We start from the raw sequence: 94,429 nt of genomic DNA, 5'->3' as shown, positions 1-94,429 counted from the left end.
GACTCGCTCTGGCGCTCGACGTCCAGTCGGCACTGCGCGACGATCTGCGTATCCTCGTGATGTCGGCGACCCTCGACGTCGAACGCGTGGCCGCGCTGCTCGACCATCCACCTGTCATCGAAAGCCTGGGGCGCAGCTTTCCGATCGATATCCGTTACCAGGATCGGCCGGGCGGCGAACGCATCGAGGATGCGGTGACGCGGGCGATACTCGATGCCCATGCCAATGAGGCCGGCTCGATTCTCGCCTTCCTGCCCGGCCAGGCGGAAATCACCCGGACCGTGGAACGCTTGCAGGGGCGATTCGGAGCCGAGACGCTGATTGCCCCCCTTTACGGCAATCTCAGCCAGAAGGAGCAGGATGCGGCGATCCGGCCAGCATACCAGGGGACACGCAAGATCGTGCTTGCGACATCGATCGCCGAAACGTCGATCACCATCGACGGCGTCAGGATCGTGATCGACAGCGGCTTGCAGCGTCTGCCGGTGTTCGAGGCGTCGACCGGCATCACACGGCTGGAGACGGTGCGCGTGTCGCGGGCTTCCGCCGATCAGCGGGCGGGCCGTGCCGGACGAACGGAACCGGGCATCGCCGTCAGGCTGTGGCACCAGGGACAGACAGCGGCACTGCCGGCCTTCACCCCGCCGCAGATCCTTTCCAGCGATCTCTCGGGGCTGGTGCTCGACCTCGCACATTGGGGCGTTCAAGACCCGGCATCGCTTGCCTTCGTCGATCAACCGCCGGAAACGACGCTGAGGGAGGCGCGGGTTCTGCTCGGCCAGCTCGGCGCCCTCGACAAGGACGGAGCGCTGACAGCGCGTGGCAAGGTGATGCGCGATCTCGCTTTGCCGCCGCGGCTTGCCGCCATGGTCGTCTCGGCGGGAGAAGTGGGACACGCACGCGATGCGGCGATGATCGCCGTGCTTCTCACCGAACAGGGGCTTGGCGGAACGAGTATCGATATCGAGGAGCGGCTGCGACGCTTCAAGGCCGAGCGGGGCGAGAGAGCGGAGGCTTCAAGGCGGCTGGCAGGACGGCTGGCGAGCGGCCTCGACAGCGTTGCCTCAACGGCGCCGGCGCTTGCCGGCCAGTTGCTGCTGCATGCGTTCCCGGATCGAATAGCGATTCAGCGCGGAGGGCGCGGCCGATTCGTGATGGCGAACGGGCGCGGAGCGGAGCTGCCCGAAACCGAGAGGCTGGCCGGCAGCCAGATGCTGGTGATTGCCGACCTGACCGGACGGGCGGCGCGGGCGCGAGTTCTGGCGGCAGCCGAGGTGACACGCGGCGACATCGAAGCCGAGTTGCCCGGTGAGATCAAAACCGACGACCAAATATTCTTCGACCGACAGAGCCGGCAAATCCGGGCGCGGCGGGCAACCCGGCTCGGTGCGATTGTCTTCGAAGAGACGCCTTTGCCGCGCCCGTCCGGGGCAGCAGTCACCCAGGCGCTGGTGGACGGGGTACGCGAACTCGGGCTCGATCAGCTTGCCTTCTCGAAGGAGGCCATGCAGCTTCGCGAGCGGATTGGATTCCTTCACCGGACGATCGGCGAGCCCTGGCCCGATGTCGGCGATGATGCCCTGCTTTCCCGGTTGGACGAGTGGTTCGCACCCTTTCAGACCGAGGCCCGCGGCCTTTCCGAGATTTCCGCAGCCGGGCTTTCGAACGGGCTGATGTCGCTGGTACCGCATGAGCTGCAACGCGACCTTAGCCGGCTTGCGCCAACCCATTTCGAAGCGCCGACCGGCCAAAGGCATCCGATCCAGTATGAGGGCGAGGAGCCGGTGCTGACGATCCGCGTACAGGAGCTGTTTGGACTGAGGCAGCATCCTGCCATTGCCGGTGGCCGCCTGCCGCTGCTGCTCGAGCTCACCTCGCCGGCGCACCGGCCGATCCAGACGACACGCGACCTGCCGGGCTTCTGGGCCGGCTCGTGGAGGGATGTGCGTGCTGATATGCGCGGGCGCTATCCCCGGCATCCCTGGCCGGAGCGGCCGGAGGATGCGTTGCCGACGACACGGGCAAAACCGCGTGGTACATGAGGGCCGTTCAAGGAGCCCTCGGCATGATCGACAAGCCTGGCATGATCGACAACACGGAAGGCTATACACTGGAGGACCGGCACAACAGCCGCAGGCTGCGCCTGCAGACATTGGTGCGGCTGCGCTGGCTTGCCGTCGGCGGACAGGCGCTGACGGTTTTCATCGTTGCCTTCTGGCTGAACTTTCCCCTGCCGCTGATTGCCAGCTCTTCGCTGATCGCCGCCCTTGCCTGGGTGAATTTTTACCTGACGATCCGCTATCCACCGACGCATCGGCTGGAACCGCCAGCCGCCTTTGCCCTGCTCGGCTTCGACCTTTTGCAGCTCTGCGCGCTGCTGTTCATCACCGGCGGCCTTGCCAATCCTTTCGCCGCGCTCGTCTGCGTGCCCGTTATCATTTCCTTTGCCTCGCAGCCGATCCGCTACAGCACCGCGCTGATCGGCTTTGCGATGGTCTGCATCACGGTGCTTGCCTTTTCGCCCTTCCCGCTGCCCTGGTTCGACGGGGTCGAAATCAATGTCCACAACGTCATGCAGTTCGGTGTCTGGTGCTCGATCGCCTCGACCATGGCATTCGCCGCCTTCTATGCCTATCGGGTCTCGATGGAAGCGAGCCAGCTTGCCGATGCGCTGGCTGCGACCGAACTGGTGCTGCAGCGGGAAAAACATCTGTCGCAACTCGATGGGCTGGCGGCCGCGGCCGCCCATGAGCTCGGTACGCCGCTTGCGACGATCAGCGTCGTCGCCAAGGAAATGGAGCGGGAACTCAAGGATGACGATCGTTTCCGCGAGGACGTCATGCTGTTGCGCAGCCAGAGCGAACGCTGCCGCGACATCCTGCGGCGGCTGACGACGCTTTCCTCCGAAGGCGAGGCACATATGCGCCGGCTGCCGCTTTCGTCGATGATCGAGGAGATCGTCGCCCCGCACCGAGAATTCGGTATCGCTCTCGAGCTCATCGAAAAGAGCCCGCGCAAGGGTGAGCCGGTCACCGACCGCAATGCCGGCATCATGTACGGGCTCGGCAACCTGATCGAAAACGCCGTCGATTATGCGCGGGAGAAAGTGATCGTGACTGTCGAGCACGATCACGACAAAGTCCTGATCGTCATCGAGGACGATGGCAACGGTTATGCGCCTGACATTCTGACGCGGATCGGCGAGCCCTATGTGACGAAGCGGCAGAAAGAGGATACGGCTGGCGGCCTCGGGCTCGGGCTGTTCATCGCCAAGACGCTGCTGGAGCGCTCCGGCGCATCGCTGATTTTCGAGAACCGCGATCCGGAAAGTGCGGGCGCGCGCATCCGAATCGAATGGCCACGCATGCTGATCGACGCAAATTCGACAAAATGACTTTGTCGGCATAAACAGGATATAGCGGTTGACGCAGATCGGGCGTTCAACCGCCGGGGCCGAGACGATGACAGAACAGAATCATGACAATTTCACCGCGTCGGACGAGGATCATATCGGTCCCGACGCCAGCCTGCTGATCGTCGATGACGACGGGCCGTTCCTGCGCCGCCTGGCACGGGCGATGGAGACGCGCGGCTTCCAAGTGGAGACGGCCGAATCAGTAGCGGAGGGCGTTGCGAAATCGAGAGGCAGGCCGCCGAAATATGCGGTGGTCGACCTTCGGCTCGGCGACGGCAATGGGCTCGACGTCATCGAGGCGATCCGCCAGCGGCGCGACGACACCAGGATCATCGTGCTGACCGGCTACGGCAATATCGCAACGGCGGTCACGGCCGTGAAGCTCGGCGCCGTCGATTATCTTGCAAAACCTGCGGATGCCGACGATGTGTTTTCGGCGCTGACACAGCGGCCGGGTGAAAAGGCTGAGCTTCCCGAAAATCCGATGTCGGCCGACCGGGTGCGCTGGGAGCACATCCAGCGAGTCTATGAAATGTGCGAGCGCAATGTTTCCGAAACGGCGCGCCGGCTCAATATGCACCGGCGGACGCTGCAGCGTATCCTTGCCAAACGCGCGCCGAAATAGACGCGCACCTCGCGCGCTTATAATTAGACGTCGTCCACAGTGAACGGTTTTCCGTTCGCCCATTCGGCCATCATCAGCCTTTGCGCGGCAGCACGCGAGAAGTTGAGCGTGACGGATTTGCGCGTGGCCGGCGCCATGCGGTGTTCCGGCGCCTCGCGAATCATATGGGCGCCATAACCATCCGACAGGAACAGTCCGCATTCCTCGGGAAAGATCTCCAGCGGCACATCCTGGTGAGTCGCAAAGAACAGGCGGTCGCAATGCAGCCTGTATTCCGGCCATTTGCGATCCACCCTGAAATCCTCGATCGAGGTCTTGATTTCGATGATCCAGACCTCGCCTTTTTCCGAAAGAGTGATCAGATCGGCGCGGCGGCCGCTGGCCAGCGGCAGTTCGGGCAGCACGGCGTGGCGCATTTCATGCAGCAATATCTGCGTTCCACGCCGCACCATCATGGCCCTGTCCGATTGCCGGCCATCGATTAACGGATTGTTATTGTAAACGCTCAAAATCGTCATGGATAACCATCAGAGGGGCTGGCGTGTTGTTGCAAAAAAACCATGCGCTTCTAATTTGCGCGGCAGACGGATTTGTCGCGCTGCAGTAGCCTTGCAAAGCGCAAGTTAATCGAAAATAAACCATAATCAACGATGGTCGAAAGACCGTTCTCCTTGCCCCAAAACTTCAAGAGTCATCCATGCGCATCTGCAATGCATTCCCTGTATTTGGCCTGCTGGCGACGCTCGCTCTGGCCGGTTGCTCTACGACATCAGACAGCGCATCCGTCGACGACAAGGGCGCAGGCCCGACGGTACAGACAGCACAGATCTTCAATGACGCCTACGGCGTGACGAAGGATGCCGGATACTCCCTGCCGGCGATCCCGATCGACAGGGTCAAGCCGCAGTTCCGCCGTCAGGTCGTCAGCTACCAGACCACCGAGCGCCCCGGTACAATCATCGTCAATACGCGCGAGCGCTTCCTCTATTACATCCTGGCCAACGGCAAGGCGATGCGCTACGGCATCGGCGTCGGCAAGCAGGGCTTCGCATGGGCCGGCACCGCCTACGTCGCCTGGAAGCAGGAATGGCCGAACTGGCACCCGCCGAAGGAAATGGCCGTCCGCCGTCCTGATCTCGCCAAGTACGTCGAGGACGGCATGGGTCCGGGGCTGACCAATCCGCTCGGCGCGCGCGCCATGTATCTCTTCAACGAGGACGGTAAAGACACGCTCTTCCGCCTGCACGGCACGCCGGAATGGGCCTCCATCGGCACCGCCGCTTCCTCGGGCTGCATTCGCCTGATGAACCAGGACGTCATCGATCTCTACAGCCGCGTTCGTCCCGGCAAGGGCACGTCCAAGGTCGTCGTCATTCAATAAGCTAATTGCCGAATTCGGTATAAAAAAGGCCGCCGGAACTGTCGTTCCGGCGGCCTTTTCGCATTCTCCGGCAAGCGTCACGCGGCCTGTTTCGCCTTGAGCTCGCGGCGGCGGCGGTGAAGCACCGGCTCGGTGTAGCCGTTCGGCTGTTCCCTACCCTTGAGGACGAGATCGAGGGCAGCCTGGAAGGCGATCGAGTCGTCGAAATTGTCGGCCATCGGCTGATAGGCGGTATCCGACGCATTCTGACCGTCGACGACGGCGGCCATGCGTTTCATCGTCTCGACGATCTGAGCTTCGGTGACGACCTTGTGATGCAACCAGTTCGCCATATGCTGGGCCGAAATGCGCAGCGTCGCGCGATCTTCCATCAGGCCGACATTGTTGATGTCGGGCACCTTCGAGCAGCCGACGCCCTGATCAACCCAGCGCACGACGTAGCCGAGGATGCCTTGAGCATTGTTGTCGAGTTCGCGCTGGATTTCCTCCGGCGTCCAGTTCGGCCGCACCGCAACCGGCACGGAGAGAATGTCGGAGAGCTTGGCGCGAGCGCGATCCTTCAGCCCCTGCTGGACACGGGCGACATTGACGCGGTGGTAATGGGTGGCATGCAGGGTTGCGGCCGTCGGCGACGGCACCCAGGCGGTGTTGGCGCCGGCCTTCGGGTGGGTGATCTTCTGTTCGAGCATCGCCGCCATCAGATCCGGCATCGCCCACATGCCCTTGCCGATCTGGGCGTGGCCGGCAAGGCCGCATTCGAGGCCGATGTCGACGTTCCAGTTTTCATAGGCGGAAATCCACGCCGCCTGGCGCATGTCGCCCTTACGAATCATTGGGCCGGCTTCCATCGACGTGTGGATCTCGTCGCCGGTGCGATCGAGGAAGCCGGTATTGATGAAGACGACGCGCTCGCGGGCGGTACGGATGCATTCCTTGAGGTTGACGGTCGTGCGGCGCTCCTCGTCCATGATGCCCATCTTGATGGCATTGCGCAGCAGGCCAAGCGCATCTTCGACCCGCGAGAAGATTTCGACGGCGAAGGCCACCTCTTCCGGCCCATGCATCTTCGGTTTGACCACATACATGGAGCCGGTGCGGGAATTCTTCCGCCGGCCGGAGGGACCAATATCGTAAAGCGCGATCAGGCCGGTGATAACAGCATCCATGATGCCCTCAGGCACTTCATTGCCGTCGCGGTCGAGGATCGCCGGGTTGGTCATGAGGTGGCCGACATTGCGTACCAGCATCAGCGAGCGGCGGTGCACCTCGAAGGCGGCACCATCCGGGCCGGCATATTGCAGATCCGGATTGAGCCTGCGGATGAAGCTCGTTCCGCCTTTTGCCACCTCTTCCTGCAGGTCGCCCTTCATCAGGCCGAGCCAGTTGCGATAGACGACGACCTTGTCCTCGGCATCGACAGCGGCAATCGAATCCTCGCAGTCCATGATCGTCGTAATTGCCGATTCCAGCCAGACATCGGAAATATCGGCCGGATCGGCTTTCCCGATCGTCGTCGTCGCATCGATGACGATTTCGATGTGAATGCCGTTGTTCTTCAGGAGAATATGCGTCGGGGCGGCGGGATCTCCGCGATAGCCGGCAAAATGCTTGCCATCCGTCAGCATGGCCTGCTCGCCATCGATCGATCTGACAGAGAGCGCTCCATCCCTGACGGCGAAGCCGCCAACGTCCTTCCACCGGCAGTCCTGCAGCGGCGCTGATGTATCGAGGAAATCGCGCACCCAGGCGATGACCTTCTCGCCGCGTTTCGGATTGTAGCCCTTGCCTTTTTGGGCGCCGTCGCTCTCGGGAATGGCGTCCGTGCCGTAGAGCGCATCATAGAGCGAACCCCAGCGGGCATTGGCGGCATTCAGGGCATAGCGAGCATTCATGACGGGAACGACGAGCTGCGGGCCGGCGATCGATGCGATCTCCGGATCGACATTTTCGGTCGAGACCTGGAAGTCCGATCCTTCCGGCAGGAGATAGCCGATGTCGCGGAGGAAGGACTGGTAATCGTCCATATCTGCCGGGGCGCCGTGCCGGCGGTACCAGTCGTCGATCTTTACTTGCAGCTCATCGCGTTTTGCCAGCAGCGCACGATTCTTCGGGGCGAGATCGTGGACTACAGCCGAAAAATCGGCAAAGAACTTGTCCGCATCGACCGCCAGGCCCGGCAGCACCTCCTTGACGAGGAAATCATGAAGGACGGTTTCGATGGCAAGACCGTTCTTATCAACGCGGCTCATGCGACATTCTCCCTGGCAACGACTTTTGAATGCTGCCACTTTGCCCGGCTTTCATTCATAGTCAATTCTGCAATAATTCGAAAGATTTATGCCTTCGTGGAAATTATGCGCGGGGTCACGCGCATCGGCAATCCGTTCTGTGGCTGCGTCGTCAGCTTCTGCACCGGCCAGGGGTTGGTCTGATCGGTGGAATCGAAGCGATAACGATGCATCAGGACAGCAAGCGCGATCACTGCCTCCTGAAGTGCAAAGGTTGCGCCGATGCAGACACGCGGGCCAGCGCCGAAAGGCAGGAACTGAAAGCGGCCGATAGAGCCGCGATTTTCCGGCAGGAAGCGTTCGGGCATATAGGCGCGCGGCCTGTCCCAGTGAAGTTCGTGGCGATGCAGCGTCCAGGGCATGACGAGCACCGTGACACCGGCCTCAAGCTCGACCCGCTCGCCCTTGGGGCTTGTCCAGGAATCATCTGATATGGCAGCGCGATTGATCGATGGCGCCGGCGGATAAAGGCGCAAGGTCTCCTCAAAGGCGGCGCGCGTCTGCGGCATCATATCCAGCCATTCCACAGGTTTGGCCCCGGTAGCGAGCACCGCGTCGATTTCTTCCTCCATCCCCTCGCGGATATGCGGGCTGTTCGATACGCAATACAGCGTCCAGGCCAATGCCCGGGCTGTGGTTTCATGCCCCGCGCCGATGAAGGTCAGGATATTGTCTTCGATCTCTTCTTTGGTCAGCCCGTCGGGGCCGGCCTGCTCCAGGAGCAGTGTCAGGAAATCCTCGGGCGCGCTGCTGCGGTCTGCCTTCATCTTTGCAAGCCGCATATCCATCGTGTTGCGCACGATGGCTCGGAATTTCTCCAGCACTTTCTGACCGCCGATGCGTGTCACACGTGGAACCCATGAGGGAGCGCGCATCAGATCCATCGGATCGACGCGGCCCATGCGATGCAGGAGTTCATTGACGTCGTCGGCGAAATGGCCGCTCGAGGTGACGATTTCGCCGGAGAACAATGTGTCAGCCAGAATCGCGAAGGTCAGCTCGGTCATATCGGTGCTGATATCGAAAATTGCGCCTGCCTCGCCGGCGCCCTCATATTTGCGGGCATAGTCTTCGGACTGGCGCAGCATCTGCCCGGCGAAGCCTTGGGCATGGCGGGGCGTGAAAATAGGCGCCACCGCCTTGCGCGATCTTTTCCAGACAGGACCTTCGGCGGTCAGAAGGCCGTCGCGGAGGATCGGACGCAGGACGAGCTGGCGCACATCCGACATGCGGTAATTATTGGCATTATCAACAAGCACGTGCTTGATCAGGCCGGGATCATTGACGATCAGCGTCCTCTGGCCGAAGAAATTGGTGCGGATCCACGGCAGCGTGTAGGACGGCTCGCCCCAGAGTTCGAGCGGATTGCGCAGGATGATGCGAATGATTTCCAGCCGGCTCGGCGGCACGGTACGCGGCAGCGGTGCTGGCGGGACGAAGGGGTCCGGACGCATGTCCATCGTAAAAGCCTTTCGGGGAAGATCTAGGCCTTCCCGGCAAGCTTGAAGCTAGAGCAGGCCCTTAAGTTCGTCCAGCTTGTCGTTGATCAGCCAGCCGTAATAATTCTCTTCCGGCCAGATGGTCGTACCGGCGCCGCGGTTCTTCGCAGCAAGGGCTGCGGCGCGCTGGCGCGAATTGCCGACATTATAAAGCGTTGCCGTCAGGCCGGGATTGCCCGAGATATCCATGCCGGCGATCTCCTTGTAATCGTCGATCGACCTGCGGACCGAGGCCGCGACGAAGGCGAGCGAGATATCGGGATCCATGATGGCCTTGTAGACGGCGCCGGCATTCTTCTCATTCAGCTTCGGATAACCCGACACGCGGGTCACGAGATCGGAGAGCATCAGCGCCGTCAGCGGATTGACCTGGCCGAGGCCGAAGGTCTGACCGGCATAGAAGGGCTGGAAGAAGACTGCGCTGAAGCGGTTGTTGGGGAAGCTCGTACCACCCACCGTCTTGCCGCGGAAATCGGTTTCCCAGACATCTTCGCGGCAGGACCAGAGCGAGTAGGAATCGCTCTTGCCTTTGCATTCGGCAAATTGCGGCCGCGCCACGAATTCGTCGACGTTTTCGCCGTCATAGGCGAAGCGGAAGCTTTCTCCGGCGTAGGAGACAGCCTTGACATAATAGGCCTGCAGCCGGTCGTAGGCGTCGACATTATAGGTGTGTTCGCCGACGATCGCGCCGACGACATGGATGGGATTGATGCCGTAGGCGCTGGAGATCTTGCGGATCTTGCTCATCAGCTCGCGATCGGTTGCCAGAAGCTCATGAACCTTTTCGTATTTCAGATCGAAGCTGCTCTTGGTGCCCTTGGTGCGCCTGATGGAAGCACCCGGAATATCGGGCTGCTCGGCGTGACGATTGCCGGCCGGCACCGTCTGCATTGCGAAGGCAGGCGCCGAATTCACCAGGGCAACGGCAATCATAAGGCTTGTCAAAAGGCGTCGCACGATCCGTTATCCCGTCCGTTCCATCGTCTTGTTTGTGATGCGGCTGCCTGGACCAGAATCTTGGCCGAATAAAGCCGAGCAGAAAACAAAACGGGCCTTCACTAGAAAGTAAAAGGCCCGTTGTCGAGAGTCGCGTTCGTTACAATCCGTCATTCATGCCGGGAAGACATGAAGCGGTGCACCGATATCACAGAATGAAGCGCGAGAGATCGGTATTCTGCGCGAGATCTCCGACATGTTCGCGCACATAGGCGGCATCGATCGTTACGGCCGTCCCGCCCCGATCCGGCGCGTTGTAGGAAATATCGTCCAGCACCCGCTCCATCACCGTCTGCAGACGGCGTGCGCCGATGTTTTCGACGGAGGAGTTCAGATGCACGGCGACATCGGCAAGCGCGTCGATTGCGTCGTCGGTGAATTCGAGGCTCAGGCTTTCCGTCTCCATCAGCGCGCGGTACTGGCGGATGAGGCTTGCTTCCGTCTCGGTCAGGATCCGGCGGAAATCATCCTTGTTCAGCGCACGCAATTCGACACGGATCGGCAGGCGGCCCTGCAGTTCCGGCAGAAGATCCGAGGGCTTGGAGACATGGAAGGCGCCGGAGGCGATGAACAGGATATGGTCCGTCTTGACCGGCCCGTATTTGGTCGAAACCGTCGTGCCTTCGACGAGCGGCAAGAGGTCGCGCTGGACGCCTTCGCGTGAAACCCCGGCGCCCATGCCACCGTCGCGGGCGGCGATCTTGTCGATTTCGTCGAGGAAGACGATACCGTCATTCTCGGTGGAGCGAACGGCTTCGCGCTGGATCACTTCGTTGTCGATCAGCTTGTCGGATTCGTCGAGGATCAAGTCGCCATAGGAGGCCTTGACTGTGGTGCGGACCTTCTTGGTGCGGCCGCCCATCGCCTTGCCGAACATTTCCGACAGGTTCAGCACGCCGATATTGGCGCCCGGCATGCCGGGAATTTCGAAGCCACCCATGCCGGAACCGGCATCGGCGACCTCGATATCGATTTCCTTGTCGTCGAGCTCGCCGTCCCGGAGCTTCTTTCGGAAGTTTTCGCGCGTGGCAGGCGATGCCGTGGTGCCGACCAGCGCATCGAGAACACGCTCCTCGGCGCTCACATGCGCCTTGGCCTGCACCTCGGCCCGCTTCTTCTCGCGCACCAGGCCGATGCCGACCTCGACCAGGTCACGGATGATCTGCTCGACATCGCGGCCGACATAGCCGACTTCGGTGAATTTGGTGGCTTCCACCTTGATGAAGGGCGCACCGGCGAGTTTTGCCAGGCGGCGGGAGATTTCCGTCTTGCCGACGCCGGTCGGGCCGATCATCAGGATGTTCTTCGGCATGACCTCGTCGCGCAGGCTCGGATCGAGCTGCTGGCGGCGCCAGCGATTGCGCAGCGCAATCGCAACGGCGCGCTTGGCATCATGCTGGCCGATGATGTAGCGATCGAGCTCGGAAACAATCTCGCGGGGGGAAAAAGTGGTCATTGTGTATCATTCTCCTGGCGGTCCAGGGCCATCAACAGCGCCCGGCCGTATTTCGTCGTTGTTTCGCCAAGTCCTTGAAAGCCCGCCTTGGTATAGGCTCTGATTGCGAATGCATTGTCAGGATGCGGATCGACCAGGATCCGCTGCGCGCCCTTTGCAAAGAGCATATCGCAGAACCCTATCACAAAGGCCGGTCCATGACCCTTGCCCGCGAGTTCCTCGATGCCGATGAACTGGTCGATGCCGTAGGTGCCCTTCGGCTGACCGGCGAGCGCTTCATCGTCCTCGTCGTCGAGATCGGCCGCCTGGATAAAGGCGAAGTCCTTTCCATTCAGCGTGACGATGAAACACGAGACGGAGACCGCGTCGATATGCTTTTCCATCGAAGCCAGCGCCTTGGCCGGATCGCTCCACCAGCGCCTGACATGCCGGCTTTCCAGCCATTTGGCGAGGAGCGGCAGGTCAACCGCGGCAAGCGGCCGGAAGGCATAGGGTTCAGCCTTCGGCATCCAGCGATTCCACCACGACGTTGTGGTTCGTGTAGACGCAGATGTCGGCGGCGATATCGAGGGCGCGGCGGGCGATCTCCTCGGCTGATTTGTCGGTATCCATGAGTGCGAGGGCGGCCGCGAGGGCAAAATTGCCGCCGGAACCGATCGCCGTCGTGCCATGCTCCGGCTCCAGAACGTCACCATTGCCGGTGATCGCCAGCGTGATCGACTTGTCGGCGACGAGCATCATGGCTTCGAGATTGCGCAGGTATTTGTCGGTGCGCCAGTCCTTGGCGAGCTCGACGGCGGCGCGCATCAGCTGACCAGGATATTGCTCCAGCTTCTTTTCGAGCCTTTCGAGCAAGGTGAAGGCATCGGCGGTGGCGCCGGCAAAACCGGCGATGACTTCGCCCTTGCCGATGCGGCGCACCTTGCGGGCATTGCCCTTCATGACGGTCTGGCCGAGGCTCACTTGGCCGTCGCCCGCCATCACCACCTTGCCGCCTTTTCGAACTGTAATGATTGTTGTCATAAAACACCTGTCTGCCGGGCCGCATGCCGGCCCTGTTGAGCCCTATGTAAGTGGGCCGGAGCGGATTGCAAATGGGCCGGCTTTTCTCTTGCCCGGCTTCTGGATATTTCCCGATGCGCCTGATAAGGAACGGCCTTATTCCCGATGGAGGGCCATATGGCCGAGACCGCAGCAAGCCGCACGGGCAGCGTTTCCCGCAAGACCAACGAAACCTCGATTTCCGTTTCCGTCAATCTCGACGGCACCGGCAAATCGACGATCTCGACGGGCGTCGGCTTCTTCGACCACATGCTCGACCAGCTTTCGCGACATTCCCTCATCGACATGGAGATCGATGCCAAGGGCGACCTGCATATCGACGACCATCATACGGTCGAAGATACCGGCATCGCCATCGGCCAGGCGATCTCCAAGGCACTCGGCGACCGGCGTGGCATCACCCGCCACGCTTCGATCGATCTCGCCATGGACGAGACGATGACCAAGGCTGCGGTCGATCTTTCCGGCCGGCCGTTCCTCGTCTGGAATGTCGCCTTCAGCGCTCCGAAGATCGGCACTTTCGATACCGAGCTCGTTCGCGAGTTCTTCCATGCGCTCGCCCAGAATGCCGGCATAACCTTGCATATTCTCAACCATTATGGCGCCAACAATCACCATATTGCCGAGACATGCTTCAAGGCCGTTGCGCGTGCACTGCGCACGGCGACAGAGATCGATCCGAGACAGGCGGGCCGTGTTCCCTCGACCAAGGGCACGCTCGTCTGAGCCCTTCAAGGGAGCGGCGGCAATGACATCCAGCTATATCTTTCTGACAGCGCCCGGCAGCGCGAACGCGACGGCCGATGAGACGCGAACCATCCGTGATGGCTTCACGTTGCTCGGCTTCTTGTTTCCATGGGTCTGGCTGCTGGCGCATCGGCTTTGGCTGCATGCGGCCGCCGCCTTTCTGCTACAGGGGATTGGCGGTGCGCTGATGGACGAACCGGGCCTCGGGCCGGCGGGAACGGCAATCCTGCTGGGCGTGAATATTCTGGTCGGTCTCGAGGGCCAGAATTTCCGTGTCCGCAACCTTGCTGCCAAGGGCTGGAACGAAGACTCGCTCATTGCCGCGGATACGATCGGCGTTGCCGAGCAGATCTATTTTTCGGACCGGGCGGTCATCGCCGCTAGTGACGACGCCGCGGCACCGGACTGGCAGAACAAGGCCCGTCCGATGGGCCCGCACGGCGATGCAACATCGCTTGGTCTCTTTGGTTTTGATGGAGGACGCTGACGATGCGCGTCGCGATTATCGACTATGGCTCCGGTAACCTGCGCTCGGCGACCAAGGCTTTCGAGCGTGCCGCCCACGAAGCTGGCATCGATGCCCATATCGATCTTACCGACAGGGCGGAGGATGTTGCCGCGGCCGATCGTATCGTGCTTCCCGGTGTCGGCGCCTATGCCGATTGCCGGCGCGGCCTCGATACCGTGCCTGGGATGGCCGAGGTGTTGATCGAGGCTGTCGAGAAGAAGGCGCGGCCGTTCCTCGGTATCTGCGTCGGCATGCAGCTCATGTCCTCGCGCGGCCTCGAGAAGACCGTGACGCGCGGTTTCGGCTGGATTCCCGGCAATGTCGTCGAGATGACGCCGGATGATCCCGCCCTCAAGATCCCGCAGATCGGCTGGAACACGCTCGACCTGAAGTGCCAACATCCGCTCTTCGAAGGAATTCCGACGGGGTCGCAGGGACTGCACGCCTATTTCGTGCATTCCTACCATCTTGCCGCCGTAAACGCCGAGGATGTTATTGCGACGGCGGACTATGGCGGTCCGATGACCGCTTTCGTCGGGCGCGACAACATGGCCGGAGCACAGTTTCACCCGGAAAAGAGCCAGAAGCTCGGCCTGGCCCTGATCGCCAATTTCCTGCGCTGGAACCCGTAGAGCATTGTTCACCCAATTCCGGAGACAAAACCGCTACACAGTTTTGCTGGAATTGCTCCAAGGGCTGGCTTTTAATACAGCCGCCTTATTTCCCTTGTATGGAAACGGCGGAACAGGAGTGAGCTCGATGCCGGCTTCACGGAAATCAGCCAAGGTGTTCTACACGTTGCGGCCCTCCAGGGAAGGCTTGCCCCCCTTTACCGATATCAAGCTTCCCGGCGGCACGATCATCCGCCGCGTCGACGAAGCCATCCATAGGAAAGCGCTTTCCAACGCAGCCAAGGCGCTGAAAGAAAGGCTGGACCGATGATCCATGAATCTTTCCCCGCAAACGACGGTCCGAGCCGGCGGCAAAACGGCGTCAGCGCCGGCGACATCGCCGAGGCCGTGCTGGAATTCTATATCGAAGGTGAGGACGATCTGATCGGCCTGCTCGCCTACGCACTCTACGAGCGGCAAAAGCGCGATTTCGTTCTCAGCCATCGCAAGCGGAACGCCGGCCGTTCGCCCGATGAGGCCGAGCTTGCCGCCGTCAACAGCAATTATCTCTCGACCGACCTGCGCAATACGTTGCGCGACCGCGCCTCGCAGATCCTTTCGAGTTATGCCGAAACCTATGTCGAGGCGATGGAGCCGCAGATCCGACTGACCGCCGTCAACAGCGATGCGTTGCGCCAGGTGCGAAACATCGAGAAATCGATCAAGAGGCGCCTGGGCTTCTGGCGTCAGGTCCGGGCCGGCTTTGCCGTCACCCTGCTGCTGCTTCTGCTCTTCGGCGCGGCTACCATTGCCGCTGTCTTTTTCCGCTCGGATATCGTAGATGCGTGGAATGCGCTGATGGTACCGACCAGTTTACGGACGTAAGACGAGATGATCCTTTTTCCCGCGATCGACCTGAAAGGCGGCCAATGCGTCCGCCTGAAGCTCGGCGACATGCAACAGGCAACGGTCTACAACACCGACCCGGCCGCCCAGGCGAGATCCTTCGAAGATCAGGGTTTCGAATGGCTGCATGTGGTCGATCTCGACGGCGCCTTTGCGGGACATTCGGCCAATGGCGATGCCGTCGAAGCGATCTTGAAGGCAACTGACAATCCCGTACAGCTCGGCGGCGGCATTCGCACGCTCGATCATATCGAGGCCTGGCTGTCGCGCGGGCTGCGGCGCGTCATTCTCGGCACCGTCGCGGTCAGAAATCCGGCGCTGGTGATCGAGGCCTGCCGGAAATTTCCTGGTCATGTCGCCGTCGGCATCGATGCCAAGGGCGGCAAGGTGGCCGTCGAGGGTTGGGCGGAGGCCTCCGAACTCGGTATCATTGAACTCGCCAAGAAATTCGAGGGCGCCGGCGTCGCCGCGATCATCTACACCGATATCGACCGTGACGGCATCCTGGCCGGCATCAACTGGACTTCGACGCTGGAACTTGCCGACGCCGTTTCCATTCCCGTCATCGCCTCGGGCGGCCTTGCCTCTCTCGACGATATCCGCCGCATGCTGGAGCCGGATGCTCGGAAGCTGGAAGGGGCGATTTCAGGCCGTGCGCTTTATGACGGCCGTATCGATCCCAAGGAAGCGCTGGCGCTGATCAAGGCGGCCCGGACCAAGGAGACCGTGTAAATGACCCTCAAGGCCCGTGTCATTCCCTGCCTCGACGTCAAGGACGGCCGCGTCGTCAAGGGCGTCAACTTTCTCAATCTCGTCGATGCCGGCGATCCCGTCGAAGCCGCGAAGGCTTATGACGCGGCCGGCGCCGACGAACTCTGCTTCCTCGACATAACCGCTTCCTCGGACAATCGCGAGACGATCTTCGATGTCGTATCGCGCACCGCCGACCAATGCTTCATGCCGCTGACGGTCGGCGGCGGGGTGCGTACCATCGCCGATATCCGCAAGCTGTTGCTGTGCGGTGCCGACAAGGTCTCGATCAATTCGGCAGCGGTCAGCAATCCCGACTTCGTCACCGAGGCGGCCGACAAGTTCGGCGACCAATGCATCGTTGTTTCGATCGATGCCAAGCGCCGAAGAACGCAGGCGGTCGGCGGCGACAATCTCAGCGCCTGGGAGATCTATACCCATGGCGGCCGCAACGCGACCGGCATCGATGCCGTCGAATTCGCCCAGAAAATGGTGGCGCGCGGCGCCGGCGAGCTGCTGGTCACCTCGATGGACCGCGATGGCACCAAGGTCGGCTACGATCTGGAGCTGACGCGGGCGATCGCCGATGCGGTGCGTGTGCCGGTCATCGCCTCCGGCGGCGTCGGCGATCTCGACGATCTCGTCGCCGGGGTGAAGGAGGGGCATGCCAATGCCGTTCTCGCCGCGTCGATCTTCCACTTCGGAACCTATTCCGTCAGCGAGGCGAAGCACTATATGTCGAAGTGCGGCATCGCCATGCGTCTCGACTGAACCTTGAAAGCAGACCTATGAGCGGATTTTCCCTTTCCGATCTCGAGAGCATCGTCGAAGAGCGATCGAAAGCCTCGCCGGAGCAATCCTGGACAGCCAAGCTCGTGGCTGCCGGTCAGCCGAAAGCGGCAAAGAAGCTCGGCGAAGAGGCGATCGAAGCCGTGATGGCGGCGGTGACCGGCGACCGCGACAACCTGACCTACGAGGCCGCCGATGTGCTCTATCACCTATTGGTCGTATTGAAGATTGCTGAAATACCGTTAGAGGATGTCATGGCCGAGCTCGAGCGCAGAACCGCGCAGTCCGGCCTCAAGGAAAAGGCCAGCCGGCAGAGTTCATGAGTATCGCGACTGAGATTATCGGGGTGCCGGAAACATTGGATCACTTCCAGTCGGAATCCTATTCGCCCTACCACTTCTTCTCTTCCGAACAATGGGCGAAATTCCGCGCCGATACGCCGTTGACGCTGACGAGCGACGAGGTCAAACGGCTGCGTTCGATGGGCGATCCGATTGATCTCGACGAGGTCCGGCGCATCTATCTTTCGCTGTCGCGGCTGCTCTCGGCACATGTCGAATCCTCGCAGATGCTGTTTGAACAGCGCAACCGCTTCCTCAGCCTGTCTGATGTGACGAAGACACCCTTCGTCATCGGCATCGCCGGCTCGGTCGCTGTGGGCAAATCGACCACCGCCCGTATCCTCAAGGAGCTCTTGGGGCGCTGGCCTTCCAGCCCGAAGGTCGATCTCGTCACCACCGACGGTTTCCTCCACCCCAACGCCGTGCTGCAGCGGGAAAAGCTGATGCAGCGCAAGGGTTTTCCGGAAAGCTACGACACGGCTGCGATCCTGCGTTTCCTCTCGGCGATCAAGGCCGGGCGGCCGGATGTGAAGGCGCCCAGCTATTCTCACCTCGTCTACGACGTGCTGCCGGACGAATACAAGATCGTCGACCGGCCCGACATCCTGATCTTCGAAGGCATCAACGTGCTGCAGTCGCGCGACTTGCCGGCCGGCGGCAGGATCGTGCCGATGGTCTCCGACTTCTTCGACTTCTCGATCTATATCGATGCCGCCGAAGACGAGATCCATAACTGGTATGTCACGCGCTTCATGCGGCTGCGCGAGACCGCCTTCCGCGATCCGAATTCCTATTTCCATCGCTATGCCTCGATCAGCGACGCGGAAGCGCTTGATATCGCCGAGGATCTTTGGGCAAACATCAACCTGAAGAACCTGCGCCAGAACATTCTGCCGACGCGTCCGCGCGCCGATCTCATCCTGAAAAAGGGCAAGGATCACCTGATCGAACAGGTTGCGCTGCGAAAACTATAGTAGGCTCTAGGGATTGACGCGGCGGAGCGTCAGATTGATGCGGCCGCCATTCTTCAGCAGCGTCGAAGTCGCCGGATGGATACGGTCGACGCCATGGAAGCACAGCCTCCCCTCGCCGCCCAGTACGACCAGGTCACCGCTCGAAAGCTTGAAAGATAGCGTGCGATCATTGTGGCTGAGGCCGCCGACGCGAAAGAGGCAGCTGTTGCCGAGCGAGATCGAGACGACAGGCGCCTTGAAGTCCTGTTCGTCCTTGTCCTGATGCAAGCCCATGCGCGCTTCGTCGGAGTAGAAATTGACGAGGCAGGCTTCCGGCGGCCTGTCGTACCCTGAAATGTCATTCCAGATATCGAGCAATTGCTGCGGCATATCAGGCCAGGGTCTGCCGGTTGCTGGGTGTGTCGGCTGGTAGCGATAGCCGTGCTCTTTGTCCGTCACCCAGCCGAGCGGCCCGCAATTGGTCATGCGCACGGACATCGGCTTGCCGGTGCCGGGCATGGCGGGCACATAAAGCGGCGCTTCGGCGACGACGGTGCGGATCGCCTCGACCAATGCCTCCTGACGCGCTCGATCGAGGTAACCGGGGAGATGGCGGATGCCGCTCAAGAGCTCCGGCATATCACTCACCGCTGCCGCCGCCGGGGCGGCCGCGCATTTTCTTGACTTCCGAGCGACCGGACTTTTCCTTCAGGCGGCGTTCGACCGAACCCTTGGTCGGCCTGGTCTTCTTGCGTGGCGGCGGCGGCGGCTTGGCGGCCTCGAGGATCAATTCCTTCAACCGGTCGCGCGCATCCTCGCGGTTGCGGTCCTGGCTGCGAAACCGGCTCGCCTCGATCATCAGCACGCCATCCTTCGACAACCGCCGACCGGCGAGCTTGATCGCATTGGTTTTGACACGATCATTGAGGGACGGCGAATTCGCGATGTTGAAGAACAGCTGGACAGCGGTCGAGACCTTGTTGACATTCTGCCCGCCGGGACCGCCCGCCAGAACGAACTGTTCCGTCAGTTCCCATCCGGCGATGGTGATCCTGTCATCGATATAGAGTGCGTCGCTGGCCATGCGGCGTTCTATCTCACATCGGCGGCGAATTGAAAATATCGGCTGTGACATGGAAAACCCGGCGATCTTGCGATGCCGGGTTTCACGTGAGTCAGAGGTTTGATCTACTTATTCGGCAGCGAGCTTTATGCCGGGGGCCGCATCACGGACGCCGCCGTCGACGTGGTCCTCGAACTTGGCGAAGTTCGCAATGAACATCGAGACCAGCTTTTCGGCCTGCGCGTCGTAGGCTGCCTTGTCGGCCCAGGTCGAGCGCGGATCGAGAATGCTGCCGTCGACGCCGTCGACGGAGACCGGCACGGCGAAGCCGAAGTTCGTGTCAGCACGGAATTCCGCCTGTCCAAGTTCACCGCTAAGGGCAGCAGCGAGAAGCGCACGCGTCGCCTTGATCGGCATGCGCTTGCCGGTGCCATAGGCGCCGCCGGTCCAGCCGGTATTGACAAGCCAGCATTGGACGTCATGACGACCAATCAGCTCCTTGAGCAGATTGCCATATTCGGCCGGGTGCCGCGGCATGAAAGGAGCGCCGAAGCAGGTGGAGAAGGTCGCTTCCGGCTCGACGACACCCTTTTCGGTGCCAGCCACCTTGGCGGTGTAGCCGGAGAGGAAGTGATACATCGCCTGATCCGGCGTCAATCGGGCGATCGGCGGCATGACGCCAAACGCATCGGCAGTCAGCATGATGATCGTTTTCGGATGCCCGGCGCGGCCTGTTTCCGAAGCGTTCGGGATGAAATCCATCGGATAGGCGCAACGGGTGTTCTCGGTCAGCGACCCGTCGTCGAAATCCGGCTCGCGGCTTTCGTTCAGCACGACGTTTTCCAGCACGGTGCCGAAACGCTGTGTCGTCGCATAGATTTCCGGCTCGGCTTCGGCCGAGAGGCGGATGGTCTTGGCGTAGCAGCCGCCTTCGAAGTTGAAGATGCCGTTTTCGCTCCAGCCGTGTTCGTCATCGCCGATCAGCGTCCGGGCCGGATCGGCCGAAAGCGTCGTCTTGCCGGTGCCGGAAAGGCCGAAGAAGACCGCCACGTCACCGTCCGGGCCGACATTGGCCGAGCAGTGCATCGGCATCACGCCCTTGGCCGGCAGCAGGTAGTTGAGCACGGTGAAGACCGATTTCTTCATTTCGCCGGCATAGGAGGTGCCGCCGATGAGGACGAGACCGTTGGTGAGATCGCAGGCGATCACCGTTTCCGAACGGCAGCCGTGGCGGGCCGGATCGGCCTTGAAGCTCGGCAGATCGATGATCGTCAGCTTCGGCACGAAGCTGGACAGCGCTGCGGTATCAGGGCGGATCAGCAGATTGCGGATGAACAGCGAATGCCAGGCGAATTCGGTCACGACGCGGGTCGGCAAGGCATGGCCTTCCTCGGCGCCGCCGACGAGATCCTGGACAAAAAGCTCCTTGCCCGCGGCATGCGCCAGCATATCGTCGCGCAGCACGGCGAAATGCTCCGGCGAGATCGGCTTGTTGTTGTCCCACCAGATTTCGCCATCGGTATTGATATCGCGAACGACGAACTTGTCGCGCGGCGAACGGCCAGTGTGCTGGCCGGTGAGAGCCCGCAGTGCGCCCTGAGCGGTCAGTTCGGCTTCGCCCCGGCGGATCGCTTCTTCATAGAGCGCGGCGGCGGAAAAGTTGTAGCGAACGCTGGATGCGCCGCCCAATCCAACCGTTGCCAGCTCTATTGCCGGGTTATGAACTCCGAACATTTCCATGGCTAGTTCCCTTCACTCAGGCTCGTTGCCGTTAAAACTAATCGCGAAAATACGGGCAGAAATTTTAAAACACAAGATGGAAAATCTGAGAAAATGCAGTGATATCAAATAATTAATCGATTTAAATTTATCGTTCTAATTTTAAATCGTTTGAATAGGTCGCGTTTAGACCATCGGAAGCACCACCTAAGATTGCCAGCGAATTTTACGGCAATCCTCCCCTTTATCTTTGCCACAATTTGTTCCACCTTTATCCTCCATAAGCGCATCCGGTCACTGAGACCGCCTGGGGAGAGCAAATCCGGGAGATTGCGCACTGATGACGGAGACCAACACCATGCCGACAATCGCGCTCGTTGATGACGACCGCAACATCCTCACCTCGGTGTCGATCGCACTGGAGGCTGAAGGATATAAGGTCGAGACGTATACGGACGGTGCTTCGGCGCTCGACGGCCTGCTGGCGCGACCGCCGCAGCTGGCGATCTTCGACATCAAGATGCCGCGCATGGACGGCATGGAACTGCTGCGCCGCCTGCGGCAGAAGTCGGACATTCCCGTCATCTTCCTCACCTCCAAGGATGAGGAGATCGATGAACTCTTCGGCCTGAAGATGGGCGCCGACGATTTCATCACCAAACCGTTTTCGCAGCGTCTGCTGGTGGAGCGCGTGCGCGCCGTCCTGCGCCGCGCGTCAAGCCGCGAAGCCGCTGCTGCCGGCACCAGCCCCACCGGCGCCCCGAAGACCGGCGCGGTCCAGCAGGCCCGCTCGCTGGAGCGCGGGCAGCTGGTCATGGACCAGGAACGCCACACCTGCACCTGGAAGGGTGAGGCAGTGACGCTGACGGTGACCGAATTCCTGATCCTGCATTCGCTGGCGCAGCGCCCCGGCGTCGTCAAAAGCCGCGACGCGCTGATGGACGCAGCCTATGACGAACAGGTCTATGTCGACGACCGGACCATCGACAGCCACATCAAGCGGCTGCGCAAGAAATTCAAGATGGTCGACAACGACTTTGATATGATTGAAACACTCTACGGAGTGGGATACCGCTTCCGCGAAGCAGCCTGAGCCCCGAGCGGCGCAGCGCACTCCTGCATAATTTCCTAAATCGGCATCGATTTAAGGATTAAATTATGCAGCAGTTCAAAATGTCACAGCGTCCTTTGCGCGTCTGAAAAGACGCGCGGCGCTGTCGGAAATGTTGAGGGCTGCGGGCCGGTCCATCCGGCCCCGCCCTTCGAAAGGGCCTGTCATTGGCACAGTTGGTGCAGGAAAGGGATCTGGACGATGCGGAGGGCGTGAGCACCCGTCGCGTCCGAGGCCGCCGTTGGTCGCATCCCTTCACCCTGATCCGCCGGATCTTCGGCAATGCCGTCTTTTCGAGCCTGACACGGCGCATCCTGTTCTTCAATCTCGTTGCGCTGGTGGTGCTCGTCGGCGGCATCCTCTACCTTAACCAGTTCCGCGAGGGATTGATCGACGCCCGCGCCGAAAGCCTGTTGACGCAGGGCGAAATCATCGCCGGCGCCGTTTCGGCCTCCGCGTCCGTCGATACGAACTCGATTACCATCGATCCGCAGAAGCTGCTCGAGCTGCAGGCCGGCCAGAGCATCACCCCGGTGCCGAACGATGAGGACCTTGAATTCCCGATCGATCCCGAAAAGGTCGCGCCGGTCCTGCGCCGGCTGATCTCTCCGACGCGCACGCGCGCCCGTATCTTCGATGCCGATGCCAACCTGCTGCTCGATTCGCGCCATCTCTATTCGCGCGGCCAGGTGCTGCGCTTCGACCTGCCGCCGGTGGAGGAAGAGAAACAGACCTGGAGCGAGTGGTTCGCCACCCTGTTCAACAAGGCGCTGCAGCCCGGCAATCTGCCGCTCTATAAGGAAGCGCCGGGTGGCGACGGCTCGATCTATCCCGAAGTGATGAACGCGCTCACCGGCGTGCGCGGCGCGGTCGTGCGCACCACCGAAAAAGGTGAACTGATCGTTTCCGTCGCCGTGCCGATCCAGCGCTTCCGCGCCGTGCTCGGCGTTTTGCTACTATCGACGCAGGCGGGCGACATCGACAATATCGTCCATGCCGAACGGCTTGCCATCATGCGCGTCTTCGGCGTGGCGACACTCGTCAACGTGCTGCTTTCACTGGTGCTGTCATCGACCATCGCCAATCCGCTGCGCCGTCTTTCGGCAGCGGCCATCCGCGTCCGCCGCGGCGCCAAGACGCGCGAAGAGATCCCCGACTTCTCTGCCCGCCAGGATGAAATCGGCAACCTTTCCATCGCATTGCGCGAGATGACGACGGCGCTCTACGACCGCATCGATTCGATCGAGAGTTTCGCGGCCGATGTCAGCCACGAGCTGAAGAACCCGCTCACCTCGCTGCGCAGCGCCGTCGAAACGCTGCCGCTTGCCAAATCCGACGATTCCAAGAAGCGGCTGATGGACGTCATCCAGCACGATGTCCGCCGCCTCGACCGGCTGATCAGCGATATCTCCGACGCCTCCCGTCTCGACGCCGAACTCGCACGCGTCGATGCCGGCTCCGTCGACATGGAGGTGCTGCTGCGCGACCTCATCGAGGTTTCGCGCCAGGTCAGGAGCACCAAGAAGCAGGTGGAAATCGAATATGCGATCGAACGCAAGCCGAACGTCAAGACGCGCTTCGTCATCAACGGCCACGATCTACGCATCGGCCAGATCATCGCCAACCTGATCGAGAATGCCCGCTCTTTCGTGCCGGAAAAGGGCGGCAAGATTATCGTGCGGCTGGTGCGGACGCGTTCGCGCTGCGTCACCACGATCGAAGACAACGGCCCCGGCATCCAGGCGGAAAATATCGACCGCATCTTCGAGCGCTTCTATACGGACCGACCGGAGGCGGAAGGCTTCGGCCAAAATTCGGGGCTCGGCCTTTCGATCAGCCGGCAGATCGCCGAGGCGCATGGCGGGTCGCTGAGAGCCGAAAACATCACCGATGCCGAGAGCGGGCATGTGCTCGGCGCGCGCTTCATCCTCTCTTTGCCAGTCGGCGCCGCAGCATGACCGAGGCAGCCTTCAACATCCATGCGACGGCGATCGTCGTCGGCAAGACGGGGCTGTTGTTCAGCGGCCCCTCCGGCTGGGGAAAATCGATGCTGGCCTTCACCTGCATGACCGAGGCGCGCCGCCTCGGACTGTTCACGGCGCTGGTCGCCGACGACCAGGTTCTTCTCTCAGCGGAGGCCGGCGCGGTGATCGCCACGTGCCCGGCGTCGATCACCGGGCTGATCGAGCTTCGCGGCACCGGCATCGTTCATCAGGACCATATTCCCAAGGCGACCATGCATTATGCCGTGCTTCCAGGCAGCGCTACCGGTGAAAATCGGGTGCCTCCCGAGGGCGAAATGGTGAGCCTTGTCGCCGATTTTTCGCTCCCCGCATTGCGGTTGCTCACAGGCGTCTGCTCACCCCTTGCGATCCTGATGGCAAAAGTGCCGGATATCGGGCGCTGAGGCCTTCCGGATTGGTCAATCTGCCTTATATATTCGCATTTTTATCTTGCACTTCGGCTTTTCATAGCCAAGATGTGCCCCCACCGGTGGACGTAATTGCTGCATTGCGATATTGGGTCCACCGTTTCGTCTATGGGAGCAGTAATATCATGATCGGACTTGTGCTTGTCACGCATGGCAAGCTGGCTGAAGAGTTTCGTCATGCTGTCGAGCACGTCGTCGGTCCTCAGAAATTCATCGAGACGGTTTGTATCGGTCCCGAAGACGACATGGATCAGAGACGGCAGGACATTCTGGAAGCCGTTTCCGGTGCCGATGATGGCCATGGCGTCGTCATCCTGACCGACATGTTCGGCGGCACGCCGTCCAATCTCGCCATATCAGTCATGAGCAGCGGCCATACCGAAGTCATTGCCGGCGTCAACCTGCCGATGTTGATCAAACTTGCCGGGGTGCGCGGCGAGAACAACATGGAGAAGGCGCTGGTGGAGGCCTCCGAAGCTGGGCGGAAATATATCAATGTCGCGAGCCGTGTGCTCAGCGGAAAATAACGGGCCTTCATGACATCGCTCTCCCGGGAACTCCTTATCATCAACAAGCGCGGTCTTCACGCGCGCGCTTCCGCCAAATTCGTGCAGATGGTCGAGACCTTCGATGCCGCCATCACCGTTTCCAAGGATGGAATGACGGTCGGCGGAACCTCCATCATGGGCTTGATGATGCTTGCGGCAAGCCCCGGCTCGAGCGTCGTCGTCTCGGCGAGCGGCAGCCAGGCCGAGGAAGCGCTGGAGGCCCTGGACCAGCTGATCCAGAATAGGTTTGGCGAAGAGATGTGAGCTCCGATCGAGCTCATATAAACATATAAAGACTTCTTTATATCCTTATTGCCATCACCGGCGAAGCCTGCTAAACGGCCAACATGCCGTGCGCTTGCACGCGGGTTATTTTCGCGCCTGCGCCAATTTTGAGACGTTTTCAGCCTGGAGGCCTCTATGAGCACTGAAAAAGATTATGTCGTCGCCGATATCGGGCTTGCGGATTTCGGCCGCAAGGAAATTACGATCGCCGAAACCGAAATGCCGGGCCTGATGTCCTGCCGCACCGAATTCGGCCAGACAAAGCCGTTGAAGGGCGCGCGCATCACCGGCTCGCTGCACATGACCATCCAGACGGCCGTGCTCATCGAAACGCTGGTCGCGCTCGGCGCCGAAGTCCGCTGGGCCTCGTGCAACATCTTCTCGACGCAGGATCATGCCGCTGCCGCGATCGCCGCTTCCGGCGTGCCTGTCTTCGCCATCAAGGGTGAGTCGCTCGACGATTACTGGGTCTACACCGACAAGATCTTCCAGTGGGCCGATGGCGGCCTTTCCAACATGATCCTCGATGACGGCGGCGACGCCACCATGTACATCCTGCTCGGCGCCCGCGCCGAAGCCGGCGAGGACGTGCTGTCTCATCCGCATTCCGAAGAAGAGGAAATCCTCTTCGCACAGATCAAGAAGCGCCTTGCCGCTTCGCCTGGCTGGTTCACCAAGCAGCGCGACGCGATCAAGGGCGTCACCGAGGAAACGACGACTGGCGTCAACCGCCTTTACCAGCTCAGCCAGAAGGGCCTGCTGCCCTTCCCGGCGATCAACGTCAACGACTCGGTGACCAAGTCGAAGTTCGACAACAAGTATGGCTGCAAGGAATCGCTGGTCGACGGCATTCGCCGCGGCACCGACGTCATGATGGCCGGCAAGGTTGCCGTCGTCTGCGGATACGGCGACGTCGGCAAGGGTTCTGCCGCTTCGCTCTCCGGCGCCGGCGCCCGCGTCAAGGTGACAGAAGCCGATCCGATCTGCGCATTGCAGGCTGCGATGGACGGTTATGAAGTCGTTCTGCTCGAGGACGTCGTTTCCTCGGCCGATATCTTCATCACCACCACCGGCAACAAGGACGTCATCCGCATCGACCATATGCGGGCGATGAAGGATATGGCGATTGTCGGCAATATCGGTCACTTCGACAACGAAATCGAAGTCGCTGCACTGCGCAATCTCAAGTGGACCAACGTCAAGCCGCAGGTCGACCTGATCGAATTCCCCAAGGGCAACCGCATCATCCTCCTTTCCGAAGGCCGTCTGCTCAACCTCGGCAACGCCACCGGCCATCCGTCCTTCGTGATGTCGGCTTCGTTCACCAACCAGACGCTGGCGCAGATCGAACTCTTCACCAAGCCCGACCAGTATTCCAACCAGGTCTATATCCTGCCGAAGCATCTCGATGAAAAGGTCGCACGCCTGCATCTCGACAAGCTCGGCGTCAAGCTGACTGAGCTTTCTGCGGAACAGGCTGCCTATATCGGCGTCTCGCCGAAGGGGCCGTTCAAGTCCGACCACTACAGATATTGATCTGATCGTTAATATCCACAAGATGTAGAAGCCGCGGCATTGACAAATGCCGCGGCTTATTTTTTGGACGCTCCCTTCCCGCCGATTCCCTTCCGAAGTATTGTTTTAAGACTTGATTCGTGACGCCGGACCCTGTCCGGCCGCTGCGAAAATGGGATGTCTTGTCGTAATGCGGCACATTGAAGGACGGAGACATACCGCGGATGTCGGAAATAAAAAGCAGCCTGCCCGGTCAGGCGGATGATGGCGCACGCGCCCATCGCCGTCCGCTGATGGCAGGTCAAGGATATAAATCTGCAACGGCACACGAGGCCGCAAAGCAAGAGCACGGACCATTGGCGCGCTTCCTGAAAAGCTGCGCGGCCGGCACGGCGCTTGCCGCGCTGGCGCGGCCGGCCCTGGCACAGGCGGAGCAGCAGGCGGCGGCGACGGCTCACCTCTTCACATCCTCGCAAGTGATCGGTGTTTCCGTCGTCATCGGCGTCATATCGGCAGCACTGCTGTCGACGCTGTGGCTCGTGCGTCAGCGCGGCAACCTGGAAAACGAGAGCCGGGAAATCCGCTCGGCGCTCTCCGATGCCCAGCAGCGCATTTCGCAATACCAGGCTCTGATCGCCGACAAGAACCGGCGGATCGTCATCTGGGACGGCAATGCGCGCCCCGAACTGCTCGGCCAGCTTCCGCCTGAGACCGGCGCGCCGCAGGACGGCGAATTCCTGGCCTTCGGCCTGTGGCTGAAGTCACGTTCGGCTTCCGAGCTGGAAAAGGCGATCGACCGGCTGCGCGACGAGGCACAGAGCTTCGACATGGTGGTCGAAACCATCCGCGACGAAATCCTCGAGGCGCAGGGCCGGGTTTCCGGCGGGCGTGCCTTCGTGCGTTTCGTGGCGCTCAACAATCTGCGCGCCGAGCTCGCAGAACTCAGGATCGAGCGCGACCGGCTGATGACCTCGATCTCCGCCTTCCAGACCATGCTCGACGCGATCGACATGCCGGCCTGGCAGCGCGATCCGGTGGGTCGCCTCACCTGGGTCAACCAGGCTTATGGCGAGGCGGTCGAAGCGCGATCGCCGCAGCAGGCGATCAATGAAGGCCGCGAGATGCTGACGACCGTGGCGCGCGAACGCATTCGCGCCACGACGACGCCGGAGTCGCCCTTCCACGACAAGATCTCGACGGTCGTGCACGGAAACCGCACATTCTTCGACGTCGTCGACGTCAGGGTTCCCGGCGGCTCGGCCGGCATCGCGATCGATGTGTCCGACATAGAGGCCGTGCGCGCCGAGCTGGAACGGACGCTGAAGAGCCATGCCGAAACGCTCGACCATCTCGCCACGCCTGTTGCCATCTTCGATGGCGAGCGCCGGCTGCAATTCTACAACCAGGCCTTCGTCGCGCTCTGGGAGCTGGATATCGCCTTCCTCGAAGGCCGGCCCGACAATAGTGAGCTGCTCGAGCGGCTGCGGGCGGCCAAGAAACTGCCGGACCAGCTCAACTGGAAAAGCTGGAAGGAAGCCGCACTTTCCGTCTATCGCGCGCTCGACACGCAAACCGATCTCTGGCATCTGCCGAACGGGCAAACGTTGCGCGTCTTTGCGACCGCCCATCCGCAGGGCGGCGCCACCTGGGTGTTCGAAAACCTGACCGAACAGGTCGATCTTGAAACGCGCTACAACACGCTGGTCAAGGTGCAGGGCGAAACGATCGACCATCTTTCCGAAGGTGTGGCGGTGTTCGGTCCTGATGGACGCATCCGCCTTTCGAACCCGGCCTTCCGCGCGCTCTGGGGGATCACCGAAACCGAAGCCAAGCCCGGCACCCATATTCGTGCGCTGGGCGAGGCCTGCGCCCCGTCCTATGACCAGCCGGACGGCTGGAAGACCTTCGCCGAACTGATCACCAGCTTCGACGACGAACGCCGCTCGGGCCAGGGAACGCTGGAACTCTTCTCCGGCCTGGTGCTCGACTACGCCGTCATCCCGCTGCCGAACGCGCAGACCATGCTGACCTTCGTCAATATGACGGACAGCGTGCGTGCCGAGCGCGCGCTGACCGAGAAAAACGAAGCGTTGCGCAAGGCCGACGAGCTGAAGAACGACTTCGTCCAGCACGTTTCCTATGAACTGCGTTCGCCACTGACCAACATCATCGGCTTCACCGATCTCCTGCGCACGCCGGGCGTCGGGCCGCTTACCGAACGGCAGGCCGAATATATCGACCACATTTCGACCTCGTCCTCGGTTCTGTTGACGCTCGTCAACGATATTCTCGACCTTGCGACCGTCGACGCCGGCATCATGCGCCTCAATTATGCGGATATCGATCTCAACGACCTGCTCGACGACGTCTCGATGCAGATCGCAGATCGCCTGCACGAAAGCGGTGTCGCGCTTGAAATCACCGCACCCGCCTATCTCGGCTCGATCGTTGCCGATCCGCAGCGGCTGAAGCAGATCCTTCTGAAGCTTCTGTCCAATGCGGCGAATTTCTCGCCCGAAGGCACCTCGATCTCGCTGGAATGCCATCGCGAAGGCACGGATTTCGTCTTTTCCGTCGGCGATCGCGGCCCCGGCATCTCACCTGACATGATCGCGACCGTCTTCGACCGGTTTGCTACGGGAGCGAAAAGCGGCAAACGCGGCGGCGCCGGCCTCGGCCTCTCGATCGTCGACAGCTTCGTCAGTCTGCATCATGGCGATGTGACGATCGACAGCGAGCCGGGCAAGGGCACGACCGTCGTCTGCCGTATCCCCTCGGTCGATGTCCCGCATTCCGCCGCCGCCGAATGACGACCAGCGATGCGATCTCGCTTTTCCTGAAAGACGAGGCGGCTACCATCCGCCTCGGTGAAGACCTGGCGCTGGCGCTGAAGGCCGGCGATTGCCTTGCCCTTTCAGGCGATCTCGGCGCCGGGAAATCCTCGCTCGCCCGGGCGATCCTGCGCGCGATGGCCGATGACGAGGGGCTCGAGGTCCCGAGCCCGACCTTCACGCTGGTGCAATCCTACGATCTGCGCATCGCCGTTTCGCATTTCGATCTCTACCGGCTCGGCGACCCTGCCGAACTGACGGAGCTTGGCTTCGACGAGGCCCTGCAGAACGGTATCTGCCTCGTCGAATGGCCTGAGATGGCGGAGAGCGAACTGCCCGCGGAGCGCATCACCCTGACGCTGGCGCATGAAGGCAGCGGCCGCCGGGCAACGATCGAAGCCGCTGGCGCGCAAAATACACGCATCCGCCGCGTCCTGGCGATCCGCGAGTTCCTTGATACCGCCGGTTACCCCACTGCGAAACGCCGATTTCTGACCGGTGATGCCTCGCTGCGCGCCTATGAGGCGATCTATCCGAAGGCCGGGAACCAGCGCATCATCCTGATGGACTGGCCGCCGCTTGCTGAAGGCCCGCCGGTTCTCGACGGCAAACCCTATCCCAAAGTCGCGCATCTTGCCGAAAACGCTTATCCGTTCGTTGCGATCGCCGATACGCTGCGCAAGGACGGTTTTGCGGCGCCCGAAGTCTACAAGGTGGATTATGATCAAGGTATCCTGCTGATCGAGGATCTCGGCAGCGACGGCGTGCTGGATGCCCACGGACAGCCGGTTATAGAACGCTATCGCGAAAGCGTTGCCTGCCTGGCCAGACTGCACGCCCTGAAATTTCCGCAGGACATCTCCGTTGGAAAGGGCCATGTCCACCATATTCCTGATTTCGACCGCACGGCGATGAAGATGGAGGTGCGGCTGGTGCTCGACTGGCACCTGCCCTGGAAGCGCCAGGGTGCACCTGCAACGGACGCCGAACGCGCGGATTATCTAGCGATCTGGGATGCGCTCATCGACGAGCTCGCAACGGCCGAGAAGAACCTACTGCTGCGCGATTTCCACTCGCCAAATATCATCTGGAGACCGCATGCGAAGGGCGTCGAACGGATCGGCCTCATCGATTTCCAGGACGCGATGATCGGCCCGACGGCTTATGACCTCGCCTCGATCGTCCAGGATGCGCGCGTAACGATCGAGCCGGACCTCTTCCGGCAGCTGATGGATGATTATCTGGGGCTTCGCCGCGCGCAGGGCTGTTTCGACGAAGCCGGATTTATGAAGGCCTGGGCGATCATGTCGGCGCAGCGCAACTGCAAGCTTGCGGGTCTTTGGGTGCGCTTGTTGCAGCGCGACGGCAAGCCGGGCTATCTGAAACATATGCCGCGGACGCTTTCCTATCTGAACGTCGCGCTCGAGCATGAAACGCTTGCCCCCTTGCGCGATTGGTGCGCAAGGGCTGGAATAGGCCAGAGCGAATCATAAGTTCCGGATCAGAATGACCATCAGACAAGCCATGGTACTGGCCGCGGGTCTCGGAACCCGCATGCGCCCGATCACCGATACGATCCCGAAGCCGCTGGTGAAGATCGACGGCAAGCCGATGATCGACTACACGCTGGATTGCCTGGTCGCGGCCGGCATCGAACGCGCCGTCGTCAACGTTCACCACCACGCCGACCAGATGCTCGACCATCTCGGGAATTATCACGGCCTCGACATCGTCATATCGGACGAGCGGGACGCACTGATGAATTCCGGCGGCGGCCTGGCGAAGGGGCTGAGGCTGCTTAGCCGCGACAATATCTTCGTCATGAACGCCGATCTTTTCTGGATCGGCGAACAGCAGGGGCGGCCGACGAACCTAGAACGCTTAGCCGGATTCTTTGATGCCGAACGCATGGATATGGCGCTGCTTTGCGTTGGGATCGAGGATACGACGGGTCACAACGGCAAGAACGACTTCAGTCTCGCGGTCGATGGCCGGCTGACGCGTTATCGCGATGATCCCTCCAATCCCGTCGTCTATGCCGGGGCGATCGTCATGAACCCGTCGCTGCTCGACGATGCACCGAAGGATGCCTTCAACCTCAATATCTATTTCGACAAGGCGATCGCGCGCGGACGGCTTTTCGGCATGGTGCTCGAAGGCCATTGGCTAACGGTCGGCACGCCCGACGCGATCGGCGAGGCGGAGGAAACGATCCGGCGACTGCGGACGTTTGCGTAAGCCATGGCGGAGCGGCACCAGCCACGCATCGTGACGATCCCCGCAGGCCTCTCCTTCCTGAAAACGCTGGCGACGACACTTTGCGACGGCCGATTGACGCCGATTTTCCGGCACGACGCCGATGATCCGCTATCGCTTGCCAAAGTCACGATCTACCTGCCGACCCGGCGCGCCGTGCGTGTGCTGCGTTCCGAATTCGTCGACCTGCTCGGCGGCCGCTCGGCGATCCTCCCCATGATCCGCCCGCTCGGCGAAACCGATGACGATAGCGGCTATTTCGACGAGGCGCTGCCGGCAACGATCGATCTCGCCCAGCCACTGTCGAATACCGCCCGTCTGCTGGAGCTTGCGCGCCTGATCCTCGCCTGGCGAAACAAGCTGCCGGAGATCGTCCGCCACATCCACTCGGACTCGCCGCTCGTCGCGCCGGCAAGCCCGGCGGATGCGATCTGGCTCGCCCGCAATCTTGCGGAATTGATCGATTCCATCGAGACCGAGGATCTTGACTGGTCGGAGCTGTCGAAACTCGATACCGGCGATTATGCCGCCTGGTGGCAGTTGACGGCGGAGTTCCTGCAGATCGCCAGCGCCTTCTGGCCCGAGCGGCTGGCCGAACTCGGCAAATCCTCGCCGGCGCGGCACAGAAACGCCATTCTCCGGGCCGAAGCAAGCCGGCTTTCGGCGACGAAACCCGCCGGGCCGATCATCATCGCCGGTTCGACGGGTTCCGTTCCCGCCACCGCCGATCTCATTGCCGCCGTCGCCCATCTGCCGGAAGGCGTGATCGTGCTTCCAGGTCTCGATCTCTCCATGCCCGAAAGGCACTGGCAGATGGTCGCGCCGGAACCGGCGCCCGGCCAACATGCCAATCCGGCAAGCCGGAGCCATCCGCAGTATGGTCTGTCTTCGCTGCTCAAGCGGCTGAAGCTGACGCGGGCCGACCTCACGCTCCTCGACAGACCGGAGGCCGATCTTGAGCGGCGTGCCGAAATCCTGTCGCAGGCCCTTGCTCCGGCGGAGGCGACCAGTGACTGGGGAGCTTGGAAAACCGACCTGCCGGCAGGCGCGCTGTCTTCGGCCTTCTCTGATGTCTCGCTGATTGAAGCCGCCAATGAGCGCGAGGAAGCAACCGCGATTGCCATCGCGCTCCGGCTGGCGCTGGAAAGACCGGGACAGGACAGCGAGAGCCGGGCAGCACTCATAACCCCGGATCGCAATCTTGCGCGGCGGGTGATGGCCGAGCTTTCCCGCTTCGGCATCCTCGCCGACGATTCGGCCGGTACGCCGCTTTCGGCCATGCCGCAGGGCACCTTGCTGCAATTGCTGCTGGAGGCAGCGCTGCGGCCGGGCGATCCGGTGGCGATCATCTCGCTGCTCAAACATCCGCTTGCCCGCTTCGGCCTGGAACGCGGCGCATTGATTTCCGCTACCGAGGCGCTCGAGCTGCTGGCACTGCGCGGTGGCGTGGCAGAGGTGGATATCAGCACGCTGGAACCGCTGCTCGCTCACCAACTTGCCGAACAGGCCCTGGACAGGCACGCGCCGCAATGGCGAAAAGCGCTTTCGCCCGAGGCCGCCGACGCCGCATACGACCTTGCCCGGCGGGTGACACAAGCGACCGAGCCTCTGGCTTCGGCGCTGATGCGGGAGCGGCCGGAAGATCGTGGAAGAACAGCGCGCTTCACATTGTCGGAATGGGCGAAGCGCACCGGCCGTTCGCTTGAAGCGGTCGCGGTTGATCCGCACGGCAATCTCGCCGATCTCTGGTCGAACGAAGCGGGAGACGCCCTCGCCGCCCTGCTTGGTGAAGTGATCGACACGGACGGCCAGATGGAGGCCGACGGACCGCAATGGATCGACATCATGGCAGCCCTTGCCGCCGGTCATGCGGTGAAGCCACGGGCGCTCAGCCATCCGAGGCTCTTCATCTTCGGCACGCTGGAAGCCCGCCTGCAGAGCGTCGATACGTTGATCCTCGGCGGCCTGAACGAAGGCACGTGGCCGGGACAGACCGCCAATAATCCCTTCATTCCGCGCATGATGAAGACGGAGATCGGCCTCGAGCCTCCGGAGCGGCGCATCGGCCAGCTGGCGCATGATTTCGAGATGGCAAACGGTACGCGCCATCTGATCTATTCGCGCGCGCTGCGCCAGGGCTCAACGCCAACCGTCGCCTCGCGTTGGCTGCAGCGGCTGCTGGCGCTCGGCGGAGAGGCGTTCGAAGCGGAATTGAAGGGACGCGGTAATCGGTTCCTCCAATGGGCCGCTCTCATCGATCGAGGAGATGCTCAGGCGCCGGCGCAGCGCCCCTCGCCGAAACCGCCGCTGGCGCTGCAGCCGAAATCCTATTCCTTCAGTGAAGTCGGCCGGCTGCGCCGAGATCCCTATGCCATCTATGCCCGCCGTGTGTTGCGGCTCGACCCGGTCGAGCCGTTCAATCGCGATCCAGGGGCCGCCGAACGCGGAACGCTCTACCACAAGATCATCGACCGTTTCATCCGCGAAGCCCATATCGCCGGCACGCCGGATGCGGCAGCAGCGATGGAGGCCATCCTTTCAGAGCTTTTCGACATGGAAAAATTGCCGCCGCATATCGATGCCGTGTGGCGGCCGCGCTTTCGCGCGGTGGCCCGCGCCTTCCTTGAATGGGAGGCTGGACGCCGGCATGGCATCCTGAAAACGCTGACGGAAGTACGGGGCGGCATGGAGCTGGAGCCGATCAATATCCGGCTCACCGGCGTCGCAGACCGGATCGACGTCACGGGGCCACACTCGGCCGATATCATCGACTACAAGACCGGCTTCAATCCCTCGCCGGCGCAGGCACGCGTGCTTCTCGATCCACAGCTTGCGCTTGAAGCGGCCGCCTTGAGCGCCGGTGCCTTCCGCGATGCCGGCAGCCTCATGCCGCAGGACCTTCTCTATGTGCGTCTGCGTCCGGGAAGCCGCTTCCAGGTCGATACCGTCAACAATGAGAGTTCTGCCCGCAGCGACAAGGCGAAATCGGCGATGGATCTCGCCGCCGAATCGATCGACCAGCTGGTCAAATTCGTGGGGTTGCTGCAATCCAACGAAAGAGGCTTTACCTCGCGGCTGATCCCGGCCCAGCAATTCGATTTCGGCGGCGACTACGATCATCTCGCCCGCGTTTCCGAATGGTCGACGGCCGAAACCGAAGAGGGCGGCGGCGATGAGTGATGTGACCGCCATTCCCAACGACGACGATCCGGGCGCCTGGATCGGCTGGACGACGATCCAGCAGGCGATTGCCTCCGATCCGCTGCGTTCGGCATGGGTCTCGGCCAATGCCGGTTCCGGCAAGACGCATGTGCTGACACAGCGCGTCATCCGGCTGCTGCTATCAGGGGCGCGGCCTTCCGCCATTTTATGCCTGACCTACACCAAGGCCGCAGCGTCGGAAATGTCGAACCGCGTCTTCGAACGGCTGGCGGAATGGGTGGTGCTTGACGATGAAGACCTCGGACGGCGGATCACACAGATCGAAGGCATGGCTCCTGACGGACTGAAGCTTGCCGAGGCCCGCCGGCTGTTTGCCAAGGCGCTGGAGACACCCGGCGGACTGAAGATCCAGACGATCCATGCCTTTTGCGAGGCACTGCTGCATCAGTTCCCGTTGGAGGCCAACGTTGCCGGGCATTTCTCGGTTCTCGACGATCGCGCGGCGGTGGCGCTGCTTTCCGATGCGCGCCGAGCGCTGCTGACGGCAACGGCGCCTGACGAAGACAGCGCCCTTTCCGAGGCATTCGCCTACGTGCTCAATCTCGGCGATGAATCCGGACTGGAGAACCTGCTCGGCGACATCGTCGCCAACCGCAATGCCATTCGTCGTTTCACCGCGACGGCGGAACAGCAGGGCGGCGTCGAAGTGGTTCTGCGCAAAAGGCTCGGCCTTGCCGCCGGCGACACCGAAGACCGGATCGCGGCGCAATATTGGCCATTGCCCGCGCTTTCGGGCGGCACGCTGGAGCTTTATCTCTCGCTCGCCGACCAGAAAGGCGGTGCGAAGGCGCAAGAGGTTGCCTATGGCCTCAGGCTCACCGGGCGGGAGCGCGACGACGCAAGGCGCGCTGAGATCCTCGAAAAAATCTTTCTGACCGTGAAGGGCGAGCCCAAGGCGGACTCGCAATTCTTCGTCAAGGCCATGCTTGCCGAGGCACCGCAACTGGCGGAGGCTATCGCCATCGCCCGCGCGCATGTCGCAGCAAGCCGCGACCGGCTGAAGCTGATGCGGATGTACGGCGCCACGCATGCGGCGCTCGTGCTCGCCGATCGGCTGAATCACGACTATGAGGAGTTGAAGAAGCAGCGCAGCCAGCTCGATTTCGAGGACCTGATCACCCGCACCGCCGACCTCCTGACGAAAAGTGGCGTCGGCCCCTGGATCCACTACAAGCTCGATCGCGGCATCGATCATATCCTCGTCGACGAGGCCCAGGATACCAGCCCGATCCAGTGGAGCGTCATCCAGTCGCTCGCCGAAGATTTCTTCTCCGGCGAAAGCGCCCGGCCGATCGTGCGCACGCTATTTGCCGTCGGCGACGAAAAGCAGTCGATCTATTCCTTCCAGGGGGCGAGACCCGAGCGTTTTTCCGAGGAGAGCGACCGGACGCGGCGGCGCGTTTCCGACAGCGGGCAGAGTTTTTCCACCGTGCGGCTGCCGCTGTCGTTCCGCTCGACCGCCGACGTGCTTGAGGCCGTCGACCACATTTTCAAGGCACCCGAGAACGCGCGCGGCCTCAGCGCGCTCGGCGAACCGGTCGTGCATCGCTCCAGCCGCATCGGCCATCCCGGCGCCGTCGACCTCTGGGAGATGGTCGCGCCGGAAGCGGTGATGAAGGAGGAGGACTGGACGGCGCCCTTCGACGCGACGCCGGAAAGCGCGCCGGCCGCGATCCTCGCACGGCGGATCGCCCATTCGATCGGCAGTCTCGTCGGCCGCGAAACGATCGTCGACAAAGGCAAGGAGCGCCCGATCGAGGCTGGCGACATCCTGGTGCTGGTGCGTAAGCGCGACGCCTTCGTCAATGCATTGACGCGCGCGTTGAAGCGGCGCGGCGATATTCCCGTCGCCGGTGCGGACAGGCTCGTGCTGACCAGCCATATCGCCGTGCAAGATCTGCTGGCGCTCGGCCGTTTCCTGCTTCTGCCGGAAGACGATCTTTCGCTCGCCGCCGTGCTCAAGAGCCCGCTTTTCGACCTTTCGGAGGACGACATCTTTGCGGTCGCCGCGTTGCGTGGCGACAATCAGAGCGTCTGGAGCCATCTCAAAAGCTTCGCCGCCGACGGCACCGAGCGTTTCCGCGCCGCCGTCGAGAGGCTGGAGCTGTTTCTCCGGCAGTCCAGGAGCCTTTCGGTTCACGATTTCTATGCGCGCGTGCTGGGCAGCTACGGCGGGCGGCGGCAATTCCTTGCCCGTCTCGGCACCGAGGTCAGCGATATCCTCGACGAATTCCTGACCTTCACGCTCGACCACGAGACCTCCGGCCTTCCCGGGCTGCAATCCTTCATCTCGACGCTGGAACTCGAAGCACCGGTGATGAAGCGCGAGCAGGACAAGGGGCGCAACGAGGTGCGGATCATGACGGTGCATGCCTCCAAGGGTCTTGAAGCACCGATCGTTTTCCTCGTCGACGGCGGTTCGAAGGCCTTCACCCATACCCATCTGCCGAAGCTTCGTCTGATCGAGACCGGCCCCGACGAACCGCCGATGCCCGTCTGGGTTCCTGTCTCCGATCTCGCCAATTCGCTGACCCAGGATGATGCCGCGCGTATCCAGATGCTGGCCGAAGAAGAATATCGTCGGTTGCTCTATGTCGCCATGACGCGTGCCGCCGACCGGCTGGTCGTCTGCGGCTATCGTGGCGTGCGTGTGAACAACGACACCTGGCACATGATGATTTCGACGGCACTGCGCGACGACCATCCGCATGTGGAGGCGACCACATTCTCCGGTCCCGATGGGGAATGGCCGGGCATCAAATGGCGCGTGCCGCGGGTGGAACGAAGCTTCGAGCGTATCGGCCGCAGCGAAGAGCGCGGCAGCGAGGAGACCTTGCCGGACGGCCTGTTGCGGCCATTGCCGCCGCAGGCTGAGCTGCCCCGGCCGCTCAGTCCTTCCGGCGCCGGGACGATTATCGATGAAGACGCGGGTGGCCTGCTGGTCGTCTCGCCGCTGTTCGGCGAGACGGAGCGCAGCGATCGTTCACTGGAGAAAGGCAGGCTGATCCATCGCATGCTGCAGGCGCTTCCCGAAATTCCACTTGCGGAGCGACCTGATGCGGCCAGCCGTTATGCTGAACGGGCAGCTCGATTCTGGCCGGAAGCCGAACGGCGCAAGCTTGTCGATTCGGTTCTGAAACTATTGGACGAGGAAGGTCTGCAGGCCGTCCTCGGTGCGCAGGCCCAGCCAGAAGTTTCGATCATGGGAACATTGACGCTCGAAGATCGGCGCTATGCCGTCTCCGGCCGCATCGACCGTCTTGCCGTCCTTGCCGATCGCGTCGTCATTCTCGACTACAAGACCAATCGGGTGCCGCCGGCAACAGAGGAGGCTATCCCCTTCGCGCACCGGGCGCAGCTGGCGATCTATCGCGAGATCCTGACGCCACTCTATGCTGATAGGCGTATCGATTGCATGCTTGTCTATACCGAGAACGCCTCACTCTTCACGCTGAGCGAAAAAGCGCTCGGTTTGGCGCTTGCAGCGGTCAAGACAAAGTGAAATACCGGACATTGAAAATTCGGCACCGCACCATCACATGTGGTTCAACACCCAATTCCGTTAAAGGAGCAGCGCATGGCTACCGTGAAAGTCGATATCAATAACTTCCAGTCGGAAGTTCTGGAATCCGCAGAACCCGTCGTCGTCGATTTCTGGGCCGAATGGTGTGGCCCGTGCAAGATGATTGCTCCGAGTCTCGAAGAAATCGCCGTCGAGATGGAAGGCAAGGTCAAGGTCGCCAAGCTGAACATCGATGAGAACCCGGAACTCGCTGCACAGTTCGGTGTGCGCTCCATTCCGACCCTTGCAATCTTCAAGGGCGGCGAAGTTGCCGATATCTCTGTCGGCGCAAAGCCGAAGACGGCTCTGTCGAACTGGATTTCGAGCGCCGCCTGATTGATATCGGCCAACTTATATTACTTGACGAAAAAGCCCGGTTCGACCGGGCTTTTTCATTTCGCGGCCTTCATTTCGGGGGCGTGCCGTTGTCGGCAAGCACATCGCCGACAAGATAGAGAGAGCCGCCGACCAGGATGCGCGGCGGCAATGCCTCCGGATCGACGACGGCTTTTATCGCTTCCAGCGCATCCCCGACCGTCGACATCGGTTCGGCAACCAAGCCGGCATCATAGGCGGCATTCGACAAGATCACCGGGTCGATCATCGCTTCACTGCCGCGGATCGGCACGCAGAATATCTTCTCGACCAAGCCGGCAAAGGCCTTGAAATAGCCGACCGGATCCTTGGTGTTGATCATGCCGATAATCAGAAAAAGTGGCCGAGACTGGCGCTCCTCGAAATTGGCCATGGCTTCGGCGATCACTTCGCCGGCACCCGGATTATGCCCGCCATCGATCCAGATCTCGGCGCCGGCGGGCGCATGCGACAGCAGCCGGCCCTCGCTCAGACGCTGCAGCCGGCCCGGCCATTCGACCGAACCCATCGCCTTTTCCATCATCGTCTCGGTGACGGTAAAACCCGCCGCCTTGACGGCCCGAATGGCGGCAGCGGCATTGGCATATTGATGCCGGCCGGGAAGGCGCGGCAGCGGCAGGTCGGCAAGACCGAACTCGTCCTGGTAGACGAGCCGGCCATATTCCTCATGCGCCATGAAATCCTGCCCGAAGACGGCGCTCGGGCAATGCAGCCGTTCGGCCGTCGACATCAGCACGTCGAGAGCTGCGTCATATTCCTGATGACCGATGACAACGGGAAATCCCGGCTTCATGATGCCGGCCTTTTCGGCCGCGATCAGCTCGACCCTGTCGCCGAGATAGGGCTGGTGATCCAGCGAAATCGGCATGATCACTGAGACGGCCGGATCGGAAATGACATTGGTGGCGTCGAACCGGCCGCCGAGACCGACTTCGAGGATCGCGGCATCGGCCGGATGTTCGGAAAACAGGATGAAGGTGACCGCCGTCAGGATTTCGAAGACGGTGATGTGCTGTCCTGCATTGGCAGCGGCCACGCGACGCACGGCCTCGGCAAAGACGGCGTCATCGACAAGCTGCCCGCGTCCACCCTTGACACCAATGCGATAACGCTCGTGCCAATTGACCAGATGCGGTGAAGTGTGGACATGAGCGCTGTAGCCGCCGGCTTCGAGCAAAGCGCGGCAGAAGGCGGTGACTGACCCCTTGCCATTGGTGCCGGCGACATGGATCACCGGCGGCAGTTTCCTGTGCGGATTGCCGAGCACATCGAGAAGACGGGTGATGCGATCGAGAGACAGATCAAAACCCTTGGGATGCAATCCCATGAGCTTGTCGATCTCCTGTGCTGCCTCACTCACCGCGGTTTGGCCTCTGGGTATCAATTCGGCACCCCGCCTGCTTGTCGGTTATCAGGCGCTTGCCGCCAGAGCAATCGCGCCGCTATTCATATCGTTCGCCGCAGAAACCGGCTTCTTGGTCAGGATCTTCAAGAGGCGCGCCAGCGTTTCCGGAATATCGTGACGTTTGACGACCATATCGACCATACCATGCTCCAGCAGGTATTCGGAGGTCTGGAAGCCTTCGGGCAGTTTTTCACGCAGGGTCTGCTCGATCACGCGCTTGCCGGCAAAGCCGATTTCGGCGCCGGGTTCTGCCAGATGAATATCGCCAAGCATGGCATAGGAGGCCGTGACGCCACCCGTTGTCGGATTGGTCAGCACGACGATATAGGGCTGGCCGGATTCCTTCAGCATGTCGACGGCAACCGTCGTGCGCGGCAACTGCATCAACGACAGGATGCCTTCCTGCATGCGCGCGCCGCCGGAAGCGGGGAACATCACCAGCGGGCACTTTTCAGCCGTCGCACGCTCGAAAGCCTTGACGATCGCCTCGCCGGCGGCCATGCCGAGCGAACCGCCGATAAAGTTGAATTCGTGCACGACGGCCACGAGTTTCAGTCCCTGCACCTTTCCGACACCAGCAAGGATCGTATCTTCCTGTTCGGTCTTCAGGCGGCTGTCGCGCAGGCGATCGCTATATTTCTTCGAATCGCGGAACTTCAGCGGATCCTGCGCGACCTTCGGCTGCGGCAGCGATTCGAACTCGCCATTGTCGAAAAGATCGGCCAGGCGGGCCTTGGCCGGCATCTTCATGTGATAACCGGACGCCGGAATGACCCATTTGTTGCCTTCCAGGTCCTTGTGGAAGACCATCTCGCCCGTTTCCGGGCACTTGATCCAGAGGTTCTCCGGCACTTCGCGACGGCCCAGCATGGAATTGATCCGCGGGCGAACGTAGTTGGTGATCCAGTTCAACTCGAATACTCCTGATAGTCTAAAGCGCGTCGCGATCTGCCACGCTTTAGGTCCTAGTTTTCCGCATGTCGTTGCCGCAAAAACGCTGCACACTTTTGCGCGACATGCTTTATTGCCAATGTGGGCAAACTATTCGGCAGCAACAAGGCGCGCCGAACGTGTTCCCGTGGAAAGGCCACGCACCAGCGTGGCAACGGCCTGAACGGTGTCCGCCGTTGCCTTTCCGTCATGCGTCAAGCTGGTCGCGACCTGATTGACGATCGCGGTGCCGACGACGACGCCGTCGGCCGAACCGCCGATGACCTTTGCATGTTCCGCCGTCTTGACGCCGAAGCCGACGCAGACGGGCAGGCTGGTATGCTGCTTGATGCGCTCGACCGCGCCCGAAACCAGCGACGGATCGGGCAGCGCCGAACCGGTGATGCCGTTCATCGAGACGTAGTAGACGAAGCCGGAGGTGTTCTTCAATACCTTCGGCAGGCGCTTCTCATCGGTCGTCGGCGTCGCCAGGCGAATGAAATTAATGCCCTTGCGGATCGCCGGAATGCAGAGTTCGTCATCCATCTCGGGCGGCAGGTCGACGACGATCAGGCCGTCGATGCCGGCGGCGAGTGCGTCGTCGAGGAATTTCTCGACGCCGTAAATATAGATCGGGTTGTAGTAACCCATCATCACGATCGGCGTCGCATCGTTGGTCTTGCGGAAATCGGCCGCCAGCTGCAGCGTCTTCTTCAGCGTCTGGCCGCCTTTCAGCGCGCGCTGGCCGGCCAGCTGGATCGCCGGGCCGTCGGCCATCGGATCGGAAAAGGGCATGCCGAGCTCGATAATGTCTGAGCCCGCCTCCGGCAGCGCCTTCATGATGCCAAGCGAGGTGTCGTAGTCAGGATCGCCGCCCATGAAATAGGTCACAAGCGCCGGACGGCCCTCGGCCTTCAGCTCGGCAAAGCGTTTGTCCATGCGTGCGGTCATGTCTTACAGTCCCATTCCCAGAAGCTTGCCGACGGTGAAGATATCCTTGTCGCCGCGGCCGGAGAGGTTCATTAGGATGATCTCGTCCTTGCCCATCGTCGGTGCCCGCTTGATGACCTCGGCAATCGCATGCGAGGGCTCGAGCGCCGGGATGATGCCTTCGAGGCGGGTCAGGGTCTGGAAAGCCTCGAGCGCTTCGTGGTCCATGATCGGCACATAGTCGACGCGGCCGGTATCGTTCAGCCAGGAATGTTCGGGGCCGATGCCGGGATAATCGAGGCCGGCCGAAATCGAATGGCCTTCCTTGATCTGACCGTCACCATCCTGCAGCAGGTAGGTGCGGTTGCCGTGCAGCACGCCCGGCGAACCGGCGGTGATCGAGGCGCAATGTTCGTCGCCCTGCAGACCCTTGCCGCCGGCTTCGACGCCGACGATCTTGACAGAGGGATCATCCAGAAAAGGATGGAAAATGCCGATGGCGTTCGAGCCGCCGCCGACGGCAGCGATGACCAGATCCGGAAGACGGCCTTCGGCCGCCAGCATCTGCTCCTTCGCTTCGATACCGATCACCGACTGGAAATCGCGGACCATCTCCGGATAGGGATGCGGACCGGCGGCCGTTCCGATCAGGTAATAGGTATCTTCGACATTGGTGACCCAGTCGCGAAGCGCCTCGTTCATGGCGTCCTTGAGCGTGCCACTGCCTGCGGTGACCGGTTTGACTTCCGCGCCGAGCAGTTTCATGCGGAAAACGTTCGGCGCCTGACGCTCGACGTCGGTGGCGCCCATATAGACGACGCAGGGAAGGCCAAAGCGGGCGGCCACGGTCGCGGAGGCGACGCCGTGCTGGCCGGCCCCGGTTTCGGCGATGATGCGGGTCTTGCCCATGCGCTTGGCGAGCAGGATCTGGCCGATGCAGTTGTTGATCTTGTGCGAGCCGGTATGGTTCAGCTCCTCGCGCTTGAAATAGATCTTCGCGCCGCCGAGTTCGGCCGTCAGCCGCTCGGCGAAATAGAGCGGGCTCGGGCGGCCGATATAATGCGCGCCGAGATGCTTCAATTCGGCCTGGAATGCCGGATCGTTCTTCGCCCTGTTCCACTCGTCCTGCAGATCCAGGATCAGCGGCATGAGTGTTTCGGCGACGAAACGACCGCCATATATGCCGAAACGGCCATCTTCATCGGGGCCGGAACGGAAGGAATTCGGTTTAGGCGTCTCGTTCACTCTCAACTCCCTGAGGCCATCATCGGCGCATTCGCCTTTTCGACCGCGTCAAAAAATTCATCGATCTTCGCGACGCTCTTCACGCCAGGCGCAGTTTCGACACCCGAGGAGACGTCGATACCCGGTGCCTTGGTGACGAAAAGCGCCTCGGCGACATTGTCCTTGTTCAGCCCGCCGGAAAGCATGTAGTCGACGCTGCCGTCAAGCCAGCTGAGAAGGCTCCAATCGAAGGAAATACCGTTGCCGCCAGGCAGTTCCGAACCCTTCGGCGCTTTGGCGTCGAAGAGGAAACGGTCGGCGATGCCGATATAGGCCTCGACGCGCTTCAGGTCGTCTGCCGTGCGGACCGAAAAGACCTTCATCACAGGCAGACCATAGACCGCCTTTATGGTCAGCACATGTTCGGGGCTCTCGTTGCCGTGAAGCTGGAGCATATCCGGCTTCAATATCGACACGATCTCGTCGAGTTCGTCATTGGTCGGATCGACGACGACGGCGACGATTTTCGCCTTGCCACGCGCAGGTTCGGCCAGTTTTGCCGCCAGGTCCGGCTCGATATAGCGCGGGCTCTTTTCGAAGAAGATAAAACCGATATGGGTCGCGCCGCGTTTCAGCGCGCGATCGACAGCGTCGGGCGTCTTCAAGCCACAGATCTTGATATCCGGTCTCATGGCAGCGAAGTGACACGAAATGCAGAAAGAGTCGAGCCAATTTGCGACGGACGCTGAATTTAGCGCGGCTCTCGGCCAGAGCGCCGCGCGTCCAAAGGACGCCCTAGAGAAGCTCTATCACTTTAAATCTGCGCGTAATCCTTTCCGAAAAATCGATTCCGATATTCGAGTTTATGCGCTAGTCGAAATCGATCGCGTGCAACTGGCTGCCATGCCGCTTGAGCCAGGATTTCGCCTCGTCCATGCCGGGGCAAAGTTTGCCACAGAGGGCCCAGAAGTGCGGGCCGTGGTTCATTTCCTTGAGATGGGCGACCTCGTGGGCGGCGAGATAATCGATCACCGACGGCGGCGCCATGACGATGCGCCATGAAAAGCTCAGATTTCCCTCCGACGAACACGAGCCCCAGCGGCTGCGAGTATCCTTCATCGAGATCGAGCGGATCGGCGCCCGGATCGCTGCGGCGTGCATCGTCGCCAGTCTTGCGAGATCGGCACGCGCCTCTTTCTTGAGAAAGGCCGCAATGCGCCGTCCGACATGTTCCGGCATGCCGCTGACGCGCAGCACCGGCCTGCCGTCTATTGAAACCGCCTCCGTCAGCCCGCGCAAGCTGCCGCTATGCTGGATGCGATGGGAAACGCCGCGAAGGAGGATTTCGCCGCCGTCACGCAGGCCGGTATCGGTCGAAAACTTGGCAAGCTTGGTGAGCAGCCACCCCTGATGACGGTCGAGGAAGGCATTGACCTCGCGCGCGGCAAGGCCTTTCGGCACCGTCATCTTCAAGGCGCGGCCACCCGGCTCGATGCGCAGCGTGATTCGTGTCGCCCGGTCGTGCTGCTTGATCGTCAGCGGCATGAGCCGGCCGGCGACATCGAGCGTCCGCATTTCGGGCGGAGCCGGCTTTCGCGCCTTCGACATTGTTTTCAGAAGCGAGAACATGCGTGTTTTCTATACGATTCGCCGGCAAATCTAAATGATCGGCGGAAGGGCAGACATGGAAAAACCGGCATCGACAGATGCCGGTCATCATTTCATCGTTCAGGCGTTTACGGCGTCTGATATTCGGCGACCGGGCCGTTGTCATCGCGCTTGGCGTTCCTGCGGTCGCGCATGAAGCGGTCGAACTCTTCCTGATCCTTGGCCCGGCGGAGCTCGCGCAGATACGAGTCGAATTCCTCGCGCATTTCGTCAAGCTTGCGGCGCTCTTCCTCCATCCGGTCGAGTTCGGCCTTACGCCAGTCGTCGAAGGCGCCGTTGCCGGTCGAGAAGTGTGGGCGGTGACGGCCATGCGGGCGGCGGCAGGAGGCGAAGAAGCCATCGGTCGCCTGGTTGACGTCACGCTTGAAGCCGCGCAGACGGTCGCCGAAGATGATGTAGGCAAGCATGGCAAGACCCAGAGGCCAGAAAACCATGAAGCCGAGAATCATCAGGGCAATGGTAGCCGGAGTCCAATCCGGTCGAAGCAATGCTGACTGGTTCATCGTGCGGGTATCCCTCGCTTTCCGCGCCCGGCAGAATACCGAACGCTGAAATCGATGTGGTAACCGCAATAAGCGCCTTCAAGACGATTGCCCGCGAAATCGGACAAAGCCTTGAATTCGTTTTGCTAATTCAGCTGCCCCTGATTCAGCCCGTCCGGCCGCCCTTGATGACACGCGGGATCGGAGGCTTGACGGCGGAACGGGAATGCTTTCGGACGAAATCGATGATGCGCGGCGCGATCTCGCGGCGGAAACGCGAGCCGTTGAAAACACCATAATGGCCGACATCCGGCTGGAGATAGTGCATGCGCATATCTTCGGGAATGTTCACGCAGATAGTCTGCGCCGCCTTTGTCTGGCCGACACCTGAGATATCGTCATTCTCACCTTCGACGGTCAGCAGCGCCACGTTACGAATTGCCGCCGGATCGACGCGTTTGCCGCGATGCATCAGTTCGCCCTTCGGCAGCGAATGCTTGATGAAGACTTCCTCCACCGTCTGCAGATAGAATTCGGCGGTCAGATCCATGACAGCGAGATATTCATCGTAGAAATCGCGATGTCTTTCCGGCTCGCCGTCGTTCTTCACGAGATGCATGAAGAATTCCTTGTGCGCCACGAGGTGGCGATCAAGATTCATCGACATGAAGCCCGAAAGCTGCAGGAATCCCGGATAGACCGGGCGCATGAAGCCCGGCTGCGGCCAGGGCACGTTCATGATGACGTTGTCGGAGAACCACTGCAGCGACCGCTCCTGGGCGAGCTTATTGACCGCCGTCGGGTTGATGCGCGTGTCGATCGGGCCGCCCATCAGCGTCATCGACGCCGGCGAAAGCGGATCCCTGGCTTCCTCCATCACGGCAGCGGCTGCCAGCACCGGAACGGAAGGCTGACAGACGGCGATGACATGCGTGTCCTGACCGAGGAAATGCAGCATCTCGATGACGTAGTCGACGTAATCGTCGAAATCGAACGTGCCTTCCGTCATCGGCACCATGCGAGCGTCGATCCAGTCGGTGATGTAGATATCGGCACTCGGCAGCAGCGCCTCGACCGTGCCGCGCAGCAGCGTGGCATAGTGGCCGGACATCGGCGCGACGATCAGGATGCGTGGGTCATTGCCGCGGGCGGCTGGAATACCGCGGGCGAAATGCAGAAGATTGCAGAAGGGTCGCGACCAGACAACCTCTTCGCGGACGGAAACCGTCTTTTCACCGATCGTCGTCTGCTTCAATCCGAATTCCGGCTTGCCATAGCGGCGCGTCGTGCGTTCGAACATTTCGAGACTTGCCGCCATCGTCCGGCCGAACGGCGTATGGGAGAACGGATTCAGCGGATTGGCATAGGCAAATCGCATGATATCTGCCGCGGCGCGAAACGGCGCCATGGCGGCATGGTTCAATTCATAAAGCTGATAAAACATGGAAGGCGCCACCTTTCTCTATCGAAAAGATAACACCGATTGAAAGGCATCGACTCTTTTCGTAACGCGGGCACGTAGCGCAGACTAACAGTTTTTTGTTGCACAGCAACATTGACGAACCAGACCCACACAAAAAATGCCGGAGAATTGATCTCCGGCATCATAATCGACCTGAAAACTTAAGTTTCTCAGCAGGAAGCGTTATTAACGATCCGCTACGAAAGTCTGCTTCTGCGTGCCGAGACCTTCGATGCCGAGTTCGACCACGTCGCCGGCCTTGAGATAACGCGGCGGCTTGAGGCCCATGCCGACGCCCGGAGGCGTGCCGGTGGAGAGCACGTCACCGGGATGCAGCGACATGAACTGGCTGAGGTAGGAGACGAGAAACGCAACCCCGTAAACCATCGTTTTCGACGAGCCGTTCTGCATCTTCTGGCCGTTGACCGTCAGCCACATGCCGAGGTTCTGCGGTTCGGCAATTTCGTCCTTGGTCACGAGCCAGGGGCCGATCGGGCCAAAGGTGTCGCAGGATTTGCCCTTGGTCCACTGACCAGACCGCTCGGTCTGGAAAGCGCGCTCGGAAACGTCATTGGAGACGCAATAACCGGCGACATAATCCAGCGCTTCGGCTTCCGTCACATATTTGGCGGTTTTGCCGATGACGACGCCGAGCTCAACTTCCCAATCGGTCTTTTCCGAACCGCGGGGAATGACGACATTGTCGTTCGGTCCAACGATTGCGGATGTCGCTTTCATGAAGATGATCGGCTCGGGCGGCACGGTCGCACCGGTTTCGGCAGCATGATCCGAATAATTCAAGCCGATGCAGATGAACTTGCCAGTGCCCGCGACGCAGGCGCCGATGCGGCCGGGTGCGATTTCCGGAAGGCTCTTCGGATCGATCGCCGCTATCTTTGCAAGGCCTGCCGGTCCGATCGCTTCACCGCCGATATCGGCGACATGACCGGAGAGATCGCGGATCTTGCCATCGGCATCGAGAAGTGCTGGTTTTTCACTGCCTGCTTCGCCAACACGCATCAGCTTCATGGAATTTCCTCCTCATCGAAAACGGATTTGCAGCCACCTATGAACGAATTATTCATCGGTGTCATTACGGCTTTGCCGGGAAGCGGTACGGCTTTGCCGCGATTCGGATGATTTTCTGCCGAAAACCGCCCGTATCTTTCGGCATCATGCTCTAAAAATTTCCGTCAGATCCGGGCCGGAGGGAATGATCTTCGTCGGATTGAGGCTTTCGATCGAATAGTAGCCGCGCTTGATATGATCGAGGTTCACCGTTTCACCGATGCCCGGCCAATCCAGCATGCGGCGGCAGAAAGCGCGCAGCTTGGCATAGTCGGAAAGCCGGCGCAGATTGCATTTGAAGATGCCGTGATAGGCGACGTCGAAGCGCACCAGCGTTACGAAAAGCCGGATATCGCTCTCGGTGGGATGATCGGCGAACAGAAAAGACCGGCCCTCGAATTGCCGCTCGACCCAGTCGAGGCAGGAAAAAACATCGGCAAAAGCCTCTTCATAGGCGATCTGCGTGGTGGCGAAACCGGCGCGGTAGACGCCGTTGTTGAGATCGGGATAGATGCGATCGTTGAAAGCATCGATCTCGGTGCGTCTCTCCGCCGGGTAAAGATCGATCGGATTTTTTGCCAGACCACCGAAGCCGCTGTTCAGCATACGCAGGATATCGGCGGATTCATTGTTGACGATGGCCTTTCTCTCTCTGTCCCAGAGAACCGGCACGGTCGCCCGGCCGGTGAAATCGGGTGCTGCCCCGGTATAGATTTCATGCATATAGGTTACGCCGTTGACGTGATCCTTCGTCGCGCCGGGATAATCGCCGAAGCGCCAGCCCTGCTTGCCCAGCAGCGGTTCAACGACCGAGACGGAGATGACGTCGTCCAGGCCCTTGAGCTTGCGGCCGATCAGGGTACGTGAGGCCCAGGGGCAGATATATGCGACATAAAGATGGTAGCGGCCGGCCCTGGCTGCAAAGCCGCCTTCGCCAGTCGGCCCGGCGCTGCCATCCCGGGTCACCCAATTGCGGAAACTTGAGGTCTGGCGGACGAAGCCGCCCTTTTCGTCCTTTGCCTGAACGGGCTGCCAGTCTTCCGTCCATTTTCCGTTCACCAGCATGCGCAACTCCCCGAGCGATTGACTAAACGGTTTATTATCCTGCTTCGACGCCGGCGTGAGGCCGCTTTTGTGGAGACAGTCTGTACACCCAAGCTGCGACGATGCTGCGCTTGCCAAGCCGGTGAAGCAGGAAATATGTCTCTGCTATACAAAATGACGTGGAGTTCGAAATGCATCTCTCGAAGGCCGTCGTGCGGACCGAACATGCAAGCCGCTACCTGCAGCAACTCTGCAAACGCTGGAGCCACAAGTTCAGCGTCGATTTTGATCCTCTGAAGGGCCGGGTGCCGTTCAGCGATACGACCGAGGTGACGTTTGCGGCCGACGATGCGGCGCTGACCTTGACACTTTCCGTCGCCGATTCCTCGCAACAGGAAAGGATGCAGCACGTCATCGGCGATCATCTAAAGCGCTTCGCCTTCCGCGAAGAACTCGACATCGTCTGGACGGACTAAGCCCAGCCCCCGATCCAAATTTTCTGCAAACCCTGGAACAAGCATGACGAAGAGCAATAACCGCGAATCCGAATATCCGGTCGATCCGATGTTTCTTGACCGCTGGTCGCCGCGCGCCTTCACCGGCGAAATCATCGAGGAGGCGCAGCTACTCGGTCTGCTCGACGCCGCCCATTGGGCGCCGTCCTCGGCCAACCACCAGCCCTGGCGCTTCATCTATGGCCTCAAGGGTTCGGAGCATTGGGAGAAATTCGTCGCTTTGCTCAACGATTCCAACCAGGAATGGGCCAGGAATGCATCAGCGCTGATCTTCGTCGTGTCGCGCACCTTCACCGGGGCTGCCGGCTCGGCTGAGGAAAAGCCGAGCTACACTCATTCCTTCGATGCCGGTGCGGCATGGGGGCATCTGGCGATCCAGGCGCGCCTCTCCGGCCTTTATGCCCATGGCATGGGCGGCATCAAACATGAGGAGATCAGCCAGGCTTTCGCCATTCCCGAGGGATACCGGGTCGAAGCAGGCGTCGCCGTCGGCCGCCTGGCCGACAAGAGCGTTCTTTCCGAACGCAATCAGGCGCGCGAATTCCCCAGCCAGCGCAAGCCGCTCTCCGAGGTCGCCTTCAACGGGCGCTTCGTCGCGAATTGAGCGAAGCCAAAGGCCAAGCAGATATCGGGCAAACGAAAGCCCCGCCATCCTAAAGATAGCGGGGCCATTTATTTTGAAATATCAATTAGATATCGAGGTTTGCAACGCTCAGCGCATTCTCCTGGATGAATTCGCGCCGCGGCTCGACTTCATCGCCCATCAGTCGAGCAAACAGGCCGTCGGCATCGGTGGCATCATTGACCCTGACCTGCAGCAGTGAACGCACATTCGGATCGAGCGTCGTTTCCCAGAGCTGTTCGGCATTCATCTCGCCAAGACCCTTGTAGCGCTGCATGGTCAGGCCCTTGCGGCCGCTTGCGAAGATCGCGTCGAGCAGGGCGCGCGGGCCGGAGATTTCGATGTCGCCTTCGCGGCGATGCAGCGACGGCGGCGTCTGATAGATTTCCTTGAGGCGCGCCGTCAGCTGGTCGATGTGACGGGCATCCGAGGAACCGATCAGCGCCATATCCAGCACGACGAGTTCCCTGACGCCGCGGACCATGCGCTCGAGGCGCAGACCGCCATCGGTTGTCACATCGCCCCGCCAGCCGCGCTCGGTTTCCTCGGCGATGATGTCGAGGCGCCCGGCCACTTCGTTTGCCAGCGCCAGCGCTCTGGCCGGGTCGCTGGCGAGCTCGGCGTTGAGGGCGCCGGCAATCGCGGCTTGTTCGACGGCGGAACGATTGTAGCGCGAATGGAGATTGTCGAGCAGCGCGCGCATACGCAGAGCATCGAGGATGACCTCGCGCAGATCCTGGCCGGCGCGAACCTCGCCGCTGCCGAGCCTCAGCGAAGCATCTTCCAGGCCCTGGCTGATGAGATATTCTTCGAGCGCCTTCTCATCCTTCAGATACTGCACCGACTTGCCGCGCGAGACCTTATAGAGCGGCGGCTGAGCGATATAGAGATGACCGCGCTCGATCAGTTGCGGCATCTGGCGGAAGAAGAAGGTGAGCAGCAGGGTGCGGATATGGGCGCCGTCGACATCGGCGTCGGTCATGATGATGATCTTGTGGTAGCGCAGCTTTTCGACATTGAACTCGTCCTTGCCGATGCCGGTACCGAGCGCGGTGATCAATGTGCCGATTTCCTGGCTCGACAGCATCTTGTCGAAACGGGCGCGTTCGACGTTCAGGATCTTGCCGCGCAGCGGCAGGATCGCCTGGTTCTCGCGCGAGCGGCCCTGCTTGGCCGAGCCGCCGGCAGAATCGCCCTCGACGAGGAAGACTTCGGATTTTGTCGGATCACGCTCGGAGCAGTCAGCAAGCTTGCCCGGCAGCGAAGCGATATCGAGTGCGCCCTTGCGGCGGGTCAACTCGCGGGCCTTGCGCGCCGCTTCGCGTGCGGCGGCGGCCTCGACGACCTTGCCGACGAGGATTTTGGCTTCGCTCGGATGTTCTTCGAACCAGGTGCTCAGCGCCTCGTTGACGAGACTTTCGACAACAGGACGGACTTCCGAGGAAACGAGCTTATCCTTGGTCTGCGAGGAGAATTTCGGATCCGGCACCTTGACCGACAGAACCGCAGTCAGGCCTTCGCGGCAATCTTCGCCCTGCAGCGTTACCTTTTCCCTTTTGGTGATGCCGGAACTGTCGGCATAGGAAACGACCTGGCGCGTCAGCGCCGCGCGGAAGCCGGCCATATGCGTGCCGCCGTCGCGTTGAGGGATGTTGTTGGTGAAGCAGAGCACGTTCTCATGATAGCTGTCGTTCCACCACATCGCGACTTCAACGGTGATGCCGTCCTTTTCGCCGTGGATGGCAACCGGCTTGTCGACGAGCGACTTCTTGGCGCGGTCCAAATAGGCGACGAAAGCCTCGAGGCCACCGTCATAACGCAGCTCTTCCTGCTTGATGTCGGAATGGCGCTTGTCGGTCAGCAGGATGCGGACGCCTGAATTCAGGAAGGCGAGCTCGCGAAGGCGATGCTCCAGCGTGCCGTAGTCGAACTCCGTCATGGTGAAGGTGCCGGTGCTCGGCATGAAGCTCACTTCCGTGCCGGTCTCATTCGGCGCGTCGCCCGTAACCTTCAGTGGAGCATCGGCCACGCCATGGGTGAAGCTCATTTCATGGATCTTGTCGTGACGGCGGATCTTCAGCTTCAACCAGACGGACAGCGCGTTGACGACGGAGACGCCGACGCCGTGCAGGCCGCCGGAAACCTTGTAGGAATTCTGGTCGAACTTACCGCCGGCATGAAGCTGCGTCATGATGACTTCGGCAGCCGACACGCCTTCGCCGGTGTGGATGTCCGTCGGGATGCCGCGACCATTGTCGGTGACGGTTACCGAGCCATCCGGATTGAGGGTCACCGTGACGATGTCGGCATGGCCGGCAAGCGCTTCGTCGATCGCGTTGTCGACGACTTCATAGACCATGTGATGCAGGCCGGAGCCGTCGTCGGTATCGCCGATATACATGCCGGGGCGTTTGCGCACGGCATCGAGGCCCTTCAGAACCTTGATGGAATCTGCGCCATATTCGGTGCTTACGCCGTTTTCCGTCGCGGATGTATCGCTCATTCTGTCGAGATTTTCCCTGTTGTCGTAAAGCTGCGGCGCGCCTTGCGAATCACCGGCTTTCTTCACTCTCGTATATAGGTTTTTTGAACCCACTTCCCAATGGCAAGCCCCTAAAACAAGGCATAAAACAGGGGATTATGACGCTTTTCCGTCGCCTTTGCCGCCATTTTCGAGAAGAGCCGATAGCCGGCCTATCTCTGCACTGTCAAGGTTGCGAATCCGCCGGGCCAGCCGGTTGGCAAATTCGGTATATTCGGGGGGCAGTCCGGAGGTGTCGATCACGACGCGCGGGTCGGACGAGCGGGCGAGCAGGAACAGTTCCTCAGCCTCATCCCAGATGATGTTGAAATAGCCGGCGATGCGCTGCAGCAGATCGAATGTCGGCAAACCACGCTTTCCATGTTCGAGCGCCGAGAGATAGGCGGGGGAGACATTCAGTGCCTCCGCCATCTCCTTCTGCGAGACGCCCTTGCGCGCTCTCAGCCTGCGAACCGCCTCTCCGAAGGGTGTCATGGCCTTTCCCCATGCCGCCGCGACAGGCGAATGTAGAGCGCGCCCTCACCGCCATGATGCTGTGCGGCCGACTCATAGGAGGAGATCAGGTAACGGAATTCCGGCTTCGAGAACCAGAGAGGCACCGCCCGCTTCAGCGCACCCTCGCTGCCCATGGAGCTGCCCTTGCCCGTAATGACCAGCACATGGCGCATGCCGCGCTCATGGGCGCGGATCAGGAAATCGAGAAGGATGGCATGAGCCTGGCTCTGCACCAACCCGTGCAGGTCGATCCGCGCTTCGAGCGCCAGCCGGCCCTTGGCGATCTTCCGCTTGACCGGCTTTTCCAGCGGATGATGCACCCCGGCCGATGGCTTCGCCGTTGACGGTGCTGTCGCCTGCAGCGGCGTGGGTGTGGCTGGCGTCTGCTTTTCCTGTTCCCGTTCGGCCGCCGCCTCGGCCTCGGCAAGAAAGGCGTCGAGTTCGGTCAACGCCCCCGCCTTGCCGGGCATCGGCCGGGTGCTGCGGGCAACCTTGCCCCAGAGGATCCTCTCATCCGCGCTCAGCTTGCGATCCCTGGCCATCAGTCGAATCTTCCGGCGGCGGCATTGGGAATGAGGATGGTGAAATCGGCCTCGTTGCGGACGGTGCCGGCACTTTCCCCGGCCATGTCCCCCGAGCCGGTGAAGATATCACCCCGCGCCGGCCCGATAATCGCCGAGCCGGTATCGAGCGCCAGCATCAGCCGGTGGAACGGGCGGCCTTGGTCGAGATGGGTGAGACTTTCGGCGCGAATGAAAAAAGGAAAGCCGAAGGTATGGATCATCCGGTCGACCGCAAGCGCGCGCCCGGCGAGAAGCGGCACCTTGGCGGCCGCGATCGGGCCTGCCTGTGGATCGGCAACCGGCGCTTCGCGGAAAAAAATATAAGAGCGGTTATGCCATAATACCTCGTCGACGCTCTCGGGATTGCGCGCCAGCCAGGCACGGATCGCCTGCATCGAAATCTCCGTCCGATTGATCTCCCCGCGCCCGATGAGCAGCTTGCCGATCGCCGAGAAAGCATGGCCGGCCTTCGCCGCATAGGTGATGCGGCCGATACGACCATCCGTATAACGCAGACGGGCAGCACCCTGCACATGCACGAAGAAGACATCGACCTTCGACTTCGCCCAGGCAATTTCGAGGCCGCGGCCTTCGAGAAAACCCTGATCGATGGCGCGGCGGTCCGGATAGGCAGCGACGCGGCCCTCATGCAGACGGCCGAAAACATAGGCCTTGTCGAGCTCGGCGGGGCGATTGGCGTCGTCGAGATCGATCAGATCGCCCGGACGCCGGTAGAAAGGAAAACGGAAAATTTCGTCCGGCCGCTCGGCCACGTCGATATCGGGTTCGTAGAAGGCGGTGACGAAGCCGGAATTGCCATCCTTGCGGCGAATCAGAAAGGGCCGACAGTGCGTCTCGAAAAAAGCGCGCGCCGACGCCGGAGATGGCGGAGTGAAATCTTCGGCAGCGGCGAGAAGCGGAAGCAGGTCTTCCGAGCTCAGGCCCAGCGATCCGGTACGGTACGATTTGACATCGGTGATTTGCCGGCGGCAGCTTCGCATCACTTCAAAAAGGCCGGAGGGATCATCATCCTTCCAGCCTTCCAGAGAGTCGAAGCTTATGGCCTGCAGGACGAAGTCCGATGCGTGGTCACTCATGTTCCGATTCGGTCGCCACGAGTTTCCAGTTCGGATCGCGCGAGCGGGTGTCGCGGGCGAAGGTCCAGACGTCGTTGACCTCGGCGACGTTTTCGGCGTCGCCTTCAATCAGCACATCCGCCTTGTCGTAGGTGGCCGATATCAGCTGGCTGGCGATGCGCACGGTGATCTGCGCTTCGCTGCCCTTTGTTTCCGCATGGGTGATTTCGGCCTTGTCGATGCCGACGAAGGTGGACTTCACCTTCTCGCCCCGGGCTTCGCGCTCGCCGATCGCCGCATCGAACCCGTCATAGACTTCGCGGGACAGCAAGTTCTTCAGCGTTTTCCGGTCGCCATCGGCGTAGGCCATGACGATCATCTCGTAAGCCATGCGGGCGCCGTTCAGAAACTCCTTCGGGGTGAAGGCGGGATCGGCCTTGTTCAGCGCGCGCAGCGATTCGTTGAGCGGCGTTCCGGGTGCCGCGAAAGCATCGATGGCGGCGAAGCGATCCTCGTCCTCCGTCGTCGCATCACGCCGCGGCAGCGTCACTACCTTGCCGGCATCGGCGGCTTCGGCCGGAGCCGCATCCCGCGGCGTATAGAGATCGCGCGGCGGCTTCTCATTTCCTGTACGGCGCCCGAGCACGGAGCGGAGCTGAAAGAAAATCAGCACAGCCGCCACCAGGAAAAATAATGTGATGAAGTCGTTCGAACTCATATCGTATCGCAGCCGCCCGTTAACATCTCTGATTTGTACTCCCATATAGTCTGCCTATACAGATGATTCAAATGATGGCTGGCATCTTCGCCGGCGCCAAGAGGAGACCGGCGAGCCCGGGACATGACCGACATGCGTTTTTCGATCCTGCCAGCCTTCATTCTGCTGCTGCCGCTCGCCGAAATTGCCGGTTTCGTCGTCGTCGGCCGGGCTATCGGATTGTGGCTGACGCTGGCGCTCGTCATGCTCGGTTTCGTCCTCGGCGTGATTCTGCTGCGCCGGCAGGGCATCGGTATTTTGCGCCGCATGTCGAGCGAAGGACGAAACGGGGTGATGCCGGGCCGCGACCTGCTGCGGCCGGCGATGAACGTCATCGCCTCGCTGCTGCTGATCATTCCCGGCTTCCTGTCCGATATCATCGCGATCCTCATTCTTATTCCGCCGGTGCGCGATCTCGTCTGGCGGGCGATCGCCAAACGCTTCGTCGTCGTCAATGCTAAGGGCGCCTCTTCCTCGGGCCCGCAAGCCGATTTCCGCGACCGCAAGCCGAACTCGAAGGTGGTCGATCTCGACGAAGAGGACTATCATAGAGAGCCGGATCGCAACTCACCGTGGTCCGGCAAACATCTCGGCGATTGAGGCACTGCGGCTGATCAACCGCGCCAAGCGCCCAGGGTTGTAAGCCCTTCCCTGAAATGTTAGATGGCGGCACCATTCCCATGCCCCTCGAGGAAAAGCCAATGGCAGACGATAACAACAGCAACGGTGCGGCCAACCCCACCCTTTCGATCCTTGCGCAATATACCAAGGATCTGTCCTTCGAAAATCCGGGTGCGCCGCGTTCGCTGCAGGCCCGCGACAAGGCGCCGACGATCAACATCAATGTGAACGTCAACGCCAACCCGCTTTCCGATACGGATTTCGATGTCGTGCTGTCGCTGAATGCCGAGGCCAAGGACGGCGACAAGACGGTTTTCCATACCGAACTCACCTATGGCGGCGTCTTCCGCGTTGCCGGTTTCCCGCAGGAACACATGCTGCCGGTTCTCTTCATCGAGTGCCCGCGCATGCTCTTCCCCTTCGCCCGTCAGATCATCGCCGACGTCACCCGCAACGGTGGTTTCCCGCCGCTGATGATCGACCCGATCGACTTCACGCAGATGTTCGCTCAGCGTGTTGCCGAGGAACAGGCCCGCGCCAAGGTTCAGGCCGTTCCGAACTGACCGGCTCTTTCTTGTCTGAAATGCGGATGCCCGGGCTGGTCCCGGGCATTTTCAATTGAGGACCGGTTCAATCGAGGTTTGCGTATTTCGCCCAGACGCTTTTTTCACCGAGCTTGGCGACGAGCGCCTCATGTGCCTGCTCCTCGATATCGCTGACGCGCGGGGCTAGCGGCCGGGGCCGCTCGAGCACTGCGGCAATCACCACGTCGTCTTCCATCCCCATGTCACCGCGGGCTGCCTGGTTGGACCTGCCGACCATGCCGAGCCCGAGCGCTGCCTGTCTGCCACCGATCATCTCGATATAGACTTCGGCGAGCAATTCGGAGTCGAGCAGCGCGCCGTGTTTGGTGCGGTGCGAATTGTCGATGCCGTAGCGCCGGCAGAGCGCATCGAGCGAATTCGGTCCCATCGGGTGTTTGCGACGCGCCATCGACAGGGTATCGAGCACCCTTTCCGGCAGGATTGGCGGCAAACCGATCCGTGCTAATTCCGCGTTGATGAAGCCCATATCGAAGGTGGCGTTATGGGCAATCCACTTCGCATCGCCGAAGAAGGTAAGGATTTGTTCGGCAACCTCCCCAAAAGGCTGCTTGTCCTTCAGGAATTCATCGGTGATGCCGTGCACGGCGAGCGCATCCGGATGAACCTTCTGATCTCCAGGATTGATGAAGATATGGATCGTATTGCCCGTGGGGAAATGATTGAAGAGCTCGATGCCGCCGATTTCGATGATGCGGTCGGCGCGGTTGTCGAGGCCGGTTGTTTCCGTATCGAAGATGATCTCACGCATTCCGGAAATCTCCCTTGGCAATCCGCGTTTTCAGGTCGGCGACGATCTCGAGTACACGTTCTCTCGTCGTCGCGATACTGTGACTGGTGTCGATTACATAATCGGCCCGCCGCCGTTTTTCCGTGTCCGGCGTCTGGCGTGAGAGAATCATGTCGAATTTTTCCTCGGTCATGCCTTCGCGCGCAAGCACCCTTTGGCGCTGAAGCTGTGGATCAGTGCTGACCACGACGATGACGTCCACTCTTGCCTCGGCGCTGGTTTCGAAAAGTAGTGGGATATCGAGCAATACCATGTCGGCGCCGGCGGCGCGCTGTCGCTCCAGAAATTCCGTCTCGCGTTTGCGAACCAGCGGATGGACTATCGCTTCCAGGCGTTTGAAGCCACCGGGATGAAAAGCGAGCTGGCGGCCGAGTTCATGCCGGTCGACGGCCCCATCCTTCATCGTACCGGGGAAGGCGGCATTCACCAGTGATGCAGCCTCGCCGGCATAGAGATCGTGGACCACGGCATCCGAATCGTTCACCGGGATTCCGGCATCGGCGAAGAGCTTTGCCGCCGTCGATTTTCCCATTCCGATGGAGCCGGTGAGACCGATCTTCAGCATCAGTGTGCTTCCATATCCGCGATGACGAGCGCGCGCAGCGCCGCGTCGACGATGGGACGCCGGCCGAACCATTGCTCAAATCCAGGCACGGCCTGGTGCAAGAGCATGCCGAGACCATCGACGATGGGAAATCCTTGCTCTTCCGCCTGTGCCAGGATCGGCGTCTTCAAGGGCACATAAACGATATCGGTGACGACCGCATCGGCTGCAAGTGGCGAGAAATCGAGTTGCGGCGCCGCCTCGCCGTCCATGCCGAGCGAGGTGGTGTTGATGAAGAGGCCAGCACCCTTCATCACTTCGGCAAGCGCTCCGGCCGGATGGGCCTGGACACGCGGGCCAAAACGATCCGCGAGTTCACGCGCGCGTTCGACGGTACGGTTGACGACATGGATCTCCTTGAAACCGCGATCACGGACCGCCTGGATGATCGCCCGGCTGGCGCCGCCGGCGCCAAAGACGACGGCCGTGCCATGCCGGTCCCAGCCCGGATGACGTTCGTCGAGATTGGCAATGAAGCCTCGACCGTCGGTATTCGTCGCATGCAGAGCGCCATCCTCCAGCCAGAGCGTGTTCGCGGCGCCGAGCTCGCGCGACAGCGCGTCCGGTTCGTCGGCGAGCCGGAACGCCAATTCCTTATGGGGAATGGTGACATTGCCTCCGGTAAAGCCGGAACTGCCGTCCTTCAACGAGTGAATGAAATCGGCAAAGGCCTCGGGTGCCACTTCATGAGCGCGGTAGCTGCCTGGCAGGCCAAGCGTCTTGAGCCAATATCCGTGGATCAACGGCGAGCGCGAATGCTTGATGGGAAAGCCCGTGACAAACGCTTTCGGCCCCAATGTTTCACGTGAATCACCCATCGACTGCTCCGAGTTCTCGCAATTTTTTTAGAAGCGGCAGCATCGGCAGGCCGAGAATGGTGAAATAATCACCCACGATCTTTTCGAAGAGCTGGATGCCCTCCCCCTCCAATTGATAGGCGCCGACGCTGAAAAGTGCCCGTTCGCCAACCCGCGCCAGATGTCTGGCGATGAACTCCACCGTTAGCGGCCGCATCGTCAGTTCGGCATGCGCGAGATGTTCCCATAAGACCACGCCATTGCTGACGATCGCAACGGCGCTGTTCAATCGATGGGTGACCCCCGAAAGGGCTTGAAGATGGCTAGCCGCGTCGGTCATGTCCTTCGGCTTGTGGAAGACGCTGTCGCCGAGCGACATCGTTTGATCCGAACCGATGACCAGGCTATCCGGAAAACGGCTGCTGACTTCTTCGGCCTTGGCCCTGGCCAGGACGAGGGCCACGGCATCAGGCTTGGTGCCGGCTTTTTCCAGCGGCGCTTCGACGGCCCGTTCATCGATCCTTGCGGCATGCGCCTCGAAGGACAGACCGGCATTTTCCATCAGCATCCGGCGATAGGGGCTCGACGATGCAAGGATGAGTTTCGGCGTCATGGGTTCCTCGGCGTGCCAGCTTTTCGCCAGCGCTTAGCGCAGCTTCGGCCGCAGGGCAACGATCGCCGCTGCTGTTTCCTCGATTGAGCGGCGGGTGACGTCGATCAGCGGCCAGTTATGACGGGCGCAAAGCGAGCGGGCATATTTCAGTTCCTCCGAAATCGCGGCGCGATCGGTGTAGTGTTCGCGATCGAATCCCTGCGTCACCCCGAGCACACGATTTTCCCGCACCTGGGAAATGCGGTCGGTGGTGGCGATCAAGCAGACGATCAGCGGTTTACTCGCGACGAAGAGGCTCTCCGGCAATGGCACGCCATAGACGATCGGAATGTTCGCCGTCTTGATACCTCGGTTGGCGAGGTAGATGCTGGTGGGTGTTTTCGATGTACGACTGATACCGATGATGACGACATCGGCGTCGTTGTAATCGTCGGGCATCTGGCCGTCATCGTGATCCATGGTGAAATTCAGCGCTTCGATGCGGGCGAAGTAGCCGGCATTCATCACATGCTGAGCTCCGACCCGACGGCGCGATGGAGCGCCGAGATAGATCTGGAAGGCATTCATCACTGGCTCCAGCACATTCACCGAGGCGACACCCATCTCGATGCAGCGCTCATCGATCAGGCTCGCAAGCTCCCGGTCGACAATGGTGTAGAGTACGATGCCGGGGGCGTCATCGATCGCCTGCAGAACCGGCAGCAGCTGCTTGCGATTGCGGATCAGCGGATAGACATGTTCAATCGGCTGCGCTGATCTGAACTGCGCCGACGCGGCGCGCCCGGCGGAGATCAGAGTCTCTCCCGTTGAGTCAGAAATCAGATGCAGATGAAAGAAGTTCGTTCTGTTCTCCACGCTATTTTCCGCTGCCTGTTGAAAACACTGGATGAAACAGAGCTACGGCGGCGAGGCAGTCTCCGGCAAGGGAAAACATGCCTGCTTATCCACATTTCGGATTTTGCCGAACGGTTTCGGTTGGCCCTGTGGACGATGGGGAAGGGGTGGGCTTCTTGAAAGCTCGTCCACAGCCTGTCCACAGCTATGAGAAAAATTGCCGATCCGGAAGGATTTGGAATCATTTCCGGATTCGGCTTCTCCCCGAAATTTGGACGAGATCGACAAATCTTTCCGATGTTGTTTTGCGGGCGCGCGACAAATGGCATCGGCGGTGGATGGATTTTAATCCTTGATAGTCACCGACTCTAAGAAATAGAAACCTTTTAAAATATCTTTGTTTTATTATAGGGAAGAAGCGCTTGAGCGATACGCGCCGAAAGATCATGAGGGTTTTGAGTGGCGAAAGTCTCTCCCCTCCTCCTCTCTGGCTGATGAGACAGGCAGGACGTTATCTCCCGGAATATCGGGAGACGCGGGCAAAGGCAGGGAGTTTTCTCGATCTCTGCTACACGCCTGACCATGCCGTCGAAGTGACATTGCAGCCGATCCGCCGCTATGGCTTCGATGCGGCCATTCTGTTTTCCGATATTCTGGTCATTCCCGATGCAATGAAGCGGAACGTCCGGTTCACCGAGGGTCATGGTCCGGAGATGGATCCGATCGATGAAGCTGGTATCGGCAGATTGAATGGCGAAGAGGTTGTCGATTATCTCAGGCCGGTTCTGGAAACGGTGCGGCGGCTGCGCGAGGAGTTGCCAGTCGAGACGACGCTGCTCGGCTTCTGCGGCGCGCCATGGACGGTTGCGACCTACATGATCGCCGGTCACGGCACGCCGGATCAGGCCCCTGCCCGTCTCTTCGCCTACAGGCATCCCCGCGCTTTCGAGCATCTGCTGATGCTGCTTGCCGACGTATCGGCCGATTATCTCGTCGCCCAGATCGATGCCGGCGCCGATGCCGTGCAGATCTTCGATTCCTGGGCTGGTGTTCTTGGCGAGAAGGAGTTTGAAGCGTTTGCGGTCAGGCCGGTTGCGCGGATGATCGCTTCCGTCAAGTCGCAACGGCCACATGCTCGCATCATCGCTTTTGCCAAGGGCGCCGGCTACCAGCTGAAAACCTATCGCCAGAAGACGGGCGCAGATGCAATCGGCCTCGACTGGTCGGTCCCGCTGGCTTTTGCCGCCGAACTTCAAAAGGATGGACCGGTTCAGGGCAACCTCGATCCGATGCGCGTCGTTGCCGGCGGTCGGGCGCTGGAAGACGGCATCGACGATATTCTGCAGCATCTCGGCAATGGACCGCTGATCTTCAATCTCGGTCACGGCATTACACCGCAGGCCGACCCCGAGCATGTGCGTCTGCTGGTGGATCGTGTACGAGGCGGTGCGTGACGATGGAAAAACAGACCGATCGGAGATCTGGCGCTTACGCCCGGCGCCGGGCTCATTTTGCGCTGGCCTCCTTTTCGCTGATGGCGATCGGGCTTTTTGCTTGGAACCCCGATAATCTCTACCTCTGGATCAAGGCGCTGCACATCATCGCGGTCATTTCGTGGATGGCCGGGCTGTTCTATATGCCGCGGCTGTTCATCTATCACACCGATGCGGAGCCGGGTTCGGTGCAGTCGGAAACCTTCAAAGCGATGGAGCGCCGGCTGCTTCGAATCATCATGACGCCGGCGATGATGTTGACGTGGATTTTCGGCCTCTATCTCGCCTGGTCGGTTTATGGATTCCAGGGCGGCTGGCTGCATGCCAAGATCGGTCTCGTCATATTGCTGACCGCTGTTCATATGTTCTTCAGCCGCGCCGTCGGAGCGTTCGAGCGGGATGAAAATCGCCGCTCGGCGCGTTACTGGCGGTTCATGAACGAGGCCCCGACAGTGCTGATGATCCTGATCGTCATCCTCGTCGTGGTGAAGCCGTTCTGAGGAAAATCGTCCTCAGGTTAAATTTGCTTCATTTTAAGCAGCCCTCTTGCGGCAGCGATTGCGAGTCGCTATTTTCCGCGCATCTCATCTACGTGGCATGTGTGTAGAGTTCAGTCGTCTGCGAGCCCTTTCGCGGTACCGAATACGACCCAACATCGCCTTTCCCCTTTGAAATTAAAAAGAGTATTGGTCACTTCATGGCTGAAATGAAGCTTCAGGAACTTAAGAGTAAATCCCCGACGGATCTGCTGGCATTTGCCGAATCGCTCGAGGTCGAGAACGCAAGCACGATGCGCAAGCAGGAGCTGATGTTTGCGATCCTCAAGATGCTTGCCAGCCAGGATGTCGAAATCATCGGCGAAGGCGTCGTCGAAGTGCTGCAGGACGGTTTCGGCTTCCTGCGGTCGCCCAATGCGAACTACCTGCCGGGCCCGGATGATATTTATATCTCCCCGTCGCAGATCCGCCGTTTCTCGCTGAAAACCGGCGATACGGTCGAAGGCCCGATCCGTGGACCGAAGGAGGGTGAGCGCTATTTCGCGCTGCTCAAGGTCAACACCATCAATTTCGACGATCCGGAACAGATCCGGCACAAGGTCCATTTCGACAATCTGACGCCGCTCTATCCGAACGAGCGCTTCAAGATGGAACTCGATATTCCGACCACCAAGGATCTGTCGCCACGTGTAATCGACCTGGTGGCGCCGCTTGGCAAGGGCCAGCGTGGATTGATCGTCGCGCCGCCGCGTACCGGCAAAACCGTGTTGTTGCAGAACATCGCGCATTCGATCACCGCCAACCATCCGGAGTGCTATCTGATCGTCCTGCTGATCGATGAACGCCCCGAAGAAGTGACCGACATGCAGCGCTCGGTTCGCGGCGAGGTTATCTCCTCGACCTTCGACGAACCAGCCGTCCGTCACGTGCAGGTGGCCGAGATGGTCATCGAGAAAGCCAAGCGCCTTGTCGAACACGGACGCGACGTTGTCATCCTGCTCGATTCGATCACGCGCTTGGGCCGTGCCTATAACACGGTCGTTCCCTCTTCAGGCAAGGTCCTTACCGGCGGTGTGGACGCCAACGCTCTGCAGCGGCCGAAGCGCTTCTTCGGCGCGGCCCGTAACATCGAGGAAGGCGGCTCTTTGACGATCATCGCGACCGCGCTGATCGATACCGGCAGCCGCATGGACGAAGTGATCTTCGAAGAATTCAAGGGCACGGGCAACTCGGAAATCGTCCTCGATCGCAAGGTCGCCGATAAGCGTATCTTCCCGGCAATGGACATCCTGAAGTCCGGAACGCGCAAGGAGGACCTTCTGGTTCCGCGCCAGGATCTGCAGAAGATCTTCGTGCTCCGCCGCATCCTTGCTCCGATGGGCACGACCGATGCGGTCGAGTTCCTGATCGACAAGCTCAAGCAGACAAAGAACAATTCCGACTTCTTCGAATCGATGAACACATAATCCTTAGCCGGATTCAACCCCTGAAGCTGGAGGCATTGTCACGATGCCTCCAGCTTTTCTATTTGATAGGAATCGATTTCGATTCCAACCGATGAACCAGGCGATATGGCCATGTTGAATGATACCATATATGCGCTATCGAGCGGTGCCCTGCCGTCGGGTGTTTCGGTCGTTCGAATCAGCGGGCCGCTGACCAGAGACATATTGGTAAGCCTCGCCGGATCCGTCTCGGCAGCCCGGCATGCATCTCACCGAACGATTCGGAGTCGTAACAATCAGCCGATCGATAGCGGCTTGGTGCTGTTTTTCCCTGCTCCGAATTCGTTTACCGGCGAGGATGTTGCCGAGCTGCAGATCCACGGCAGCAAAGCCGTACTTGCGGCGCTGTTTCACGCACTTGGCGATATTCCGGGTGTTCGGATGGCGGTCGAGGGCGAATTCTCCCGCCGAGCTTTCGAGAACGGCAAACTTGATCTTGTAGAGGTTGAGGGCCTGGCCGACCTTATCGGCGCCGAGACCGAGATGCAGAGACGCCTTGCGGTCGAACATAGCGCAGGCGGACTCTCCAGAATTTACGATTCGTGGGCGGAACGATTAACGCGCGCCCGGGCGCTGATCGAGGCGGAGCTTGATTTCCCCGATGAGGATGATGTTCCAGGCTCGGTATCGGATATGGTCTGGGCCGATATGGCGAAGCTTCGCAGTGATATCGAGAATCACCTGGCGACAGCTTCTGCCGGGGAGATTATCAGAGACGGCTTCAAGGTGGTCATCGCCGGCGCTCCGAATGCTGGAAAATCGAGCCTGTTGAACACTTTGGCGCGTCGAGACGTGGCAATCGTGACAGAGATCGCCGGAACCACCCGTGATGTCCTGCAGGTTGATCTCGATATTGATGGTTACCTGATCAAGCTCTATGACACCGCGGGCCTTCGCGAGGCTGACGACAGGGTCGAGATGGAAGGAGTGCGGCGCGCGCGCGCGGCGCTTCGTGATGCCGATCTTGTCCTGCTGCTGGTTGACATGACTAATCCTCTGGTTCCCGACGAGTTGGAGCAAGCCTCGCCACATGTTATTGTCGGGACGAAGAAGGATCTCATCGGCATTGCCGAGGATCGGTACGACTTGCAGATTTCGACAACGACCGGTGACGGCCTGCCGGAATTGCGCCGATTGATCGGCGACATCATCGACAAACGTTTTGCTGGTCTGTCTATGGCAATTCCCAGCCGACAACGGCATAAGGATTCTCTGGCGAAATGTTTAGCGGCACTCGATGCGGCGATATCGCAGACAGATGTGAATCTCGAACTGCGGACTGAGCAGCTGCGAATTGCCGCTGAGTATTTGGGCAGAATTACTGGACGAGTCGATGTTGAGCAGCTGCTCGGCGTGATCTTCTCAGAATTTTGTATCGGCAAATGATTCACGTGAAACCTTGGCGCCAAAACGCCCTAAATGGTTTCACGTGAAACGTCCGCCGCATGTGGAGTGCCTGAATGACGGATAATGTTTTCGATGTAATTGTGATCGGTGGCGGCCATGCGGGCTCGGAGGCTGCCAGCGCAGCTGCGCGCCTCGGGGCAAAAACCGCCCTCATTACGCATAGGCGGGACACGATCGGGGTCATGTCCTGTAATCCGGCGATTGGCGGCCTAGGCAAGGGCCATCTTGTTCGGGAGATCGATGCGATGGATGGCCTGATGGGTCGCGTCGCCGATGTTGCAGGCATTCAATTCAGGATACTCAACAAGAAGAAAGGTGCGGCTGTCCGAGGACCGCGGACGCAAGCCGATCGAAAGCTTTATCGCCTAGCAATGTTGGCGGCGATCGAAGCGACGCCGGATCTGGATATCATCGAGGGCGACGCGTTTGATCTGGAGGTCGTCGATGGCTGTGTCGCCGGCGTGATTATGAAGGATGGTCGAACCCTGAAAGCGCCGGCCGTGGTTTTGACCACTGGGACCTTTCTGCGCGGTCTTATTCATATAGGGTCGGAAAAGACGCCGGCCGGGCGCGTCGGCGAAGCGCCGTCAATCGGATTGTCCGCCACCCTTGCCCGGCTGGGACTGCGGCTGGGACGTCTGAAGACCGGCACTCCCGCCCGGCTGGACGGAAAAACAATCGACTGGCAATCCGTCGGTCGACAGGGGGCTGACGAGGAGCTTGTCCCCTTCTCCTTCATGACAGACACGATTACCACGCCACAGATTGAATGCGGGGTCACCAGGACGACCGAAGCGACCCACCGTATCATTGTTGACAACATTATGCGCTCGGCCATGTATTCCGGGCAGATCGAAGGGGTCGGGCCTCGTTATTGCCCGTCGATCGAAGACAAGCTGGTGAAATTCGGAGAGCGGGATGGACATCAGGTCTTTCTCGAGCCTGAGGGACTGGACGACGACACGGTTTATCCGAACGGGATTTCCACCTCCCTGCCGGCGGAGGTGCAGGCAGCCTTCATCAAAACGATTCCCGGCCTGGAAACGGCAAGAATACTGCAACCGGGCTATGCGATCGAATATGATCATGTCGATCCGAGAGAGCTGACTCTATCACTGGAGGTCAAACGGCTAAGAGGGCTATTTCTCGCAGGCCAAATCAATGGCACCACCGGCTACGAAGAGGCGGCCGCGCAGGGGCTGGCAGCCGGGTTGAATGCTGCATTGCGAAGCAGCGATTCGCATCCGTTCCATTTTAGCCGGACGAATTCTTATATTGGCGTCATGATCGACGATCTCACGTCACGCGGCGTTACGGAACCGTATCGAATGTTTACATCGCGTGCGGAGTATCGGCTGACGTTGCGGGCTGATAACGCCGATATGCGCTTGACGCCGCTGGCCATGCGGCTCGGGTGCGTCAGTAACGCGCGAGTGCAGCGATTCACATCCTATCGGGCGGAGATCGACACCAGTCGGGCGCTGTTGCAGTCGCTGGCGCTTACACCGAATGAGGCGCGCCGCGCTGGCTTGAATATCAATCTCGATGGCCAGCGCCGAACCGCGTATGATTTGCTGTCCTATCCGAATTATGATTTCGTCGCGCTCCGGCATGTTTGGCCGGAGAAGCTCGGCGTGATTGGACCGAAGATCGCCGAAGCGTTGGAAATTGAGGCCGGTTATTCGGTTTATCTGGATCGACAAGCCGCGGCGATTGTCGACCAGCAACGCGACGAGCAGCGGCAGATTCCGCCTGATTTCAACTATGACGCACTGTCCGGTCTCTCAAACGAGCTAAAGCTAAAACTTAGCGCTGCTCGCCCTTTCAGCATTGCTCAGGCCGCTATCGTTGAAGGAATGACGCCGGCAGCGGTGGCATTGCTGCTTGTGCATTTGCGTCGCCTATCCTCTGCCGAGCGTCATAGCGCTTGATTGCAAGATTTGAGAGTCTTTCAGAATGGAATTAAACGGTTTGCGTGTTTCACGTGAAACACAGGAACGGCTGCAACACTTTGCAGTGCTGTTTCAGAAGTGGGCAAAAGCAATTAATCTGGTGGCGCCGTCGACACTCGATGATCTATGGCATCGACACATCGCCGATAGCAGCCAAGTTTTCCAGATTAATCCTCAAGCGATAAGCTGGGTCGACCTCGGCAGTGGCGGCGGTTTTCCCGGTGTTATCACGGCGATTTTTCTGGCCGAGCTGAAGGACGGATGGGTCCATCTGGTTGAAAGCAACCATAAAAAGGCGGCGTTTCTGCGGACAGCGTTGCGGGAGACAAATGCGCGCGGCAGCGTTCATATCCTGCGAATCGAAGACGCTTATGCGGAGGTTGGCGAATGTGATGCGATTTCAGCGCGCGCCCTTGCCGATCTTGATGGGCTTATCGAGTATTCAGCCCCCTGGATGCTTGGCAAGGAAAATTGTCGAGGCTTTTTTCACAAAGGCCGGGATTACCTGAGAGAAGTCAACAAAGCACGTGGTCGGTGGGAATTCGATCTGTTAGAACATAAGAGCGCCGTCGAGCAGGAATCTGTTATTTTGGAAGTATCAAATCTCCGGCGCTTGGTTTAACAGATCGGATATTGCGGCAATGGCTGGCGAACGACATCGGATTATCACCATCGCAAATCAGAAGGGTGGCGTTGGCAAGACGACCACAGCAATCAACCTGGCAACGGCGCTTGCTGCAATCGGCGAGCGCGTCTTGATTGTCGATCTCGACCCGCAAGGCAATGCCAGCACCGGCCTGGGTATTGATCGTCGTGATCGCAAGCTGTCCTCCTACGATCTGATGATTGGTGATCGTGGAATCCCCGAGGTGACTCTCGAAACAGCGGTTCCTAATCTGTTTATTGTCCCGTCGACAATGGATCTTCTTGGCATCGAGATGGAAATCTCGCAGCAGAGCGATCGGGTGTTCAAGTTGCGGAAAGCGCTGTCTTCGCCCGAAGCGATGGCGTTTTCTTATATTCTTCTGGATTGCCCGCCATCGTTCAATCTGCTGACGATGAATGCCATGGCAGCGGCCCATTCGGTCCTCGTTCCGCTGCAATGCGAATTCTTTGCGCTTGAGGGATTGAGTCAGTTGCTTGAGACCGTCAGCCAGGTTCGGCGGACTGTTAACCCGCGTCTGGATATTCAGGGTATCGTCTTGACGATGTTCGATGCGCGCAACAATCTTGCCCAACAGGTTGTCAATGACGTGCGCACGCATCTCGGCGACAAGGTTTATCACACGTTAATTCCGCGCAACGTCCGGGTTTCCGAGGCTCCGTCCTACGGTAAGCCGGCTATTCTCTATGACTTGAAGTGCGCGGGCAGCCAGGCCTATCTGCAGCTGGCCTCTGAGGTCATCCAGCGAGAGCGCCAAAGATTGGCCGCGTGATATCATTTTAGGGGTGTAGGTGAGTGTAGATCATGAATGACGATGTATCAAAGAGGCGATTGGGCCGCGGCCTTGCGGCGCTGATTGGTGAAATGGATCAGCCCGTCCCGGTCGAAGCCGAGCGGGTTATCAGCGCCGACAGAATGATCCCGATCGAGTTCGTCAGCCGCAATCCCCGCAATCCTCGTCGGTTCTTCGATGACTCGGAACTGCACGATCTCGCAAGTTCCATTCGTCAACACGGCATCGTTCAGCCCATCGTTGTGCGGACGATGTCGCGGGATCGATATGAGATCATCGCCGGCGAACGACGTTGGCGCGCGGCTCAGCTTGCCGGGTTGATCGAGATTGCTGTCATTGTCCGTGATGTGGATGACAAGACGGCGCTGGAAATCGCCATTGTCGAGAACGTGCAACGCGCGGATCTCAATGCCCTCGAAGAGGCGTTGGGCTACGAGCAGCTTATCGCTGAATATGGTTACACCCAGAACGACCTCGGCGAAATCATCGGCAAAAGCCGCAGCCACGTTGCCAACTCGTTGCGCCTGTTGAAGCTGCCTGATCCGGTTCGCGATCTGCTTGCCTCCGGCAGCCTATCAGCTGGGCACGCACGCGCCCTGGTTTCGACATCCGACCCGGCAAGTCTTGCCCGCACGATCGTTGCCAAGGGCATGTCGGTGCGTGATGCCGAGAAGCTGGCGCAAAACAATATCAAGGCCCAATCGGAGCCACTGCAGGCGACGTTGCAGCGAGATCAGAAAGATTCCGACACGCTGGCGCTGGAACGGACACTTTCCGATGCACTCGGCCTTGATGTTGCGATCAATCACAAGGCAAGCGGCGGCCAGATCAAAATTTCCTATAAGTCGTTAGAGCAGCTCGAGGAAATCTGCCGTTTGCTTGAGAGGCGCTAGAGCGTTTTCGTTTTTCTCCGAATCACGGAAATATTCTATCTCTTTGTTTTCACGCAATTCCGGATGAAAAACCGCTCCGCACTTTTGCCGGAATTGCTCTAGAACGCCGTAGGACGTCTAATCCCTTGCATCTTTGCTTTCCGAAGATCGGTTCTGATTTTGGACCGATGCGCTGATCAGCCGGATTTCCGGCCGGATTGAAGGGTGGTGGAGAGAAGCGTTTGCATCGCAACGCTGTCCTCCAGCACCTGTCGCCGTCGGCTTTGCAGAATAGCGGCCTGCAGCCGATTGCATTCACGGGCGATGCTTTCCGCGGTCCATTGGCGTAGCGCCTGTTCGATGATCGGCTTGCGCCGGAAATGCAGATGCCGCCCCATCGTCTGCATAATCTGAGGTGTCTGCAGCCGCTTTTCATCCATTTCGGCGCGCATCGAATCGAGAAGCTGGAATTGTTTCAGGCATGCCTGCAGAACGAGAAAGATCGCGGTTTTCGAGCTGCTGATTTTTTGCATGGCGTGCAGAAAGGCGTTTAGATCGCCCCCGAGGATAGCGTCGACCGCGTCGTCAACCGAGATGGCGCTGGCGTCACCGATTATTTCGGTAACGTGATGTTCTTCGACGGTATCGAAACCCCGGCAGTAAAGAGCGAGCTTGCGCACCTCGTTGCGGGAAGCGATCCTGTCACCGCCGATCAAGGCGATCAGTGCTTGGCGCGCGGCCGGCGTAATGCCGAGCTTCTCTGCACCGAGCTCCGTATCGATCAAGCCATTCAGGGCGCGGCTGTCATCGGCGTAGGACGGGATCGTCATGACAGAACGGGCGGATTCCGCAGTCTTGCGCAGCAGGGAACCCTTCTTCAGGTCGCCGGCCTCGACGATCAGATAGGCTGCTTCGAGTGGTTTTTCGGCCAGCAGCGCCAGGGAATCAACGAGGTATTTCTCGTTGGCGGCGCCGCGGATCCAAATCAGTTTCTCACCGCCGAACAGCCCGATGGATTGGACCTCGTCGACCAATCGACCCGGGTCTTTCTGGAGGTCGCCAATATCGAGTTTCGTCAGCGAGAAGGGATCATCGAGAGCAACACCGCTCTTACCGGCAAGCTGGCTTGCCCGTTCGGAAACAAGGCCGCGATCCGGCCCGTAGATGACGAAAATCCGATAGTTCCGCGTCGATTTCTGCAGAAAACTCTCGAATTCGTGGGATTTTATCTCTGCCACATCTCCGCCCTCAGCGGCTGAGGGCGGCGGCGATATCGGCTCCCACGAATTCCGCCGTCTGATCGGCCGCGCGGTTCTGAGCATCGCGGATCGCCCGCTGCTTGGCAAATTCCTGCTCGGAGAAATCCACCAGCGCCGTGGCCTGGCGGCTGCCGGCCTTGATGACATGATTGTCGGCCGTGGCACGCAGCGTGTAACTGACGTTGACGGTCACACGGCCGGCTTTCGACGTGTCAGAGGATTCGGCCAGCAGCGTATCGGCTACAGCCGACGTGGCGTGTATTTCGACCAGATATTGCGGGTTTACCGCTTCGCCTGCACCGCGTGACGCAAGGAAGATCAGGCGATTGCGAACCTGCTGCTCGACCCGGCTGCCTGCCTCGGAAAAGCCGACCGAAGAAAGTTTTTCAACCACACCTGAACTCTCTGAATAGAGCGGACGGACCTGGCAGGCCGAGAGAAAAGCCGCGGAGGCAAGGATCATGGCGATGCCGGCATTGCGGGCCAGCTTGCAAGCGATATCAGACGACAATGTTTACAATCCTTTGGGGAACCACGATGATCTTCTTCGGTGCCTGTCCGTTCAACGCGTTCTTCACCGCATCCAGATTCAGCACGGCGTCGGTGACGGCATTCTGATCTGCATCGCGAGAAATTGTCAATTCAGCGCGTTTCTTGCCGTTGATCTGTACCGGCAGGACCACATCGTTTTCGATGACGAGTGTTTCGTCGTACCGCGGCCAGTTTGTCCGGGCAAGCAGGCCTTCATTGCCGAGCGCAGCCCAGCATTCCTCAGCCAGATGCGGTGTCATCGGAGAGACGAGTTGGATCAGGATCTCGGCGGCATCGCGCACCGCCGCGCGATAGGTGGCATTACCCTCGCCTGCGGCAACCCTCGTCATCGGTGCGGCCAGCGCGTTCACGAGTTCATAAATTCGGGCAACGGCCTTGTTGAACCAGAGTTTGTCATAGTCGTTCTCGACAGCCTTCAGCGTCTTGTGGGCGGCCTGCGAGATTGGCAACGCTTCCCCATCGGCAGCCGGCGCAGGTGCGACGGCGGAGAGCGCGTCCGCGGCTTCGGAAATCAGGCGCCACAGCCGCTGGGTAAAGCGATGGGCGCCCTCGACGCCTGCCTCGGACCAGATGACGTCACGCTCGGGCGGAGAGTCGGACAGAACGAAGAAACGGGCGGTATCTGCGCCGTAGGAGGCGATGATATCGTCGGGATCGACGACATTCTTTTTCGATTTCGACATCTTCTCGATCGAGCCGATCGCGACTTCCTCGCCCGACGTCAGCAGGAAAGCCCGTCGTTTGCCGTCGAGTTCGTCGATGCGGATATCGGCGGGTGCCACCCATTCGCGGCTGGCGCCGGCGCTGCGGCTATAGGTTTCGTGGACCACCATGCCCTGGGTGAAGAGACCCTTGAAAGGTTCGGTGGCCGCGACGTGACCGGTCTCGCGCATGGCGCGGGTAAAGAAGCGCGAATAGAGCAGGTGTAGGATCGCGTGCTCGATGCCGCCGATATACTGGTCGACCGGCAGCCAGCGGTTCGCCGCCTCCGGATCGGTCGGCCTTTCTTCCCAGGGCGCGGTAAAGCGGGTGAAATACCAGCTCGAATCGACGAAGGTGTCCATCGTATCCGTCTCGCGGCGAGCATCCTTGCCGCAATTCGGGCAGGAGACATGACGCCATGTCGGATGGCGGTCGAGCGGATTGCCGGGCTGGTCGAAGGTGACGTCGTCGGGCAGCTTGACCGGCAGGTCCGCCTTCGGCACCGGCACGACACCGCAATCATCGCAATGGATGACCGGGATCGGGCAGCCCCAATAACGCTGGCGGGAAATGCCCCAGTCGCGCAGGCGGAAATTGACCTTGCGCTCGCCCTGCGGCGCATTGCCGAGCGAAGCGGCAGATAGCCGATCGGCAACGATGTTGAAGGCTTCGTCGGTGGTCTTGCCGTCGAGGAAGCGTGAGTTGATCATCACGCCATCACCGTCATAGGCGGTGTCGCCGACGGAGAAGCTTGCGGCATCGCCATCCCTGGGCATGACGACGGCCACGACCGGAAGGCCATATTTGCGAGCAAAATCAAGGTCACGCTGGTCACCCGAGGGGCAGCCGAAGATCGCGCCCGTGCCATAATCCATCAGGACGAAATTGGCGATATAAACCGGCAGCTCCCAGGAAGGATCGAGCGGGTGCCTGACGCGGATACCGGTATCCATGCCCTTCTTTTCAGCGGTCTCGAGTGCTGCGAGCGAGGTCCCGGCGCGGCGGCATTCGTCGCAGAAGGCCTCGATATCAGGGTTCTTTGCAGCGGCATCCTTCGCCAGCGGATGATCGGCGGCGATTGCCAGGAAGGAAGCGCCGAACAGCGTGTCCGGCCGGGTAGTATAGACCGTCACTTCGCTCTCACCGGCAGGCGCCGATTCCGGTACGATCTCCCAGCGGATCGTCAGGCCTTCCGAACGGCCGATCCAGTTCTTCTGCATCAGCCGCACTTTTTCCGGCCACTGGTCGAGCGTATCCAGCGCGTCCAGCAGATCCTGGCTGAAGTCGGTGATCTTGAAGAACCATTGCGTCAGTTCGCGCTGTTCGACGAGCGCACCGGAACGCCAGCCGCGGCCATCGATCACCTGCTCGTTGGCCAGCACAGTGTTATCGACAGGATCCCAGTTGACCTTCGACTGCTTGCGATAGACCAGGCCCTTCTCCAGGAAATCCACGAAGAGATGCTGCTGGTGCTGGTAATATTCGACGTCGCAGGTGGCGAATTCGCGGCTCCAGTCCAACGAAAGCCCCATGGCCTTCAGCTGCGCCTTCATCGAGCCGATATTCTGATAGGTCCAGGAGGCGGGATGCACGCCGCGCTCCATCGCGGCATTCTCCGCCGGCATGCCGAAAGCATCCCAACCCATCGGATGCAGGACGTTGTAGCCGCGGGCGCGTTTGTAGCGAGCCACGACATCGCCCATGGCGTAATTGCGGACATGACCCATATGGATGCGCCCCGACGGATAGGGGAACATTTCGAGGACGTAATATTTTTCGCGCGGATCGGCATTGTCGGTCTCGAAGACCTTGTCTTCATTCCATTTCTGCTGCCAGCGGGGCTCGGCATCGCGCGGATTATAACGTTCGGTGGCCATGGTATTCGTATTTCCGGAACATCAGGGGAGGTTGGTCGAGACCTTCACCATGAAACCACCGTAGCGTCAAGTTTTGCAGGCGCTGCAAGCGTCCGATCTTGATCGTGACAAGGCGATTTCGCCAAGGCGGGACTTGGCAAGCACAGATTGGCTCGTTAGGCATTGCCGATCCTTTCATGCGGATATGCCGAGGCAGATAGATGGAACTTCAAGAGCGCTTAGACGACGTGCGGTCGCGGATCGCCGCTGCGGAACGCGAAGCAGGTCGTCCGGCGGGTTCCGTTCAGCTCGTCGCGGTGTCGAAGACCTTCGAGGCGGACGCGATCCGCCCGGCCATCGAAGCCGGACAGCGTGTCTTCGGTGAGAACCGGGTGCAGGAAAGCCAGGGCAAGTGGCCGGCGCTGAAGGCCGAGCATCAGGATATCGCGCTGCATCTGATCGGACCGCTGCAATCAAACAAGGCGGCGGATGCGGTGGTGCTTTTCGACGTCATCGAGACGGTGGATCGGGAAAAGATCGCCCGCGCACTTGCCGAGGAGATGAGGCGGCAAGGCAAGGCGCTGCGGCTCTATGTCCAGGTCAATACCGGGCTCGAACCGCAGAAGGCCGGCATCGCTCCTGACGACACGCCAGCCTTCGTCGCTCTCTGCCGCGACGAACTCGGCCTTTCCATCGAAGGGTTGATGTGCATTCCGCCGGCCGAGGAAAATCCTGGGCCGCATTTCGCCCTGCTGGCAAAGCTTGCGCTCAAATGCGGCGTCGAAAAACTTTCCATGGGCATGTCGGGCGACTACGGGACGGCGATCGCCTTTGGCGCCACCAGCGTGCGTGTAGGGTCAGCGATTTTCGGCACGCGCTGAAACGCTGCTTTGGTCGGGCTTCCTGTTCCCCTTAATGCCGCCTAGATTGATATCGAGGTTTGCATGTCCTGGGGAGGAGCAGATGCGGAACGGCTATCATCAGGTCTATGCGGCCTGGAAACGCGATCCCGAAGCCTTCTGGCGCGAAGCGGCCAGTGACATCGACTGGTTCAAGCCGCCAGAGCGGATTTTTTCACCCAATGAGGGCGTCTATGGCCGTTGGTTCTCAGACGCGGAAACCAATACATGCCACAATTGCCTGGACCGGCATGTGGCTGCCGGCCGCGGCGGCGAGACGGCGGTCATCTTCGACAGCGCAATGAACGGCGAGAAGCGCCGTTTCACCTATGATGAGGTACTCCGGGAGGTGATGGCCATTGCAGCAGCGCTGGTCGAGCGCGGCATCGGCAAAGGCGATCGCGTGATCCTTTATATGCCGATGGTGCCGCAGGCGGTCTTTTCGATGCTCGCCTGCGCTCGCATCGGTGCGGTTCACTCCGTCGTTTTCGGCGGATTTGCCGCCAGCGAACTTGCAGCGCGCATCGACGATTGCGGTGCGAAGCTGGTGATCGCCGCGAGCTGCGGGCTCGAGCCTAGTCGCATCGTCGTCTACAAGCCCCTGGTCGACCAAGCGATTGCGATCGCGCGTTCGAAGCCGGAGCGCTGTCTGGTGTTGCAGCGGCCCGAGCTTCAGGCAGATCTCGTCAGCGGCCGCGATCAGGATTTCGAGATCGCGGTGGCGCAGCATCGTGGCGCTGAGATCGCCTGTGTCTCCGTCAAGGCGACCGATCCGCTCTATATCCTCTACACCTCGGGCACGACGGGCCAACCAAAGGGCGTCGTGCGCGACAATGGCGGCCATATGGTCGCGCTCAACTGGTCGATGCGGAATATCTACGGCTTGAGGCCCGGCGAGGTCTTCTGGACGGCTTCGGATATCGGCTGGGTCGTCGGACACTCCTATATCGTCTATGCCCCGCTGCTATCAGGCGTAACCACGCTGATCTTCGAGGGAAAACCGATCGGCACTCCGGATGCCGGCACATTCTGGCGCATCGTTTCAGAGTATCAGGTGCGGGCACTGTTCACGGCGCCGACAGCATTCCGCGCCATCCGGCGGGAGGACGGTGACGGTGAACTGATGCGCCAATATCCCATGCCGGATCTGCGGGCGCTGTTTCTGGCCGGCGAAAGAGCGGATCCGGAGACGTTGAAATGGGCCGAGCGCATGCTTGGCATACCCGTCATCGATCACTGGTGGCAGACGGAGACCGGCTGGCCGATCGCCGCAAATCCGCTCGGTCTCGGCGCCCTGCCCATCAAGCACGGTTCGCCGACACTGCCGATGCCCGGCTATGATATTGCGGTGCTTGACGATGCCGGTCATCCGATCGAGGCGGGAACGCTCGGCAATATCGTCGTCAAGCTGCCCTTGCCGCCCGGCTGCCTGCCGACCCTCTGGAATGCGGACGACCGTTTTCGCTCGGCCTATCTCGATGAGTTTCCCGGTTACTATAAGACGGCCGATGCCGGCTATGTCGACGAAGACGGCTATCTCTTCATCATGTCGCGCACCGACGACATCATCAATTGCGCCGGGCATCGGCTCTCGACCGGGGCGATGGAGGAGGTCTGTGCGCGTCATCCCGATGTCGCCGAATGTGCTGTTATCGGCGTGATCGATGTGCTGAAGGGTCAGGCTCCCTGCGGTTTCCTGGTGCTGAAACGACATGTTTCCCGTGACGCGACGGTGATCGAATCAGAGGTCGTGGCGATGATTCGTGATTCGATTGGACCTGTCGCCGCCTTCAAGACCGCCATCACCGTTAACCGGTTGCCGAAGACACGCTCCGGCAAAATCCTGCGCGGTACGATGCAGAAAATCGCCGACGGCATACCCTGGAAAATGCCTGCAACCATTGATGATCCAACGATTTTAGAGGAAATTGCCGAGGTGCTGCGTGGGCGCGGTTTAGGCTCCTTGCCGATGTGAATTAAACTTTCGGTAAGCCTAATTGAGGAATTGTTAACCATGTTGATGCAAGCATTTGTTAACGGCAATGGCTTGCATAGCAGGCTTTGCATGACGCGGTCGCCGTTACCGGCCTACTGCATAATTCCTTAAATCGGAATCGATTTAAGGGGCAAAATTATGCAGCAGTAGAAGTGCTACAGCGTCCTTTGCGCGTCTGAAAGACGCGCGGCGCTGTAGTCCGGATTGCCCCTTTCTCAACGATTGTGGAACGGATCATGACAAGCATCCTTACCAACAACGCTGCGATGGCAGCGCTGCAGACTTTGCGCGGCGTAAACGATAGCCTCAAGGACACCCAGGGTCGCGTTTCATCGGGTTATCGTGTCGAAAAGGCGGCTGACAATGCCGCTTACTGGTCGATTGCTACGACCATGCGTTCTGACAACAAGGCGCTTTCGGCCGTCTCCGACGCGCTCGGTCTCGGCGCGGCCAAGGTCGACACGGCCTATTCGGCTATGGACAGCGCGCTCGATGTCGTCAGCGACATCAAGGCCAAGATTGTCGCCGCCACCGAAAAGGGCGTCGACAAGACGAAGATCCAGCAAGAACTCGACCAGCTGCAGGAGCAGCTGCTCAGCATCGCTCAATCGGCGTCCTTCTCCGGCGAAAACTGGGTTGCCGGCGCCTCCGGCACGAAGAGCGTCGTCTCGTCTTTCGTCCGCGACGGCAGCAATGCCGTCTCCGTCAAGATGACGGATTATGTGCTCGATTCGGGCTCGCTTGGAAACGTGCTTTTCGGCATGACGAGCACCGGTGCGATCGAGACATCAAGCGGTATCATCGGCACGGCCTTCAACGGAACCTATGGCAGCACCGTCATCGTCATGGCGTCAATATATGATCTCGACATCACCGGTTTCACCCAGGGTCAGCTTGACGCAGCCCTGACAGGCGTCGAACTGGTTCTCGGCGCTATGACCGCCGCCGGCTCGGCATTGGGCTCGATCTCGACCCGTATCCAGTTGCAGGAAACTTTCGTCAGCGGTCTTCACGATTCGATCGACTCCGGCGTCGGACGCCTGGTCGATGCCGATATGGAAGAGGAATCGAGCAGGCTCTCTGCGTTGCAGACGCAGCAGCAGCTCGCCATCCAGTCGCTCTCGATCGCCAATAGCTCGGCGCAGAACATCCTCACCCTGTTCCGCAGCTAATCGGAAACAGGCCATCTGCAACAAAAAACCCCGCCGGTCAGCTCATACCGGCGGGGTTTTTCATGAGATCGCTGATATCTCAGTACTGATCGTCGTCCTCGTCCTTCGGGGCCGAGCGCAGCGAGCTCAACTTGCGGAAGACGGCATCGGCGTCGATTTCCTTTTCCTTTTCCTCCTCGCGCTCGTAGCTCGGGGTCAGGCGTTCGGTTTCCTGTGCCGATTGCAGCGTCGCGCCAAGCTCGGCAGCGGTCGGCAGCGGACGGCCCTTGGAGGCCTTTTCCACTTCCATGTCGAGATCGATCTGGCTGCAGAGGCCGAGCGTGACCGGATCCATCGGCGCCAGGTTGGCGGAGTTCCAGTGGGTGCGCTCGCGGATTTGCTCGATGGTCGACTTCGTTGTGCCGACGAGGCGGGAAATCTGCGCGTCCTTCAGTTCCGGATGGTTGCGAACGAGCCAGAGAATGGCGTTCGGGCGGTCCTGACGCTTGGAAACCGGCGTATAACGCGGACCGCGGCGCTTGGATTCCGGCACCCGCACCTTCGGTTCGGAAAGCTTCAGCTTGTGGTTCGGATTGGCCTCGGCGCGGGCAATCTCGTCGCGGGAAAGCTGTCCTGTCGAGATCGGGTCGAGGCCCTTGATGCCCTGCGCCGCTTCGCCGTCGGCGATCGCCTTGACTTCGAGCGGATGTAGTTTGCAGAACTGGGCGATCTGATCGAAAGACAGTGCCGTATTGTCGACGAGCCAGATGGCTGTCGCCTTCGGCATGAGCAGTGTTTGAGCCATGGATATAGTCCTTCTATCGTCCGCGCCGGTCGCGGTCCGTGGATTGTCACCACAATGTCCGGGAAATATGGCGCTATATAACCGCACTGTCGCAGAATTGCAATTCTTCCGAAATGAAATGACCTTTGTCTAATTGCCGTGGCGATGCGAACTGCTATGAATTGCCGTGATTTCAAGTCCGGGCCTTCCTAGCTCACGCGGCCCGTCGCATGTCCCATGAGGAGGAGTTGCATGTCGGAGAAGATCTATCCGGTCACGAAGCCGGTGAAGGCGCGCGCCCTGATCGATAAGGAAAAGTACCTGAAATGGTACGAGGAAAGCGTCGAGAACCCGGACAAGTTCTGGGGCAAGCACGGCAAGCGGATCGACTGGTTCAAGCCCTATACCAAGGTCAAGAACACATCCTTTACCGGCAAGGTTTCGATCAAGTGGTTCGAGGACGGTCAGACAAACGTCTCCTACAACTGCATCGACCGTCATCTGAAAACGAATGGCGACCAAGTGGCGATCATTTGGGAAGGCGACAACCCCTATATCGACAAGAAGGTCACCTATAACGAACTCTACGAGCACGTCTGCCGGATGGCGAATGTGTTGAAGAAGCACGGCGTCAAGAAGGGCGATCGCGTCACCATCTATATGCCGATGATCCCGGAAGCGGCTTATGCGATGCTCGCCTGCGCCCGCATCGGCGCGGTGCATTCGGTCGTCTTCGGCGGTTTCTCGCCCGAGGCGCTGGCCGGGCGCATCGTCGACTGCGAATCCACCTTCGTCATCACCTGCGACGAAGGCCTGCGCGGTGGCAAGCCGGTGCCGTTGAAGAACAATACCGATACCGCAATTGACATTGCGGCACGCCAGCACGTGATCGTGGAGAAGGTTCTGGTCGTTCGCCGCACCGGTGGCAAGACCGGCTGGGCGCCGGGTCGCGATCTCTGGCATCACCAGGAGATCGCCACCGTGAAGGCGGAATGCCCGCCGGTGAAGATGAAGGCGGAAGATCCGCTCTTCATTCTTTATACGTCCGGCTCGACCGGCAAGCCAAAGGGCGTGCTGCACACGACGGGGGGTTATCTCGTCTATGCAGCGATGACGCATGAGTATGTCTTCGATTATCACCACGGCGACGTTTACTGGTGTACAGCCGATGTCGGCTGGGTGACCGGCCATTCCTATATCCTCTATGGGCCGCTTGCGAACTGCGCAACGACGCTGATGTTCGAGGGCGTGCCGAACTTCCCGGATCAGGGTCGTTTCTGGGAAGTCATCGACAAGCACAAGGTCAACATCTTCTATACGGCGCCGACGGCGATCCGCTCGTTGATGGGTGCCGGCGACGACTTCGTCACGCGCTCCTCGCGTTCTTCGCTGCGCCTGCTCGGCACGGTCGGCGAGCCGATCAATCCCGAGGCCTGGGAGTGGTATTACAATGTCGTCGGCGACAAGCGATGCCCTGTCATCGATACGTGGTGGCAGACGGAAACCGGCGGTCACATGATCACGCCGCTGCCCGGCGCCACCGACCTGAAGCCCGGCTCGGCGACGACGCCGTTCTTCGGCGTCAAGCCGCAGCTGGTCGACAATGAGGGCAAGGTGCTGGAAGGTCCGGCCGACGGTAATCTTTGCATCACCGACAGCTGGCCGGGCCAGATGCGCACGGTCTATGGCGATCACGAGCGCTTCATCCAGACCTATTTTTCTACCTACAAGGGCAAGTATTTCACCGGCGATGGCTGCCGGCGCGATGCGGACGGTTATTACTGGATCACCGGCCGGGTCGACGACGTGCTGAACGTCTCCGGCCACCGGCTCGGTACAGCGGAGGTGGAATCCGCTCTCGTCTCGCATAATCTGGTTTCGGAAGCCGCGGTCGTCGGTTATCCGCATCCGATCAAGGGCCAGGGCATCTATTGCTACGTGACGCTGATGGCCGGTCATGAGGGATCGGATACGCTTCGCCAGGAACTGGTAAAACATGTGCGGGGTGAAATCGGCCCGATTGCTGCGCCTGACAAGATCCAGTTTGCGCCCGGCCTGCCGAAGACACGCTCCGGCAAGATCATGCGCCGCATCCTGCGCAAGATTGCCGAAGACGATTTCGGCGCTCTCGGCGACACTTCGACGCTTGCCGATCCGGCCGTGGTCGACGATCTGATCGCCAACCGGCAAAACAAGGCAACCACCTGACATATCGAGCCGCTCCCGTCCGTTCGGTTCCGGAGCGGCTCTTTCGTTAGCCGGATTCTTGGCTATTCCGACCGTAAGACGCCAATGGCAATATTGACTTAGAAATCAATCGCTCGGCCATTGATTTCGTAATCGCCGAAGCGCGCCGGCTCGGCTCCGCCGCGGCCGCCGATCTCCGGCGGCAGCTCCAGCGGCTTCTGCTTCTGTCGCCGCTCCTCGGCTTCGGCAAGGGCGCGTCTGGCAGCCGGGGACAGCATCTTGCGCGGCGGCTCCGTTCCCTCGGCCATCGGCGTTTCGCTATTGTCGTTATCGGCGTCCTGCATGGCCGTCTCCTGCCGGAAATATTGAAAATGGCTGGTTAATAACCAAATCATAATGCGCCGGTGTCGGGATTGAAAGCTTGTGACGCCGAAATCGGAGATGGAGATCCGCCATGAACCTCGTTCGCACTGCCATGTTGCTTGCCTTCATGACGGCGCTTTTCATGTTTGTCGGCTTCCTGATCGGCGGTCGGGCCGGCATGATGATCGCGTTCGTCATTGCCGCCGGCATGAATTTCTTCTCCTACTGGAATTCCGACCGCATGGTGCTTTCGGCCTATCGCGCGCAGGAGGTCGACGAGCGCAACGCGCCGGAATTCTTCCGGATCGTGCGCGATCTCGCCCGCAATGCCGGCCTGCCGATGCCGAAGGTCTATCTCTACGACAGCCCTCAGCCGAATGCCTTCGCCACCGGCCGCAATCCCGACAATGCCGCCGTCGCTGCCTCGACCGGCCTGCTCAGCGCCTTGTCTGCCGAGGAGGTCGCAGGCGTGATGGCGCATGAACTGGCCCACATTCAGAACCGCGACACGCTGACGATGACGATTACGGCAACGCTTGCCGGTGCGATCTCCATGCTCGGCAACTTCGCCTTCTTCTTCGGCGGCAACCGTGAGAACAACAGCAATCCCCTTGGCTTCGTCGGCGTCATCGTCGCGATGATCGTGGCGCCGCTTGCCGCCATGCTGGTGCAGATGGCGATCAGCCGCACGCGCGAATATTCGGCCGACCGCCGCGGCGCCGAGATCTGCGGCAATCCGCTCTGGCTCGCTTCGGCGCTCGGCAAGATCGCGCGCGGCGCTGCCCACGTGCCGAACGAAGACGCCGAGCGCAATCCGGCAACGGCGCATATGTTCATCATCAATCCGCTCTCCGGCGAGCGCATGGACAATCTGTTTTCCACACATCCGAACACGGAAAACCGCATCGCTGCGCTGCACGACATGGCGCAAAGCGGCATGAATGTCTCGACGTCGCCGGCTCGTGCTGCTAATCCGTCGCGCAAATCGCGCTCTGTTCCGGATACGGGTCTTGGTCGCGGTGGTTCGCAACCGCCAAAAGGTCCGTGGTCTTGAATTCAAACGGCACGAAGAAGCCATTCCGCAAGCATAAGCCCTCTACTGAGCGACCTGCGCCTGATAAGCCTGGCCTGCAGGCCCGGGCCGCGGCGGCAAAAATTCTTGCTGCCGTCGTCGACCGCAAGCTGCCGCTCGATGGCGCTCTCGATCATGAACACGGCAATCCGGCCTATAGGGCGCTCGGCGAAAGCGACAGGGCGCTCGTTCGCGCCATCCTGAACACGACGCTGCGCCACCTGCCGCGCATCGATGCCGCGATTGCAGGGCTGCTGGATTCGCCGCTGCCGGAGGGCGCAAGGGCGCTGCATCACGTGCTCGCAATCGGGGCGGCGCAGATCCTCTATCTCGACGTGCCGGATCATTCGGCTGTCGATCTTGCCGTCGAGCAGGCCAATCTGGATCCACGCAACCGCCGTTTCGCCAAGCTGGTCAATGCCATACTCCGCCGGCTCGGCCGCGAGAAGGAGCAGGTGCTTGATCAAATCGGCAAGGTCGCGCCGATGCCGGCCTGGTTCATCGCCAGGCTGGAAAAGGCCTATGGCCGGGACGCGGCGCTGGCGATTTCGGAATCCCAGCTCGAACCGGCGGCAATCGATCTGACCGTCAAGTCCGACCCTGAAGATTGGGCGAAGCGGCTGAATGGTGTCGTCCTGCCCACGGGCAGTGTGCGGCTCGCCGCCTTCGACGGCAGCATTCCTTCGGTCGAAGGCTTCGATGAGGGCGCGTGGTGGGTGCAGGATGCAGCGGCAAGCATCCCGGCGAAGCTTTTTGGCGATCTCTTGGGCAAACGTACCGCCGATCTCTGTGCTGCGCCCGGCGGCAAGACGGCGCAGCTCATCCTTGCCGGCGGCGCAGTCACCGCACTCGACCAGTCGGAAAGCCGGCTGAGACGGCTGCGCTCGAATCTCGACCGGCTCGGCCTCAAGGCGGAGACGATTGCGGCAGATCTGACGACATTCGAGCCGGCGGAACGTTTCGATGCGATCCTGCTCGATGCTCCCTGCTCTTCCACCGGCACGACACGCCGGCACCCTGACGTGTTGTGGACCAAGGGACCTGAGGATATCGCCAGGCTGGCGGCGCTGCAGGAACGGCTGCTGCGTCATGCGCTGACATTGCTGAAGCCGGGTGGTACACTGGTTTTTTCGAATTGTTCGCTCGATCCTGTCGAGGGTGAGGACGTCGTCGCCCGCGTTCTTTCCGATACGGATGCGGTCGAGCGCGTTCCGATCGGCGCCAGTGACTGGCCCGGCCTTGAGGCGGCGATCACGCCGCTCGGCGAATTCCGCACGCTTCCCACTATGCTGAAAATGCCCGAAGGCATTGCCTCCGGCCTCGACGGCTTCTATGCGGCTGTGCTGCGGCGCGTGGCCTGATTGCAAGGTTTTAGCGCTCGCGGCGATCTGGCCTATACGAGGTGCTGCATAGCCTCGTATCACGCATGCCGTTCTCTCCAAAACCGCTTGCATGACTTCAGGTAAAACACGCTAATTTGCGTATATTCGAACCTTGTCACGAATTAATTCATTGCGGGCGATGAAATCGGCCGCTTTTCACCTATTCTTAACCACGAGGGTCAATAGACAATAGAATATGCAGTCCGGTCGGCGTTTTGCGAGCATGTATGTTCGGGAGGCTTGGCGGCGCGCCTTGCGCCGCGTCGCGTTGCTGCGCCTGAAGCTCTTTCGCCATTCGATCAAGGTGCCCGAGCGTCTGATCGTGGCGCCGACCGATCTCCGTAGCATCGATCCGCATGTGGCCGACGAAATCCTCAACGGACGGTTTCTCCTGGCCGGGCGCATGCTGGAAACGAACGGAAAGTCGCCCTTCACCTTCACCCTGCCCTCACGACCCTTTGCGACCCGTCTTCACAGCTTCGGCTGGCTGCGTCACATGCGGGCGAACAAGACGGAGCGCAACTCGGCTGCCGCCCGCGCGATCGTCGACAGCTGGCTTTCCATCCATGCCGGTCGCATGGAGGGGATTGCCTGGGAGACCGACGTCACCGCGCAACGCGTTATCGCCTGGCTGTCGCATTCGCCGGTGGTGCTGCAGAATGCCGACCGCGGCTTCTATCGTCGCTTCATGAAGTCGCTGGCGTTCCAGGTGAGGTTCCTGCGCCGCATGGCGCCGTTTACCCTCGGCGGCTTGGAGCTGTTTCGGTTGCGTATCGCGCTCGCCATGGCTTCCGTCGCCATGCCGACCCGCGCCTCTACGCTCAGAAGGGCGGCGCAGGCGCTCGACCGCGAATTCGATAGCCAGATTCTGCCGGATGGCGGCCATGTGTCGCGCAATCCGCGCGTCGGGCTGGAATTGCTGCTCGATCTGCTGCCGCTCCGGCAGACCTATGTCAATCTCGGCCATGACCTGCCGCAGAAGCTGATCTCCGGCATAGACCGCATCTATCCGGCATTGCGGTTCTTTCGCCATCAGGACGGGGACCTGGCGCTCTTCAACGGGGCGACCTCGACGCTCGCAAACGAGCTGATGTCGGTGCTGCGGTATGACGAGACCGCCGGCCAGCCGTTCAAGGCTTTGCCGCATTCGCGCTATCAGCGGCTTTCCGGGGGAAAGACGGTGATCATTGCCGATACCGGCACGCCGCCTTCTGGAGGCGCGCTTCGGACCGTCCATGCCGGCAGCCTCTCCTTCGAGATGTCGTCCGGACGCCATCGATTCATCGTCAATTCCGGTTCGCCGAAATTTGCCGGGCACCGTTATGTCCAGATGGCGCGCACGACGGCGGCGCATTCGACCGTCATCCTCAACGACACCTCGTCCAGCCGTTTTTCGCCCTCGCCCTTCCTTAACCACGCAATCACCGAACCGGTGAGGACAATCACCGTCGAGCGTGCCGAAACCGAGGACGGACGCGACGGCATCAAGCTCAGCCATGACGGTTATCTCAGGGTGTTCGGGGTGCTGCACGAGCGTGAGCTGACACTCAATGCTGCAGGCTCGATCGTGACCGGCCGCGACCGGCTCGTCGTCCGCGAAGGATATGAGCATGACGAACCGTTGAAGGCGGTCGCCCGCTTTCATATCCATCCTTCGATCGTCCTGCATCAGAGTGATGGCGAGTCCGTGCTGCTGACGGCGCCGGACGGCGAAAGCTGGCTGTTTTCCGCACCTGGCAATGAAGTGCTGATCACCGAGGACATCTTCTTTGCCGACAGCTCCGGCATTTGCGGCTCGGACCAGATCGAGATCGATTTCGATCTTGCCGAGAAGATGGAAATCCGCTGGTTTTTGTCCCGCAAAAGCTAGGGGTGGATGATCTTGGGCCGAATGGCCAAAGATTGGGATCGCATCCACATCAAGGAAGTAAAGTACGATGCCGTCCAAAAATGGCTCGTGCTTTCGACATCTGCTCTGAGGCCTGTTTGCGCGGCGGCAAACCTGTGCTAACGCGACGCCAGCATGCGAACATCCCTTGCGGATGTCCTCCCGAAGCCCGAACGGAGAAGGTTTCATGGCCGTCATTTCCAAGAAGATCCCCGCCCCCGACAAGGTCGAAATCAAGACCGCGCTCATCTCCGTCTTCGACAAGACCGGGATCGTCGACCTCGCCCACGCCTTGTCTGCCAGAGGTGTGCGCCTGCTTTCGACCGGCGGCACCTATAAAGCGATCACTGCTGCCGGTCTTGCCGTCACCGATGTTTCCGAAGTCACCGGTTTTCCGGAGATCATGGATGGGCGTGTGAAGACGCTGCATCCGACGGTGCATGGCGGCCTGCTGGCGATCCGTGACGACAGCGAACACCAGGAAGCGATGAAAACGCATGGCATCGAGGGCATCGACCTCGCAGTCATCAACCTCTATCCCTTCGAGCAGGTGCGCGCAGCCGGCGGCGATTATCCGACGACGGTCGAGAATATCGACATTGGCGGCCCGGCGATGATCCGCGCATCGGCCAAGAACCATGCCTATGTGACAACCTTGACCGATCCGGCCGATTATGCCGAGCTGCTGGAGCAGCTTTCCGCAGATGACGGCAAGACCGCCTATGCCTTCCGCCAGCGTATGGCTGCCAAAGCCTATGCCCGCACCGCCGCCTATGATGCAATGATCTCCAATTGGTTTGCTGAGGCGCTGTCGATCGACACGCCGCGCCACCGGGTCATCGGCGGCGCGCTGAAGGAAGAGATGCGCTACGGCGAAAACCCGCACCAGAAGGCCGCCTTCTACGTAACCGGCGAGAAGCGTCCGGGTGTTTCGACGGCCGCTCTTCTCCAGGGCAAGCAGCTCTCCTACAACAATATCAACGATACGGATGCGGCCTACGAGCTGGTCGCCGAGTTCCTGCCTGAGAGGGCGCCGGCCTGCGCGATCATCAAGCATGCCAATCCCTGCGGCGTCGCCACCGGATCGAGCCTGGTCGAGGCCTATCGGCGGGCGCTCGCCTGCGATTCCGTTTCCGCCTTCGGCGGCATCATCGCGCTGAACCAAACGCTGGATGCCGAAACGGCCGAAGAGATCGTCAAGCTGTTCACCGAAGTGATCATCGCGCCGGATGTCACGGAGGAGGCGAAGGCGATCGTCGCCCGCAAACCGAACCTGCGACTATTGTCTGCCGGTGGCCTGCCCGATCCGCGTGCCGCGGGCCTGACGGCAAAGACCGTTTCCGGGGGCCTGCTCGTCCAGAGCCGCGACAACGGCATGGTCGAGGATCTGGAACTCAAGGTCGTCACCAGGCGTGCGCCGACGGCGCAGGAACTTGATGACATGAAGTTCGCCTTCAAGGTCGGCAAACATGTGAAGTCGAACGCCGTGGTCTATGCCAAGGACGGCCAGACCGCTGGCATCGGCGCCGGCCAGATGAGCCGGGTCGATTCCGCCCGCATTGCCGCGCTGAAGGCCGAAGAGGCTGCCAAGGCGCTCGGCCTCGCAGTGCCGATGACGCATGGCTCGGCGGTCGCCTCCGAAGCCTTCCTGCCTTTTGCCGACGGTCTTCTGTCGATGATCGCCGCGGGGGCGACGGCGGTTATCCAGCCGGGCGGTTCGATGCGCGACCAGGAGGTCATCGATGCCGCTAACGAACACGGCGTCGCAATGGTCTTTACCGGCATGCGCCATTTCCGGCACTGAATGAGGATTGGGCGCGGTCACACGCTCATCTCCGGTTTGATCGGGCTCGTTCCTATGCCCGGGCGGCCGGATAGGGTGTACGGAACAAGAGCACCAGTCCGCCGGCAAGAAAGAGGATCAGTGTTGCCATCCCGAGCCGCGGTGATCCGCTCATATAAGTCACCAGAGAGAAGAGCAGCGTCGCCATGAAACTGGTGGCGCGGCCCGAAAGCGCGTAGATGCCGAAGTAGCGGCCGGCTTCCTCCGGGCTGACGCTGCGGGCGAGATAGGAGCGCGACGAGGCCTGCACCGGCCCGAAGGCGAGCCCGATCAGCAAACCATAGAGGATATAGGCCTTTTCCGCGGCAGTACCGAAAAGGCCGCCGGAATCGGCCGTCGGCAGTGGCATCAGTCCGAATAGGGTGTAACCCGGTCCTGTCGAGATGATGCCGATGGTGGCGAGAAGCAGCATGGTGAGGCTGATGACGACGGTCACCTTCGAACCGACGCTCTTGTCGACGCGGCCGGCGATCAGGCAGCCGAAGATCGCGACAACATTCAGGATGATGCCGTAGATACCGATCTCGATCGTCGCCCAGCCGAACATGCCGGCCGCGAAGATACCGCCAAGGATCAGCAGGCCGTTGACGCCGTCCTGATAAATCATGCGGGCGATGAGGAATGTCAGGATGCCGCGGCGTTCTCTGAGTTCGCCAAGCGTGTTTCTGAGTTCCCGCAAGCCGGAGCGGACGGCGGTGCCGAAGGGAAGACCCCTGCCGACATCCGGCGTAAAGAAGAACATCGGCAGGATGAAGATCAGATACCAGACGGCCGAGATCGGCCCGGTGATGCGTGCATCCTGACCGGTCTGAGGATCGAGGCCGAATAGCGGATCGAGACCGAGGATGGTCTTGCCGGTCTCGGGGCTCGCCGCCAAAAGCGTCACGACGGCAATGAGCACAATGATGCCGCCGAGGTAACCGAGCCCCCAGGCGGTGTTGGAAAGCTTGCCGACTTCGTGCTTGCTGACCAGGCGCGGCATCATCGAATCATTGAAGACGATCGAAAACTCGGCCGAGATCGAGGCGAGGATCATGAAAATGACGGGATAGACAATAGGCGAACCGGGTGCGGCAAACCACAGGCAGGAGAGGCTGGCGATCTTGATGATCGCGAAGAAGCCGATCCAAGGTTTGCGTGCGCCGGACTGGTCGGCGATCGAACCGAGAACGGGTGAGAGCAGGGCGATGATCACAGAGGAGATCGTCGCCATGTTGCTCCACGTCGTCTGCGCGGAAACCGGGTCATCGGTCAGGCGGGAAACGAAATAGGGGCCGAAGATAAAGGTTGTGACCACGGTAAAGAAGGGCTGTGCTGCCCAGTCGAAGAACATCCACCCCCAGATGCCCTTCTCCGTGGCCTTCGGCGGTTGCGTTCCTGTCCAGTCAATGCGATTCAACATCCGCTCCTTGTTTTGACGCGGACTGTCTCACCTCGCCCGGTCGCGCGCAAGATCGGTCAGGATACCTGCAGCAACGGTAATACGCGCGAGATTGGGATCGCCGCCGTCGCTGAGGCTTGAAAGCTCCTCGAGGATGCGGTTGATGCGGATGCGATCCTGCGCATGCCAGGCTTGAACGGGAAGCTTCTCCTTGCCGTGATCGGAAAGGGCCGAGATGACGATGTCGCGCCTTGCGCTGGCGATTTGGTCGATGCTGCGGGCAAGCGCCAGATTCTCGTAATGGTCTGAGGTGAGGATCCGCCCGCCCGCCGCCAGCAGCCTGCCGATACGGAAGGTCTGCGACACGGCGATGTAGTTCTCGGCGGCGCGCACCAGCGGTTCACCAGTGCGTTCTGCGATCTGCATGATCTCCGGCACCAGTGCGAAGATCGGGAGGCTGGCGATCTCGGCCGCAAGTTTTTCGGGCAGGCCCGCCTGGCTGTACTCCGCCTGGCGCACGGCGACCTCGCCGGCCACCTGTCCGGCGAAGGCGGTTTTCAGCTTCTTCAGGGCCGCCTGCAGCCGGCTAATCACTTCCGCCATATCGGCCTTGGTCATGCCCGTCTTCAGCAGCAGGCGCGTCAGCACGACAAAGCTGTGGCCGATCTCCTCGTAGATGCGGTTCTGCATCTCGCCTGCTATCTTGCCGTCCAGGGCGTCCGTCTCGGCCCAGAGGCGGGTCAGGTCGAAACCGTCGCGGGCAACGATTGCGGCGCGCACCACTTCCGGTGCCGAAGCTGCCGTCGCGTCCATCATGGCGACGGTGAAGCTTGGTCCGCCACGGTTGATCGCTTCGTTGGCAAGCACGGTCGCGACGATTTCGCGCTTCAGGCGGTGGCTGGTGATATCGCCGGCATTCGACTTCTGCATCTTCACAGGGAAATAATTCAAAAGCGTGGCGATGAAGTAGGGATCGTCCGGCAGATCGCTTGCGGCCAGCGCGTCGAAGAGTACGATCTTGGCATAGGATACCAGCACGCCGATTTCCGGCCGCGTCAGCGGCTTGCCGGCTGTATAGCGTTCGGCCAGGGTCTGGTCGTCCGGCAGCGTCTCGACTTTGCGGTTCAGCTGGCCGGCGCCCTCAAGCACAGTCATGAAGCGGCCAAGCTGCAGACCGTTTGCTGTGCCCTTGCGTTCTGTCAGTGAGATCGCCAGCGACTGCAGGTAGTTGTTGCGCAGCACCAAGGTCGCCACTTCGCCGGTCATCGAAGAAAGAAGCTGGTCGCGCTTCGCACGCGTCAGGCGTCCGTCATGCATGGCGGCTGCCAACGCGATCTTGATATTGACCTCGACGTCCGAGGTGTTGACGCCGGCCGAGTTGTCGATGGCGTCGGAATTGCAGCGCCCGCCCTTGAGACCATAGGCGATGCGGCCCTTCTGGGTGACGCCGAGGTTTGCGCCCTCGCCGATCACCTTGGCGCGCACCTCTGTCGCCGCGACGCGAATCGGGTCGTTGGCGCGGTCGCCGACTTCGGCATCGGTTTCGGACGGCGCTTTCACATAGGTGCCGATGCCGCCGAACCAGAGCAGATCGACCGGGCTCTTCAGGATCGCCGTCATGATCTCGAAGGGCGTGGCCACGGCCTTGTCGATGCCGATCGCGGCAACCGCTTCCGGCGTCAGCGTCACCGATTTCGCTGCGCGCGAAATGATCATTGCACCCTTCGACAGTACGCTCTTGTCGAAATCCTGCCAGCTTGAACGCGGCAGGTCGAAGAGCCGCTGGCGCTCAGTCAGTGTCTTTTCCATATCGGGGTCGGGATCGATGATAATGTCGCGGTGATCGAAGGCGGCAATGAGCCGGATCTTCGGAGAGAGCAGCATGCCGTTGCCGAAGACGTCGCCGGACATGTCGCCGACGCCGGCGACAGTGAAGGGCGTCGTCTGGATATCGATGTCCATCTCGCGGAAATGGCGTTTTGCGGTTTCCCAGGCGCCGCGGGCAGTGATGCCCATCTTCTTGTGGTCGTAACCGGCCGAGCCGCCGGAGGCAAAGGCGTCGTCCAGCCAGAAGCCGGCTTCCTGCGCCAGTGCATTGGCGGTGTCGGAGAAGGTCGCAGTGCCCTTGTCGGCCGCGACGACGAAATAAGGGTCATCACCGTCGAGCCTGACCGTATCCTTCGGCGGCACGATATCGGCGCCTGATATATTGTCGGTGATCGAAAGCAGCGTGCGGATGTAGGTCTTGTAGGCCTCGCGGCCGGCGTTGAAGATCTCGTCACGGCTGCCGCCGACAGGGAGCTTCTTCGGATAGAAACCGCCCTTGGCGCCGACCGGCACGATGACAGCGTTCTTGACCTGCTGCGCCTTGACGAGGCCGAGCACCTCGGTGCGGTAATCCTCGGCGCGATCCGACCAGCGCAGGCCGCCGCGCGCCACTTTGCCGAAGCGCAGGTGCACGCCTTCCACCTCGACGCCGTAGACGAACATCTCGCGGAAGGGTTTCGGCTGCGGCAGCCCGTCGACCAGATGCGGATCAAGCTTGAAGGCCAGCATCGGTTTCGGCGAACCATCCGGGTGCTTCTGGAAATAATTGGTGCGCAGCGTCGCATCGACGATGTTGACGTAGCGGCGCAGGATACGGTCGTCGTCGAGGCTCGGCACGTTGGCAAGCTCGGCCTCGATCGCCTGGTGCAGTTCGGCAAGCTTCTTGACGCGGATCTTCTCCGAAAGCCTGGTGTCGAGCGTGTCATGGAAGAGACGAAAGATAGCGGCGGCGACACCGGGATATTTGTCGAGCGTCGTCGCGATATAATCCTGCGAATAGGCGATGCCGGCCTGGCGGAGATAACGCGCGTAGGCGCGCAGTACGTTCGTCTCGCGCGCCGAGAGCCCGGCCGAAAGGATCAGCCGGTTGAAGCTGTCATTGTCGATCGTGCCGGCGAAGGCGGCGACGAAGCCTTCCTCGAGGGCGGCGCCGTAACGCTGCAGATCGATCTCGCCGCCATTGCGGGCCTCGAGCTCCATATCGTGCAGCACGACGAGTTTCTTTTCTCCATCGGCGGCCGGCACCCCGATGTCGAAAGTGCGTTCACTGACGACATTGAAGCCGAGATTCTCGAGAAGCGGCACGCGGCGCGACAGCGCCAGCTGGCCGCCGGCGTGGAAGATCTTCAAGGAAAGGGTGCGGCCCTGTTCTTGCTGACGATGGTAGAACTGAATGCGAAGCGGCTCGCCGGCGGCGCAGGCCCCGATATCGGCGAGGTCAGCCACGGTTTCTTCCGGCGTGAAGGAATCCTGGAAGGCTTGGTCGACGGATATCTTCGGCGCCTTGGCGCCCGCCAGCGCCTCGAAACGGTCGTCCCAGCGGGCGGTGATTTCGCGGATCACCTGCTCGAGCTTTGCCTGCGGAATGCGTGGCGTCTTGCCGCCCGAGCGGCCGATGATGAAATGCACGCGCGCCACGCCGCCTTCCGGGAAAGCCGGATAATAGGCCGAGACACGGCCGTCGTAGACAGTCTTCAGATAGGTGCCGATCCGTTCGCGGACGATCGAGTCATACTCCTCGCGCGGCACGTAGATGATCACCGAGACGAAGCGGTCGAAATGGTCGATGCGCGGCAGGACGCGGACGCGCGGCCGATCGGCCAAGTCGTTGATCTGTTCGGCAAAACTTGCAAGCAGCGTAGTGTCGATCTGGAAAAGATCGTCGCGCGGATAGGATTCCAGCGTGTTGTCGAGCATGCGGCCGGAATGGCTCATCGGGTCGAAGCCGAAATGTTCCTTCACCTTCTCGATCTTGGAACGCAGCAGCGGGATTTCCGAGGCGAGCGAGGTATAGGCGGTCGAGGTGAAAAGGCCGACGATGCGCAGTTCGCCGGTGACGTTGCCCTCCGCGTCGAAGCGCTTGACGCCGACATAATCCATATAGGCCCGGCGATGGACGATCGATTTCACGTTCGCCTTGGTGACGATCAGGAAGTCCGGGCCGTCGAGGAAGGCAAGGATTTCAGGTGTCGTCGTCACGGCGTCCTTGCCGGTGCGCAGCACCAGTACATCGGGATTGGAAAGGATGCCGAGGCCAGCACCCTTGTCGCGTTCGACCCTGGCATCGGTCCCCTTGCCGGAATAGACGTATTCTCGCATGCCGAGGAACGTGAAATTCTCATCGCGCAGCCAGGTCAGGAAAGCGACGGCCTCGTCGCGATCGGCCTTCTTCCGGCTGGCGCCATTGGCCGCAAGCTCGGCGATCACGCCGTCGATCTTGGAAAGCATCGGCTTCCAGTCGGAAACCGACAGGCGGACCTGTTCGAGGACTTTTTCGATACGTTTCACGAGATCGGCGGCCTGGGCGGAATTGAGCGGCGCGACATGAAGCTGGATATGGCTGACGCGGTTGACCGGATCGCTTGGGTGATCGGCGGAATAGTGCGCCGGCGCCTTGCCCTTTTCCATGATCAGGATGGGATGCACGGCCATGAACAGGTCGCGATAGGTGCTCGTGACTTCGCCCATGACCGATTCAAACAGAAAAGGCATGTTCTGGTCGGTGACTGAAAGCACCGAAACCGCGATGCCACCGGGCGTTACATCGGCAATGGTGTCGATGCTGACGCGAGGCGCCTTGCCGTTCCAGGCGTCGAGTTCCTTTGCCGAATGCACGGCGGAGAGTGCCAGCATTTCCGGCGTGTAGAGCTCGAGATCGTCATTGCTTGCCCGGCCGAAGAGAATTTCCGGATCGAGATGCGCCTCACCCGTCGCTTTGGCGATCTTGCGCGCGCTTTCGACCTGCTTTTCCCGTTTCGGATTGTTTCTGGCAGCCATGGATCGCCTCCCTCAATGTCTGATTTTTCGCAAGCTAGCAGAAGATTCCTCGAAAAAATCTCTAAAAGAGCGGTCCGAAGAGATGTTTTGGTGATTTTTGATGCTTGAAACGAGAGATTTTTAGAGATTTTCCGCTCTCGTCGCCATTCGAAAGGGAAGCCCGTCTGTGGTTCTTTTCGTTCTGCCGCACATTTCCATGCTCGCATGAAGAATGGTTG

At 60.6% G+C, this 94,429-nt stretch carries 82 protein-coding genes (1 of these 82 cut by a window edge); 45 read left to right on the top strand and 37 right to left on the bottom strand.

Translation table 11 applies throughout. The features are described from left to right. The 3 genes from hrpB to AC25BC_RS21855 form a co-directional block, all read left to right on the top strand. On the top strand, positions 1-2,042 hold the 3' portion of the coding sequence (gene hrpB / locus AC25BC_RS21865) for an ATP-dependent helicase HrpB (protein ID WP_012759592.1). The gene continues 424 nt to the left of window position 1, outside the view; the window shows 2,042 of its 2,466 coding nt (coding positions 425-2,466); its start codon lies beyond the left edge, outside the window; its stop codon occupies positions 2,040-2,042. Positions 2,043-2,065: 23 nt separating this feature from the next. Next, a complete protein-coding gene (locus tag AC25BC_RS21860; RefSeq protein ID WP_012759591.1) occupies positions 2,066-3,394 on the top strand; it encodes an ActS/PrrB/RegB family redox-sensitive histidine kinase in 1,329 nt (442 codons plus the stop codon). A gap of 67 nt (positions 3,395-3,461) precedes the next feature. After that, positions 3,462-4,040 carry an ActR/PrrA/RegA family redox response regulator transcription factor gene (locus AC25BC_RS21855; RefSeq protein WP_012759590.1) on the top strand — a complete coding sequence of 193 codons (579 nt, stop codon included), beginning with the start codon at positions 3,462-3,464 and terminating at the stop codon, positions 4,038-4,040. Positions 4,041-4,063: 23 nt separating this feature from the next. On the opposite strand, the gene AC25BC_RS21850 is transcribed toward AC25BC_RS21855, so the two are convergent. Then, positions 4,064-4,558, bottom strand: a complete 495-nt coding sequence (locus tag AC25BC_RS21850) for an MmcB family DNA repair protein (RefSeq protein WP_012759589.1) — start codon at positions 4,556-4,558, stop codon at positions 4,064-4,066. A gap of 179 nt (positions 4,559-4,737) precedes the next feature. Here AC25BC_RS21850 and AC25BC_RS21845 point away from each other — a divergent pair, with 179 nt between their 5' ends. Next, the gene (locus AC25BC_RS21845) at positions 4,738-5,421 is read left to right on the top strand and encodes a L,D-transpeptidase (RefSeq protein WP_012759588.1); all 684 of its coding nucleotides are present in this window, start codon (positions 4,738-4,740) and stop codon (positions 5,419-5,421) included. Between the two features lie 77 nt (positions 5,422-5,498). Here the strand turns inward: AC25BC_RS21845 and AC25BC_RS21840 are convergent, their stop codons facing one another. From AC25BC_RS21840 to hslV, 6 genes are all read right to left on the bottom strand, one after another. Further along, on the bottom strand, positions 5,499-7,670 hold the full coding sequence (locus AC25BC_RS21840; RefSeq protein ID WP_012759587.1) for a malate synthase G: 2,172 nt from the start codon (positions 7,668-7,670) through the stop codon (positions 5,499-5,501). An 86-nt stretch (positions 7,671-7,756) separates the two neighbouring features. Further along, positions 7,757-9,169 (bottom strand): cytochrome P450, encoded by a 1,413-nt coding sequence (locus AC25BC_RS21835; RefSeq protein WP_128438353.1) that lies wholly within the window; start codon positions 9,167-9,169, stop codon positions 7,757-7,759. A 48-nt stretch (positions 9,170-9,217) separates the two neighbouring features. After that, the gene (locus AC25BC_RS21830) at positions 9,218-10,165 is read right to left on the bottom strand and encodes a DUF1402 family protein (RefSeq protein ID WP_041935604.1); all 948 of its coding nucleotides are present in this window, start codon (positions 10,163-10,165) and stop codon (positions 9,218-9,220) included. A 187-nt stretch (positions 10,166-10,352) separates the two neighbouring features. Continuing rightward, positions 10,353-11,660: an ATP-dependent protease ATPase subunit HslU gene (gene hslU, locus AC25BC_RS21825; protein ID WP_012759584.1), complete on the bottom strand. Its 1,308-nt coding sequence runs from the start codon at positions 11,658-11,660 to the stop codon at positions 10,353-10,355. Next, positions 11,657-12,169, bottom strand: coding sequence for a GNAT family N-acetyltransferase (locus tag AC25BC_RS21820; RefSeq protein ID WP_012759583.1), 513 nt, complete (start codon positions 12,167-12,169; stop codon positions 11,657-11,659). The genes hslU and AC25BC_RS21820 overlap by 4 nt, the downstream gene beginning before the upstream one ends. Then, a complete protein-coding gene (hslV, locus tag AC25BC_RS21815; protein WP_012759582.1) occupies positions 12,156-12,683 on the bottom strand; it encodes an ATP-dependent protease subunit HslV in 528 nt (175 codons plus the stop codon). Before hslV ends, AC25BC_RS21820 begins: the two co-directional genes overlap by 14 nt. A gap of 156 nt (positions 12,684-12,839) precedes the next feature. Between hslV and hisB the strand changes: the two genes are divergently transcribed. From hisB to coaA, 9 genes are all read left to right on the top strand, one after another. Further along, positions 12,840-13,448, top strand: a complete 609-nt coding sequence (gene hisB / locus AC25BC_RS21810) for an imidazoleglycerol-phosphate dehydratase HisB (RefSeq protein ID WP_128438352.1) — start codon at positions 12,840-12,842, stop codon at positions 13,446-13,448. Positions 13,449-13,470: 22 nt separating this feature from the next. Then, positions 13,471-13,956, top strand: a complete 486-nt coding sequence (locus tag AC25BC_RS21805) for a DUF2628 domain-containing protein (protein ID WP_012759581.1) — start codon at positions 13,471-13,473, stop codon at positions 13,954-13,956. Positions 13,957-13,958: 2 nt separating this feature from the next. Next, positions 13,959-14,609, top strand: a complete 651-nt coding sequence (hisH, locus tag AC25BC_RS21800) for an imidazole glycerol phosphate synthase subunit HisH (RefSeq protein WP_012759580.1) — start codon at positions 13,959-13,961, stop codon at positions 14,607-14,609. Between the two features lie 127 nt (positions 14,610-14,736). Next, positions 14,737-14,919, top strand: coding sequence for a hypothetical protein (locus AC25BC_RS21795; protein WP_012759579.1), 183 nt, complete (start codon positions 14,737-14,739; stop codon positions 14,917-14,919). Then, positions 14,916-15,473, top strand: a complete 558-nt coding sequence (locus tag AC25BC_RS21790; RefSeq protein ID WP_012759578.1) for a hypothetical protein — start codon at positions 14,916-14,918, stop codon at positions 15,471-15,473. Before AC25BC_RS21795 ends, AC25BC_RS21790 begins: the two co-directional genes overlap by 4 nt. A gap of 6 nt (positions 15,474-15,479) precedes the next feature. Further along, positions 15,480-16,226, top strand: a complete 747-nt coding sequence (hisA, locus tag AC25BC_RS21785) for a 1-(5-phosphoribosyl)-5-[(5-phosphoribosylamino)methylideneamino]imidazole-4-carboxamide isomerase (protein ID WP_012759577.1) — start codon at positions 15,480-15,482, stop codon at positions 16,224-16,226. Next, the gene (hisF, locus tag AC25BC_RS21780; RefSeq protein WP_012759576.1) at positions 16,227-17,015 is read left to right on the top strand and encodes an imidazole glycerol phosphate synthase subunit HisF; all 789 of its coding nucleotides are present in this window, start codon (positions 16,227-16,229) and stop codon (positions 17,013-17,015) included. Positions 17,016-17,032: 17 nt separating this feature from the next. Beyond that, the gene (locus AC25BC_RS21775) at positions 17,033-17,356 is read left to right on the top strand and encodes a phosphoribosyl-ATP diphosphatase (RefSeq protein WP_012759575.1); all 324 of its coding nucleotides are present in this window, start codon (positions 17,033-17,035) and stop codon (positions 17,354-17,356) included. Further along, complete coding sequence (gene coaA / locus AC25BC_RS21770; protein WP_012759574.1) at positions 17,353-18,348, top strand: type I pantothenate kinase; 996 nt, start codon at positions 17,353-17,355, stop codon at positions 18,346-18,348. The genes AC25BC_RS21775 and coaA overlap by 4 nt, the downstream gene beginning before the upstream one ends. A gap of 6 nt (positions 18,349-18,354) precedes the next feature. Here coaA and AC25BC_RS21765 read toward each other — a convergent pair whose 3' ends face one another. The 3 genes from AC25BC_RS21765 to AC25BC_RS21755 all read right to left on the bottom strand — a co-directional run bounded on the left by AC25BC_RS21765 (position 18,355) and on the right by AC25BC_RS21755 (position 21,130). Next, positions 18,355-18,966, bottom strand: coding sequence for an alpha-ketoglutarate-dependent dioxygenase AlkB family protein (locus AC25BC_RS21765; protein WP_128438351.1), 612 nt, complete (start codon positions 18,964-18,966; stop codon positions 18,355-18,357). A gap of 1 nt (position 18,967) precedes the next feature. Next, positions 18,968-19,411, bottom strand: coding sequence for an alternative ribosome rescue aminoacyl-tRNA hydrolase ArfB (gene arfB, locus AC25BC_RS21760; protein ID WP_011649864.1), 444 nt, complete (start codon positions 19,409-19,411; stop codon positions 18,968-18,970). Between the two features lie 108 nt (positions 19,412-19,519). Further along, positions 19,520-21,130, bottom strand: coding sequence for a phosphoenolpyruvate carboxykinase (locus AC25BC_RS21755; protein ID WP_012759572.1), 1,611 nt, complete (start codon positions 21,128-21,130; stop codon positions 19,520-19,522). 337 nt (positions 21,131-21,467) lie between these two features. Between AC25BC_RS21755 and AC25BC_RS21750 the strand changes: the two genes are divergently transcribed. The 12 genes from AC25BC_RS21750 to trxA all read left to right on the top strand — a co-directional run bounded on the left by AC25BC_RS21750 (position 21,468) and on the right by trxA (position 39,206). After that, positions 21,468-22,202, top strand: a complete 735-nt coding sequence (locus AC25BC_RS21750) for a response regulator transcription factor (protein WP_197725694.1) — start codon at positions 21,468-21,470, stop codon at positions 22,200-22,202. Positions 22,203-22,387: 185 nt separating this feature from the next. Next, positions 22,388-24,178, top strand: coding sequence for a sensor histidine kinase (locus AC25BC_RS21745; RefSeq protein WP_012759570.1), 1,791 nt, complete (start codon positions 22,388-22,390; stop codon positions 24,176-24,178). Continuing rightward, positions 24,175-24,627, top strand: coding sequence for an HPr kinase/phosphorylase (locus AC25BC_RS21740; RefSeq protein ID WP_012759569.1), 453 nt, complete (start codon positions 24,175-24,177; stop codon positions 24,625-24,627). The genes AC25BC_RS21745 and AC25BC_RS21740 overlap by 4 nt, the downstream gene beginning before the upstream one ends. Before the next feature lie 149 nt (positions 24,628-24,776). After that, positions 24,777-25,178 (top strand): PTS sugar transporter subunit IIA, encoded by a 402-nt coding sequence (locus AC25BC_RS21735; RefSeq protein WP_003544139.1) that lies wholly within the window; start codon positions 24,777-24,779, stop codon positions 25,176-25,178. Positions 25,179-25,187: 9 nt separating this feature from the next. Beyond that, the gene (locus AC25BC_RS21730; protein WP_003544133.1) at positions 25,188-25,463 is read left to right on the top strand and encodes an HPr family phosphocarrier protein; all 276 of its coding nucleotides are present in this window, start codon (positions 25,188-25,190) and stop codon (positions 25,461-25,463) included. 156 nt (positions 25,464-25,619) lie between these two features. Further along, positions 25,620-27,020 (top strand): adenosylhomocysteinase, encoded by a 1,401-nt coding sequence (gene ahcY, locus AC25BC_RS21725; protein ID WP_017995606.1) that lies wholly within the window; start codon positions 25,620-25,622, stop codon positions 27,018-27,020. A gap of 203 nt (positions 27,021-27,223) precedes the next feature. Continuing rightward, positions 27,224-29,809: a sensor histidine kinase gene (locus tag AC25BC_RS21720; protein ID WP_012759567.1), complete on the top strand. Its 2,586-nt coding sequence runs from the start codon at positions 27,224-27,226 to the stop codon at positions 29,807-29,809. Further along, on the top strand, positions 29,806-31,323 hold the full coding sequence (locus tag AC25BC_RS21715) for a bifunctional tRNA (adenosine(37)-N6)-threonylcarbamoyltransferase complex ATPase subunit type 1 TsaE/phosphotransferase (RefSeq protein WP_012759566.1): 1,518 nt from the start codon (positions 29,806-29,808) through the stop codon (positions 31,321-31,323). The genes AC25BC_RS21720 and AC25BC_RS21715 overlap by 4 nt, the downstream gene beginning before the upstream one ends. Positions 31,324-31,336: 13 nt before the next feature. Continuing rightward, positions 31,337-32,068, top strand: coding sequence for a nucleotidyltransferase family protein (locus AC25BC_RS21710; protein ID WP_012759565.1), 732 nt, complete (start codon positions 31,337-31,339; stop codon positions 32,066-32,068). Between the two features lie 3 nt (positions 32,069-32,071). Then, positions 32,072-35,266 carry a double-strand break repair protein AddB gene (gene addB / locus AC25BC_RS21705; protein ID WP_128438350.1) on the top strand — a complete coding sequence of 1,065 codons (3,195 nt, stop codon included), beginning with the start codon at positions 32,072-32,074 and terminating at the stop codon, positions 35,264-35,266. After that, positions 35,259-38,810 (top strand): double-strand break repair helicase AddA, encoded by a 3,552-nt coding sequence (addA, locus tag AC25BC_RS21700; RefSeq protein WP_012759563.1) that lies wholly within the window; start codon positions 35,259-35,261, stop codon positions 38,808-38,810. Before addB ends, addA begins: the two co-directional genes overlap by 8 nt. A 75-nt stretch (positions 38,811-38,885) precedes the next feature. Beyond that, positions 38,886-39,206: a thioredoxin gene (gene trxA, locus AC25BC_RS21695; RefSeq protein WP_003544118.1), complete on the top strand. Its 321-nt coding sequence runs from the start codon at positions 38,886-38,888 to the stop codon at positions 39,204-39,206. A gap of 70 nt (positions 39,207-39,276) precedes the next feature. On the opposite strand, the gene AC25BC_RS21690 is transcribed toward trxA, so the two are convergent. From AC25BC_RS21690 to AC25BC_RS21645, 10 genes are all read right to left on the bottom strand, one after another. Next, complete coding sequence (locus tag AC25BC_RS21690) at positions 39,277-40,629, bottom strand: bifunctional folylpolyglutamate synthase/dihydrofolate synthase (RefSeq protein ID WP_017995601.1); 1,353 nt, start codon at positions 40,627-40,629, stop codon at positions 39,277-39,279. Between the two features lie 27 nt (positions 40,630-40,656). Further along, the gene (gene accD, locus AC25BC_RS21685; protein ID WP_012759561.1) at positions 40,657-41,562 is read right to left on the bottom strand and encodes an acetyl-CoA carboxylase, carboxyltransferase subunit beta; all 906 of its coding nucleotides are present in this window, start codon (positions 41,560-41,562) and stop codon (positions 40,657-40,659) included. 129 nt (positions 41,563-41,691) lie between these two features. After that, positions 41,692-42,531, bottom strand: a complete 840-nt coding sequence (trpA, locus tag AC25BC_RS21680) for a tryptophan synthase subunit alpha (RefSeq protein WP_012759560.1) — start codon at positions 42,529-42,531, stop codon at positions 41,692-41,694. Positions 42,532-42,534: 3 nt separating this feature from the next. Further along, complete coding sequence (gene trpB / locus AC25BC_RS21675; RefSeq protein ID WP_113546668.1) at positions 42,535-43,755, bottom strand: tryptophan synthase subunit beta; 1,221 nt, start codon at positions 43,753-43,755, stop codon at positions 42,535-42,537. A gap of 2 nt (positions 43,756-43,757) precedes the next feature. After that, on the bottom strand, positions 43,758-44,426 hold the full coding sequence (locus AC25BC_RS21670; RefSeq protein WP_012759558.1) for a phosphoribosylanthranilate isomerase: 669 nt from the start codon (positions 44,424-44,426) through the stop codon (positions 43,758-43,760). Between the two features lie 178 nt (positions 44,427-44,604). Beyond that, positions 44,605-45,363: a M48 family metallopeptidase gene (locus AC25BC_RS21665; RefSeq protein ID WP_012759557.1), complete on the bottom strand. Its 759-nt coding sequence runs from the start codon at positions 45,361-45,363 to the stop codon at positions 44,605-44,607. A gap of 107 nt (positions 45,364-45,470) precedes the next feature. Further along, positions 45,471-45,905, bottom strand: a complete 435-nt coding sequence (locus AC25BC_RS21660) for a DUF2852 domain-containing protein (protein WP_012759556.1) — start codon at positions 45,903-45,905, stop codon at positions 45,471-45,473. 145 nt (positions 45,906-46,050) lie between these two features. Continuing rightward, entirely contained in the window at positions 46,051-47,328 is a 1,278-nt protein-coding gene (locus tag AC25BC_RS21655; protein WP_012759555.1) for a polyhydroxyalkanoate depolymerase, read from the bottom strand. Positions 47,329-47,532: 204 nt separating this feature from the next. Beyond that, complete coding sequence (locus AC25BC_RS21650; RefSeq protein WP_128438349.1) at positions 47,533-48,375, bottom strand: fumarylacetoacetate hydrolase family protein; 843 nt, start codon at positions 48,373-48,375, stop codon at positions 47,533-47,535. Positions 48,376-48,519: 144 nt separating this feature from the next. Then, the gene (locus tag AC25BC_RS21645) at positions 48,520-49,479 is read right to left on the bottom strand and encodes a glutathione S-transferase family protein (protein WP_128438348.1); all 960 of its coding nucleotides are present in this window, start codon (positions 49,477-49,479) and stop codon (positions 48,520-48,522) included. Positions 49,480-49,649: 170 nt separating this feature from the next. On the opposite strand from AC25BC_RS21645, the gene AC25BC_RS21640 reads away from it, so the two are divergent. Then, positions 49,650-49,934, top strand: a complete 285-nt coding sequence (locus AC25BC_RS21640; RefSeq protein WP_128438347.1) for a DUF2218 domain-containing protein — start codon at positions 49,650-49,652, stop codon at positions 49,932-49,934. A 43-nt stretch (positions 49,935-49,977) separates the two neighbouring features. Continuing rightward, complete coding sequence (locus AC25BC_RS21635) at positions 49,978-50,577, top strand: nitroreductase family protein (RefSeq protein ID WP_012759551.1); 600 nt, start codon at positions 49,978-49,980, stop codon at positions 50,575-50,577. Positions 50,578-50,662: 85 nt separating this feature from the next. Here the strand turns inward: AC25BC_RS21635 and gyrB are convergent, their stop codons facing one another. From gyrB to AC25BC_RS21610, 5 genes are all read right to left on the bottom strand, one after another. Next, the gene (gene gyrB / locus AC25BC_RS21630) at positions 50,663-53,098 is read right to left on the bottom strand and encodes a DNA topoisomerase (ATP-hydrolyzing) subunit B (protein WP_012759550.1); all 2,436 of its coding nucleotides are present in this window, start codon (positions 53,096-53,098) and stop codon (positions 50,663-50,665) included. Between the two features lie 135 nt (positions 53,099-53,233). Continuing rightward, a complete protein-coding gene (locus AC25BC_RS21625; RefSeq protein ID WP_003544097.1) occupies positions 53,234-53,611 on the bottom strand; it encodes a helix-turn-helix domain-containing protein in 378 nt (125 codons plus the stop codon). After that, positions 53,608-54,174, bottom strand: a complete 567-nt coding sequence (locus AC25BC_RS21620) for a Smr/MutS family protein (RefSeq protein WP_012759549.1) — start codon at positions 54,172-54,174, stop codon at positions 53,608-53,610. The genes AC25BC_RS21625 and AC25BC_RS21620 overlap by 4 nt, the downstream gene beginning before the upstream one ends. Further along, a complete protein-coding gene (gene mltA, locus AC25BC_RS21615) occupies positions 54,174-55,292 on the bottom strand; it encodes a murein transglycosylase A (protein WP_128438346.1) in 1,119 nt (372 codons plus the stop codon). The genes AC25BC_RS21620 and mltA overlap by 1 nt, the downstream gene beginning before the upstream one ends. Next, positions 55,285-55,989: a Tim44/TimA family putative adaptor protein gene (locus AC25BC_RS21610; protein ID WP_012759547.1), complete on the bottom strand. Its 705-nt coding sequence runs from the start codon at positions 55,987-55,989 to the stop codon at positions 55,285-55,287. Before AC25BC_RS21610 ends, mltA begins: the two co-directional genes overlap by 8 nt. A gap of 132 nt (positions 55,990-56,121) precedes the next feature. On the opposite strand from AC25BC_RS21610, the gene AC25BC_RS21605 reads away from it, so the two are divergent. After that, positions 56,122-56,628 carry an FxsA family protein gene (locus AC25BC_RS21605; protein WP_032996743.1) on the top strand — a complete coding sequence of 169 codons (507 nt, stop codon included), beginning with the start codon at positions 56,122-56,124 and terminating at the stop codon, positions 56,626-56,628. Positions 56,629-56,729: 101 nt separating this feature from the next. Next, on the top strand, positions 56,730-57,212 hold the full coding sequence (secB, locus tag AC25BC_RS21600) for a protein-export chaperone SecB (protein ID WP_012759545.1): 483 nt from the start codon (positions 56,730-56,732) through the stop codon (positions 57,210-57,212). Between the two features lie 67 nt (positions 57,213-57,279). On the opposite strand, the gene dnaQ is transcribed toward secB, so the two are convergent. Genes dnaQ through AC25BC_RS21575 form a run of 5 tightly spaced genes read right to left on the bottom strand, consistent with a single transcriptional unit; the run spans position 57,280 to position 60,910 of the window. Continuing rightward, positions 57,280-58,002 carry a DNA polymerase III subunit epsilon gene (gene dnaQ / locus AC25BC_RS21595; protein WP_012759544.1) on the bottom strand — a complete coding sequence of 241 codons (723 nt, stop codon included), beginning with the start codon at positions 58,000-58,002 and terminating at the stop codon, positions 57,280-57,282. Beyond that, positions 57,995-58,606 carry a dephospho-CoA kinase gene (gene coaE, locus AC25BC_RS21590; RefSeq protein WP_012759543.1) on the bottom strand — a complete coding sequence of 204 codons (612 nt, stop codon included), beginning with the start codon at positions 58,604-58,606 and terminating at the stop codon, positions 57,995-57,997. The genes dnaQ and coaE overlap by 8 nt, the downstream gene beginning before the upstream one ends. Continuing rightward, entirely contained in the window at positions 58,606-59,463 is an 858-nt protein-coding gene (locus AC25BC_RS21585; protein ID WP_012759542.1) for a shikimate dehydrogenase, read from the bottom strand. Before AC25BC_RS21585 ends, coaE begins: the two co-directional genes overlap by 1 nt. Further along, positions 59,456-60,055, bottom strand: coding sequence for a Maf-like protein (locus AC25BC_RS21580; protein ID WP_012759541.1), 600 nt, complete (start codon positions 60,053-60,055; stop codon positions 59,456-59,458). The genes AC25BC_RS21585 and AC25BC_RS21580 overlap by 8 nt, the downstream gene beginning before the upstream one ends. 33 nt (positions 60,056-60,088) lie before the next feature. Continuing rightward, the gene (locus tag AC25BC_RS21575; protein ID WP_011649834.1) at positions 60,089-60,910 is read right to left on the bottom strand and encodes a pyruvate, water dikinase regulatory protein; all 822 of its coding nucleotides are present in this window, start codon (positions 60,908-60,910) and stop codon (positions 60,089-60,091) included. Between the two features lie 401 nt (positions 60,911-61,311). Between AC25BC_RS21575 and hemE the strand changes: the two genes are divergently transcribed. From hemE to AC25BC_RS21535, 8 genes are all read left to right on the top strand, one after another. After that, positions 61,312-62,343, top strand: coding sequence for a uroporphyrinogen decarboxylase (gene hemE, locus AC25BC_RS21570; RefSeq protein WP_017995585.1), 1,032 nt, complete (start codon positions 61,312-61,314; stop codon positions 62,341-62,343). Between the two features lie 2 nt (positions 62,344-62,345). Then, the gene (hemJ, locus tag AC25BC_RS21565; protein WP_012759539.1) at positions 62,346-62,882 is read left to right on the top strand and encodes a protoporphyrinogen oxidase HemJ; all 537 of its coding nucleotides are present in this window, start codon (positions 62,346-62,348) and stop codon (positions 62,880-62,882) included. A 197-nt stretch (positions 62,883-63,079) separates the two neighbouring features. After that, on the top strand, positions 63,080-64,345 hold the full coding sequence (gene rho / locus AC25BC_RS21560) for a transcription termination factor Rho (protein WP_012759538.1): 1,266 nt from the start codon (positions 63,080-63,082) through the stop codon (positions 64,343-64,345). A 105-nt stretch (positions 64,346-64,450) separates the two neighbouring features. Beyond that, a complete protein-coding gene (mnmE, locus tag AC25BC_RS21555) occupies positions 64,451-65,770 on the top strand; it encodes a tRNA uridine-5-carboxymethylaminomethyl(34) synthesis GTPase MnmE (RefSeq protein ID WP_041935603.1) in 1,320 nt (439 codons plus the stop codon). A gap of 74 nt (positions 65,771-65,844) precedes the next feature. Next, positions 65,845-67,722, top strand: a complete 1,878-nt coding sequence (mnmG, locus tag AC25BC_RS21550; protein ID WP_128438345.1) for a tRNA uridine-5-carboxymethylaminomethyl(34) synthesis enzyme MnmG — start codon at positions 65,845-65,847, stop codon at positions 67,720-67,722. Positions 67,723-67,747: 25 nt separating this feature from the next. Continuing rightward, positions 67,748-68,365, top strand: a complete 618-nt coding sequence (rsmG, locus tag AC25BC_RS21545) for a 16S rRNA (guanine(527)-N(7))-methyltransferase RsmG (RefSeq protein WP_017995581.1) — start codon at positions 67,748-67,750, stop codon at positions 68,363-68,365. Positions 68,366-68,384: 19 nt separating this feature from the next. After that, positions 68,385-69,179: a ParA family protein gene (locus AC25BC_RS21540; protein WP_012759534.1), complete on the top strand. Its 795-nt coding sequence runs from the start codon at positions 68,385-68,387 to the stop codon at positions 69,177-69,179. A gap of 32 nt (positions 69,180-69,211) precedes the next feature. Beyond that, a complete protein-coding gene (locus tag AC25BC_RS21535) occupies positions 69,212-70,093 on the top strand; it encodes a ParB/RepB/Spo0J family partition protein (RefSeq protein WP_012759533.1) in 882 nt (293 codons plus the stop codon). 176 nt (positions 70,094-70,269) lie between these two features. On the opposite strand, the gene holA is transcribed toward AC25BC_RS21535, so the two are convergent. The 3 genes from holA to leuS are packed head-to-tail and all read right to left on the bottom strand — an operon-like array spanning position 70,270 to position 74,462. Beyond that, the gene (holA, locus tag AC25BC_RS21530) at positions 70,270-71,310 is read right to left on the bottom strand and encodes a DNA polymerase III subunit delta (RefSeq protein WP_113546673.1); all 1,041 of its coding nucleotides are present in this window, start codon (positions 71,308-71,310) and stop codon (positions 70,270-70,272) included. Between the two features lie 10 nt (positions 71,311-71,320). Next, positions 71,321-71,842, bottom strand: a complete 522-nt coding sequence (gene lptE / locus AC25BC_RS21525) for an LPS assembly lipoprotein LptE (RefSeq protein WP_012759531.1) — start codon at positions 71,840-71,842, stop codon at positions 71,321-71,323. Beyond that, positions 71,832-74,462, bottom strand: coding sequence for a leucine--tRNA ligase (gene leuS / locus AC25BC_RS21520; protein WP_012759530.1), 2,631 nt, complete (start codon positions 74,460-74,462; stop codon positions 71,832-71,834). The genes lptE and leuS overlap by 11 nt, the downstream gene beginning before the upstream one ends. Positions 74,463-74,662: 200 nt before the next feature. Between leuS and AC25BC_RS21515 the strand changes: the two genes are divergently transcribed. From AC25BC_RS21515 to AC25BC_RS21505, 3 genes are all read left to right on the top strand, one after another. Further along, a complete protein-coding gene (locus tag AC25BC_RS21515; protein ID WP_012759529.1) occupies positions 74,663-75,322 on the top strand; it encodes a YggS family pyridoxal phosphate-dependent enzyme in 660 nt (219 codons plus the stop codon). Positions 75,323-75,404: 82 nt separating this feature from the next. Further along, positions 75,405-77,315, top strand: a complete 1,911-nt coding sequence (locus tag AC25BC_RS21510) for a propionyl-CoA synthetase (RefSeq protein WP_012759528.1) — start codon at positions 75,405-75,407, stop codon at positions 77,313-77,315. 257 nt (positions 77,316-77,572) lie between these two features. Then, entirely contained in the window at positions 77,573-78,508 is a 936-nt protein-coding gene (locus AC25BC_RS21505; RefSeq protein ID WP_012759527.1) for a flagellin N-terminal helical domain-containing protein, read from the top strand. 79 nt (positions 78,509-78,587) lie between these two features. Here AC25BC_RS21505 and AC25BC_RS21500 read toward each other — a convergent pair whose 3' ends face one another. Beyond that, on the bottom strand, positions 78,588-79,292 hold the full coding sequence (locus AC25BC_RS21500) for a DUF1013 domain-containing protein (protein ID WP_007632151.1): 705 nt from the start codon (positions 79,290-79,292) through the stop codon (positions 78,588-78,590). Between the two features lie 231 nt (positions 79,293-79,523). On the opposite strand from AC25BC_RS21500, the gene acs reads away from it, so the two are divergent. Continuing rightward, entirely contained in the window at positions 79,524-81,479 is a 1,956-nt protein-coding gene (gene acs, locus AC25BC_RS21495; protein ID WP_012759526.1) for an acetate--CoA ligase, read from the top strand. Between the two features lie 98 nt (positions 81,480-81,577). Here acs and AC25BC_RS21490 read toward each other — a convergent pair whose 3' ends face one another. Next, entirely contained in the window at positions 81,578-81,802 is a 225-nt protein-coding gene (locus AC25BC_RS21490; protein ID WP_012759525.1) for a DUF1674 domain-containing protein, read from the bottom strand. A gap of 110 nt (positions 81,803-81,912) precedes the next feature. On the opposite strand from AC25BC_RS21490, the gene htpX reads away from it, so the two are divergent. The 4 genes from htpX to purH all read left to right on the top strand — a co-directional run bounded on the left by htpX (position 81,913) and on the right by purH (position 87,967). Then, positions 81,913-82,875 carry a zinc metalloprotease HtpX gene (htpX, locus tag AC25BC_RS21485; protein WP_012759524.1) on the top strand — a complete coding sequence of 321 codons (963 nt, stop codon included), beginning with the start codon at positions 81,913-81,915 and terminating at the stop codon, positions 82,873-82,875. Further along, entirely contained in the window at positions 82,866-84,254 is a 1,389-nt protein-coding gene (locus AC25BC_RS21480) for an RsmB/NOP family class I SAM-dependent RNA methyltransferase (protein WP_041935602.1), read from the top strand. The genes htpX and AC25BC_RS21480 overlap by 10 nt, the downstream gene beginning before the upstream one ends. A 217-nt stretch (positions 84,255-84,471) precedes the next feature. After that, positions 84,472-86,145, top strand: a complete 1,674-nt coding sequence (locus tag AC25BC_RS21475) for a heparinase II/III family protein (protein WP_041935601.1) — start codon at positions 84,472-84,474, stop codon at positions 86,143-86,145. 205 nt (positions 86,146-86,350) lie between these two features. Continuing rightward, positions 86,351-87,967 carry a bifunctional phosphoribosylaminoimidazolecarboxamide formyltransferase/IMP cyclohydrolase gene (purH, locus tag AC25BC_RS21470; protein WP_012759520.1) on the top strand — a complete coding sequence of 539 codons (1,617 nt, stop codon included), beginning with the start codon at positions 86,351-86,353 and terminating at the stop codon, positions 87,965-87,967. Between the two features lie 52 nt (positions 87,968-88,019). On the opposite strand, the gene AC25BC_RS21465 is transcribed toward purH, so the two are convergent. Together AC25BC_RS21465 and AC25BC_RS21460 are read right to left on the bottom strand one after the other, a co-directional pair. Further along, positions 88,020-89,408 carry an MFS transporter gene (locus AC25BC_RS21465; protein ID WP_012759519.1) on the bottom strand — a complete coding sequence of 463 codons (1,389 nt, stop codon included), beginning with the start codon at positions 89,406-89,408 and terminating at the stop codon, positions 88,020-88,022. Positions 89,409-89,435: 27 nt separating this feature from the next. Next, positions 89,436-94,211, bottom strand: coding sequence for an NAD-glutamate dehydrogenase (locus tag AC25BC_RS21460; RefSeq protein ID WP_012759518.1), 4,776 nt, complete (start codon positions 94,209-94,211; stop codon positions 89,436-89,438). Between the last annotated feature and the right edge of the window lie 218 nt (positions 94,212-94,429).

Source organism: Rhizobium sp. WSM409 (assembly GCF_057653825.1).
Note: the sequence above shows the minus strand (reverse complement) of the source record. Positions and strands in the feature narration are given on the sequence as shown.

Bases quoted from the DNA above. Each gene is read 5' to 3' on its own strand.
- addA (WP_012759563.1), top strand. From the start codon at position 35,259: ATGAGTGATGTGACCGCCATTCCCAACGACGACGATCCGGGCGCCTGG.
- coaE (WP_012759543.1), bottom strand. From the start codon at position 58,606: ATGCTGAAGATCGGTCTCACCGGCTCCATCGGAATGGGAAAATCGACG.
- hisH (WP_012759580.1), top strand. From the start codon at position 13,959: ATGCGCGTCGCGATTATCGACTATGGCTCCGGTAACCTGCGCTCGGCG.
- hslU (WP_012759584.1), bottom strand. From the start codon at position 11,660: ATGACCACTTTTTCCCCCCGCGAGATTGTTTCCGAGCTCGATCGCTAC.
- AC25BC_RS21845 (WP_012759588.1), top strand. From the start codon at position 4,738: ATGCGCATCTGCAATGCATTCCCTGTATTTGGCCTGCTGGCGACGCTC.
- arfB (WP_011649864.1), bottom strand. From the start codon at position 19,411: ATGGCCAGCGACGCACTCTATATCGATGACAGGATCACCATCGCCGGA.
- coaA (WP_012759574.1), top strand. From the start codon at position 17,353: ATGAGTATCGCGACTGAGATTATCGGGGTGCCGGAAACATTGGATCAC.
- AC25BC_RS21765 (WP_128438351.1), bottom strand. From the start codon at position 18,966: ATGCCGGAGCTCTTGAGCGGCATCCGCCATCTCCCCGGTTACCTCGAT.
- secB (WP_012759545.1), top strand. From the start codon at position 56,730: ATGGCAGACGATAACAACAGCAACGGTGCGGCCAACCCCACCCTTTCG.
- mltA (WP_128438346.1), bottom strand. From the start codon at position 55,292: ATGAGTGACCACGCATCGGACTTCGTCCTGCAGGCCATAAGCTTCGAC.
- AC25BC_RS21840 (WP_012759587.1), bottom strand. From the start codon at position 7,670: ATGAGCCGCGTTGATAAGAACGGTCTTGCCATCGAAACCGTCCTTCAT.
- AC25BC_RS21795 (WP_012759579.1), top strand. From the start codon at position 14,737: ATGCCGGCTTCACGGAAATCAGCCAAGGTGTTCTACACGTTGCGGCCC.
- AC25BC_RS21580 (WP_012759541.1), bottom strand. From the start codon at position 60,055: ATGACGCCGAAACTCATCCTTGCATCGTCGAGCCCCTATCGCCGGATG.
- AC25BC_RS21620 (WP_012759549.1), bottom strand. From the start codon at position 54,174: ATGGCCAGGGATCGCAAGCTGAGCGCGGATGAGAGGATCCTCTGGGGC.
- AC25BC_RS21510 (WP_012759528.1), top strand. From the start codon at position 75,405: ATGCGGAACGGCTATCATCAGGTCTATGCGGCCTGGAAACGCGATCCC.
- AC25BC_RS21640 (WP_128438347.1), top strand. From the start codon at position 49,650: ATGCATCTCTCGAAGGCCGTCGTGCGGACCGAACATGCAAGCCGCTAC.
- AC25BC_RS21750 (WP_197725694.1), top strand. From the start codon at position 21,468: ATGCCGACAATCGCGCTCGTTGATGACGACCGCAACATCCTCACCTCG.
- AC25BC_RS21715 (WP_012759566.1), top strand. From the start codon at position 29,806: ATGACGACCAGCGATGCGATCTCGCTTTTCCTGAAAGACGAGGCGGCT.
- AC25BC_RS21475 (WP_041935601.1), top strand. From the start codon at position 84,472: ATGCAGTCCGGTCGGCGTTTTGCGAGCATGTATGTTCGGGAGGCTTGG.
- AC25BC_RS21720 (WP_012759567.1), top strand. From the start codon at position 27,224: ATGTCGGAAATAAAAAGCAGCCTGCCCGGTCAGGCGGATGATGGCGCA.
- AC25BC_RS21645 (WP_128438348.1), bottom strand. From the start codon at position 49,479: ATGCTGGTGAACGGAAAATGGACGGAAGACTGGCAGCCCGTTCAGGCA.
- AC25BC_RS21650 (WP_128438349.1), bottom strand. From the start codon at position 48,375: ATGAAGCTGATGCGTGTTGGCGAAGCAGGCAGTGAAAAACCAGCACTT.
- mnmE (WP_041935603.1), top strand. From the start codon at position 64,451: ATGGCCATGTTGAATGATACCATATATGCGCTATCGAGCGGTGCCCTG.
- dnaQ (WP_012759544.1), bottom strand. From the start codon at position 58,002: ATGCGTGAGATCATCTTCGATACGGAAACAACCGGCCTCGACAACCGC.
- AC25BC_RS21585 (WP_012759542.1), bottom strand. From the start codon at position 59,463: ATGGGTGATTCACGTGAAACATTGGGGCCGAAAGCGTTTGTCACGGGC.
- rsmG (WP_017995581.1), top strand. From the start codon at position 67,748: ATGGAATTAAACGGTTTGCGTGTTTCACGTGAAACACAGGAACGGCTG.
- AC25BC_RS21500 (WP_007632151.1), bottom strand. From the start codon at position 79,292: ATGGCTCAAACACTGCTCATGCCGAAGGCGACAGCCATCTGGCTCGTC.
- AC25BC_RS21460 (WP_012759518.1), bottom strand. From the start codon at position 94,211: ATGGCTGCCAGAAACAATCCGAAACGGGAAAAGCAGGTCGAAAGCGCG.
- leuS (WP_012759530.1), bottom strand. From the start codon at position 74,462: ATGGCCACCGAACGTTATAATCCGCGCGATGCCGAGCCCCGCTGGCAG.
- purH (WP_012759520.1), top strand. From the start codon at position 86,351: ATGGCCGTCATTTCCAAGAAGATCCCCGCCCCCGACAAGGTCGAAATC.
- trxA (WP_003544118.1), top strand. From the start codon at position 38,886: ATGGCTACCGTGAAAGTCGATATCAATAACTTCCAGTCGGAAGTTCTG.
- AC25BC_RS21610 (WP_012759547.1), bottom strand. From the start codon at position 55,989: ATGAGTTCGAACGACTTCATCACATTATTTTTCCTGGTGGCGGCTGTG.
- AC25BC_RS21635 (WP_012759551.1), top strand. From the start codon at position 49,978: ATGACGAAGAGCAATAACCGCGAATCCGAATATCCGGTCGATCCGATG.
- AC25BC_RS21850 (WP_012759589.1), bottom strand. From the start codon at position 4,558: ATGACGATTTTGAGCGTTTACAATAACAATCCGTTAATCGATGGCCGG.
- AC25BC_RS21540 (WP_012759534.1), top strand. From the start codon at position 68,385: ATGGCTGGCGAACGACATCGGATTATCACCATCGCAAATCAGAAGGGT.
- AC25BC_RS21835 (WP_128438353.1), bottom strand. From the start codon at position 9,169: ATGGACATGCGTCCGGACCCCTTCGTCCCGCCAGCACCGCTGCCGCGT.
- AC25BC_RS21855 (WP_012759590.1), top strand. From the start codon at position 3,462: ATGACAGAACAGAATCATGACAATTTCACCGCGTCGGACGAGGATCAT.
- acs (WP_012759526.1), top strand. From the start codon at position 79,524: ATGTCGGAGAAGATCTATCCGGTCACGAAGCCGGTGAAGGCGCGCGCC.
- AC25BC_RS21660 (WP_012759556.1), bottom strand. From the start codon at position 45,905: ATGAACCAGTCAGCATTGCTTCGACCGGATTGGACTCCGGCTACCATT.
- AC25BC_RS21755 (WP_012759572.1), bottom strand. From the start codon at position 21,130: ATGGAAATGTTCGGAGTTCATAACCCGGCAATAGAGCTGGCAACGGTT.
- AC25BC_RS21790 (WP_012759578.1), top strand. From the start codon at position 14,916: ATGATCCATGAATCTTTCCCCGCAAACGACGGTCCGAGCCGGCGGCAA.
- gyrB (WP_012759550.1), bottom strand. From the start codon at position 53,098: ATGAGCGATACATCCGCGACGGAAAACGGCGTAAGCACCGAATATGGC.
- AC25BC_RS21730 (WP_003544133.1), top strand. From the start codon at position 25,188: ATGACATCGCTCTCCCGGGAACTCCTTATCATCAACAAGCGCGGTCTT.
- AC25BC_RS21515 (WP_012759529.1), top strand. From the start codon at position 74,663: ATGGAACTTCAAGAGCGCTTAGACGACGTGCGGTCGCGGATCGCCGCT.
- AC25BC_RS21625 (WP_003544097.1), bottom strand. From the start codon at position 53,611: ATGACACCCTTCGGAGAGGCGGTTCGCAGGCTGAGAGCGCGCAAGGGC.
- hslV (WP_012759582.1), bottom strand. From the start codon at position 12,683: ATGACAACAATCATTACAGTTCGAAAAGGCGGCAAGGTGGTGATGGCG.
- AC25BC_RS21655 (WP_012759555.1), bottom strand. From the start codon at position 47,328: ATGTTTTATCAGCTTTATGAATTGAACCATGCCGCCATGGCGCCGTTT.
- addB (WP_128438350.1), top strand. From the start codon at position 32,072: ATGGCGGAGCGGCACCAGCCACGCATCGTGACGATCCCCGCAGGCCTC.
- AC25BC_RS21465 (WP_012759519.1), bottom strand. From the start codon at position 89,408: ATGTTGAATCGCATTGACTGGACAGGAACGCAACCGCCGAAGGCCACG.
- AC25BC_RS21740 (WP_012759569.1), top strand. From the start codon at position 24,175: ATGACCGAGGCAGCCTTCAACATCCATGCGACGGCGATCGTCGTCGGC.
- AC25BC_RS21670 (WP_012759558.1), bottom strand. From the start codon at position 44,426: ATGAGACCGGATATCAAGATCTGTGGCTTGAAGACGCCCGACGCTGTC.
- AC25BC_RS21605 (WP_032996743.1), top strand. From the start codon at position 56,122: ATGCGTTTTTCGATCCTGCCAGCCTTCATTCTGCTGCTGCCGCTCGCC.
- trpA (WP_012759560.1), bottom strand. From the start codon at position 42,531: ATGACCGCACGCATGGACAAACGCTTTGCCGAGCTGAAGGCCGAGGGC.
- hemJ (WP_012759539.1), top strand. From the start codon at position 62,346: ATGGAAAAACAGACCGATCGGAGATCTGGCGCTTACGCCCGGCGCCGG.
- AC25BC_RS21805 (WP_012759581.1), top strand. From the start codon at position 13,471: ATGACATCCAGCTATATCTTTCTGACAGCGCCCGGCAGCGCGAACGCG.
- AC25BC_RS21505 (WP_012759527.1), top strand. From the start codon at position 77,573: ATGACAAGCATCCTTACCAACAACGCTGCGATGGCAGCGCTGCAGACT.
- AC25BC_RS21775 (WP_012759575.1), top strand. From the start codon at position 17,033: ATGAGCGGATTTTCCCTTTCCGATCTCGAGAGCATCGTCGAAGAGCGA.
- hisB (WP_128438352.1), top strand. From the start codon at position 12,840: ATGGCCGAGACCGCAGCAAGCCGCACGGGCAGCGTTTCCCGCAAGACC.
- AC25BC_RS21535 (WP_012759533.1), top strand. From the start codon at position 69,212: ATGAATGACGATGTATCAAAGAGGCGATTGGGCCGCGGCCTTGCGGCG.
- mnmG (WP_128438345.1), top strand. From the start codon at position 65,845: ATGACGGATAATGTTTTCGATGTAATTGTGATCGGTGGCGGCCATGCG.
- AC25BC_RS21665 (WP_012759557.1), bottom strand. From the start codon at position 45,363: ATGTTCTCGCTTCTGAAAACAATGTCGAAGGCGCGAAAGCCGGCTCCG.
- AC25BC_RS21735 (WP_003544139.1), top strand. From the start codon at position 24,777: ATGATCGGACTTGTGCTTGTCACGCATGGCAAGCTGGCTGAAGAGTTT.
- hisF (WP_012759576.1), top strand. From the start codon at position 16,227: ATGACCCTCAAGGCCCGTGTCATTCCCTGCCTCGACGTCAAGGACGGC.
- htpX (WP_012759524.1), top strand. From the start codon at position 81,913: ATGAACCTCGTTCGCACTGCCATGTTGCTTGCCTTCATGACGGCGCTT.
- AC25BC_RS21860 (WP_012759591.1), top strand. From the start codon at position 2,066: ATGATCGACAAGCCTGGCATGATCGACAACACGGAAGGCTATACACTG.
- hisA (WP_012759577.1), top strand. From the start codon at position 15,480: ATGATCCTTTTTCCCGCGATCGACCTGAAAGGCGGCCAATGCGTCCGC.
- AC25BC_RS21490 (WP_012759525.1), bottom strand. From the start codon at position 81,802: ATGCAGGACGCCGATAACGACAATAGCGAAACGCCGATGGCCGAGGGA.
- rho (WP_012759538.1), top strand. From the start codon at position 63,080: ATGGCTGAAATGAAGCTTCAGGAACTTAAGAGTAAATCCCCGACGGAT.
- ahcY (WP_017995606.1), top strand. From the start codon at position 25,620: ATGAGCACTGAAAAAGATTATGTCGTCGCCGATATCGGGCTTGCGGAT.
- AC25BC_RS21710 (WP_012759565.1), top strand. From the start codon at position 31,337: ATGACCATCAGACAAGCCATGGTACTGGCCGCGGGTCTCGGAACCCGC.
- AC25BC_RS21820 (WP_012759583.1), bottom strand. From the start codon at position 12,169: ATGCCGAAGGCTGAACCCTATGCCTTCCGGCCGCTTGCCGCGGTTGAC.